107 protein-coding genes and 6 pseudogenes (1 of these 113 cut by a window edge) are annotated in these 112,474 nt (G+C 59.5%); 49 read left to right on the forward strand and 64 right to left on the reverse strand.

The genetic code is table 11. The features are described from left to right. Positions 1-99: 99 nt before the first annotated feature. The 3 genes and pseudogenes from PY650_RS05025 to PY650_RS05035 form a co-directional block, all read right to left on the reverse strand. A pseudogene (locus tag PY650_RS05025) lies at positions 100-645 on the reverse strand (ParB/RepB/Spo0J family partition protein); the annotation flags it as partial. Between the two features lie 197 nt (positions 646-842). After that, on the reverse strand, positions 843-2,039 hold the full coding sequence (locus PY650_RS05030; protein WP_285877955.1) for a DUF932 domain-containing protein: 1,197 nt from the start codon (positions 2,037-2,039) through the stop codon (positions 843-845). A gap of 224 nt (positions 2,040-2,263) precedes the next feature. Further along, a complete protein-coding gene (locus PY650_RS05035; protein ID WP_285877956.1) occupies positions 2,264-2,467 on the reverse strand; it encodes a hypothetical protein in 204 nt (67 codons plus the stop codon). 218 nt (positions 2,468-2,685) lie between these two features. On the opposite strand from PY650_RS05035, the gene PY650_RS05040 reads away from it, so the two are divergent. The 4 genes and pseudogenes from PY650_RS05040 (at position 2,686) to PY650_RS05060 (ending at position 4,664) form a co-directional block, all read left to right on the forward strand. Further along, complete coding sequence (locus PY650_RS05040) at positions 2,686-3,279, forward strand: DUF6088 family protein (protein ID WP_285877957.1); 594 nt, start codon at positions 2,686-2,688, stop codon at positions 3,277-3,279. Beyond that, positions 3,272-3,625 (forward strand): annotated as a pseudogene (locus PY650_RS05045) (nucleotidyl transferase AbiEii/AbiGii toxin family protein); the annotation flags it as partial. The gene PY650_RS05040 and the pseudogene PY650_RS05045, both read left to right, overlap by 8 nt. 505 nt (positions 3,626-4,130) lie before the next feature. After that, a pseudogene (locus PY650_RS05055) lies at positions 4,131-4,235 on the forward strand (IS5/IS1182 family transposase); the annotation flags it as partial. A gap of 36 nt (positions 4,236-4,271) precedes the next feature. Beyond that, on the forward strand, positions 4,272-4,664 hold the full coding sequence (locus PY650_RS05060; RefSeq protein ID WP_285877958.1) for a GFA family protein: 393 nt from the start codon (positions 4,272-4,274) through the stop codon (positions 4,662-4,664). Positions 4,665-4,716: 52 nt separating this feature from the next. Here the strand turns inward: PY650_RS05060 and choV are convergent, their stop codons facing one another. From choV to PY650_RS05075, 3 genes are all read right to left on the reverse strand, one after another. Next, positions 4,717-5,766 carry a choline ABC transporter ATP-binding protein gene (choV, locus tag PY650_RS05065; protein ID WP_285877959.1) on the reverse strand — a complete coding sequence of 350 codons (1,050 nt, stop codon included), beginning with the start codon at positions 5,764-5,766 and terminating at the stop codon, positions 4,717-4,719. Next, entirely contained in the window at positions 5,763-6,620 is an 858-nt protein-coding gene (gene choW, locus PY650_RS05070; protein WP_285878115.1) for a choline ABC transporter permease subunit, read from the reverse strand. Before choW ends, choV begins: the two co-directional genes overlap by 4 nt. 172 nt (positions 6,621-6,792) lie before the next feature. Further along, entirely contained in the window at positions 6,793-7,749 is a 957-nt protein-coding gene (locus PY650_RS05075; protein WP_285877960.1) for a choline ABC transporter substrate-binding protein, read from the reverse strand. 303 nt (positions 7,750-8,052) lie between these two features. On the opposite strand from PY650_RS05075, the pseudogene PY650_RS05080 reads away from it, so the two are divergent. The 5 genes and pseudogenes from PY650_RS05080 to PY650_RS05100 all read left to right on the forward strand — a co-directional run. Then, positions 8,053-8,829 (forward strand): annotated as a pseudogene (locus PY650_RS05080) (transposase); the annotation flags it as partial. Then, positions 8,796-9,149: pseudogene (locus PY650_RS05085) on the forward strand (thymidine kinase); the annotation flags it as partial. The pseudogenes PY650_RS05080 and PY650_RS05085, both read left to right, overlap by 34 nt. 93 nt (positions 9,150-9,242) lie before the next feature. Beyond that, positions 9,243-9,629 (forward strand): c-type cytochrome, encoded by a 387-nt coding sequence (locus PY650_RS05090; RefSeq protein WP_285877961.1) that lies wholly within the window; start codon positions 9,243-9,245, stop codon positions 9,627-9,629. Positions 9,630-9,710: 81 nt separating this feature from the next. After that, complete coding sequence (locus PY650_RS05095; RefSeq protein ID WP_285877962.1) at positions 9,711-10,733, forward strand: hypothetical protein; 1,023 nt, start codon at positions 9,711-9,713, stop codon at positions 10,731-10,733. Positions 10,734-10,927: 194 nt separating this feature from the next. Then, a complete protein-coding gene (locus PY650_RS05100; RefSeq protein WP_285877963.1) occupies positions 10,928-12,067 on the forward strand; it encodes a DUF2333 family protein in 1,140 nt (379 codons plus the stop codon). A gap of 97 nt (positions 12,068-12,164) precedes the next feature. Here the strand turns inward: PY650_RS05100 and PY650_RS05105 are convergent, their stop codons facing one another. Continuing rightward, complete coding sequence (locus PY650_RS05105) at positions 12,165-12,896, reverse strand: helix-turn-helix transcriptional regulator (protein WP_285877964.1); 732 nt, start codon at positions 12,894-12,896, stop codon at positions 12,165-12,167. A gap of 156 nt (positions 12,897-13,052) precedes the next feature. Next, positions 13,053-13,514, reverse strand: a complete 462-nt coding sequence (locus tag PY650_RS05110) for an Lrp/AsnC ligand binding domain-containing protein (protein WP_133705183.1) — start codon at positions 13,512-13,514, stop codon at positions 13,053-13,055. Between the two features lie 112 nt (positions 13,515-13,626). Between PY650_RS05110 and putA the strand changes: the two genes are divergently transcribed. Then, the gene (gene putA / locus PY650_RS05115; RefSeq protein ID WP_285877965.1) at positions 13,627-16,746 is read left to right on the forward strand and encodes a bifunctional proline dehydrogenase/L-glutamate gamma-semialdehyde dehydrogenase PutA; all 3,120 of its coding nucleotides are present in this window, start codon (positions 13,627-13,629) and stop codon (positions 16,744-16,746) included. Positions 16,747-16,832: 86 nt separating this feature from the next. Beyond that, positions 16,833-17,810 (forward strand): COG3904 family protein, encoded by a 978-nt coding sequence (locus tag PY650_RS05120; RefSeq protein WP_285877966.1) that lies wholly within the window; start codon positions 16,833-16,835, stop codon positions 17,808-17,810. 15 nt (positions 17,811-17,825) lie between these two features. Here PY650_RS05120 and PY650_RS05125 read toward each other — a convergent pair whose 3' ends face one another. Further along, positions 17,826-18,338 (reverse strand): TIGR00645 family protein, encoded by a 513-nt coding sequence (locus tag PY650_RS05125; protein ID WP_285877967.1) that lies wholly within the window; start codon positions 18,336-18,338, stop codon positions 17,826-17,828. 175 nt (positions 18,339-18,513) lie between these two features. Here PY650_RS05125 and PY650_RS05130 point away from each other — a divergent pair, with 175 nt between their 5' ends. Then, positions 18,514-20,193, forward strand: coding sequence for a formate--tetrahydrofolate ligase (locus tag PY650_RS05130; RefSeq protein ID WP_285877968.1), 1,680 nt, complete (start codon positions 18,514-18,516; stop codon positions 20,191-20,193). 266 nt (positions 20,194-20,459) lie between these two features. Here PY650_RS05130 and PY650_RS05135 read toward each other — a convergent pair whose 3' ends face one another. Next, positions 20,460-21,263 (reverse strand): extensin-like domain-containing protein, encoded by an 804-nt coding sequence (locus PY650_RS05135; protein ID WP_285877969.1) that lies wholly within the window; start codon positions 21,261-21,263, stop codon positions 20,460-20,462. A 279-nt stretch (positions 21,264-21,542) separates the two neighbouring features. On the opposite strand from PY650_RS05135, the gene PY650_RS05140 reads away from it, so the two are divergent. The 4 genes and pseudogenes from PY650_RS05140 to PY650_RS05155 all read left to right on the forward strand — a co-directional run bounded on the left by PY650_RS05140 (position 21,543) and on the right by PY650_RS05155 (position 27,680). Beyond that, complete coding sequence (locus PY650_RS05140; RefSeq protein ID WP_285877970.1) at positions 21,543-23,765, forward strand: TonB-dependent hemoglobin/transferrin/lactoferrin family receptor; 2,223 nt, start codon at positions 21,543-21,545, stop codon at positions 23,763-23,765. A gap of 812 nt (positions 23,766-24,577) precedes the next feature. Next, positions 24,578-24,811 (forward strand): hypothetical protein, encoded by a 234-nt coding sequence (locus PY650_RS05145; protein WP_285877971.1) that lies wholly within the window; start codon positions 24,578-24,580, stop codon positions 24,809-24,811. A 241-nt stretch (positions 24,812-25,052) separates the two neighbouring features. Continuing rightward, positions 25,053-25,238, forward strand: a pseudogene (locus PY650_RS05150) (ABC transporter ATP-binding protein); the annotation flags it as partial. A gap of 252 nt (positions 25,239-25,490) precedes the next feature. After that, complete coding sequence (locus PY650_RS05155) at positions 25,491-27,680, forward strand: anthranilate synthase (RefSeq protein WP_285877972.1); 2,190 nt, start codon at positions 25,491-25,493, stop codon at positions 27,678-27,680. 59 nt (positions 27,681-27,739) lie between these two features. Here PY650_RS05155 and bluB read toward each other — a convergent pair whose 3' ends face one another. After that, complete coding sequence (gene bluB, locus PY650_RS05160; RefSeq protein WP_285877973.1) at positions 27,740-28,489, reverse strand: 5,6-dimethylbenzimidazole synthase; 750 nt, start codon at positions 28,487-28,489, stop codon at positions 27,740-27,742. 389 nt (positions 28,490-28,878) lie between these two features. Here bluB and PY650_RS05165 point away from each other — a divergent pair, with 389 nt between their 5' ends. Together PY650_RS05165 and queF are read left to right on the forward strand one after the other, a co-directional pair. Beyond that, positions 28,879-29,793 (forward strand): cation diffusion facilitator family transporter, encoded by a 915-nt coding sequence (locus PY650_RS05165; RefSeq protein ID WP_285877974.1) that lies wholly within the window; start codon positions 28,879-28,881, stop codon positions 29,791-29,793. 1 nt (position 29,794) lies between these two features. Next, positions 29,795-30,259 carry a preQ(1) synthase gene (queF, locus tag PY650_RS05170; RefSeq protein WP_285877975.1) on the forward strand — a complete coding sequence of 155 codons (465 nt, stop codon included), beginning with the start codon at positions 29,795-29,797 and terminating at the stop codon, positions 30,257-30,259. A 59-nt stretch (positions 30,260-30,318) separates the two neighbouring features. On the opposite strand, the gene PY650_RS05175 is transcribed toward queF, so the two are convergent. Further along, on the reverse strand, positions 30,319-31,101 hold the full coding sequence (locus PY650_RS05175) for a DUF2076 domain-containing protein (RefSeq protein ID WP_285877976.1): 783 nt from the start codon (positions 31,099-31,101) through the stop codon (positions 30,319-30,321). 231 nt (positions 31,102-31,332) lie between these two features. Between PY650_RS05175 and PY650_RS05180 the strand changes: the two genes are divergently transcribed. After that, complete coding sequence (locus tag PY650_RS05180; protein ID WP_285877977.1) at positions 31,333-31,920, forward strand: ATP-dependent Clp protease proteolytic subunit; 588 nt, start codon at positions 31,333-31,335, stop codon at positions 31,918-31,920. A 117-nt stretch (positions 31,921-32,037) separates the two neighbouring features. On the opposite strand, the gene PY650_RS05185 is transcribed toward PY650_RS05180, so the two are convergent. Then, positions 32,038-32,421 carry a YciI family protein gene (locus tag PY650_RS05185; RefSeq protein WP_285877978.1) on the reverse strand — a complete coding sequence of 128 codons (384 nt, stop codon included), beginning with the start codon at positions 32,419-32,421 and terminating at the stop codon, positions 32,038-32,040. A gap of 264 nt (positions 32,422-32,685) precedes the next feature. On the opposite strand from PY650_RS05185, the gene PY650_RS05190 reads away from it, so the two are divergent. After that, positions 32,686-33,870: a benzoate/H(+) symporter BenE family transporter gene (locus tag PY650_RS05190; protein ID WP_285877979.1), complete on the forward strand. Its 1,185-nt coding sequence runs from the start codon at positions 32,686-32,688 to the stop codon at positions 33,868-33,870. Between the two features lie 329 nt (positions 33,871-34,199). After that, complete coding sequence (gene leuA / locus PY650_RS05195; RefSeq protein ID WP_285877980.1) at positions 34,200-35,912, forward strand: 2-isopropylmalate synthase; 1,713 nt, start codon at positions 34,200-34,202, stop codon at positions 35,910-35,912. Positions 35,913-35,989: 77 nt separating this feature from the next. On the opposite strand, the gene PY650_RS05200 is transcribed toward leuA, so the two are convergent. Beyond that, a complete protein-coding gene (locus PY650_RS05200; protein WP_285877981.1) occupies positions 35,990-37,837 on the reverse strand; it encodes an ABC transporter ATP-binding protein in 1,848 nt (615 codons plus the stop codon). A 359-nt stretch (positions 37,838-38,196) separates the two neighbouring features. On the opposite strand from PY650_RS05200, the gene PY650_RS05205 reads away from it, so the two are divergent. Then, positions 38,197-38,601, forward strand: coding sequence for a hypothetical protein (locus PY650_RS05205; protein ID WP_285877982.1), 405 nt, complete (start codon positions 38,197-38,199; stop codon positions 38,599-38,601). Positions 38,602-38,648: 47 nt separating this feature from the next. Here the strand turns inward: PY650_RS05205 and PY650_RS05210 are convergent, their stop codons facing one another. From PY650_RS05210 to PY650_RS05230, 5 genes are all read right to left on the reverse strand, one after another. Continuing rightward, positions 38,649-38,852, reverse strand: a complete 204-nt coding sequence (locus tag PY650_RS05210) for a hypothetical protein (RefSeq protein WP_285877983.1) — start codon at positions 38,850-38,852, stop codon at positions 38,649-38,651. 204 nt (positions 38,853-39,056) lie between these two features. Beyond that, positions 39,057-39,887 (reverse strand): anti-sigma factor, encoded by an 831-nt coding sequence (locus PY650_RS05215; RefSeq protein ID WP_285877984.1) that lies wholly within the window; start codon positions 39,885-39,887, stop codon positions 39,057-39,059. Between the two features lie 21 nt (positions 39,888-39,908). After that, positions 39,909-40,424, reverse strand: coding sequence for an RNA polymerase sigma factor (locus tag PY650_RS05220; RefSeq protein WP_285877985.1), 516 nt, complete (start codon positions 40,422-40,424; stop codon positions 39,909-39,911). A 211-nt stretch (positions 40,425-40,635) separates the two neighbouring features. Next, on the reverse strand, positions 40,636-41,184 hold the full coding sequence (locus PY650_RS05225; RefSeq protein ID WP_285878116.1) for a tetratricopeptide repeat protein: 549 nt from the start codon (positions 41,182-41,184) through the stop codon (positions 40,636-40,638). A 111-nt stretch (positions 41,185-41,295) separates the two neighbouring features. Next, on the reverse strand, positions 41,296-42,204 hold the full coding sequence (locus PY650_RS05230) for a metallophosphoesterase family protein (protein WP_285878117.1): 909 nt from the start codon (positions 42,202-42,204) through the stop codon (positions 41,296-41,298). 80 nt (positions 42,205-42,284) lie between these two features. Between PY650_RS05230 and PY650_RS05235 the strand changes: the two genes are divergently transcribed. Further along, positions 42,285-42,776 carry an NUDIX domain-containing protein gene (locus PY650_RS05235; RefSeq protein ID WP_285877986.1) on the forward strand — a complete coding sequence of 164 codons (492 nt, stop codon included), beginning with the start codon at positions 42,285-42,287 and terminating at the stop codon, positions 42,774-42,776. A 10-nt stretch (positions 42,777-42,786) separates the two neighbouring features. Here PY650_RS05235 and PY650_RS05240 read toward each other — a convergent pair whose 3' ends face one another. Next, entirely contained in the window at positions 42,787-43,776 is a 990-nt protein-coding gene (locus tag PY650_RS05240) for a glutathione S-transferase family protein (protein ID WP_285877987.1), read from the reverse strand. Between the two features lie 376 nt (positions 43,777-44,152). Here PY650_RS05240 and PY650_RS05245 point away from each other — a divergent pair, with 376 nt between their 5' ends. Beyond that, positions 44,153-44,722 carry a GNAT family N-acetyltransferase gene (locus PY650_RS05245; protein WP_285877988.1) on the forward strand — a complete coding sequence of 190 codons (570 nt, stop codon included), beginning with the start codon at positions 44,153-44,155 and terminating at the stop codon, positions 44,720-44,722. 75 nt (positions 44,723-44,797) lie between these two features. On the opposite strand, the gene PY650_RS05250 is transcribed toward PY650_RS05245, so the two are convergent. The 5 genes from PY650_RS05250 to PY650_RS05270 are packed head-to-tail and all read right to left on the reverse strand — an operon-like array spanning position 44,798 to position 52,103. Continuing rightward, complete coding sequence (locus tag PY650_RS05250; RefSeq protein ID WP_285877989.1) at positions 44,798-45,241, reverse strand: GNAT family N-acetyltransferase; 444 nt, start codon at positions 45,239-45,241, stop codon at positions 44,798-44,800. 4 nt (positions 45,242-45,245) lie between these two features. Next, complete coding sequence (locus tag PY650_RS05255) at positions 45,246-47,318, reverse strand: hypothetical protein (RefSeq protein WP_285877990.1); 2,073 nt, start codon at positions 47,316-47,318, stop codon at positions 45,246-45,248. A 1-nt stretch (position 47,319) separates the two neighbouring features. Then, positions 47,320-50,145, reverse strand: a complete 2,826-nt coding sequence (locus PY650_RS05260) for a DUF4159 domain-containing protein (protein ID WP_285877991.1) — start codon at positions 50,143-50,145, stop codon at positions 47,320-47,322. Next, positions 50,142-51,062, reverse strand: coding sequence for a DUF58 domain-containing protein (locus PY650_RS05265; RefSeq protein WP_285877992.1), 921 nt, complete (start codon positions 51,060-51,062; stop codon positions 50,142-50,144). Before PY650_RS05265 ends, PY650_RS05260 begins: the two co-directional genes overlap by 4 nt. Before the next feature lie 27 nt (positions 51,063-51,089). Beyond that, a complete protein-coding gene (locus PY650_RS05270) occupies positions 51,090-52,103 on the reverse strand; it encodes an AAA family ATPase (protein WP_285877993.1) in 1,014 nt (337 codons plus the stop codon). 168 nt (positions 52,104-52,271) lie between these two features. Here PY650_RS05270 and PY650_RS05275 point away from each other — a divergent pair, with 168 nt between their 5' ends. From PY650_RS05275 to PY650_RS05285, 3 genes are read left to right on the forward strand one after another with little or no spacing between them, the layout of a single operon-like run. Next, on the forward strand, positions 52,272-52,895 hold the full coding sequence (locus tag PY650_RS05275; protein WP_285877994.1) for a DUF1285 domain-containing protein: 624 nt from the start codon (positions 52,272-52,274) through the stop codon (positions 52,893-52,895). Next, positions 52,892-53,527, forward strand: a complete 636-nt coding sequence (locus tag PY650_RS05280) for an NUDIX hydrolase (RefSeq protein WP_285877995.1) — start codon at positions 52,892-52,894, stop codon at positions 53,525-53,527. The genes PY650_RS05275 and PY650_RS05280 overlap by 4 nt, the downstream gene beginning before the upstream one ends. Then, positions 53,524-54,780, forward strand: a complete 1,257-nt coding sequence (locus PY650_RS05285) for a CCA tRNA nucleotidyltransferase (protein WP_285877996.1) — start codon at positions 53,524-53,526, stop codon at positions 54,778-54,780. The genes PY650_RS05280 and PY650_RS05285 overlap by 4 nt, the downstream gene beginning before the upstream one ends. Before the next feature lie 16 nt (positions 54,781-54,796). Here the strand turns inward: PY650_RS05285 and PY650_RS05290 are convergent, their stop codons facing one another. The 3 genes from PY650_RS05290 to hemF all read right to left on the reverse strand — a co-directional run bounded on the left by PY650_RS05290 (position 54,797) and on the right by hemF (position 56,398). Continuing rightward, positions 54,797-54,982: a DUF1059 domain-containing protein gene (locus PY650_RS05290; RefSeq protein WP_285877997.1), complete on the reverse strand. Its 186-nt coding sequence runs from the start codon at positions 54,980-54,982 to the stop codon at positions 54,797-54,799. A 131-nt stretch (positions 54,983-55,113) separates the two neighbouring features. After that, positions 55,114-55,392, reverse strand: coding sequence for a hypothetical protein (locus PY650_RS05295; protein WP_285877998.1), 279 nt, complete (start codon positions 55,390-55,392; stop codon positions 55,114-55,116). A 94-nt stretch (positions 55,393-55,486) separates the two neighbouring features. Beyond that, complete coding sequence (hemF, locus tag PY650_RS05300) at positions 55,487-56,398, reverse strand: oxygen-dependent coproporphyrinogen oxidase (protein ID WP_285877999.1); 912 nt, start codon at positions 56,396-56,398, stop codon at positions 55,487-55,489. 169 nt (positions 56,399-56,567) lie between these two features. On the opposite strand from hemF, the gene PY650_RS05305 reads away from it, so the two are divergent. Continuing rightward, positions 56,568-56,828, forward strand: coding sequence for a hypothetical protein (locus PY650_RS05305; RefSeq protein ID WP_285878000.1), 261 nt, complete (start codon positions 56,568-56,570; stop codon positions 56,826-56,828). 115 nt (positions 56,829-56,943) lie between these two features. Here PY650_RS05305 and PY650_RS05310 read toward each other — a convergent pair whose 3' ends face one another. The 3 genes from PY650_RS05310 to PY650_RS05320 form a co-directional block, all read right to left on the reverse strand. Next, entirely contained in the window at positions 56,944-57,111 is a 168-nt protein-coding gene (locus tag PY650_RS05310; RefSeq protein ID WP_285878125.1) for a hypothetical protein, read from the reverse strand. A gap of 212 nt (positions 57,112-57,323) precedes the next feature. Next, positions 57,324-58,484, reverse strand: a complete 1,161-nt coding sequence (locus PY650_RS05315; protein ID WP_285878001.1) for a hypothetical protein — start codon at positions 58,482-58,484, stop codon at positions 57,324-57,326. 117 nt (positions 58,485-58,601) lie between these two features. After that, complete coding sequence (locus PY650_RS05320) at positions 58,602-59,063, reverse strand: tRNA (cytidine(34)-2'-O)-methyltransferase (RefSeq protein WP_285878002.1); 462 nt, start codon at positions 59,061-59,063, stop codon at positions 58,602-58,604. 394 nt (positions 59,064-59,457) lie between these two features. Here PY650_RS05320 and PY650_RS05325 point away from each other — a divergent pair, with 394 nt between their 5' ends. The 3 genes from PY650_RS05325 to PY650_RS05335 all read left to right on the forward strand — a co-directional run bounded on the left by PY650_RS05325 (position 59,458) and on the right by PY650_RS05335 (position 64,372). After that, positions 59,458-61,311 (forward strand): ABC transporter ATP-binding protein, encoded by a 1,854-nt coding sequence (locus PY650_RS05325; protein WP_285878003.1) that lies wholly within the window; start codon positions 59,458-59,460, stop codon positions 61,309-61,311. Positions 61,312-61,522: 211 nt separating this feature from the next. Next, positions 61,523-62,404 carry a protein-L-isoaspartate O-methyltransferase family protein gene (locus PY650_RS05330; RefSeq protein WP_285878004.1) on the forward strand — a complete coding sequence of 294 codons (882 nt, stop codon included), beginning with the start codon at positions 61,523-61,525 and terminating at the stop codon, positions 62,402-62,404. 111 nt (positions 62,405-62,515) lie between these two features. Beyond that, positions 62,516-64,372: an ABC transporter ATP-binding protein gene (locus PY650_RS05335; RefSeq protein WP_285878118.1), complete on the forward strand. Its 1,857-nt coding sequence runs from the start codon at positions 62,516-62,518 to the stop codon at positions 64,370-64,372. Between the two features lie 55 nt (positions 64,373-64,427). On the opposite strand, the gene PY650_RS05340 is transcribed toward PY650_RS05335, so the two are convergent. After that, entirely contained in the window at positions 64,428-65,378 is a 951-nt protein-coding gene (locus tag PY650_RS05340) for an endonuclease/exonuclease/phosphatase family protein (RefSeq protein ID WP_285878119.1), read from the reverse strand. 471 nt (positions 65,379-65,849) lie between these two features. On the opposite strand from PY650_RS05340, the gene petA reads away from it, so the two are divergent. From petA to PY650_RS05360, 4 genes are all read left to right on the forward strand, one after another. Next, positions 65,850-66,428 carry a ubiquinol-cytochrome c reductase iron-sulfur subunit gene (gene petA / locus PY650_RS05345; RefSeq protein ID WP_285878005.1) on the forward strand — a complete coding sequence of 193 codons (579 nt, stop codon included), beginning with the start codon at positions 65,850-65,852 and terminating at the stop codon, positions 66,426-66,428. Positions 66,429-66,442: 14 nt separating this feature from the next. Further along, the gene (locus PY650_RS05350; RefSeq protein ID WP_285878006.1) at positions 66,443-67,717 is read left to right on the forward strand and encodes a cytochrome b; all 1,275 of its coding nucleotides are present in this window, start codon (positions 66,443-66,445) and stop codon (positions 67,715-67,717) included. Positions 67,718-67,739: 22 nt separating this feature from the next. Beyond that, positions 67,740-68,606 carry a cytochrome c1 gene (locus PY650_RS05355; protein ID WP_285878007.1) on the forward strand — a complete coding sequence of 289 codons (867 nt, stop codon included), beginning with the start codon at positions 67,740-67,742 and terminating at the stop codon, positions 68,604-68,606. 121 nt (positions 68,607-68,727) lie between these two features. After that, entirely contained in the window at positions 68,728-69,270 is a 543-nt protein-coding gene (locus PY650_RS05360; protein ID WP_120704786.1) for an adenine phosphoribosyltransferase, read from the forward strand. Between the two features lie 75 nt (positions 69,271-69,345). On the opposite strand, the gene PY650_RS05365 is transcribed toward PY650_RS05360, so the two are convergent. After that, complete coding sequence (locus PY650_RS05365; RefSeq protein ID WP_285878008.1) at positions 69,346-69,813, reverse strand: MaoC family dehydratase; 468 nt, start codon at positions 69,811-69,813, stop codon at positions 69,346-69,348. Further along, positions 69,810-70,274, reverse strand: a complete 465-nt coding sequence (locus PY650_RS05370; protein ID WP_285878009.1) for a MaoC family dehydratase — start codon at positions 70,272-70,274, stop codon at positions 69,810-69,812. Before PY650_RS05370 ends, PY650_RS05365 begins: the two co-directional genes overlap by 4 nt. A gap of 183 nt (positions 70,275-70,457) precedes the next feature. On the opposite strand from PY650_RS05370, the gene PY650_RS05375 reads away from it, so the two are divergent. After that, the gene (locus PY650_RS05375; RefSeq protein WP_285878010.1) at positions 70,458-71,582 is read left to right on the forward strand and encodes a DUF2339 domain-containing protein; all 1,125 of its coding nucleotides are present in this window, start codon (positions 70,458-70,460) and stop codon (positions 71,580-71,582) included. Between the two features lie 19 nt (positions 71,583-71,601). On the opposite strand, the gene ychF is transcribed toward PY650_RS05375, so the two are convergent. Next, positions 71,602-72,705 (reverse strand): redox-regulated ATPase YchF, encoded by a 1,104-nt coding sequence (gene ychF / locus PY650_RS05380; RefSeq protein ID WP_285878011.1) that lies wholly within the window; start codon positions 72,703-72,705, stop codon positions 71,602-71,604. 464 nt (positions 72,706-73,169) lie between these two features. Between ychF and clpS the strand changes: the two genes are divergently transcribed. Beyond that, the gene (clpS, locus tag PY650_RS05385) at positions 73,170-73,481 is read left to right on the forward strand and encodes an ATP-dependent Clp protease adapter ClpS (protein ID WP_285878012.1); all 312 of its coding nucleotides are present in this window, start codon (positions 73,170-73,172) and stop codon (positions 73,479-73,481) included. A 15-nt stretch (positions 73,482-73,496) separates the two neighbouring features. On the opposite strand, the gene PY650_RS05390 is transcribed toward clpS, so the two are convergent. The 5 genes from PY650_RS05390 to PY650_RS05410 form a co-directional block, all read right to left on the reverse strand. Then, the gene (locus PY650_RS05390; protein WP_285878013.1) at positions 73,497-73,976 is read right to left on the reverse strand and encodes a GNAT family N-acetyltransferase; all 480 of its coding nucleotides are present in this window, start codon (positions 73,974-73,976) and stop codon (positions 73,497-73,499) included. Then, a complete protein-coding gene (gene pth, locus PY650_RS05395) occupies positions 73,977-74,693 on the reverse strand; it encodes an aminoacyl-tRNA hydrolase (protein ID WP_285878014.1) in 717 nt (238 codons plus the stop codon). A 75-nt stretch (positions 74,694-74,768) separates the two neighbouring features. Continuing rightward, positions 74,769-75,500 carry a substrate-binding periplasmic protein gene (locus tag PY650_RS05400; RefSeq protein ID WP_285878015.1) on the reverse strand — a complete coding sequence of 244 codons (732 nt, stop codon included), beginning with the start codon at positions 75,498-75,500 and terminating at the stop codon, positions 74,769-74,771. Positions 75,501-75,516: 16 nt separating this feature from the next. Then, positions 75,517-77,883, reverse strand: coding sequence for a putative bifunctional diguanylate cyclase/phosphodiesterase (locus PY650_RS05405; protein ID WP_285878016.1), 2,367 nt, complete (start codon positions 77,881-77,883; stop codon positions 75,517-75,519). 236 nt (positions 77,884-78,119) lie between these two features. After that, on the reverse strand, positions 78,120-78,737 hold the full coding sequence (locus PY650_RS05410; protein ID WP_285878017.1) for a 50S ribosomal protein L25/general stress protein Ctc: 618 nt from the start codon (positions 78,735-78,737) through the stop codon (positions 78,120-78,122). A gap of 293 nt (positions 78,738-79,030) precedes the next feature. On the opposite strand from PY650_RS05410, the gene PY650_RS05415 reads away from it, so the two are divergent. The 3 genes from PY650_RS05415 to PY650_RS05425 all read left to right on the forward strand — a co-directional run bounded on the left by PY650_RS05415 (position 79,031) and on the right by PY650_RS05425 (position 83,312). Beyond that, the gene (locus tag PY650_RS05415) at positions 79,031-80,479 is read left to right on the forward strand and encodes a hypothetical protein (protein WP_285878018.1); all 1,449 of its coding nucleotides are present in this window, start codon (positions 79,031-79,033) and stop codon (positions 80,477-80,479) included. Positions 80,480-80,596: 117 nt separating this feature from the next. Continuing rightward, on the forward strand, positions 80,597-82,051 hold the full coding sequence (locus PY650_RS05420; RefSeq protein ID WP_285878019.1) for a hypothetical protein: 1,455 nt from the start codon (positions 80,597-80,599) through the stop codon (positions 82,049-82,051). A gap of 25 nt (positions 82,052-82,076) precedes the next feature. After that, positions 82,077-83,312, forward strand: a complete 1,236-nt coding sequence (locus PY650_RS05425; protein ID WP_285878020.1) for an MFS transporter — start codon at positions 82,077-82,079, stop codon at positions 83,310-83,312. 16 nt (positions 83,313-83,328) lie between these two features. On the opposite strand, the gene PY650_RS05430 is transcribed toward PY650_RS05425, so the two are convergent. The 6 genes from PY650_RS05430 to lgt form a co-directional block, all read right to left on the reverse strand. Further along, positions 83,329-84,261, reverse strand: coding sequence for a ribose-phosphate pyrophosphokinase (locus tag PY650_RS05430; protein WP_285878021.1), 933 nt, complete (start codon positions 84,259-84,261; stop codon positions 83,329-83,331). A gap of 105 nt (positions 84,262-84,366) precedes the next feature. Beyond that, entirely contained in the window at positions 84,367-85,242 is an 876-nt protein-coding gene (locus tag PY650_RS05435; RefSeq protein WP_285878022.1) for a hypothetical protein, read from the reverse strand. A 55-nt stretch (positions 85,243-85,297) separates the two neighbouring features. After that, on the reverse strand, positions 85,298-86,449 hold the full coding sequence (locus PY650_RS05440; protein ID WP_285878023.1) for a M24 family metallopeptidase: 1,152 nt from the start codon (positions 86,447-86,449) through the stop codon (positions 85,298-85,300). 1 nt (position 86,450) lies between these two features. Continuing rightward, on the reverse strand, positions 86,451-87,233 hold the full coding sequence (gene pgeF / locus PY650_RS05445) for a peptidoglycan editing factor PgeF (RefSeq protein ID WP_285878024.1): 783 nt from the start codon (positions 87,231-87,233) through the stop codon (positions 86,451-86,453). A gap of 127 nt (positions 87,234-87,360) precedes the next feature. Beyond that, complete coding sequence (locus PY650_RS05450; RefSeq protein ID WP_285878025.1) at positions 87,361-88,458, reverse strand: class I SAM-dependent methyltransferase; 1,098 nt, start codon at positions 88,456-88,458, stop codon at positions 87,361-87,363. A gap of 78 nt (positions 88,459-88,536) precedes the next feature. After that, the gene (lgt, locus tag PY650_RS05455) at positions 88,537-89,424 is read right to left on the reverse strand and encodes a prolipoprotein diacylglyceryl transferase (RefSeq protein ID WP_285878026.1); all 888 of its coding nucleotides are present in this window, start codon (positions 89,422-89,424) and stop codon (positions 88,537-88,539) included. 264 nt (positions 89,425-89,688) lie between these two features. Here lgt and PY650_RS05460 point away from each other — a divergent pair, with 264 nt between their 5' ends. The 4 genes from PY650_RS05460 to PY650_RS05475 all read left to right on the forward strand — a co-directional run bounded on the left by PY650_RS05460 (position 89,689) and on the right by PY650_RS05475 (position 92,047). Further along, positions 89,689-89,949, forward strand: coding sequence for an accessory factor UbiK family protein (locus tag PY650_RS05460; protein ID WP_285878027.1), 261 nt, complete (start codon positions 89,689-89,691; stop codon positions 89,947-89,949). A 391-nt stretch (positions 89,950-90,340) separates the two neighbouring features. Beyond that, positions 90,341-90,841 carry a type III secretion system chaperone family protein gene (locus PY650_RS05465; RefSeq protein WP_104823731.1) on the forward strand — a complete coding sequence of 167 codons (501 nt, stop codon included), beginning with the start codon at positions 90,341-90,343 and terminating at the stop codon, positions 90,839-90,841. A 1-nt stretch (position 90,842) separates the two neighbouring features. Beyond that, complete coding sequence (gene proC, locus PY650_RS05470) at positions 90,843-91,679, forward strand: pyrroline-5-carboxylate reductase (RefSeq protein ID WP_285878028.1); 837 nt, start codon at positions 90,843-90,845, stop codon at positions 91,677-91,679. A 26-nt stretch (positions 91,680-91,705) separates the two neighbouring features. Continuing rightward, positions 91,706-92,047, forward strand: a complete 342-nt coding sequence (locus PY650_RS05475) for a tRNA-binding protein (RefSeq protein ID WP_285878029.1) — start codon at positions 91,706-91,708, stop codon at positions 92,045-92,047. A gap of 34 nt (positions 92,048-92,081) precedes the next feature. On the opposite strand, the gene PY650_RS05480 is transcribed toward PY650_RS05475, so the two are convergent. The 4 genes from PY650_RS05480 to PY650_RS05495 form a co-directional block, all read right to left on the reverse strand. Next, positions 92,082-92,663 (reverse strand): DUF1349 domain-containing protein, encoded by a 582-nt coding sequence (locus PY650_RS05480; protein ID WP_285878030.1) that lies wholly within the window; start codon positions 92,661-92,663, stop codon positions 92,082-92,084. Between the two features lie 20 nt (positions 92,664-92,683). Next, positions 92,684-94,063, reverse strand: coding sequence for an ATP-binding protein (locus PY650_RS05485; RefSeq protein ID WP_285878031.1), 1,380 nt, complete (start codon positions 94,061-94,063; stop codon positions 92,684-92,686). A gap of 23 nt (positions 94,064-94,086) precedes the next feature. Next, a complete protein-coding gene (locus tag PY650_RS05490) occupies positions 94,087-94,788 on the reverse strand; it encodes a response regulator (protein ID WP_285878032.1) in 702 nt (233 codons plus the stop codon). Between the two features lie 90 nt (positions 94,789-94,878). Then, positions 94,879-95,355 (reverse strand): MarR family winged helix-turn-helix transcriptional regulator, encoded by a 477-nt coding sequence (locus PY650_RS05495; protein ID WP_285878033.1) that lies wholly within the window; start codon positions 95,353-95,355, stop codon positions 94,879-94,881. A gap of 258 nt (positions 95,356-95,613) precedes the next feature. Here PY650_RS05495 and PY650_RS05500 point away from each other — a divergent pair, with 258 nt between their 5' ends. Beyond that, on the forward strand, positions 95,614-96,504 hold the full coding sequence (locus PY650_RS05500; RefSeq protein WP_285878034.1) for a branched-chain amino acid aminotransferase: 891 nt from the start codon (positions 95,614-95,616) through the stop codon (positions 96,502-96,504). A 71-nt stretch (positions 96,505-96,575) separates the two neighbouring features. Here PY650_RS05500 and PY650_RS05505 read toward each other — a convergent pair whose 3' ends face one another. Beyond that, a complete protein-coding gene (locus tag PY650_RS05505; RefSeq protein WP_120704759.1) occupies positions 96,576-96,836 on the reverse strand; it encodes a hypothetical protein in 261 nt (86 codons plus the stop codon). 244 nt (positions 96,837-97,080) lie between these two features. Then, positions 97,081-97,698, reverse strand: coding sequence for a DUF1236 domain-containing protein (locus tag PY650_RS05510; protein ID WP_285878035.1), 618 nt, complete (start codon positions 97,696-97,698; stop codon positions 97,081-97,083). Positions 97,699-97,874: 176 nt separating this feature from the next. Here PY650_RS05510 and PY650_RS05515 point away from each other — a divergent pair, with 176 nt between their 5' ends. After that, entirely contained in the window at positions 97,875-98,513 is a 639-nt protein-coding gene (locus PY650_RS05515) for an MBL fold metallo-hydrolase (RefSeq protein WP_285878120.1), read from the forward strand. Positions 98,514-98,576: 63 nt separating this feature from the next. Here the strand turns inward: PY650_RS05515 and PY650_RS05520 are convergent, their stop codons facing one another. The 4 genes from PY650_RS05520 to PY650_RS05535 form a co-directional block, all read right to left on the reverse strand. Further along, positions 98,577-99,005: a BA14K family protein gene (locus tag PY650_RS05520; protein ID WP_285878036.1), complete on the reverse strand. Its 429-nt coding sequence runs from the start codon at positions 99,003-99,005 to the stop codon at positions 98,577-98,579. Between the two features lie 148 nt (positions 99,006-99,153). After that, the gene (locus tag PY650_RS05525; RefSeq protein ID WP_004116423.1) at positions 99,154-99,369 is read right to left on the reverse strand and encodes a cold-shock protein; all 216 of its coding nucleotides are present in this window, start codon (positions 99,367-99,369) and stop codon (positions 99,154-99,156) included. Between the two features lie 498 nt (positions 99,370-99,867). Beyond that, positions 99,868-100,758: a DMT family transporter gene (locus PY650_RS05530; protein WP_285878037.1), complete on the reverse strand. Its 891-nt coding sequence runs from the start codon at positions 100,756-100,758 to the stop codon at positions 99,868-99,870. A 92-nt stretch (positions 100,759-100,850) separates the two neighbouring features. Next, positions 100,851-101,999: a PQQ-dependent sugar dehydrogenase gene (locus PY650_RS05535; RefSeq protein ID WP_285878038.1), complete on the reverse strand. Its 1,149-nt coding sequence runs from the start codon at positions 101,997-101,999 to the stop codon at positions 100,851-100,853. Between the two features lie 297 nt (positions 102,000-102,296). On the opposite strand from PY650_RS05535, the gene PY650_RS05540 reads away from it, so the two are divergent. Further along, complete coding sequence (locus tag PY650_RS05540; RefSeq protein ID WP_285878039.1) at positions 102,297-103,499, forward strand: pyridoxal phosphate-dependent aminotransferase; 1,203 nt, start codon at positions 102,297-102,299, stop codon at positions 103,497-103,499. A gap of 192 nt (positions 103,500-103,691) precedes the next feature. Here PY650_RS05540 and PY650_RS05545 read toward each other — a convergent pair whose 3' ends face one another. Further along, positions 103,692-104,789, reverse strand: coding sequence for a calcium:cation antiporter (locus PY650_RS05545; RefSeq protein ID WP_285878040.1), 1,098 nt, complete (start codon positions 104,787-104,789; stop codon positions 103,692-103,694). A gap of 231 nt (positions 104,790-105,020) precedes the next feature. Between PY650_RS05545 and PY650_RS05550 the strand changes: the two genes are divergently transcribed. After that, positions 105,021-105,302 carry a DUF2188 domain-containing protein gene (locus PY650_RS05550; protein ID WP_285878041.1) on the forward strand — a complete coding sequence of 94 codons (282 nt, stop codon included), beginning with the start codon at positions 105,021-105,023 and terminating at the stop codon, positions 105,300-105,302. Positions 105,303-105,342: 40 nt separating this feature from the next. Here PY650_RS05550 and PY650_RS05555 read toward each other — a convergent pair whose 3' ends face one another. After that, entirely contained in the window at positions 105,343-106,236 is an 894-nt protein-coding gene (locus PY650_RS05555; RefSeq protein ID WP_285878042.1) for a LysR family transcriptional regulator, read from the reverse strand. A 90-nt stretch (positions 106,237-106,326) separates the two neighbouring features. Here PY650_RS05555 and PY650_RS05560 point away from each other — a divergent pair, with 90 nt between their 5' ends. Then, positions 106,327-107,298 carry an SDR family NAD(P)-dependent oxidoreductase gene (locus PY650_RS05560; protein WP_285878043.1) on the forward strand — a complete coding sequence of 324 codons (972 nt, stop codon included), beginning with the start codon at positions 106,327-106,329 and terminating at the stop codon, positions 107,296-107,298. Between the two features lie 7 nt (positions 107,299-107,305). Here the strand turns inward: PY650_RS05560 and PY650_RS05565 are convergent, their stop codons facing one another. From PY650_RS05565 to trxB, 6 genes are all read right to left on the reverse strand, one after another. Further along, the gene (locus PY650_RS05565; protein WP_285878044.1) at positions 107,306-108,106 is read right to left on the reverse strand and encodes an aminoglycoside phosphotransferase family protein; all 801 of its coding nucleotides are present in this window, start codon (positions 108,104-108,106) and stop codon (positions 107,306-107,308) included. 79 nt (positions 108,107-108,185) lie between these two features. After that, positions 108,186-109,295: an alkene reductase gene (locus PY650_RS05570; RefSeq protein ID WP_285878045.1), complete on the reverse strand. Its 1,110-nt coding sequence runs from the start codon at positions 109,293-109,295 to the stop codon at positions 108,186-108,188. 43 nt (positions 109,296-109,338) lie between these two features. Further along, positions 109,339-110,505 carry an MFS transporter gene (locus tag PY650_RS05575; protein ID WP_285878046.1) on the reverse strand — a complete coding sequence of 389 codons (1,167 nt, stop codon included), beginning with the start codon at positions 110,503-110,505 and terminating at the stop codon, positions 109,339-109,341. 1 nt (position 110,506) lies between these two features. Beyond that, a complete protein-coding gene (locus tag PY650_RS05580) occupies positions 110,507-110,800 on the reverse strand; it encodes an ArsR/SmtB family transcription factor (protein WP_285878047.1) in 294 nt (97 codons plus the stop codon). Between the two features lie 565 nt (positions 110,801-111,365). Continuing rightward, complete coding sequence (locus PY650_RS05585; protein ID WP_285866146.1) at positions 111,366-112,262, reverse strand: LysR family transcriptional regulator VtlR; 897 nt, start codon at positions 112,260-112,262, stop codon at positions 111,366-111,368. 23 nt (positions 112,263-112,285) lie between these two features. Further along, a protein-coding gene (gene trxB, locus PY650_RS05590) for a thioredoxin-disulfide reductase (protein ID WP_285878048.1) crosses the window boundary here: on the reverse strand, positions 112,286-112,474 show its final stretch. 786 nt of this gene lie beyond the right edge of the window; only the last 189 of its 975 coding nucleotides appear in the window; its start codon lies beyond the right edge, outside the window — the gene reads right to left on this strand; it ends in the stop codon at positions 112,286-112,288.

The raw sequence follows: 112,474 nt of genomic DNA on the forward strand, positions 1-112,474 counted from the left end.
TGCCTGTATCCCTAGGCTACTGCCGGAGGAACGACAGGTTCTATCGGGCGGTCCAAGGATCACCCGTAAAACAATCACTCACGCAACTTCACGTCGCACGGCCATGAGCTGGTCGAGGGTCATACCGTCTTCGGCATAGACGTCGAGCAAGGCGGGCGAGACGGACGCGAGCTTCAGCCGCTGCTTCACCACGTTGACCGAGACGAAGAAGGCGGCGGCGATCTCCTCTTCGGACTGGCCCTTTTCGCGCAACGCGAGGAAGGCGCGGAACTGGTCGAGCGGATGGAGCGGCGCGCGCTGGAGATTCTCGGCGAGCGAATCCTCCTCTGCGATACCGCTGTCGCGAACGATGCACGGCACCGGCGCGGTCTTGGCGAAGCGCTTCTGCTTCACGAGCAGCTCCAATGCCCGGTAGCGCCGCCCACCGGCCGGGATCTCGAACATGCCGGTCCCGACGCCGGCCTGATCGACGACAGCGCGCACGCTGAGTCCCTGCAGGAGGCCGCGGCGGGGGATATCGTCGGCCAGCTCCTCGACCGAGACGCCAGCCTTCACGCGCCGGACGTTCGACTGGGAGAGCAAGAGCTTGTTGAAGGGGATGTCGCGCGAGGGCGAGAGGGTGATCTTCTGAACGGTGGTAGCCATCGGGATGTACTGCGCGACGAGCGCCGAAAGCCTCTCTCTCGGCATCAACTCGTCAAGAAGCGCAGCGCCGCCCTCTCACTCTGGAGGGCAGCGCCGCGGAACCGACGACTTCCAATTAGCGCACCTTCGACTCCCAATTAGCCGGCATCGGCTGAAAGCCGGAGACACGCCTTTCCGCATCTCCGGCTTTCCGGGACTCAGGCCGCCCGATCGAGCAGCTTCTTGGCCCGCGCCTCCAGGTCGAGCCGCGCGTCCTGCTGAGTCTTATCCCGCGCGACCGCGGTGATGCCCTGCACGAAGTCGAAGACGCTCTCGGGCTTGCGGCCTTCTTCGGCCAAGACGGTCTCAATGATCTTCGCCGTCTCGGCCTTGGAGAAGCCGCGCTTGCGCAGGAAGTCGCTGCGGTCCTCGTCGGAGCGGGCGACGATCTTTTCCCGCGCCGCTCTGATGCCGTTGACGAAGGGGAGCGGCGAGGAATTGGCGAAGCGGGTCAGCGCCGGCGCGGCCTCATGCGCGAAGCGGGAAGCGGCGTATTTCGAGTGACGGATGGTGATCTCCTCGAAATCCTCGACGCCCCACAAATTCCGGTTCTGGCAAGCGGCGCGGAGATAAAAGCTCGCCATGCCGAGCGTCTTCGCGCCCACCTCGGAATTCCAGCAATAGAAGCCGCGGAAGTAGAGGTCGGGCGAGCCGTCGGGTAGCCGCCCTGCCTCGATCGGGTTCAGATCGTCGACCAGGAAGAGGAAGACGTCGCGATCGGACGCGTAGAGCGTGGTCGTGTCCTGGGTGATATCGACGCGCGGATTGTAGATCCCCGTCGACCAGTCGAGCACGTCAGGCACCTTCCAGCGGGTATCGCCCGTGCCATTTCCGGCGATCCGCTGCACGGCCGCGACCAGCTCGTGGTCGAAGATGCGGCCATAGTCGGGCCCAGTGACGGCGCGCAGTTCGACGCGTCCGTCTTCGATCTCAAGTGTCTTCACCTGCTCGGCACGATGGGAGGTCAGCCCGTATTGGAGGTTGATTCCGGCGAGTGGCGCCGGAAGCTGGCGCAGATAAGCCGCCGGCGCGCCGACCAGGCCGGCAAGCTGACCGAAGCTCCAATGGGTGGGGGCGATCGGCGCGTCGGACCCGGGCAGCATCAGCGACAGGCGCTCGGCATCGTCGCGGCTCGCCTCGACCCGGATCGCCGCGCTCTCGACGGTTCGGGTGCGGCTCCGCTCGGTCCGGCCGCGGACGGCGGCATAGAGGTCCGACAGGGACAGGTAGCGCTCGTCCGCCGGCCGCGAGAACCATTCCGACGATACGCGGCCGATCCGCTCGCCGCGGCTCACATCCACCTTGTAGCCGCCAGCGCGGTCGCGAGCGGCGTCCTGAATCTCCACATGGGTCATGGCTAGTCTCCATGACGGGCGCCGGAGGCCTCTCCTCCAACCCTCAACCCGTCACGGCGAAGCCGGTCCGTCCTCTCACTCTCAAGGGGCGTTGCGAGGATTCCCCCGCAGAAGGGGGTGCGTCGGCGACCGCGGCGCCGATCAGGGGGAAGGCTTTCCCCTCCGATGATCCGTCGTCCCGCATCGGTGGGTTTCCGGCTTTCAGGTGAGCGGTCAGCCTCGATTTACCGAGCTGCCAGGGGCTCCGGGCGATCCATCGCCTCCAGGCGTTCGGGCATGTCGAGCAGTTTGAGCGCAGCGGCGGTCAAGGCTTCAGCGATCGTCGGATAGGTTTCGGCCGAGCTGATCGAAACGCCGTCGCCCGGGAAGGTCACCGTCGCTTGGAAGCCATTGCCTTTGGGCGTGGCGGAGAGGGTGATCGTCGGCATGTCCGGCCTCCACCTGTCTCGTTCCTCGCCGCCAGACTCGGCGAAGGAGGCCCGCAATCTTAGCGCAATCCTCGGATCTGAGACAGCTTCGTCCAAGCTGCCCTAGCCACGGGGTGCGGCTGGTCTGCCTGACTCCCAATTTCCGGAGCCTTCGGTGTCCTGGGCATTAGGTTGCAAACTGTCAGAAAACCGCTTATCTTTCTAACAGGAGAATGGCCATGTCGCATCTGAGCGAACAGATTCTGGCATATGCGGAGAGGCAGTCCGAAGGGGCGCCCATATCTGCTAAGAGCTTGCTCCACCTCGGCAATCGCGCTGCGGTGGACCAGGCCTTGTCGCGTCTGGCCGAGCGCGGGCAGCTCATCCGTGCCGGACGGGGAGTCTACCTCCGCCCGATCACGTCGCGGTTCGGCACGCGAGCGCCTTCGGTCGAACAGGCTGTTGAGGCGCTTGCCGCCCAGCGGGGCGAGGTCATTGTCTCGAATGGGGCGGCCGCGGCCAACGCCCTTGGCCTGACGACGCAGGTGCCGGTTCGGTCGGTCTATCTGACTTCGGGCCGCAGCCGGAAGATGAGCCTCGGCAAGCAGGTCGTGGAGCTGCGCCACGCGCCGCGCTGGCAGTTGACCTTGGGAAGCCGGCCGGCGGGCGAAGCGGTGCGCGCGCTCGCATGGCTGGGTCCCGACAAAGCCGAGGAGGCGCTCATGACGCTGAAGCGGAAGATGCCGCCAGGCGTCTTCGGCGAGCTGGTGGCCGCCGCGCCGCAGCTTCCGACGTGGCTCGCACGGAACGTGGGAAAGGCCGCCTATGGCTGACGCCTTTCTCTCCCTGCCGGTCGAGGACCGCCGTGAGGCCCTGCGCATCGCCGCCGATCGATCCGGCCGCCCGGCGTATCTTCTCGAAAAGGATGTGTGGGTCGTCTGGGCGTTGGCGACCTTGTTCGGATCGGACATCGGCGCGCACCTGGTGTTCAAGGGCGGCACCTCCCTGTCCAAGGCTTATGGCGTCATTCGGCGCTTTTCCGAGGACGTGGACCTGACCTATGACATTCGCGCCATCGCGCCCGACCTTGTCGGCGAGGACGGCGAAGCCCTGCCAAAAAACCGCAGCGAGGAAAAGCGCTGGTCGAAGGCGGTGCGCCACCGCCTTCCCGAATGGATAACTACGGCGACATGTTCGTGGCCTGCCTGCTACAACTGGATCGTGAATGCCGACGTGTCGAAGCTCGCCTGCGCCAATGATTTATATTGGCTTGTACGGGACAGTTCATCGGCGTGCTGGCCTACGGCGAACTTTCAGACCTTCACCTCTGCGCTCAAGGCATATTGGGAAAGCTGAGCTACCTGTCCGCCGCCATGCCGGCATTGTGCTCTTTTGGAATGGGCGGTGACAGGTTTAACCCGCATTTCTCACACCTAAGGCAGCGCTCAGGCGGCGTGTCGGCCCTTTCCAGCGAGTGTGAGAAATGCGGGTTAAGGGGTGTAGCTTCGACCTCTTTCAGCCTGCTTTATCCCGACGCTCGTTTATGATGTTGAACTCGCTTATAGCCGGAGGGTCGCTGAACAGAATCCGCGAATCCAGCCCCTTGACCCTGGTGGTATCGCAGTTGGTATGGGTTCGGAGCCTCACCAGAAAGCTCAATAGTAACAATGCGAAACTTAGCCTGTTGACGATCGAGTGGGAAAAATCAATCGCTTGCGCCGAAGCCTGGATGCTCATCGCCGACATCCGAATTCTCACCCGTAGGCTCGCAAGGTACTATGTTTATTGAATTCTTTTCGAGTGAGGCTCTTAGAGGAGAGGCAATATGGATCGCTTTACGGGTGGTTGCCTGTGCGGCAACGTCAAAATCGTGGCGTCGGGACGCCCGTACCGGGTCGGCATTTGTCACTGTCTCGACTGCCGAAAACATCATGGCGCCCTTTTTCACGCTTCGGCGATCTTCCCTCAGGATGCGGTGACGATCGAAGGCGAAACCGGCGTCTATGCCGGGCGGTCTTTTTGTCGATGCTGCGGCTCGTCTGTTTTCGCACGCAGCGCGGATGAAATCGAAGTAAGCCTGGGATCCCTCGATGCCCCCGACCAGCTGAGGCCAACCTACGAACTCTGGACTGTCCGTCGCGAGTCATGGTTGCCGCCGTTTCCACTCGCGAGACGATACGAGCGCGATCGCGATGCCACGAGCCGCTTTGAGGAGTAGGTCGGATGAGAGTATGTAAAAGCCCCTCCTGGAGGCGGAGGGGCGTTGGAACCTAATCTTTCCGCCGGTGGCTGGTGAGGCCGGCCACGACGTCCTGGGCGGAAATCGTGCCGATGATCGCGCCGTTGTCGACGACACCGATATTGCCCGGCTGGCGTGTCAGCGCGTCGAGAATCTCGACGAGCGGCGTCGTGACCGTTGCGGTCGCGGTGACCGAGCCGCCTGTTGCGGAGTGGCCCAGGCCCTGCTGCATGACATCGCGGGCGGTCAACATGCTGATCGGGTTCATGTGCTGCACGAAGTCGGCAACATATTGATCGGCGGGGTTCTTGACGATTTCCTGCGGCGTGCCGCACTGGATGATGCGTCCGCTCTCCATGATGGCGATGCGGTTGCCGATGCGGAAGGCTTCGTCGAGATCATGGCTGACGAAGAGGATCGTCCGCTTGAGGCGGCGCTGGAATTCCAGAAGCTCGTCCTGCAGGCGGGTGCGAATCAGCGGATCGAGCGCCGAAAACGGCTCGTCCATGAGCAGGATCGGTGCGCCCGTGGCAAAGGCGCGCGCGAGGCCGACGCGCTGTTGCATGCCGCCGGAGAGTTCGTTGACCTTGCGGCCGGCCCATTGGGTCAGGTTGACGAGCTGCAATTGTTCGTCGACACGCTTCTTGCGCTCGGCTTCCGTCACGCCGGCAAGCTCCAATCCGAAGCCGACATTATCGGCGACGGTGCGCCAGGGCAGCAGCGCGAACTGCTGGAACACCATCGAGACGGTGTGCATGCGCAGGTTTCGCAGTGCCTTGGGGCTGCAGCTATAGGGGTTGACCGGCCCTGTCTTGCTGTTGACGACGACATCGCCGCGCACCACCGGCGCCAGGCCGTTGACGGCGCGAAGCAGCGTCGACTTGCCGGAGCCGGACAAGCCCATGAGCACCAGGATTTCGCCCTCCTCGATTTCGAGCGTGGCATTGGCGACGCCGAGCACAAGGCCAGTCGTTTTGCTGATCTCGTCACGGGACTTACCCGCATCGACGAGTTTAAGCGCCGTATCGGGACGATCCCCGAAAATGATGCTGACATTCTTGAAGCCGACGGCGGTGGTCATGATTGTTCTCCTTCGCCGGGGGCACGGAACATGCGGTCGAGAATGATCGCCAGGATGACGATGCAGGCGCCGGAATCGAAGCTCTTGGCGACGTTGACGTTATTCAACGCGCGCAGCACCGGCACGCCGAGGCCAGGTGCCCCGACGAGGGCGGCAATGGACACCATGGAGAGCGAGAGCATGATCGTCTGCGTCAGGCCGGCCATGATCTGCGGCGTGGCGAAGGGGAGCTCGACCTTGCGCAGCACCTGCCGCTGCGTCGCGCCGAAAGATTCAGCGGCTTCGACGAGAGAAGGCGGCGTCGAGATGATGCCAAGACGGGTCATGCGGATCGGTGCGGGGATGGCGAAGACCACGGTAGCGACCAGGCCCGGGACCATGCCTAGGCCAAGCAGGATCATCGCCGGCACCAGATAGACGAAGGTCGGGATGGTCTGCATCAGATCGAGAACCGGGCGCATGAAGGCATAGAGCCAGGGGCGGCGGGCCGCAGCGATGCCGAGGGGGACACCGACAAGCATGCTGACGAAGGTCGAGGCCAGCACCAGCGCCAGCGTCTCCGTCGTTTCCTTCCAATAGCCCTGATTGATGGTGATCAGCAGGCCAAACAAGGTCAGAGCCGCGACCGGAATGCTCCGGCGCAGCCAGTAGGCAATGGCCGCAAAAACGACGACGACGATCAATGGATGCGGCGCTTGCAGCACAAACAGCAGCGCGGTGATCACATGCGCGACGACGAAGGAAAGTCCGTCGAAAAACCATGTAACATTGCTCGTCAGCCAATCCACGACGGCCTTGGCCCATGGACCGATAGGGATGCGATAGTCGGTTAACCAGTTCACGTCTTTGCCCACCATTGGGGCGGCTATCCCGGACGTCTCATATGGTTCCGGATAGGGCCGCCGGAGAATAACGGCCTATGGCGCCAGGCGGGCCGCTGCCCCGATCTGTAGCGCAATAGGAGGGAAGCAGTCTCTCGTTCAGGCAAGAGAAAGGGGCGGTTGAGCCGCCCCTTATCCTTGGATGCTACAGGCCGAGCTTGGCCTTGACTGCCGCGAGCCCGTCTTTGCCGTCCTTGGTGTTGACGCCGGCGAGCCAGGGGGTGATCGCCGCCGGATTGGCTTTGAGCCATTCCGTGGCGGCCACTTCAGGGTCCTTGTTCTCGTTCAGGATCTTGCCCATGATGTCGTTTTCCATCGGCAACGAGAAGACGAGGTTTTTGACGAAGGCGCCGACATTCGGGCACTCCTGCAGGTAGCCTGCCCGGACGTTGGTGTAGACGGTTGCGCCGCCGAAATTCGGTCCGAAGATGTCGTCACCGCCGGTGAGATAGGTCATCCTGTAGGTGTTGTTCATGGGATGCGGAGCCCAGCCGAGGAAAATGATCGGCTTGCCTTCCTTGTCTGCGCGCGAAACCTGGGCGAGCATGCCCTGCTCGGAGGATTCGACCACTTCGAAGCCCTTCAGGCCGAAGGTGTTCTTGTCGACCATGTCGATAACCAGGCGGTTGCCGTCATTGCCCGGCTCGATGCCGTAGATCTTGCCGTCAAGATCGTCCTTGTGGGCAGCAATATCCTTGAAATCCTTGATGCCGAGCGCGGTTCCCTTTTCGTTGGTCGCCAGCGTGTACTTGGCGCCCTCTAGGTTGGCGCGAACGGTTTCCACCGACTTGTCTGCGGCGAACGGCTTGATGTTCTCGGCCATGGAGGGCATCCAGTTGCCGAGGAAGACGTCGATGTCCTTGTTCTTCAACGATTGATAGGTCACCGGTACAGCGAGCACCTTGATGTCGGTGTCGTAGCCGAGGGCCTTCAAAAGAATGGAGGCCGTCGCCGTGGTCGAGGTAATATCGGTCCAACCCACATCGGCGAAATGCACAGTGCCACAGTTTGCCGCTTCAGCGGCGGAAGCTGTGGTTGCACCGAGCGTCAGCGCGGAGAGAGCTGAAGCGAAAGCAAATGCTGTAAAAGTCATTTTTATCATTGTGTAACTCCCAGTCTAGCGTTCCCAAGCAACCACCATTAACTGACATTTTCAAGCGACCTCAGTGTATTTGCGCCGGTTTCTAGGGGGTGATTGCGACTTCTGCATTTTCCGGTCGAATGTGCCAGCCGATCTTGTCCCAATAGGTGGCCTCTCGCAATTCCTGTGGTTTTCGCCGGGGGCGTCTTTCCTTCCGGCAACGGAGCACCCATGAAGCCCTTAAGGAGATCCCATGGGTGCGCGACGGCCTCCATTTTTGCAGAATGAATGGCTGTAAATTAACGCCCATATTGTGAGGCCCCGATGTTCAAGACCGAAAAAGCCGCGATCGCCATTCACACAAATCTTGGCGCGATCTTCATTTCACTGGAACTGAGCCGTTCGACCTGGCTGATCACGTCGCTGTCGCCGGGGAATGGCGAGAAGATGTCGAAGCACGCTTTGAAGGCAGGAGACGTCGCCGGATTGTTCAATCTGCTTTCGAAATTGCGGGATAGATGCCGGGCCAGAACCGGGGACGCCTATCCTGTCGTCACCATTCAGGAAGCCGGACTCGACGGCTTCTGGATCCATCGCGTGTTAGAGAAGGAGGGGATCGAAAGTCATGTCGTGGACGCGGCTTCGATCGCAACATCGCGGCGCCAGCGGCGGGTGAAAACGGATCGCATCGATGGTGAGGCGCTGCTTCGGGTCCTGATGGCGTATAAGAGGGGAGAACCCCGCGTGTGCTCTATGGCGCGGGCACCATCGCCTGACGAAGAAGACCGGCGGCGGATTGGCCGGGAGCGTAAAGCGCTAACAGCCGAGCGTGTCTCCCATATCAACCGGATAAAGGGACTGCTGTTCTCACAAGGCATCACCAATTACGAGCCAATGAACAAGGACCGGCGGCAACAGTTGGAAGTACTGCAGACTGGCGACGGGCATGCCTTGCCGACGCATATGAAAGCGCAGATTGCTCGGGAGCTGGATCGGCTGGAACTTCTGCTTGAACAGATCAGGACAGTCGAGGACGAGCGCGACGCGCTCATCGCTGCGCAGACTGCGGAGATGAACCGCTTGCCTGCGTCTTCGTCGACGAGGCGCAGTTTCTGTCGCGCGAACAGGTCTGGCAGCTTGCCCACATCGTCGATCGCCTTGGGGTTCCGGTCATGGCTTATGGCCTGCGCACCGATTTCCAAGGCAAGCTGTTTGCGGGTTCGCAGGAACTTCTGACGATTGCCGACGAGATGCGTGAAGTGCGCACGATCTGCCATTGCGGCCGCAAGGCAACGATGCTGGTGCGCCTCGATGGGCGGGGCAAGGTGGTGCACGAGGGTGCACAGATCGAGATCGGCGGTAGCGACAAATATGTTTCGCTCTGCCGCCGTCATTGGGAGGAGGCGATGGCCAGGGGGTGAAGTGCCCGCGGCATTGCGTCATCCCGCAGGCGGCGGCGAACTTCTCTATGGTCGCGGCAAGGATCGCTTTCAGATGTCCGATCGGGAGAAACTATGAGATTGCGCTGTCTGGTGGCCGCAGCCGCCGTTCTTTTGCCCGCCTCCGCTGCCCTTGCCGACGGTGACGCAGCCGCCGGGGCGGCAGTCTTCAAGAAATGCGCCGTCTGCCACACGGCGACCGAGCATGAAAACCATGTCGGGCCGTCGCTGATGGGCGTTGTCGGTCGCCCCGTGGCCTCCGTGCCGGATTACAATTATTCGCCGGCGATGAAAGCATTCGGTGCCGACGGCAAAGTCTGGGACGAGGCGCTGCTGCGAAAATACCTGCCCAGTCCGCAATTCCTGGTGAAAGGCACGAAGATGACTTTCCCGGGTTTGAAGAGCGACAAGGATCTCGACAATCTGATCGCCTATCTGAAGAGCCCGGCTGTCGCGAAGTAAGGCGGGTTTACGCGGTCAGGCATTTTCTTTGCGCATTTAAGCGGTTAGTCTCGCCAATGACGGCAACTGAGAGACGCTTTCATGGCAAAGGTCCACTCCTTCGACGGCGAGATCGACAAGGCGCGGGTGACGCTCGACAATGCGATCAAAGGCATGAATGCGGCCAATGCCGGGCTCGGCCGCCACACCAAGAGCGGCGGAAGTCTCGACACCATCAATTTCCCGGTAGAAGAGGCGTTGGTGCGCGAGACGATCGATTTGCTCGACCGTTGGAAAGCCCATAGCCTGTCGTTGGTGAAAGAACTCGATCTGGTAACCGCAACAGCTGATTTGCAGCACCGGCGGCTGTTCGATGAAAAGGCCGGGATCGACACTTCGGGGGGGCTCGGGCGCAGGATCGGCCAGGGCCATGCCAAGCCGGCGTCGATTGCGGCAGATCTCGAGGCGACACTGGCCGCTTCAGCCTCCCTCGACGCGCAATTTAAGACCGCGCGGCCGGCGCTGGTTCGATCCTTTCGCGAATGTGAGGCGCATCTCGAGCGGATCATCGAGCGGCGACGACACATTGATTTCGATATCGAGCAGGTGCAGCGTCAGGCCGATGCCTTAATTCCGAAAATAGCCGACCGACGCAGCAGCATCCCTTCGGCTCGCGATGCGGGTTCACGATCCGAATTGGAGGCCGAATATCACAGGCTGCTTGCCGAACGGGAGGATTTGCATGGGCAGGAGCGGGCCCTGCAGCCGGGCAGAGCAGCGCTACAGCGGCTCATCGATATATACGAGGAACTGGCTGATGTCCTGAACGCGAAAATCGCCGCCGTCAACGCGATGACGGGCAAGCTCACAATCGATATCGAGCAGCGGATTGCTTTGCTGAAGGCTGTGATGTCCGAAGCCGAACCAGCTCTGCCCGCCAGCGAAAGATCAGCGCCGGTAGCCGCATTGATTGCGACCTTCGAGGCAAATGTCCTTGCGGGCCACGATCTCGCGGCGCGCAAGGCCCGGGCAGACGATATCTTCACGCGGCGGTTGGACCCGCGTCCGCCAGCCGCGCCAGCGACAACGATCGAGCCGTCGGCGGAGACCGAAACTGAGACTTGATCGTCTTCCGAAGTTGAAAAAAGACAACAACCGGTTGCTGTCTCCTGCGGGAGCACATATCTGCTGGAACGAGAATAGCCGTAGGCTGCATGTAGTCCGAAAGTCCGGATCGGTTTTTCGAACTATACGTGGATCCGAGTTGTACTGCGTCTTTTGCTCGTCAGACGGACGTGCGGCGCAACAAAGGAGAGTTCATGCTTGATATGATCACTGCGTTCTTCAAGCGGATCGGCCGTGCCACAGCGCGCGGCTTCGGGCTTCTCGTCGCTTGGATAGTCTGGCCCTTTCTTGCCGCCCATGGCTGGTACCGGCAACGCAACTGGCTGATCAAGCTGCCGATCGCCGCTTTCCTGGCACTGATCGCAACGCTCTATGTCTATTTCATCTGGCAGACGCAGGCCTGGAGCGGCTTCGACCCCAACTATCCAGATGTTTACAAGTTTGCGACCCGTAAGGTCGGGGCAGGACAGCCGCTGCCGGCAGCCGATGGGCAGCAAGCAGCCGCGAATGCGCCGAAAACCTGCCAAACCTCGGGCATTGTCGATGTCACCGCCGATCTTATCGATTTCAACGTCAATCAGAATGCCTGGATTTCCTCGATGCTGCTCTTCAAGCTCGGGTTTTTCGGCGTGAGCTGGGACGACACGCCTTTCCTCGACAACAAGGCGGCCTTTCAGCGCGGCGTGAACCAGGCGGTGCGGCGCACGGCGGTGGAGTTGGTCGATACGCTCGGGCGCGTGCGTGGCACTTCCGGCATCAACAGCGACCTGCAGAGCGCCCGCGGCAATCTGCAATTCGACGAAACGAGCTGGTACTTCGGCATGCGCCCTTTTGGTCCGAAGACGCCGACGCCGAGCTATTATCGCGCAGCAATCGGCAGCCTGCGCAAGTTCAATACCGACCTCGGCACGTGCAATGCGGTTTTCGACAGCCGTGCCGACAACCTGCTGCAATTCATCGATCGTGTCTCCAATGATCTCGGCAGCACGTCGGATATTCTGGCGGAGCGATCGGAGAACCACAATTACGGTTGGTTCGATATGCGCGCCGATGACCGCTTCTGGTTCGCCTATGGCCAGCTCTACGGCTATTATGGCATCCTGAGCGCTGTCGGCGCCGATTTCCAACAGGTCATTGCGGAGCGCAATCTCGGCACGCTTTGGACCGGCACTATGAGGCAGTTGCAGGCCGCTTTGCGGATCCAGCCTTTCATCATCTCGAATGGGCGCGAAGACGGTTGGATCATGCCCAGCCATCTCGCAACGATGGGCTTTTATATTCTGCGCGTACGCTCGAATCTGGTGGAAATGCGCACTGTCCTCGGTGGCCGTTAGGGCAGGGCGATCGTCGCGCGGCGAGATCAGTCACGCGCCGCCGCTAAGGTCGACGCAATTTTCTACCGAACTGACGATTAGGAGCCTGATAAAACGATTAACTTATCAGTTTCAGACGGATGGCTTTGGCGACCAACTGAGTCCGGTTAACGCAATCGAGCTTCCGGATCGCATTGGTCATATAGGCATTGACCGTATGATCGGAGAGGGAAAGGATCTGGCCGATTTCGACCGAGGTCTTTCCTTGCGCCGTCCAGCGAACCACTTCCAGTTCCCGCGTCGAAAGCATATGCGGTACGGAACCGTCGTTGCGCCTAATGCAATTGTAGGTGTCGAGCCCCTGCAGCATGATCATGGTGAGCTCGTTGAGCTCGCTCTGGCCAAGGCTGCTCCGGTTACCCATGAACCAGAAAACCAGACGCTGTCCGTCCGAGGAATTGACGGGAATGACAACGCCCATTGGGCAATTATGGTTGATCAAGAGCGTGCGCAACTCGCGGGGCGGCTCTATGTCATGAGCTGCACTTTTTTCCAACAGATGCCACGGGCGCGGCATCACCGAATCCCGTACGCGCATCAGCATGGGGCAACGGCGGAGCAATTGATGACGATCAAAATCACGCAGAAACTGAGAAGGTATCGAGCCTTCGATAACCAGCGGCGTCAGCAGACAATCTTCGGAAACCGGAGCGCTGATGAGGGCCGCATGGCTGAAGCCGAAAGCGGAACTCGCACGCTCCAAAGCCTGCGCGAAAGCCGTTTGCGTCCGGGCTGTGGCCAAGTCGGCAGAAAGCAGCAGTTGTCTCTCAGCGGTGATTATATAGGACATTTGGATGTAAGCGCCCATAGCGTGTTAGGGCTATCAAATACCGGATTTGCGGGCGAATGCTAGAGACAAATTTGCGACACCAATCAGAAATAATTCCATTTTCATATGTTTTAATATGGTAAAGTTCTGATTTGTATTACTTTTCCGAAACGTGGTCTATACGGGCAGAAATGTCGTTCCCTTGACTTCCTCCATTACGGCATAAGTGTGCGTCTCGCGCACGCCCGGCAGCGGCAAAATCACCTCCGACAAAAACTGCCGATAGGCTTCCATGCCGGCCACCCGCGCCTTGACGAGATAGTCGAAACCGCCGGCGACCATATGACACTCGATAACGTCGTCGCTGCGCTTCACCGCGTCGGAAAATGAATCGAAGACGTCGGGCGTGGTGCGATCGAGTTTGACCTGCACGAAGACGAGCAGCGAGCGACCGAGCTTCTCCGGCGAGAGGATTGCCATATAGCCGGTAATATAGCCGTCACGCGTCAGCCGCTTCACCCGTTCGGCCGTGGCGGTCGGTGAAAGGTGGACCTGCTCGGCGAGCTCGATATTGGTAAGGCGACCTTCCTTCTGTAGGGCGCGCAGAATCTTGCGGTCAAGCCTGTCGAGTTCCTTCATTTCTCACTATTCCATCGTAAAATTGCAGAGAAACATCCATATAAGATGTCTTACTTCGGTGAAAAACACCAGAAAAGAACAGCTATGTTGCCGAAATCACGGAGAGGACCCCATGAAGAGCCAGATTTCCCCCGCATTTCCGCAGTTTAACGCACCATTTTCCGGTGATGACGATCGATTGCTGCATGCTTTTGTCAATGATCTGTCGTTTACCGAAAGGCAGGATGCGGCGATCGATCAACGCGCCAGCCGGATGATCGAGGCCATCCGCGACAATTCCGGCTCGATGGGCGGGGTAGAGGATTTTCTGCGCGAATACGGGCTCTCCACGCGTGAAGGATTGGCGCTGATGGTGCTTGCCGAAGCGCTGCTGCGCGTGCCGGATGCATTGACCCAGGACAAGCTGATCGAGGACAAGCTGAAGGAGGGCGGCTGGAGCGAGCATGAGGCCAGGGGTGATAGCTGGTTCGTGTCGGCCTCCGCCTGGGCGCTCGGTGTTTCCGCCCGTATTCTGCGCCCCGGCGACACGCCGGAAGGTGTCGTGCGCGGTCTGGTCAAGCGGCTCGGCCTGCCGACGGTACGCAACGCCACCAAGCAGGCAATGCGCTTCCTCGGTCATCATTTTGTCCTCGGTGAAACCATCAAGGATGCGCTGTCGCGTGCCGCCAAGAGCGAGGAGAAAGGGTATCGTCATTCCTTCGACATGCTGGGCGAAGGCGCGAGAACGGCCGCGGATGCCAAGCGCTATTTCCAGTCCTACGCGATGGCGATCGAGGCGATCGGCGGCTGGATGGCAAAGAATGCCAAGGGCAAAGTGCTGCCGGACCGCATGGGGATTTCCGTCAAGCTATCAGCTTTGCATCCGCGCTATCTTGCCACCCACCGCGAACGGGTGATGAAGGAACTCGTGCCGGACCTGTTGAAGCTCGCGCAGATGGCGAAGGCCCATCAACTGAACTTCACCGTCGATGCCGAGGAGGCCGATCGACTGGAACTGTCGCTCGACGTCATCGCCGCCGTCTTCGCCGATCCATCTCTGGAGGGATGGGATGGCTTTGGGCTCGCCATTCAGGCCTATCAAAAGCGCTCGGCCGCGGTGATCGAGTATATCGACCGGCTTTGCGCCGTCCATAACCGCCGGATGATGGTGCGTCTCGTCAAGGGTGCCTATTGGGATACGGAGATCAAGCGCGCGCAGGAGCGCGGACTTGAGGACTATCCGGTCTGGACGCGCAAGCAGGCGACGGACCTTTCCTATCTGGCATGCGCCAAACTGATGCTGGACAAACGGGCGCGCATCTTTCCGCAATTTGCCACGCATAACGCCCTGACAGTTTCGACCATTCTCGAACTAGCCGGCGATGACCGCTCCGGTTTCGAGTTCCAGCGGCTGCATGGCATGGGCGAGACCCTCTACAACCACCTGCTCGCCGGAAACGACCGTGTCGCATGCCGTATCTATGCGCCGGTCGGAGGTTATCGCGACCTGCTCGCCTATCTCGTCCGCCGCCTTTTGGAAAACGGTGCCAACTCCTCCTTCGTCGCCATGGCCGGCGACAAGAACGTGCCGGTGAAGGCTCTTCTGGAGCGGCCGGCCATCAAGTTGCAGCTCGATGTTGGTGCCAGCGCCCGCAACAGCAAAATTCCGATGCCGGCAGAGCTTTACGGCAAGCGCAGGAACAGCGCCGGCTTCGAATTCGGTCATCGCCAAAGCCTCGAAACGCTGATGGCGGGTATCGGCAAGGATGCGAGCGCCATTCAAGCGAAGCCGCTTATCCCCGGCGGCAACGCCTCCGGCTCCGAAACGCCTGTCATCTCGCCCGCCGACCATCGAAAGGTGGTCGGCTCCGTTCGAAACGCGACGGCCGCGGATATCGACCAGGCATTTGCGGCCGCGGCGAAGGGTTTCAAGGCATGGTCGCGTCGGCCGGTCGAGGACCGCGCGGCCTGCCTGGAAAGGATGTCGGATCTGATGGAAGCCAACCGCGACCGGTTGCTGGCACTGCTTGCGGCGGAAGCAGGCAAGACGCTGGATGACGGCATCGCCGAAATCCGCGAGGCGGTGGATTTCTGCCGTTACTATGCCAGCGAGGCGCGGCGTCTCTTCGCCAGCCCGGTGAAAATGCCGGGACCGACCGGCGAGGACAATCGCTATCTCTGGCGTGGACGTGGCGTGTTCGCCTGCATCTCGCCCTGGAATTTCCCGCTTGCGATCTTCCTCGGCCAGATTTCTGCTGCGCTCGTCGCCGGCAACGCCGTGCTTGCCAAACCGGCGCCGCAGACGCCGTTGATCGCCTATGAGGCGGTAAAGCTGTTCCATCAGGCCGGTGTGCCGGAAGATGTATTGCTGTTCGTTCCGGGCGGACCGGATGTAGGCGCAGCGCTGACTGCGCATTCGGCCCTTGCCGGCGTGGCCTTCACCGGCTCGACCCGTACGGCCTGGGCGATCAACCGCGCGCTTGCCGCCAAGGATGGCCCGATCGTGCCGCTCATTGCCGAAACCGGTGGCCTCAACGCCATGGTCGTCGACGCGACTGCGCTCGCTGAGCAGGTGGCCGACGATGTGGTGATGTCGGCTTTCCGTTCGGCTGGGCAGCGGTGCTCGGCGTTGCGCCTGCTTATGCTGCAGGAGGACGTCGCCGAGCATATGACTAAGATGATCGAGGGGGCCGCGCGCGAGTTGAAGCTCGGCGATCCCAGCATGGCCGATACCGATGTCGGTCCGATCATAGACGAAAAGCAGAAGGCGATGCTCGAAGCCCACATCGGCGATATGGAAAAGACCCAGAAAGTCCGTTACGCGGGCAAGGCGCCCAACAGCGGCAGTTTCTTTGCGCCGCACATCGTCGAACTCGACAAGCCGGCGGCGCTGACCAAGGAAGTCTTCGGTCCCGTCCTGCATGTCGTCAAATGGAAGGCGAAGGAGCTGCCTCAGGTCCTGGCCGATATCGCCGCTTCCGGCTACGGCCTGACGCTTGGCGTCCATAGTCGCATCGAAACGACGATCAAGACCGTCACCGAGGCGCTCGATACCGGTAACGTTTATGTCAACCGTAATATGATTGGCGCGGTGGTCGGAACGCAGCCTTTCGGCGGCTCGGGGCTTTCCGGAACAGGCTTCAAGGCCGGCGGGCCTGCCTATTTGCAGCGATTTGCGCTCGAACAGGTGATTTCGGTGAACACGGCGGCCGCCGGCGGCAATGCCAGCCTGATCGCCATGGGCGACGGCTGACGAGCGACCGTGAAAACCTGCCTTGCGAAGGTCAAAAGTGATTGCTATCGGTCTTACCATAGCAATCGCTTGCAGGCCTATATTGCATGACCTTTCGTACCTTTCCGCAGCGTGCCGCGCGGTGTTGCCAACGGACCTTGTGGTTCCTGACGACAGTTCTTCTTCTGTTGCTTTCCTTCGCGTCCGCTGAGGCAGCCGGTTCTGACGTCAGTCAGCCCATGGAATTCCTGCTGGTGCATGGTGACATGGCCTGGTGCCGCGCCGACAACAGCTGTCCGGACTGGATCTCAGCCGAAGGGCAGATCATGGCGGATACGCCGAAGAGGTTGCAAAAGCTGCTGAAGCGTCTCGGCGACAGGAAATTGCCGATCGTCGTCAGTTCGCCGGGCGGCGATGTCCGGGCGGCTATTGAGATGGCATACACCATCCGTAAACGGGGACTTCCGATCGCGGTCGGCAGGACGCGCTCGCGCGATTGTTCCTATGCCGAGCCGATCTGTTCGGCTGCCCGCGCAAAGGATGGCTCCATCAAGGGCGAGACCTACTCATTCGGCGCCATCTGCTTTTCCGCCTGTCCGCTGTTTTTTGCCGGCGGCGTCGAGCGCGTTTCCGGCCCCTTCGCGCTTCTTGGCGTTCATCAAATCACCACGACCTACAGTGAAGTGCGCGTTCAATACCGCACCGAATATGAAACGGTGAATGGCAGGCGAAAGATACTCTCCAAGCGAGAGGTCGGGCGCAAATTCGTTGGTAAGCACGACACGACCAAGCTTGATAAGCAACAGAAGGCGAGGCTTGTCGCCTTCCTGAAGGAGATGGGTATCGACAAATCGCTGGTCGATCTTATGCTCGGTACCCAGCCGACCTCCATCCATCTTATTGCGCAGATGGATGCGCTGAAGCTGAAGTTGACGACGCAGCTTGCCGCCGCCGACCAACTCGTTGCCGCAAGAAACTGCAAGGACGAGCAATCGATTGCCGAGTGTGCCGCGCCACCGCCGGCCTCCGCGGCGCCAGCCTCTGTCGCGCCGACCCCCGATATGCCGCCGATCGTCGGCGAATAGTTGCGCTTTCGGACCTCAGGCGTCCTTGCTTTTAGCTTTGGACATGATGATCCTTTCCAGAAAGCCGAGCAAGAGCGCGGACACGACGAAGGCCAGGTGCATGATGGTCAGCCACATCAACTTGGCGTTCTCGTACTGGGTAGCGTTGAGGAAGACCTGCAGCAGATGGATCGATGAAATGGCGACGATCGAGGAGGCAACCTTGATTTTCAGGCTGCCGGAATCGAGTTTGCCCAGGAAGGAGACTTCACCATCGGCCTCGTCGAAGCGGCTGACGAAATTTTCATAACCCGAAATCATCACCATTACGATGAGGCTGGCCACCAGCGCGGCATCGATGAGGCCGAGGATCGCGAGAATCATGTCCGCTTCTTCGTACTGGAAGATGCCCGCGACGACCTTCAGGAATTTGTAGCCGAACGAGACGGCATAGATTGCGAGTGCGGCCGACAGGCCGAGATAGAAGACGACCAGAATCCAGCGGCTGGAGAGAATGATGCGCTCGACCAGCAATTCCAGGGACTTCATGTCTCATCCTTTTCGTTCATCCTGCAGCCACTCCGCGAAAATAAGTGCGCGTCCGCCTTGGGGCAAGACCGGAGAGTTTCAAGCAGGACTGCAATCTGCAGCTATTCACAGTCGATATTTATTGGGTTATCCCGGCAGGATGAATGCCTTAATGTTCAGGGCGGGATCGGTTCAGATGTCAGCGGTGAAATCCGATATAGAAATCGCGCGCGCCGCGAAGAAATTGCCCATCGTCGAGATCGGCGCCAAGCTCGGTATTCCGTCCGAAGATCTGGCGCCTTATGGGCATGACAAGGCGAAAATCGGCGCCCATTTCATTGCCGCGCAGAAAGATAGGAAGGATGGCAAGCTGATCCTCGTCACGGCCATCAACCCGACGCCGGCCGGCGAGGGGAAGACGACCACGACCGTCGGCCTTGGCGATGGGCTGAACCGGATCGGCAAGAAGGCGATTGTCTGCGTGCGCGAAGCTTCCCTCGGCCCCTGCTTTGGCGTCAAGGGTGGGGCGGCGGGCGGCGGCTATGCGCAGGTCATTCCGATGGAAGACATCAACCTGCATTTCACCGGCGATTTCCATGCCGTCACCTCGGCGCACAATCTTTTGGCTGCGCTGATCGACAATCACATCTATTGGGGCAACGAGCAGAATATCGATGTCCGTCGCATCACCTGGCGGCGCGCCATGGACATGAACGATCGCGCACTGCGCGATATCGTCGCCTCCCTCGGCGGGGTGGCCAACGGTTTTCCGCGTGAGGGCGGCTTCGACATCACCGTCGCCTCCGAAGTCATGGCGATCCTCTGCCTGGCCTCCGATCTGCAGGACCTGGAAAAGCGGCTTGGCAACATTATCATCGGCTATCGCCGCGACCGGACCCCGGTCTATGCCCGTGACCTGAAGGCGGACGGCGCAATGGCGGTGCTGCTCAAGGACGCGATGCAGCCGAACCTGGTACAGACCCTGGAGAACAATCCGGCCTTGGTGCATGGCGGACCTTTCGCCAACATCGCCCACGGCTGTAATTCGGTGATCGCCACGCGCACGGCGCTGAAGCTTGGCGACTATGTCGTCACCGAAGCTGGCTTCGGCGCCGATCTTGGCGCGGAAAAATTCTTTGACATTAAGTGCCGCAAGGCCGGTCTCTCGCCGGATGCGGCGGTGATCGTTGCAACGGTAAGGGCGCTAAAGATGAACGGCGGCGTCAAGAAGGATGATCTCGGCCAGGAGAATGTCGCAGCCCTGGTGAAGGGCTGCGCCAATCTTGGCCGGCACGTCGCCAATGTCCGCAAGTTCGGCGTACCCGTCGTCGTTGCGATCAATCACTTCATCTCGGATACGGATGCGGAGATCGAGGCGCTGAAGAATTATGTGGCCCGCCTCGGTGCCGAAGCGATCCTTTGCCGCCACTGGGCGGAGGGCTCCGCAGGGATCGAAGAACTTGCCTATAAGGTGGTCGAGCTTGCCGAATCCGGTCAGGCGAAGTTCCAGCCGCTTTATCCCGACAATCTCTCCCTACTCGAAAAGATCGAGATCGTCGCTTCGAAGATCTATCACGCGGGCGAGGTGACCGCCGACAAGGCCGTGCGTGACCAATTGCGCTCTTGGGAGGATCAAGGCTACGGCCATTTGCCGGTTTGCATGGCGAAGACACAATATTCCTTCTCGACGGACCCGAACGTCCGCGGCGCACCGGAAGGGCACATCGTGCCGGTTCGCGAAGTGCGTCTATCCGCTGGCGCCGGCTTCGTCGTCGCCATCACCGGCGAGATCATGACCATGCCGGGCCTGCCAAAATCACCAGCGGCAGAACGGATTTTCCTCAATGATCAAGGGTATATCGAGGGATTGTTTTAAGTTCTGATTCTAGTGCAATCATCTTGGCGCCACGGATCAAAACCTTGTCGGCCAGCGTCGAGATGTGCGCATAACGGCCTGGATTTCTCGCGTTTGGTCCGTCGCGCGTAGACGATGATATGAAAGGCGACTAGCACCAGCTCCCGTGCTTGCTATGCGCCGACTGCCCTGCTTTTCGGCCGTCATGGTTACCAGGGAGGGGCAGAGAATTAACGCTCACGCAATTGTGGGTTAGTGGTCCAAACGAGGGCGCTAAAGGCTGAGTTTCAGTGGCAATATCTGAGCTCGCCCTGCCGCTTTAAAACGTCCAAATGGAAATGCGTCTCGTGCGCAGCGTCGCTGTCCGGGTCAAGGACAGTTGTGAAATAGAGGCAGGCGGAGGCGCTTGCCGCGCGCTGGAATGCGCCCGTTAGCGTCGGATCTTCGTGGCGGGGTTCGATGCCCACGGTCTTGCCGTTCTCAAAGGTGAAGCTGGCGATGTCGATGGCATTGCCGCGGGCATGTTCCGAGATTTTGCCGGTGGTGGCGTTGTTGCGCAGGCGGCAGACATAGGTCGAGGCCTGGTTGACCACGGTGATCTGACCGTTGTCTTTCAGCGCTGCAGCAGCGGCGGGGATCACGCTCTCCTTTATCCAACGGGCAAGCGCCAGGGCAGTCTCACATCGCATCGTGCCTTCCGGTTTCAATTTGATGCCCGGCAAAGGATCGGAGAGGGCAATCGGTTTGTCGATGCCGCAGCCGTTACCGTCATCGATGTGGGGAATATCCTTAAACACTGCACCGATGGCGCTCAACTTTCCAACGCAGGCCTGATGCTCCTCGTCCGATTCCGTTGCGATGGTCAGCGGCGGTCTGGGCGGTCCTTGCATTTCCTCGACGGCTGGCTGGGTCTGCGGATTTGTTGGTTGGGTCTCTGGAACCGTTGGTTTCGGTGTGGGTATCGGCAGTTCGCCCAGTGGCTGGGTTTGCTCGCTATCTGGCTTGGGTTCAGGCATCGGGCCGGTTTCAGGGAGGGAGGCTGCCGTCAACATGGCGACGGCGGTCGTGACGGAGATGATCCGGAAAAGCATCAAGCATTTCACCCATTTCTAATGGCAACGCTGGGACAACGCTCGACGCAGCGATTTCGTTGCAATTCAGCAACTTTACCGGTCTGCTTTTAAACATGACAATTTTATTCATGTTTGTATGGACTGCATATATTGACAATAATAGTCATGTTTTTTATGCGGCAGAAAGAAGGCGGAAATTGCTCCGCTTCGTTCAACGAAATGAACCCAGCCAGCCCCTTGCGTGCGACAGAAGGCACCAACCAGCCAGCCCGGTGAAGCAATTCGAAAGGAATGGTTATGGTTGTCCGGCGATCCCGCTCGGTTCTCTTGGCGTGCACCGCGTTTCTGGCTCTTGGGCTCGGCACGGTGTCTCACGCGCAGACGTTAAATCAGAATGATGCGACCGCGGATAAAGCGGCGCCGAAGGGCGACCGCGTTACGGAGCTGAAACCCATTGTCGTCAAGGGAAAGGCATCGAAGGATGTGCTTACCGGATCGCCGACGACGACCGAGACAACGGCCAAGGAGATCGACGACAATCAGATCACTCGCATCGAAGACCTTGGCCGCAGCACCGAAGTCGGCGTTGGCTTCGAGCGGACCAGCGGCAGCGTCAATATTCGTGGCCTCGAAGACGATCGCGTGCTGACGACCATCGACGGCATCCAGATCCCGTTCCTGCTCGACGGGGCTCGCGACGCGGACGGCGGCGTCAACAGCTTTGACTTCAATACAGTTTCGACAGTCGATATCGTGCGCGGCTCCGATTCCAGCCGCGCTGGCTCCGGTGCTCTCGGTGGAGCTTTCGTGCTGCGTACGCTCGAGCCGGAAGACCTCATCGGCGCCAATGCGACCTGGGGCGGGGTCTTCAAGCTCGGCTACAACGGCGACGACCGCAGCATCGGTGGCTCGGCCGCCGTTGCGAAGCGCATCGACAATACCGCTGTGCTTTTCCAAGCGGGATACACGCATGGCCATGAGCTAGAAAACAACGGCGCTGTCGGCGGCTATTCCACCAAGCGCACCGAAGCTGATCCGGCCGACTACAACCAGCGCAATGGCCTCTTCAAGATCCGCCAATACACCGATGTCGGCACCTTCGGGATCACGGCGGAGCATTTCAGCAAGGACACGGACACCGATTGGCGCAGCAAGCAGAGCCCGGCCGGCAATTTCCGCCCCGGCGACTACGATAAGACTGATGGCATCGAACGCAACCGCGTGTCGCTCGACTATAAATACGAGGCCGACAGCACCGGTTCGCTGATCGATGCCGCTAATGCGGTCTTCTATTGGCAGAACCTCCTGCGCGAAAACGGCGCTGAGGGTTATCGCCATACCTCCGTCATCGGCGATTATTGGCGCCGCAACGAGGTCGAGGATCGCAGCATCGGCTTCAATGGCAATGCGTCGAAGTCCTTCGATACCGACAACCTACATCACAACGTCACCATCGGCCTCGACGCCGCCTTTACCAAGACGCATCAATATTCCGCCGGCGGCGATAGCTGCGATCTTCCCCGCTGGGCCGCTTCCTGCGCGTTCCTGCACACCAACCAGTCGGATATGCCTGATGTCGATGGCAAGCGCGTCGGCGCCTTCATTGACGACAAGATCGAGATCGGCTCCAGCGGCGTTTCGCTGACGCCGGGCTTGCGCTTTGACTGGTACGACTATTCGCCTAAAAATACCGATGCCTATCGCGACAGCGCAAACTATAGCGGCCTGCCATCCGGCCAGTCCGACACGCGCTTTTCGCCGAAGCTGCGCGCGGCGTACCAGCCGCAGGATAATGTCGAGCTTTATGCGCAATGGGCGATGGGCTTCCGCGCGCCTGATGTCAGTGAACTGTATCTGAACTACGGCGTACCTGGCGGCTATGTCTCCTACGGCAATCCCGACCTGAAACCGGAAACCAGCAATGGCATCGAAATCGGCGCGAACCTCGGCGACGATGATTTCGGCGGCCATATCGGCGGGTTCTACAACAAGTATAAGAACTTCATCGACGCCGAGAATTCTGTTGATCCGACACATACTTATCCGCTCGGGATCACAGAATACTTCAATCGCGATAACGTCCGTATATTCGGCATCGAGGTCAATGCGCACAAGACGTTCGACAACGGCATCCACATCAAGGGCGCGCTCGCCTATGCCAACGGCAAGGAGCTCGACACCGGCGAATGGCTCGATACCGTCGCTCCGGCAAAGGCTGCCTTCACTGTCGGCTATGCCACCGAGATCTGGGGTACGGATCTGACCTTCATCACCGCGACGAGCGAGCCGAAGAAGGATGGTGACAGCTTCCGCACGCCGGGCTACGGCATCTTCGATCTGACGGCATGGTGGGAGCCGGAACAGGTGAAGGGCTTGTCGCTGCGGGCAGGGGTCTACAATATCTTCAACAAGACCTATTACGACGCACTCAACGTCGCCTCGACCAGCCTGACCCAGCCGCACGAATTCTATTCCGAGCCGGGCCGGACGTTCAAACTGACACTGACTAAGAAGTTCTGATCGATCTCATCCTGTGCAGCAAACCAGGCGGTGCTTCGGCATCGCCTTTTTTTCTTTGTAGTCCTATGCTGCCGATGGCGGGATAGCCCGAGCATCTCTCGAAACATTGTCTCCTTCAGCGTTCAATGCTATCAACGCTGTTGAACCTATTGAGAAAGGAGGGCCGAAGATGATCACGTTTGTCTGGCGCAATCGCCAGTTCGGCCCGAAACAAGCCCTGCAGATGCGTTTGCAAGCGGCATAAAAGTATTGTTTTTCAACTTTTTGCGAATAGGTGCCCAATTTCGGTGCCCAATTTTGCCAACGAACGGTGACGAACTAATCCAGGCGTCAGCGGAACGAAGGCGGGAGCGTCCTTACCAGCCGCCACCGCCTGCCCGGTGTCCCTGCCGCGCTGTCGGTAAGGCAGCCAGCGCCTGCCGGGAAGGTACTGCTGCGCTCAGGGATGCCCATGCGCACGTTGGTTGTCGAAATGAAGCCTTCCGCGTCTCGCTCGCCACACCGATCAGCGAGCGTGCCGATTTGCACGGGGAAGAATGGTAGTGGAGGATCGCTCTAATACATCCCCCACATTTTGCTTCGCCGCGTGAATATTGCATGAAACGGCAACACTGAGGGCCTGTCAGTACAACTCGGGTCATACACTCGGTGCCAAGCCTACGGCGCGAAACCGAGCACAGAAATGTACATGAACTGCCGCTTGCAAACCGACGCCAATCGTTCGATGCACCGCATGGGCGCGGCGGCAGTCCAAGGGGCTTACTGGAACACGTACAACGCCATGACGCGCAACCGGTTCTGAAGGCAGGGACATGGATCAAACGACCATCATCGCCATTGTCGTCGGGCTCGCGCCGCTGGCAATTAGCCTAGCCTGCATGGGATGGCTAGGAATAGTCGTGGCGCTTGTCTATTACGCGGCGATGGCGCTGGCCTTCGGCTCGCTCGTGACCACGGGCAGCCCGTTTACAGCGCTCGCCGTATTTCTGATCGCCACCGCAATCTGGATTTTCATTCTCTATGCTGGCTATGAAGCGCGCAAATGACCAAAGGGGAGGGCACATCATACAACACATCATCGACGTGATCGGCAGCAACATAGACCAGATCATCGTGATTGCGGCGGGCATCGTTCTCGCCCTTATCGTCCTATCTGTGGTCGCGGTGCTGCTGTTTGTTGCCGTCGCCATGGTCACTCTATGGATGAAACTCCGGTCTATCCAACGCGACCATGCGCATGAGAGAGCCGAGAGGATGAGAAAACAAGCCGAACGTAGGAACAAGCAATATATCGATGGGCAGGAGGCGCTGGAAGGCGAGCTGATGGCGCAGGAGGCAAGTTGCTTGCTTGTCTCCCACGACCGCAGCTTCGTCCGTGCCGTCGGCAATCGCTTCTTGCTGATCGAGAAGGGACGACTGGTCGAGGTCGACGGGCCGGAGGAGTTTTTTGAAGCGGCCCGCCGGCAGAGCTAAATGGCGAGGGCGAGGCGAATATCGTTTCTGCCCATTCCCCCGAGATTGCGGCTTGCGCATCACCGCATCTCACGCTAACAATTCGCTCCATGAACATGTCCTTGAACAACATTGCAGTTTGGTGGTGGGCACGCTAAGGCGGCCTCGACCAATCGTGTTCAAAGACGACGAGTGAGCCGCCCGAAATTTCGAGGCGGCTTTTTTGTTATAAAGGCCGCCTGTCATCCGGGCCTGACAACGGAGTGAGGAACAATGGTAACGATCCTTCGGGATGATGGAGCGGAAATCTACGAGACAAGGGGCGGAATTACCGTCACCCGACAACGCAGGCCGACGCCTTATGCGGATGCGGTTTCGTCCTATATCGACAAGCTCGATGAGCGCCGCGGCGCGGTGTTTTCGTCGAACTACGAATATCCCGGCCGCTATACCCGCTGGGATACCGCCATCGTCGATCCGCCACTCGGTCTTTCCTGCTTCGGACGCGATGTCTGGATCGAAGCCTATAGCGAGCGCGGAGAGGTCATTCTCGGTTTCATCACCGAGAAACTGAAAACGGTGGCCGATTTGACCCTTGGCGCATCGACCGCCCGCCGGCTCGACCTGACGGTTAAGTCGCCGGATCGGGTCTTTACCGAAGAAGAGCGATCGAAGACGCCAACCGTCTTCACCGTTTTGCGCGCCGTGACGGATCTCTTCTATTCGCAGGCCGATGCCAGCATCGGCTTTTATGGCGCCTTCGGCTACGATCTCGCCTTTCAGTTCGACGCCATCAACCTCAAGCTCGAGCGCCCCGACGATCAGCGCGACATGGTGCTTTATCTGCCGGACGAAATCCTGGTGGTCGACAACTACTCCGCCAAGGCCTGGATCGATCGCTACGATTTCGCCAAGGGTGGCGTTTCCACCGAAGGCAAGTCCGGTGAGATCGCTGCCGAACCCTTCCGCCACACCGATGCCATTCCGCCGAAAAGTGATCATCGCCCCGGCGAATATGCCGAACTGGTGGTCAAGGCGAAGGAGAGTTTCCGCAAGGGCGACCTCTTCGAAGTCGTGCCGGGGCAAAAATTCATGGAGCGCTGCGAAAGCAAGCCGTCCGATATTTCCAAGCGGCTAAAGGCGATCAATCCGTCGCCCTATTCCTTCTTCATCAATCTCGGCAATCAGGAATATCTAGTCGGCGCTTCGCCGGAGATGTTCGTCCGGGTTTCCGGCCGCCGCATTGAAACCTGCCCGATCTCCGGCACGATCAAGCGCGGTGACGACCCGATCGCCGATAGCGAGCAGATTCTGAAGCTGTTGAATTCCAAGAAGGATGAGTCCGAGCTCACCATGTGCTCCGACGTAGACCGCAACGACAAGAGCCGCGTCTGCGAGCCGGGCTCAGTCAAGGTCATCGGCCGCCGACAGATCGAAATGTATTCGCGCCTCATCCACACGGTCGACCATATCGAGGGCCGCCTGCGCGATGACATGGACGCCTATGACGGCTTCCTCAGCCACGCATGGGCCGTCACCGTCACCGGCGCCCCGAAGCTCTGGGCGATGCGTTTTATCGAGAGCAACGAAAAGAGCCCGCGCGCCTGGTATGGCGGCGCGATCGGTATGGTCGGCTTCAATGGCGACATGAACACCGGCCTGACGCTGCGCACGGTGCGCATCAAGGACGGCATTGCCGAGGTGCGCGCCGGTGCTACATTGCTGAACGACTCTGTCCCAGAGGATGAAGAAGCCGAAACCGAACTCAAGGCCTCCGCCATGTTGTCCGCTATCCGTGATGCCAAGGCTGCGAATTCAGGCAAGCAGCAACGCGACGTTGCCTCCGTCGGCAAGGGCGTAAAAATCCTGCTGGTCGACCACGAAGACAGCTTCGTGCATACGCTGGCGAACTACTTCCGCCAGACGGGGGCGACTGTCTCGACCGTGCGCACGCCCGTGCCGGAAGAAGTCTTCGACCGGCTGGACCCGGATCTGGTGGTGCTTTCGCCCGGCCCTGGCAACCCCAAGGATTTCGACTGCAAGGCGACGATCAAGAAGGCGAGGGCGCGCAACCTCCCGATCTTCGGCGTCTGCCTCGGTCTGCAGGCGCTGGCCGAAGCCTATGGCGGCGAGCTCCGTCACCTGGCGCTGCCGATGCACGGCAAGCCCTCGCGCATCCGCGTGCTGGAGCCTGGCTTGGTGTTCTCCGGCCTTGGTCGCGAAGTCACGGTCGGCCGCTATCATTCGATCTTCGCCGATCCTTCGACCCTGCCGCGCGATTTCATGATCACGGCCGAAAGCGAGGACGGCACGATCATGGGGATCGAGCATGTCAAGGAGCCGATCGCAGCCGTGCAGTTCCACCCGGAATCGATCATGACCCTCGGCGGCGACGCCGGCATGCGGATGATCGAGAATGTCGTGGCACATCTGGCGCGGCGGGCTAAAACGAAGGCGGCATAACAGCGCGCTTCGCCGAAGGATATCCCTGGGACGCTGGGACTTCGCCAGATTGGCGGTCTCTAGCTTTCCTTGTCGTCCGCCTGCCAACCTTCCTCGAAGATCAGTTCGTCGAGCGGCAGGCGGTCCCGCCATCCCTTCACTGCGAGCTCGGGCATGTCATAGAGCTCATCGACATAACCGACGCACAGCCATGCGACGATTTTGACGTGCTCGGGTATGTTCAGGATGGTCTTGATGGCATCCTCGTGAAAAATGCTTACCCAGCCGACGCCGACGCCCTCAGCCCTTGCAGCAAGCCAGAGATTTTGAACGGCGCAAACCGTTGAATAGACGTCCGTCGCGGGATTGTGCGTCCGCCCAAGCACGACGGGTCCTGCGCGCTGCGTATCGCAGGTAATACAAATGCTGAGCGGGGCCTTGCGGATGCCTTCGAGCTTTAGACGCTGATATTTCGCGCGTTTTCCTGCGTCGAACATCAGGGCGGCTTCCTCGTTCGCCTGGTTGAACGCCTGCCACACCCGGTCCCGCGTGGCGGCCTGCCTGACCAGTATAAAGTTCCATGGCTGCATGAAGCCCACGGACGGCGCGTGATGGGCAGCCTCGAGCAACCGCCTGATAAGATCCTCGGGCAGGGGATCGGAGCGGAACTGATCGCGCACGTCACGGCGGGTTTCAATGGCGCGGTAGACCGCTGCGCGCTCGGTTTCCGAAAACGCGCATGCCGCTATCAGATGGTTCGGCTCCTTGGGCGAACCGTCGACGGCCGAAGCGGCGTTGTGCGGATGGGCGGCATCATCAGGTGAGGGCATGTTCCACCATGGATTTAGAGGGAGGGCGGCGTTTCATTGGCGGCATGCCGTTCACTGGGCCGTTGCGGGTCGATGTATAGCTCAATGCGGGCTTGCGCGGGAAGGTGCCGTTATGATTTTCACAGGCAAGCATGAGATCTGTCCGCAGCTTTCGTGGAATGTCTCCCGATCTTGCATAAGGTTCGACCGGCGCTTTGTTTAACTGCTATATTTCGGATAAATTGTGATGCGCGAGGTCCAGGTCGTCCTTTGACAAACGACGCGTTGTGCATCATATGAGCCCCAATGAGCCGCCTGCGCGATTTTCGCGCGGGCGGTTTTGCATTTGATCGGCGCGGATTTTGCAATTCACTCGCATAAGCATGGCCGCGCCAGCGTTGGAGAAGCGCATGAACGGACAGGGCAATCCGACTATAAAGCGACTGGCCCTCTGGGGCATTCCGATATCGCTCGGCGTCATGGGGCTGAAGATGCTCGCCTGGTGGGTGACGGGCTCCGTCGCGCTGCTGTCTGATGGTCTCGAATCCCTCGTCAATGTCGTGGCTGCTTTCATTGCCTTCTTCGCCATCCGCTATGCGCAGAAGCCGGCGGACCACGATCATCCCTTCGGCCACCATAAGGCTGAATATCTCTCGGCGGTCACCGAAGGGGCGATGATCATCGTTGCGGCGCTGATGATCGTGCAGGGAGCGGTCGGGCACCTGAGCAATCCGCAGCCGATGCAGGCGCCTGTTCTCGGTCTCGCCATCAACTTTGCTGCTGGCGTCCTCAATGTCCTATGGGCGCTGACGCTGATCCGGGCTGGACGCGAACACCGCTCGCCGGCGCTGACGGCGGACGGGCAGCACATCATGTCCGACGTCTATACCTCGGTCGGCGTGCTCATCGGCCTGTTGCTGGCGATCGGCACCGGCTTTCCGATTTTCGATCCGGTCCTTGCCATTCTCGTCGCCATCAACATCCTTTATCAAGGTTGGAAAGTGACCTCCAATTCCATCGACGGGCTGATGGACAAGGCCGTCCTGCCGGAAGAGGAAATGGTGATCAAGCAGGCGATCGCGACGCATGCGGAGGGTTCGCTCGGCGTGCACGATCTGAAGACGCGCCGGGCGGGCGCCGTCACCTTTGTCGATTTCCATCTGGTCGTGCCCGCCGCAATGCCGGTTCGCCAGGCACATCGCATCTGCGATCGCCTTGAAGACGCCATAAGGGCGATCCATGCGGGCGCGGAAATAACCATTCACGTGGAGCCCGAGGGCGAGAAGGCCCATGGCATCCGCGTCAAGGTGATCAAGGAGAATTAAGATGCCCAAAACCGATGTCTCTGGTCTGTCGATGCTCGGCAGTCAGACAGAAACGGCTGCGAACCCCGAAGCCGCCATCCTGGAAAAGGTGCCGTCCGGTCATGCCGGCACGGATTATGTCGTGCGCTTCACGGCGCCGGAATTCACGTCCCTCTGCCCGATGACGGGGCAGCCGGACTTTGCCCATATCGTGATCGATTATGTGCCGAACGAATGGCTGGTGGAATCGAAGTCGCTCAAACTCTTCCTGCATTCCTTTCGCAACCACGGCGCCTTCCATGAGGATTGCTCGATCTACATCGCCAAGCGGCTGGTGGAATTGCTGGAGCCGAAATGGCTGCGCATCGGTGCATACTGGTATCCGCGAGGCGGCATCCCGATCGATGTCTTTTGGCAGACGGGCAAGCCGCCCGAGGGCCTGTGGCTGCCGGATCAGGGCGTGCAGCCCTATCGCGGGCGTGGCTGAAATTGAATAAGCCGCCTCTCCAATGGAAGGCGGCTTTTCGCAATCAAAAACGATCGGCTTCAGGCAAACGAGCTGTCGTCGCCGCCATTGTCGGACGAGCCATCGTAGTCGTCGTCGTCCTGATCGTCCGAGGCGTAGTCGACATTGCCCCGGTCGTTGTCGTTCTGATCGTTGTTGTCGTCGTTGCCGAAATAGTTGTTGTTGACGATCGTTTCCTGAACAGGCTGTTCGGCTGCGTTGGCCGTGCCGCCGAAGAGCCCACCAAGGCCGCCGCCGCCGGTGCCGCCGAGATGGGGGCTGAAGAGGCTGGAGAGCGATTCTGCCAGCATGACGCCACCGGCGACGCCAGCCGCCGTGCCGAGAGCGCCGCGCAGGAAGCTGCCGCCCGCCGAGGGAGCAGCGGCCTGCTGGCTCCAGGGTCCAGTCGGCTGTTGCTGGCCGCCCCATGGGCCTGGCTGCGGAGCGTTGCGGGCGTAATCGTCATAGAGACGGCCCTGCTGCTGCGGAGCTTGCGGCGCCGGGCCACGCTGCGGCTGCTGTTGGCTGCCGAAGAGCGAGCCGAGACCACCGAGGAAGCCGCTGCTCTGGGCTTGCGGCTGATTGCCGGCGCCTTGCTGTTCCAATTCGCGTACGCGCGCTTCGAGCTGCTGGATGCGATCGGCCGCAGCCTTCATGCCTTGCTCCTGTATGAGCACGGCTTGGGCGAGGAAATAGGGCGCGTAGGGTTGCTCGCGAACCGACTGATTGATGAAGGCTTCTGCATCGGCATCGCGCTGGGTGCTGCCCGTGGCGCGAACGCGATCGAAGAGGGACGCAAGCATTTGACGTTCTTCAGGCGACATGATGGCCTCCTTGGCTATCTGTTGCTGCAAATTCCGGGCGCGATTCGCACCGCGCCCACTTGAGGTAAGACGAAATTCCGGCTTTTCAAAGCCTCTTCACCTAACATTTCGGTAATCCGCAACCATAACACCATGCTTTCCCGAGCTATTGGCGCCTTGCCTTTTTCCGGCATTGTTTTACGCATTGAGTCGCACTATGTGCGGTAGGACACATCTGCTGGAGACTTGCGAATGAACGACGAAGACGAACAGGAAGAGAAGACGAAAGAGCTGCCGTTGGGCAAGGACGCGGAGGCGAATCTTTTCAAATCGCGCTCGATCTTCATCTATGGCGGCATTACGCAGGAATTGGCGCAGAAGGTATGCTCACAGCTCGTGGCACTCGCGGCTGCCAGCGATGAGGACATCCGCATCTATGTGAATTCGCCCGGTGGCCACGTCGAATCCGGCGATTCCATTCACGACATGATCAAGTTCATCAAGCCGAAGGTCTGGATGATCGGCTCCGGCTGGGTCGCGTCCGCGGGCGCGCTGATCTTTGTCGCTGCTCCGAAGGAGCGCCGAATCTGCCTGCCGAACACCCGCTTCCTGCTGCACCAACCGTCGGGCGGCACGCGCGGCATGGCCTCCGACATCGAAATCCAGGCGCGCGAGATCATCAAGATGAACGAGCGCCTGAATAAGATTTTCTCGGAAGCCACCGGCCAGCCGGTCGAGCGCATCGCCAAGGATACCGACCGCGACTACTGGCTGTCGGCCGAGGAAGCCAAGGCTTACGGCCTGGTCTCGCGGATCGTGACGTCGCAGGCCGATATCTGATCTATCGGCTCTTACCTAGTCGACGCGCCCTCGTTTGCCGAAAAGGCAGGCGAGGGCACATTTGTGTTGTCGGGTAACGAAGGCGGGCGTGGTGGCCTTTCGCCGCGGGGCGACTTCTTAATCCTCGTCGCGCGCTGTTAGAGGCGTACCGGGGACATAGAGTGAAATCGGCCTGATTTCGTAGACCGCCGTCGGATTGACGCGACGCAGGTCGCGCGCCGCTTCGACCGCTGCTTCGAGCGTTGGAAAATCGACGACATAGAAGCCCAGCAACTGCTCCTTGGTTTCAGCAAAGGGGCCGTCCGTGATCATGCCGGCGCCCTTTCCCCGCAGCGTTACGGCGCGTTGGGTGGATCCAAGTCGTGCCGCCGGTCCCAAAGACTTCTCGTGGACGAGGCGATCGTTGATCTCGAGAAGTTCCGTCATCAGGGCCGCATCCTCTTCCTTGGTCCAGGATTCGACCGCTGCCTCTTCGTGATAGGCCAGGATGGCGTAATACATGAACGTTCCTTCCTTATGTATCTATCCGTCTTAGCCGGCCGAATATTATTCGCCATAGCCGGGAGCCGAGGCCAACGGGCTGAAATCCAGAAACCTATTTTGCGCACATGACACATGTTTGTCGGCTTGCGCGCAACCCCGTCCAATCCTTTCCACAATCAATCAGGGTGCCGCTCCGTTCTTTCGCGAAACTGCACTTGCACGACGGGGCCCTGTGATGCTCCATGCGCGTTCCACCGCTCCGACCAGTTTCCAGCAGCCGTCATGCTCAAAGATTTTTCCGTTCAAAGCCTGTTCATGGGCTCACTCACCGCCTTTGTCGGTTTTGCCAGTTCCTTCGCCGTCGTGCTGCACGGGCTGCAGGCGGTTGGCGCGACCGACGCGCAGGCAGCATCCGCGTTGACGGCCCTGTCGGTTTCGATGGGGCTCTGCGCCATCGTGCTGAGTACCGCAACGAAGCTGCCGGTCAGTATTGCCTGGTCGACCCCGGGGGCGGCGTTGCTCGCCAGCGCTGGCGCCATCGAGGGAGGGTTTCCGGTGGCGGTCGGCGCGTTCCTCGTCTGTGCTGCGCTGATCGTTGTTGCCGGCCTGTTCCGGCCGCTCGGACGCGCGGTTGCGGCGATCCCGGCGCCGCTTGCTAACGCGATGCTCGCCGGCGTTTTGCTTGGGCTTTGTTTCGCGCCGGTCAAAGCGATCGGCTTCGATCCGTTGCTTGGCCTGCCGATCATCATTGCCTGGATCGTCGTCGGAGCGTTTAAACGGCTCTGGGCCGTGCCGGGCGCACTTGCCGCTTTTGTGCTGGTGCTGGCGCTCGGTGTGAAGGTGCCCGATGGGGCGCTTTCGTCGCTGGAGCATTCGCTGCTGCCGAGCGTCGAACTGGTAACGCCCGTTTTCACAGTCGCTGGCCTCGTCTCTATCGCGCTGCCGCTCTTCATCGTTACCATGGCGTCCCAGAATATTCCGGGCATCGCCGTCCTGAAGGTGCATGACTATGATCCGAGACCAGGCCCGCTCTTTGCCGTCACCGGGCTGTTTTCATTGATGAGCGCGCCGTTTGGCGGCCACGCGGTCAATCTTGCCGCGATCACCGCCGCCATGTGCGCGGGGCAGGATGCGCATCCCGATCCACAGCGCCGCTATTGGGCGGCAATCATTGCTGGAATAGTCTACATCATCCTGGGGCTGCTCGCCGGGGCTGTCACCGCCTTCGTCGCGCTGGCGCCGCCAATCCTGATCGAAGCCGTCGCCGGTCTGGCGCTGGTTGGCGCACTCTCCAACTCGGCCTTGAACGCTTTTCAAAAGGCAGAGTCGCGTGAGGCAGCCGCGATAACCTTCCTCGTCACGGCATCGGGCGTCTCATTCGCTGGGATTTCCGGAGCCTTCTGGGGCCTGATTGCCGGCGGATTGATGATGGCGTTGTCGCATGGGGTGCAGTTGCTTAAGCGGTAAGCAAGGGGTTGCTTCTTTTTGACCGCGCGGCTATAAGCGCCGCTATGAAGTCGACCGGCGCAAAGATTTCCGATGAGATTGCACGTGGGCGCGTTGCCCTGCGTGACAATACGCGCGCCCTTACGTCGCTTCTCCTTCTCGGCCTTACGCGCGGTTGCCGGGTCCGTTGAGGAGCGCCCGGCGGCCGTAGAGCCCGCCTGGCCATCGCTCCTCGCGACATATCCCCAAAATCGACAGCATACCCCATAACGGGTCCGCATTTGTCATCGCCAAGCCGCGCACGATCGGCTAAGACGCGGGGCAAATGACGGGAAAGGAAGAGACGAAACATGGACGCGAACAGCCATTCCCCCAAAGGCATGCCCGAAGCAGCGGTGAAATACCGGGCTTACCCGCAGATCAACATCCCCGACCGAACCTGGCCCTCGAAGACCATCACCAAGGCACCGATCTGGTGCTCCGTCGATCTGCGTGACGGCAATCAGGCTCTGGTCGATCCAATGGGCCACGACCGCAAGGAACGTATGTTCCAACTGTTGCTGGACATGGGTTTCAAGGAAATCGAGATCGGCTTCCCCTCCGCATCGCAGACCGATTTCGATTTTGCCCGGTGGTGCATCGAGCAAGGCAATGTGCCGGCCGACGTCTCTTTGCAGGTTCTGGTACAGTGCCGGCCGGAGCTGATCACCCGCACCTTCGAGGCGCTCGATGGGGCCAATAAGCCGATCGTGCATTTCTATAATTCCACCAGTGAATTGCAGCGCCGCGTTGTGTTCGCCAAGGATGTGCAGGGCATCAAGGAGATCGCCGTCGATGCCGCCAAGATGATCACCGACATGGCCGCCAAGGCGGGTGGCGGCTATCGCTTCGAATATTCGCCGGAAAGCTTCACCGGCACCGAACTCGAGGTGGCTTTGGAGATCTGCAATGCTGTTATCGATGTCGTCAAGCCGACGCCGGATAACAAGCTGATCATCAACCTGCCGTCGACCGTCGAAATGGCGACGCCGAACATCTATGCCGACCAGATCGAATGGATGTGCCGCAATCTCGACAATCGCGAAAGCCTAATCGTCTCCCTGCATCCACACAATGACCGCGGCACCGGTATTGCCGCCGCCGAACTGGCCTTGATGGCTGGCGCCGACCGCGTCGAAGGCACGCTGTTCGGTAATGGCGAGCGCACCGGCAATGTCGACGTCGTCACCATGGCGCTGAACATGTTCACGCAGGGCGTCGATCCCGAGCTCGACTGCTCGAATATCGAGCGCATGAAGGAAGTCTTCGAATATTCCAACCAGATGGCGATCGGCGAACGCCACCCTTATGTCGGCGAACTGGTCTACACCGCTTTCTCCGGCTCGCATCAAGATGCGATCAACAAGGGCATGAAGGCGGCGAAAGTCGCCAATCATCCGGTCTGGGAAGTGCCGTATCTGCCGATCGATCCGCAGGATGTCGGCCGCACCTACGAGGCGATCATCCGCATCAACTCGCAGTCTGGCAAAGGCGGCATCGCCTATATCATGCAGCAGGATTACGGGCTCAACCTGCCGCGCAATCTGCAGGTGGAATATCGCCAGGAGATCCAGCGCATCACCGATGAAGAAGGCAAAGAACTGCCGTCCAAGCGGATCTACGAGCACTTCATCGAGCGTTACGTGACCCAGCCCAACGCCCGCATCCGCTTCGTCGACCACCACACCTTCGCCGATCCCCAGCATAAGGGGCAAAGGATTGTTGCCGCAGAGATTACCGACAATGGCGAGGTAAAGCGTATCGAAGGCGGTGGCAACGGTCCGATCGACGGCTTCATCAATGCGCTCTCGATCTATCTCGGCATTCCGATGTCGGTCGAGGATTATTCCGAGCATTCACTGCAGCATGGCTCCAACGCATCGGCGATCTCCTATGTCGAGACCTCCTATCCCGGTGGCAAGCTCTTCGGTGCCGGGATCAACACCAACATCGTCGCCGCCTCTCTCGAAGCGATCGTCTCTGCGGCGAACCGCGTGCTCGATATTCAGGCGAAGAAGGGCTGAATTTCAGCCGTTATGGCCCCATGAAGACAAAATCCCCTCGAGGTCATCGAGGGGATTTTTTCTTTTTTGCTCGCGGCCTATTCGGACAACAAGGGATCGTCGTTGCCGATGAAGCCGCCGGATTGGCGCGCCCATAATGCGGCATAGATGCCGTTTTGCGCGAGCAGATCGCCGTGCGTGCCATCCTCGACGATCCGCCCTTCATCTAGAACGACGATGCGATCCATGTGTGCGATGGTCGACAGGCGATGGGCGATCGCGATGACCGTTTTGCCCTCCATGACGCTATAAAGTGTCTCCTGGATGGCCGCTTCCACCTCCGAGTCCAAAGCGGACGTGGCCTCGTCAAGCACAAGGATCGGTGCATCCTTCAAGATGGCGCGCGCAAGGGCGATGCGTTGCCTTTGCCCGCCCGATAGCTGGACTCCGCGTTCGCCGACATGGGCGTCGTAACCGATGAGACCTTCATGATCCCGGAGAGTTGCGATAAATCCGCTTGCGGCCGCCTTGTCCGCTGCTGCGGCAATCGCGCCCTCGCTAAATCGTGGGTCACCATGCGAGATATTGTCGCGAACCGAGCGGTGGAGCAGGGCTGCATCCTGGGTCACCATGCCGATCTGCCGGCGCAGGCTCTCCTGGGTAATCCGGCGGATATCCTGTCCGTCGATTTCGATGCAGCCTGCCTCCGGATCGAAGAATCGCAGCAACAGATTGACGAGCGTCGATTTGCCGGTGCCGGAACGGCCGACAAGGCCGACCTTTTCGCCGGCTGCGATCTGCAGCGAAACACCGCCCAAACCGCCATTGCCCTTGCCGTAGTGATGCGTCACTGACTTGAAGGCGATGGCGCCGCCGCTGACCATGAGTTGGCCGGCGTTGGGTTCATCCGCAATGGCGAGCGGTTGTGCCACCGTCAGCAGCGATTGCCGCAGCGCGCCAAGATGGCCGAACAACGACGACACGGCGTCGAGCATCCATTCGGCCATGCCGGTGATGCGGAAGCTCAAGGCGAGCGAGGCGGCAATCAGACCAAGCGGCGCACCGCCGGCCTGCCACAGGATCACGGCATAGCCGACCAGCCCGACGATCAGAAAGCTGCCCAGGAACAGCATGCTGGAATTGACCACGACTTCGAGCTTCTGCACGTGCACGAATGTCCCGCGCGCAGCGGCGAAGCGCGCCCGCGCTTCGCGGTCTTCTTCCGCCGCGTTGGCAAAGAGCTTGATGATGTCGATGTTGGCATAGGTGTCGACCAGCATGCCCGTCAGCGAGGCATAAGCGCCCTGGAATTCCCCAGACGCCCGGCGCAGCCGCGGGATAACAAACGCCATCAGCCCCAGATAGCAGCAGACCCAGACGAGCAGCGGCCAGATGAGGCGCAGATCGATCGACGCCATGAGCCAGAGCGAACCGGCGACATAGATCGTAACGAACGACAGAGCGTGCAGCAAAGCATAGGCCGCCCCGGTCGCGCAATTGCCAATAGCGCGCACCTGGCTGGCGATGCGCCCGGAGACGTCCTGGCGGAACCAGCCCACGGATTGCCGCAGGACATGGCGATGGGCCCGCCAGCTAAACAGGGTCTCGGCATTCGGCCGAAACGCGATGTCGTCGAGGCTTTCCCTAAGATAACCGGCAAGCGGCCGCCCGATCAGCACAAGCACGGCCGCCGCCAGCAATTCGGTGCCGTGGGACGCCCAAAGTCGATCCAGCCGCGCGCCAGCCAGAATGTCGATGAGCTGGCTGGTATAGCCGATGAGCCAGATTTCGATGGCCGCGCCGATAATGGTCAAGGCAAGGCTCATTGCCATGACCAAGCGAAACGGGCGCAAGTTGCTTTTAAGATACCGCCAGCTATCCGGCGGCGGGTTCAGATCATCATAATGTTGGAATGGATCGACGAGCTTTTCAAAGCGACGAAACATGAGTGCCCTCCAGGGGCGAGAGATATCAATTTGATGGATGGGCCGGAAAAGCCGCCCGTCACGGCACTGCTTTTCAGCGGTGTTTTCCTGTGCCGTGAGTTCTCATCAAACGATCTCCTCTAAAGTCGCTCGGCGGGTTCTATAACGCATGACAGAACCGATGTCATCAAAAACGGCAGGCAAGCTTTAAGAATGAGGGCGGTGTGCCTGATGGCATCGGCCTCGGTCGTGCGATCTATTTTAGGGTAGGGGTGAAAGTATTGAAGCCAATCCCCCGGTATTGACCATTAAGCTGAATTCCAAAATGGCTGATCGGCATGATATTCTGGATAATCATCGCCAGAAATATGAGGGGAATCATGCCACGCCTTGCCAATTTGTACTTCAAGACAGCAATCATCTTTCTGATCATCGGAATTGGGATGGGCCTGAAAATGGCAATTACCGAGGATCACAGCGTCATCGGCGCCCACGCGCATACGAATCTTCTTGGCTGGGTCACCAGCGCGATATTCGGCGGTTACTATGCGTTGAACCCGCGGAAAGCGGAAAGGCGGCTGGCGATGATCCAATATTACATCTACACCGCCGGCGTCGCGATCATGGTGCCGGCATTGTATCTCATGCTTCTCGGCAATATGGCGATGGAGCCGATCGTGGGGTTGGCGTCAATCGTCACTTTCATCGGCGTGCTGTTGTTTGCCTTCATCATCTTTTCAGGTGAACAAGCTGCGACGACGGTTTCGCCGGCGCCCTCTCGCTGACCTTTCGACAAGAGATGGCGGGGGCATCAGCAACCGCCGGCCCGTGGTCAGGATTTCTGCTGGGAAAGCTCCTCGCGCCGTTTCAACAGGCGTTCGAGCTCTTCTTCCTGTTCGGCGATGCGCTCCGACGCCAGCTCCTCGTCTGCCGCGCCGGAGTAAGCGGCGGCTTGCTCGATCAACTCGCGAAGATTTTCTCTTATTGCCGCGATGCGCCGGTCAATCTCCGGGATGGTCAGCAGAATGTCGGACATGGTCGATCTCCAGGGAATGCGTCCCGTCGGAAGATGCCTCAGGGTACGATTTGGAGATAATAGTATCCTCGGCTCAACGGAAGTCGCAAGCAGGGACTTTGACCAGATCCCACTTTCAGATGGAACCACCTGAAACGGATAGGATGCTCTGGATTCAAAAGACCAGAGCGAGCTTTGCACATTCAAATGAACAAACGGCCAAACTCAAATTTCTGTCGATACCCGATTGGCGATCTCATCCAGCATTGCATCGGAGGAGGGGCCGACGACCGCATAGGCGGTGCCGTTGCGATGCCAGGAGACAACGCTCACATCGTCCTTGATGGTCTCGTCAAAATTGCCGTCGGCGGCGGCGCTGTCATCCTTCATGAAACATATGGCGATGACATCGCCGTCGAGGTCCTTGTAGATCAACTGGCCGGTCGCTTTGTCGTCGGCGATGAACATGCGCGCGCCTTGGAAGACCAATCCGTCGGCGGCAAGATCCGGCAGATTGAATTTCACGCCGACAGTGCCCGTCAGCCATTTGTTGATTTCGTCAATCTCGGTCGCCTGTACTTCGACGACATGGTGCGGTTGATGCGAATAGATACGGTGATAGGCGGCGATATCGTCCAGCCATGTGCGGTTCGGAGCGGGTACAGCAGTCGGCGCGGCGGGGGCGGCAGCAGGTGTCCCGGACGGCTGGATGCCGAAGAGATAGCCTATGCCAGCGCCGACCACGAACAGGATAAGAGCGGCGGCGAGCGCCTGGCGGCCGGTCGGGGCAAGCTTCAGGGATGGCGGTGAAAGGCGAGGGGCGGGTTCTCGCGCCTTGGGCGCCTGAGCGCTCTTGATGGAGCGCACCAGCGCCAGCGGCACCGGCTCCTTCAGCACCTCGTCGAAAGCCTTGCGGCCGACATCGGAGCCATGCTTCAGCTCATTGAAAATCCGGCGCGCTTCTGGGTCGGAGGCAATGAGCCGCTCCAGCTCCTCTTTCTCCTCGCGACTTGTCTCGCCGTCCATAAAGGCGGACAAACGAGCTTCAAGCGGCATTTTTCTCATATCCTGCAATGCCTAAAACCTTCGCGGCGAGCGGCTGTGACCTTGAGTGGCAAGGCGAAGGCGAGCGTTGGAAAGCCGCGACGTCACCATCGACAGGGGGATGCCAAGAATATCAGCCGTCTGCTTATAGCTGTGCCCTTCGACATCGACGAGCAGGAAGACACTGGCAAGTCCTTCGGGCAAAGATGTGACCATTTGGTGCGCTTCGTTTGCTTCGACCGGATTCGTATGTGTGCCCGGTGCTGCCAGTTCACCTTGCTCCAGTGCGCTTCCCTTGGTGGCAGGCCGCAGCCGGTGGCGCCGGGTCTCATCCACCCATTGATGGCGAGCCATGGTGTAGAGCCAGCTTTCCAGCCGGCCGTCATTGTTCCAGAGATGGAATTTCGCAATGCCGCGCTGGCAAATGCTCTGCACGAGTTCGTCCGCCTCAGCCAGGTCGCCGGTCAGCGTTACAGCGAAGCGCCGGAGCTTCGGAAGAAGGCCGACCAGATCGCGTCTGATGTCGATGGCTGCTACCGGCGTGGGCATTGTCTTTCCAAGGAGAGGTTGGGGGTTGCCGAGCTGCAGTCTTCTTCCGGCAAAAGATGGCTTTTTTCTAGCAAAGAGCTAACTGAGCCGAAGGATTGTGCTGTGTTGATATGAACCATTTTGGTGTCTTTTCGCAAGTCTTCAAAAATCGGAGGTGCGCTTCCTGTCCACTTCTCACACGATCTTGAGGAATGGAGCGTCCGCGCCTCGTTCAATACCTGATTTGACCATTCAGCGATTGCAGCAATGAGCGATAGGCCCAGGTGTTTTCGCCGCCACGGTCGCGGATTTCGACAAGCTGCACACGCGCCGCCTGGACATCGCCCTGTTCAAGCAATGCCTGGCCCATATAGGAGCGTGCGAGGATGTAGTTCTCGTCGCGCTGCAGGGCCCTGCGATAATAGGTCATGCCGAGCTGCATGCGTCCGGCCTTGCGGTTGGAATAGCCGAGATAGTTGAGAATGCGGGGATCATCCTGGTTCTTGGCGAGCTTCAGGACGGTGATGGCGTTGTCATATTGGCCCGCATAGGCGAACTCGCGTGCCGCCTGGAAAAGCTGGTCGTCGTTGAAACCGCTTTTTTGCGGTTTCACGCATTCTTTTTTGTCCTTGTCCCAGACCTTGCCGTCTGTGCATCTGGTTGTGGTTTTGGTTTTCGGCGGCGGGGCTGTCTCGTCGCTCTCGGAGCCGGCAGCGAAGGCCGGCAGGCTGGCGCTGATCAGAAATCCGACCGCAAGCGCCGTCACGACAGAACGCTTCATCGCTGCGTCAAAACCCATATTGTCCTCCAGAAATCACCTGTGGGGATTGTAGCTCCGGATATTCGAAAACGCTACCGAAACGACGGGAGGGCATTCACAAAATGCCACAGATTATGACGCCAGGATATCGACGCCTTGAGCCTGTATGTCGTCGCCGCTCGCATTGAGGCTGAAGCGTTCTGCCTTGAGCTCCCAGGCGCCGGGACGGCCGGAAATGGTAAAGAGATTGTAGGCGGCAGGCGGCTTCAGCCCGCCGGCACCCTGCGAAGCCGACGCGATGCCCACGACAGGCACCGGACCGGTCTGCCCCCGCAGCCAATGCAGCGTATTGAGATGAGTATGGCCGTGCAGGACCAGTTCGGCGCCGCCGGTCGAAATGACGGCAGCGAAGCGGCGAATGCCGATCATGCGCTTATAGAAGCTGGTCGCGCCCCGGATTGGCGGGTGATGGATCATGACCACGCGAAAGAGGCCTGCCTCGCCAGCGGAGCGCAACAGATCCACCGTCTCGCGTGCCTGTCTGGCCGAGTAGAAGCCGCTGGCCGCAAAGGGCGGCGTCGCCACCGCCGTCGAGCAACCGATCAGCGCGACATTGTCGCGAATGCGCAAATAGGGGAAAATGCGCCGGTCCTCCTGCCACTCCGCCGGCGCATGGTCACCCTGGACATAAGGATACCAGGCGCGCATGGCTTTCTCGTAGGAGCCGGGCACATAGGCGTCGTGGTTGCCAGGTACGACGGAGGTGAAGGCAGGATCGCCGAGCGTCCTCAGCCATTCGGCGGCGGTGCGGATTTCGATACCGCTGGCGAGATTGACGAGATCGCCGGTCACTGCAAGATGATCTGCCTGTTTTGATTTGATGTCTTCGAGCAGAAGGTCGAGCGTGCCACCAAAAAGATGCTTGCGCCGGTTCCGATGCCAGTTCACAAAGCCGGTAATGCGTTTGGAGGCCAATTCTCTGATCGAAAGCCGTGGCAGGGGGCCCAGGTGAATGTCGGAAATATGCGCGAGCTTGAACATGAGATGAGACATAGCTCAATCTATTGTCAAAACAAATAGATCGGTTTTTTGATAGCTGATCGCAACATGGGAGCCGCGGCATGAATGACAGCATTGCTTCCGACGAAACCCGCGGCTGGCGGGCCAAATTGTTCGGCCGAATGCTGCATGGCTATTTTGTCCTGACCCGCAGCATGACCATGGGTGTGCGTGCGGCGTGTTTCGATAGCCAGGGACGGATTTTCCTGGTGCGGCATTCCTATGTTGCCGGCTGGCATATGCCGGGTGGCGGTGTCGAGCGCCATGAAACTGTGGAGCAAGCATTGACGAAGGAATTGCGGGAGGAGGGCAATCTGGTGATATCGGGCCGGCCGCAGCTCTTCCATGTCTATTTCAACAATCGGGTCAGCAAGCGCGATCATGTCGTCTTCTACCGTGTTGAGGTCGAACAGACCGCACCGCGCCGACCAGATCTGGAGATTGTCGACAGTGGTTTCTTTCCGATCGATGCCTTGCCGCAAGGGACGACCAACGCGACCTATCGGCGGCTGAAGGAATTGGAGGGCGACGCGCCGCCCTCGAATTATTGGTAGCTTTGCCGCCTCAAGCGGCCTTTGCCAGCTGCTGCCGTGCATGCGGTCGATCGAAATCGAGGTCGGGACCGACAGGGACGATGCCGGTAGGGTTGATCGTCTTATGGCTGCGATAATAATGGCTCTTGATGTGCGTGACGTTGGTGGTCTCGGCGATGCCAGGGACTTGATAAAGATCCCGCAGATATCCGGCAAGGTTGCGATAATCCTCGATGCGACGGATATTGCATTTGAAATGGCCGACATAGACCGCGTCGAAGCGGACGAGCGTGGTGAATAGCCGCCAGTCAGCCTCGGTCAGCCGGTCGCCAAAGAGGTAGCGGCTTGTCTCCAGGCGCTTGTCGAGCATGTCGAGGGTTTCGAACACTCGGTGGACATTGTGCTCATAGGCTTCCTGCGTGGTGGCGAATCCGGACTTATAGACGCCGTTGTTGACCGTATCGTAGACGACTGCGTTTAGCGCATCGATCTCGCCACGCAGGTCCATCGGATAGAAATCGTCCTTCGAGCCGGTCAGCCCGTCGAACGCATTGTTGAACATGCGGATGATTTCGGCGGATTCGTTGTTGACGATCGTGCCGGTCTGCTTGTCCCAGAGGACGGGAACGGTGACGCGACCGGAATAATGCGCATCGGCCTTGACGTAGACTTCAAAGAGCGCCTTTGCACCAAAGATATGGTCGATGGTGCCCCCATCCTTGCCTTTGAATTCCCAGCCATTTTCCAGCATCAGCGGATCGACGATGGAAACGGAGATCAGGTTCTCAAGTCTCTTCAGCTTACGGAAAATCAACGTACGATGCGCCCATGGGCAGGCGAGCGAGACATAAAGATGATAGCGGCCCGCTTCGGCCTTGAAACCGCCCGTACCGCTCGGACCCGGAGTGCCGTCCGCCGTGATCCAGTTGCGGAACTGCGAATCCGCTCGCTTGAAATGGCCCTTGGTTTCCTTGGTGTCGTACCAGATGTCATGCCAGACGCCGTTGACCAACATGCCCATTGCCTATCCTTTCGCAGATCCCACAAACAAACCTTAACGCGAAAATACGGTATGTCCGCCGAATTTCGATACGACAAACGATGAACAGTGTGTCCCGGATCCCCGAACCGCAGGACCGTGCGAAGACTGCGAAGCGGTTTTCGGATGCGGTGATGGTTGAAGAGACGACATCATCCCGACATGATCATGCGTCAACAAAGAGCTGCTCGCATTTTAAATTGGACGGGCGGAATATTTCCTGCTATCGGGCTTGTCACACTTTGAGGACCACTTATCATGGAAGCAACCAGAAGCCTGCGACGACGCCGATGATCCCGAACGCTCGACAAGCGTTTTCGAGAGCCATCCTGTCCGTCTATCTGGTTTCCTTGCTCTAATGTACAAGCACGTTCTGGTCTACCTCACTGAGGACGCGTCGCATGACGCTGTCATCGAACTCATCAACGAAGAAGCATTTGGTCCCGGCCGGTTCACCCGTGCCGCAGCGCGGATTCGCGAGCAGGGGCCGCACGACCGTTCGCTCTCCTTCATCTGTGCCGACAACGGCGAGACGATCGCCTCGGTGCGCATGACGCCGGTGCTGGCCGGTTCGGTCAAAGGGCATTTGTTAGGGCCGCTCGCCGTGCGGCCGTCGCACAAGAACCTGGGTATTGGCCGCGAGCTCGTGCGGATTGCCGTCGAGGCCGCCAAGCGCAGGGGGTCGGAAGCCGTGATCCTAGTGGGCGATCCACCGTATTACGGTCCGCTCGGCTTTGAGAAGGTCGCCTATAATGCGCTGACGTTTCCGGGGCCGGTCGATCCTAACAGGGTTCTGGTCGTGCCGATCGCCGCCGATACCCATGCACGGCTGAAGGGTACGATCGCCTGGGCTGACGCGTCTGTCCCGGTTGTTTCCGACACGGGCGATGACGATGAAGATTTGCCGCTGACGGCAATTGCGGTCTAGCCTGGCTCTTTATGAGGACTTGTCGACGCGCCTGGCGGCGGCAGATCGCCCGTCTAAGGTCTTGTCATCAGCCGGCTATCGCCCCGTTTGTTTCAGTGGGGGCGCTAGTTTTTTCTGCAGAAAATAGCGACTGCGGCCGATTGGAAATTCCGGTAGTTCGCCGAAGATCACGTAGCCTTGCCGCTGATAGGCGCGCAGCGCCCGCGGATTGAATGTGTCGATCCAGGCGCCGTGGCAGCCGCGGGCGATCGCTTCCGTCTCGGCCGCTTCCAGCAGCCTGCCCGCCGTGCCCTGGCCGCGTAGTGTTTCGGGCACGAACAGCCATTGGGTAAACAACCAGCCCCAGCCGGTGTAGCCGGAGATGCCGCCGATCGTCTTGGCCTTTTCGTCGCGAATGAGGACAGCGAGCGGGCGGCGCCCGGAGGGGCCGATATCGGCGGCGTTGAAAGCAGTCAGGCCTTCACCGATCGCAGCGAGGTCACCTTCGGAGGGAGCATCCGTCACTTCAAATAGGGGCATGAAATCACCGGCCTTCACGCCACCACATGGCGGAGAAGGCGAAGAGGAGGGCGGAAAGACCGGCAAAGCCCGCAAAGAGTGGCAGCGTGTTGATGCCCTTCAAGACGGTTTCGTCGGTCATGCGGATGGTCAAACGCTGGTCGTCGGCAATGCGCACGGCGCCCCGCACCGGCAGAATGGGCGGGACGGTGACCCCGCCGGCGGTACCGGCGACCCGGGTGACGAGCCCCTTGGTCTTTTCTGCCAAGGGCTTCAGCGTGTCAATGGTCGAGATCATTGCCTTGAATTCCGGCGCGTCGACCGCGCCGACATGCACCAGCGTCGAGAGATTGCCGTTGGTAATCTGGTAGAGGCCGATTTCGTCCATATGCTTCTCAGCCTGATAGAGACCCGGTTGCGTCTGTTTCAGCTGCAAAGCCTGCGTCTTGCCGGATGGCGCTTTGATGGTAGCTGGGCCTGGATCGTCGCCGATCGTCTGGCGAGTGACTTCCAGCGCACGACCAGAGGCGCGCGCCGTCAGTGCCTCTTCTTCGAGAGCCGGCTCCTTCAGCAGCCAATGGGCAATGCGGCGATAGAGCGAGACATGCGGTCCGCCGCCTTCAAAACCGCGCGCCCAGAGCCAGCCTTCGTCGGAAAGCAGCATGGCGACGCGGCCCTGGGCGACGCGATTGAGCACTAGCAGCGGATGATTATCTGCCCCGACCATCACGGTCTGGCCTTGCGGCTTCTCGACATCGATGCTGCGGAACCAGCGGCCCCAATGCGGCGGCTCGGAATCCGATCCGTCAAGACCGCGTGTGACCGGATGCTTGCGGCCCTGTTCCGACAGGCGCGGATAAAACGGCTTCTCGATCATCTGGCCGGTCGGCTCGGCCGGGAGCACCGAGGAAAGCGGTGTCAGCGCGATCGAGTTGCCGCCGGCATGTTCAGGACCTGCGGCCACCAGCAATGCGCCGCCGTTTTCGACATATTGGGCCATGTAATCATAATAAATCGCCGGCAAGACGTTAGGACGGTCCTGATAGCGGTCGAATATGATCAGGTCGAAAGAATTGATCTTGTCGACAAAGAGTTCGCGTGTCGGGAAGGCAATCAACGACAACTCGTTGATCGGCGTACCATCCTGCTTATCCGGCGGACGCAGAATGGTGAAATGGACGAGGTCGACGGAAGGGTCAGACTTGAGGAGATTGCGCCAGGCGCGCTCGCCGGCATGCGGTTCGCCGGAAACGAGCAGTACGCGCATGTTCTGACGGATGCCTTCAATCAGCTGAACCGTGCGATTATTGACAGCTGTCACTTCGCCCGGCACTTCGGCGACGGCGAACTCGAGCACGTTGCTGCCAGCACGCGGCACCTTGAAGCTGAAGGGCGTATCCTGGCCGGGAGTCGCGTGCAGCGTGGCGATCTCATCGCCGTTCATCCGCACCGTCACGGCTGCGCTGCCACCCGGGCTCTTGCCATCGTCGACGACGCGCAGCACGAGCTGCTGTTCGTCGTTGACGATGCCGAAGCGAGGCGCACGCACCACCTCAATGCGCCGATCGAACTCGTCCGGCTTGCCGGTGATCAGCCCGTGGATCGGTGCATCGAAGCCAAGTGGCTGATTGACGCTCGGAATATCGTGGATCTGACCGTCGGTCAGGAAGATTGCGCCGCCGACGCGCCCGGACGGCACATCGGCGATCGCTGAAGAAAGTGCACCAAATAGCCTTGTCGAAGGCGACTCGGATTCGGCAGGTTCGCGCACCTCGACGATACGAGGCTCGATGCGCGGGAATTGCGCCAGCCTATCCTTCAGCGCAGCCAGCGCATCGTCGGTCATCTTGAGACGCTCGGGTGTTTCTTGGCTCGGACTGCGGTCGACGATGACGGGGACAATGGTGGAAAGCTGGTCGCGATCCTCCTGCATCAGCACGGGGTTGGCAAGGGCGGCCAGCAGGGCGAACGCGGCCAGCGCGCGGATCCAACTGCCGCGCATGCGCCGATAGATCGCGAGCGCCGTAATGCCAAGCGTCAGCACTGCAAGGGCGGCGAGAATTGGCCAGGGCAGGAAAGGGGCAAAATCGATATTCATCTCATTGCCCCAATCGTTCCAGGATGTCCGGAATATGTACCTGGTCGGACTTATAGTTGCCGGTCAGCATATACATCATGATGTTGACGCCGGTGCGGTAGGCATATTCTCGCTGCGTCTCATCGGGAGGCACCGTCGGTAGCAGCGGCGAGCCGTTGTCGTCGGTTGCCCAGGCGCCGGCGAAATCGTTACCGGTGATCATGATCGGGGTCACGCCGTCGGATGAGGAGACTGCATTGCTGTCGCCGCGCGTATCCTGCCGCGCTTCGATCCAGAGCGGGCTATCGGCGTAGCGGCCGGGAAAGCTCGACAGCAGATAGAAGGACTTCGTCAGCACATGTCCTGACGGCACAGGCTCCAGCGCCGGAATGTCGAGATTGGCAAGGATCGCCTGCAATCGCTGGCCGTTCGGGCTCGGTGTGGTGTTGTCGCCCATCGTGTCGATGGCATCGCGCGTATCGAAGAGAACCGTGCCGCCGTTGCGCATATAAGCGTCGATGCGGTTGATGGCATCGTTGGACGGCATCGGCGCGGTGGCGGAGATCGGCCAATAGATGATGGGATAGAAGGCGAGCTCGTCCTTGGTGAGATCCAGACCGACCGGTGGCCCCGGCTCCAATGTGGTGCGATAGGTCAGAAAATCAGAGAGGCCGGCAAGGCCACGCTCGGAAATATGGTCGACCTCGGATTCGCCGGTGACGACATAGGCAAGATGGGTCTTGTCGAGCCGCGAATATATGGTGTCGTCGCCGGGCTTGGAATCGTCAGCCCAACCGTTCGTCGGGTGCAGGAAGGCGCCAACAGAGATGGCAAGCAGCAGCATTGCGGCACCGCCCGCGATCGTCTTCGTTGATTTTCTGAGGCGCGGGAAGGCCCCATTCATGAAAAGCACGATTAGGCTGTCTGCCAGAAGCACCAGGAAGGCGAATATGAAAAGGATCGGTTTGGCCGACCAAGCCTCGCCGCCGATCAGACCCTCACGCGCAACCGACAGTCCCGCGGCGGTGGCATCCAGTGGCTTGAGCTCTGTGCCGTTAGGCAGGACGTTGAGTGCGCTAAAGCCTTCCTCCGAGCCGTAAAGGCCGGGCGGGTTATCGAAGGTGGCAGTGATCGCGCCTTTCTTGTTCGCATCGAGCGGACGTGCATTACCGGTTTCGCTGGTCAGCACGCCCTTGGCGTCCAGAAGCCGGAATGGGGGCAGGGCTTCACCGGTCCTCGGCCCGTTTTCGGTCGAGTTGACCCCGCCGGAACGAGAAAGCTGCACGATGCGGCGCAGCATCTCGACGAAGTCGCCCGAGATCGGCAGATCGGACCATTCGGGTTCGGCGCTGACATGGAACAGCACGATGCGGCCGGCCTGCATCTGCTTTTCAGTCACCAATGGTGTTCCGTCGGCAAGGCTTGCCCAGGTGCGTTCGGCAAGATCGGGCGTGGGCTCGGCCAGCACTTGCCGCTTGATCAGGACGTTGGTGGGCTTCGGCATACCGGCAAAGGGGCCGAAGGAGGGGAAATCGGAAAGTGGCTGCGGTTCGGCCCAGGAGAGTGCACCGCCAAAAGTGCGTTCGCCCTGGCGCATCGTCACCGGCACCAACGGGTCGTCGGCGGGAGCAGCGGCAAGGCGCGGCCCTGCGAAGCGCACCAGCGTGCCGCCGTTCTGGATCCACCGCTGCAGTGGCGCGTAGGTTTCCTGCGGCAGACGGCCGACATCGGCCATGATGATGACGGAAGGATTGCCAGAGAGCAGTTGGGGGATCGACTTCGCCAGATCCGCGCTGTTCGGCTGGACCAGATCGGCATAGGGCTGCAGGGCGCGCTGGATGTAATAGAGCGGCGACAGGATCGGCTGGAATTCGTCGGCGGCCTGCCCGGACAGCAGCGCCACGCGGCGGCGCTTGAAGCCGTCATCGAGCAGATGCACGGTGCCCGCGCTTGCGTAGCGGTCGATGCTGATGCGGGCAAAATCATTGCGCATCTCGAAGGGGGCCGCGATCGTGCCGGTGGCGACCGTCTGGCCGGCGCCGAAATTCAACGAGCCGGCTGCGATCGGCCGCCCTTGATTGTCCAGTGCGCTGAGCCCAAGCCGGAGCGGGTTGTTGCCGTTCAGCCGAGTGGCAGTGACAGTCATGTTGTCGGCGGCGTTTGCGGCGCCGGTGATTGCTAACACCTCGTCGCCGTCGCCTTCGATCAGGCGCAACTCGCTCGGCTCCATGGCCGAGAGCTGCTTTAGAATATCGTCGTTGTCCTTGCTTTGGACGCCGTCGGAGAGGAAGGCGATCGTGCCTGGCTTGGTGCCGTTCAAGGCAGACTTGATCGCCTGGACGGCGCGCTGGCGATCCGGCGGCAGCGGCCTTGCATTGGCCGCATGCAGCTTGTCGCGGGCGGCAGCCGCGGCACCCGGTGTCGTGTCGTTGCGCTGGTCCGCCGTAAAGGCGATGGAAACAGGGACGCCTTTGGCGTCGGCGTCGTCGATCAGCGCGTCGGCCGACTGCACGCGGCGATCCCAATCGGTCGCGCTCGCCCAGCTATTGTCGATGACGAGCACGAGGGGACCAGCGGTCGACAGCGTATTGGAGCGCGGATTGAACGTCGGGTTGGCGATCGCGAGGATAACGAGCGTGGCAAGCACCATGCGCAGCAGCGTCAACCACCACGGGCTGCGCGCCGGAGTTTCCTCGCGCTTCAGAATTCTTGCCAGAATACGCAGCGGCGGAAAGACTTCCGCTCTCGGATGTGGCGGCGTCAGGCGCAACAGCCACCAGATGGCTGGGAGCAGGATCAACGCGCCAAGGATCGCCGGGGAGGCGAAAGCGAAGGGGAGCGCGCTCATGGCTGCCCTCCAATTGCCGCTTTGGCCGGCATCCCCGAAAGATACATATGCACAGCGACCAGCGCTTCCGACGCCAGCCGGTCGGTACGGTGGCTTACGAAGGTCCAGCCGAGACGGCGCAGCGATTGGCCAAGATTTTCACGGCGGGCGAGGTAGGCGCGCCGATAATCTTCGCGCAGGTTTTCTGCACGGCCGGCTACCAGCTTCGATCCGTTTTCAGGATCGGTGAATTCGGTGCGGCCGCTATAGGGAAAGATTTCCTCAGCCGGGTCGGCTACCTCGACCACATGGCCGCGCAGTCCCCGGCGGGCAAGCGGGCCGATCCGGCCCATGACAGTATCGGCATCGTCCAGAAAATCGCCGATCAGCACGATGTCGCTCCACCCACGGATCATGGCGGTCTGCGGCAGGCCGCCTTCGAGCGGCGTGTGCATCAGCGCGGCCGCCAGGCGTTCGGCGGCATTGCGGGAAGAGACCGGCTCCATGACGCCGGGGCACCCGATACGTTCGCCGGAGCGGGCAAGGATGTCGGCCAGCGCCAGCATCAACACCAGCGCGCGGCCTTCCTTCGAGGCATGGCCGTAGGTCGATCTGTACATCATCGACGGCGACATGTCGGCCCAAAGCCAGATGGTATGAGCCGCTTCCCATTCGTGGTCGCGGATATAGGTATGGTCGTCGCGGGCCGAGCGGCGCCAATCGATACGAGACAGGCTCTCGCCCTCGGTATAGGGGCGGAACTGCCAGAAATTCTCGCCAATGCCGCGCTTGCGCCGGCCATGCCAGCCGGCAATAACCGTATTGGCGATGCGCTTGGCTTCGACAAGGCAATCCGGCACGAGTGCAGCACGGCTGCGGGCTCGGGAGAGGGCATCATTGCCTGGGGTCGGGCTGACGATCTGTCCGATGGATGCCACGCGCTATACTCTCCTTGACATCCTTGATTACGATCTTGACCGCTTAACCAGCCCCGCGATCACGTCGCGCACCGACATGCCTTCGGCGCGCGCCGCAAAAGTCAGCGCCATGCGATGTTCCAGCACCGGCTCGGCCAGCGCACGCACATCATCGAGCGACGGCGCAAGCCGGCCTTCATAAAGCGCACGGGCGCGGGCGCAGAGCATCATCGCCTGGCCGGCGCGCGGGCCAGGACCCCAGGAGACATGCTTGTCGGTCGCCTCATTGCCTTGGCCCGGGCGGGCAGAACGCACCAGCGACAGGATGGCATCGACAACGCCATCGCTGACCGGCATCTGGCGGATCAGCTTCTGGATTGCCATCAATCGCTCGGCGTCGATCACCGGATGCGGCGTCGCTTCACTGAGGCCCGTGGTTTCGAGCATGATCTTGCGTTCGTCGGCAAGCTCCGGATAACCGACGTCGACCTGCAGCAAGAAGCGGTCGAGCTGCGCCTCCGGCAGCGGATAGGTCCCTTCCTGCTCCAGGGGATTCTGGGTTGCCAGGACGTGGAACGGCGCGGGCAAATCATAACGCTGGCCGGCGATGGTGACGTGATATTCCTGCATCGACTGGAGCAGCGCCGACTGGGTGCGCGGTGAGGCACGGTTGATTTCGTCGGCCATCAGCAATTGGGCGAAAACCGGGCCCTTGACGAAACGGAAAGAACGGCGGCCGCTTTCATCCTGGTCCATGACTTCCGAACCCAGAATATCCGAAGGCATCAGGTCCGGCGTAAACTGCACGCGGTTAGCAGCAAGGCCGAGGACGGCCCCGAGCGTGGTCACCAGTTTGGTCTTGGCAAGGCCCGGCACGCCGACAAGCAGAGCATGGCCACCGGCCAGCACGGCAAGAAGCGTGTTCTCCACCACGCTCTCCTGGCCGAAAATGACCTTCGAGATCTCGGTACGAATGGAGGCGATATCGCTCAACGCTTGTTCTGCGGATGCGATGATGGCCTGGTCGTCGAGGCTCGTCTCGGTCGGTTTGATCATGCTCATTTGCATCTCCGGAGGCTAAAAAACGGTACGCGCGATTCGCAGACCTTACACATTTGCCCCATAATCAATACAACTTATCGCCATGAAGATGGCTGACAAGCGCGTTTCGAATGACTATCTCGTGAGAAATGGTCGTATCCGTAACTACGCACAAACCGGGACGGAAGAATGGCAACCGAAGAAATCAGGGGAGCGAGCGATGCGGCAAGTCTGGCCGCGCTGATTTCACGCGCGGCCGGCGATGCTGGTGGACGCAACAAAAACCTGCCGCCTGTCGACAGCTGGAATCCCCCGTTTTGCGGCGATATCGACATGGAGATCCGCGCCGACGGCACCTGGTTCTACATGGGAACGCCGATCGGCCGCGCGCCGTTGGTCAGGCTGTTTTCGACGGTGCTGCGCAAGGAGGCGGATCAAAAGACCTATCTCGTCACGCCAGTCGAAAAGGTCGGCATCCGCGTCGTCGACGCCCCTTTCATTGCGGTCGAGATGAGCGTGACCGCGCGCGACGGCAAGCGGGTGCTGACGTTCCGCACCAATGTCGGCGATGTCGTAGAGGCGGGCAGGGAGCATCCGATCCGCTTCATCATTCGCGGCGACAATGATGAGCTCAAACCCTATCTGCATGTTCGCGGCCGGCTGGAAGCGCTGGTGACGCGGGCGGTGATGTATGATCTCGTTGAACTCGGCGAGACCGTTGTGATAGCCGGGCGCGAGATGTTCTGCGTACGCTCGGGGGGCACGATCTTCCCGGTCATGCCGGTTGCCGAATTGGACGCCCTGACGCGATGAGCCAATATCCCCTTTATTCCGCCGCCGAATTCCGGCGCCGCGCGCAAAATCAAAGCGGCGGCCCGGTCGACCTTGCCTGGCGCGATCATGGCGACCACGCGCTCAATCCCGATAATATCTTGCACGTCGAGGGTCTGAAGCTGCGCGACGCTGCCGTGCTGGTGCCGGTGATAGACGACGGCGACGACGCCAATGTCATTTTCACGCTGCGCACCTCGACATTGCGCAAGCATTCCGGCCAAATCGCCTTTCCCGGCGGCGCTATCGATCCTGAAGATGCTTCGCCGGAAATGGCCGCGGTCCGTGAGGCCGGTGAAGAGATCGGATTGGCGGATGTTTTCATCGAGCCAGTGGCACGGCTGCCGTTTTATCTGGCTGCGACCGGTTTTCGCATCACGCCGATCCTTGCGGTGGTCAAGCCCGGGTTCGAACTGGCGCTTAATCCGACCGAGGTGGACGATGCTTTCCAAGTGCCGCTCTCCTTCCTGATGGATCCCGGTCATCATGCCACCGACACCATGGTCTGGAACGGGGTCGAGCGCCATTTCTATCGCATGCCTTATGGTGCGCGTATGATCTGGGGCATTACCGCCGGTATTGTCCGCACGCTCTATGAAAGGCTCTATTCATGACCTCTGTGGCCGGTCAGACCTGGTTCCAGGACGAAGCGCTGCAGCGGGTGCTTTCATTGTTGAATGCCGATGGCGGCGAGGGGCGTGTCGTCGGCGGAGCGGTGCGCAACAGCCTGTTGGGTCTTCCTGTTGCTGATATCGATATCGCCACGACGCTACCGCCCGAGACGGTCGTCCAAAGGGCAGTTGCCGCCGGCGTCAAGGCGGTGCCGACCGGCATCTCGCATGGGACAGTGACGCTGGTCGTCGATGGAAAACCTTTCGAAATCACTACCTTGCGGCGCGATGTTGAGACCGACGGCCGGCGGGCTCGGGTTGCCTTTAGCGATGATTGGCAGGCGGATGCCGAACGGCGCGATCTCACGATCAATGCGCTCTATGCTTCGTCCAATGGCGAGGTTGTCGACCTGGTGGGCGGGCTTGCCGATCTGGAGCGCCGCAATATCCGCTTCATCGGTGATGCGGCGACGCGGATTGCCGAGGATCATCTGCGGATCCTGCGCTTCTTCCGCTTTTTCGCCTATTACGGCAGCGGCAGACCGGATGCGGACGGTTTGCGCGCCTGCGCGGCGGCGCGCTCGAAAATCTTGATGCTTTCGGCGGAGCGTGTCTGGTCGGAGATGAAGAAGCTGTTGACGGCTAAAGATCCCGGCCGCGCTCTGCTCTGGATGCGACAGGTCGGAATTTTGACCGAGGTGCTGCCGGAGACTGAGAAGTGGGGTATCGATGCCATCCCGGCGCTTGTCGCCACGGAACAAGCCCTTGGCTGGTCGCCCGATCCACTGCTGCGGTTGGCGGCCATCGTGCCGCCGGATGCCAAAAGATTGGCAAAGCTCGCCGAACGGCTGCGGCTGTCGAAGGTCGAAGCGAGCTATTTGCAGGACTGGGCGGATGCGCCAGGTATCAAGGACGATCAGTCGCAAGCAGCCTTCGATCGCTTGCTTTATCGCTATGGTCCGATTGGAATCGGCGCGCGGTTGAGGCTTGCGCTTGCCATCGCGCGAGGCAAGGCGGAAGGCGATTTCAAGGAGATGGCTCGCACTGCGCGGCTCAGCAATTTGCTTGAGCGGACGATGCGCTGGAAGAAACCCGTCTTTCCAATCAATGGCGCAGACGCTCTTGCTGCGGGGCTCAGCGCAGGGCCTCGGGTCGGCGATATCCTCGGCAGGCTCGAACAACAATGGCTCGACAGCAACTTCGCCCTGACCCGCGCTGCGCTTCTCGCCCGGCTCAGGGAATTGATCGACACCTGATGGTTGTCGTCGGCAATCAGGCGGCGTTCGCTTCGTCGCGAATGCGGGCCTTGATATTGTCGATCATGTTTTCGCGGATGATGGTCTCGCCATGGGTGTTACGCATGTGCTCGACGGCACGGCGAACAATTTCGGCATCGTCGTTAGCGCGGGTGTGCCAGTCGCAGCCGGGAACGAGCGTACCACATTCGAACAGTCGCATATCTGCCTCCTTATATTTCGACGCCACGAAATCTTCATGACAAACGGCATGAAGGTCAAAACGCAAAAGATGGGGAAAGGTTTCGGTTGTCCGGCAGGGCCTCCACCCTGCCGGACGATGCTCTCCGGATGTCAATCCGGCATAGCCCAGGATTTGAAGCAATCCGAAGATTGATACTTCGGAATGGGCGCTTGTTTTGACGGACGGTCGGACACCAGGCGAGCGACATCGCCTGGAGACTTGCCGGCCAACTGCATTCTGACCTGCTGTATGAAGCAGGTGAGTGGCAGATCGGACCCGCTTCTGATCCTCATATCCTCAGCCAACCGGACTACGAACTCCGGCGTATCGACTGCCCGCGAAAGCTTCTTTTCATTCGCGGCTTCTGCCACTTGTTTTTGTACTGCCATTACAACCTCCTCCGATTGAAACGAGCATTACCTAACCTCGGTACTCCTCCTAACTATTTTATATAAGCTTTTTCTGATTGTTTACGCCAGTGCTCTATGGCCAACGCACGACGGGTGGCAAGGACGATAAGATCGACTCTACGTTTCCGCCCGTCTTTAGCCCGAATATTGTACCCCGATCGTAAAGCAAATTGAACTCCACATAGCGCCCGCGACGAATTAATTGTTCGTCACGATCCTCCTCTGACCATACGTCATTGAAATTCGAACGCACGATCCGGGGATAGACCATGGAAAATGCGCGCCCGACATCGCGCGTGAAGGCGAAATCGGCATCCCAGCCGCCTGCCTCCTCTCCGGAATGCAGCCAGTCGAAGAAAATTCCGCCGATGCCGCGCGGTTCGTTGCGATGCTTCAAATAGAAGTATTCGTCGCACCATGTCCTGTAGCGCTGGTAGTCTGCAACCGAGTGGCGATCGCATACGATCTGCATCGCGCGATGAAAGAGGACGCTGTCGGCTTCCTCCTGGGTGCGCCGCCGGTTGAGCATCGGCGTCAGGTCGGCGCCGCCGCCGAACCAATGGCTGGTCGTGACCACCATGCGGGTGTTCATATGCACGGTCGGCACATTCGGATTGACGGGATGGGCAATCAGCGACAGGCCCGAGGCCCAGAAACGCGGATCTTCTTCGGCCCCCGGAATCTGGCTGCGGAAATCGGGCGAGAATTCGCCGTAAACGGTGGAGGTGTGGACGCCGACCTTTTCGAAAACGCGGCCCTCCATGATCGACATGCGACCGCCACCGCCTTGGCCGTTCTCTCTCAGCCAATCCTTGGCGAAGAAACGTCCCGGCTCCTGATCGGAAAGGGGCCCGGTGAGCTCGTCCTCCAACTGCTCGAACTGGGCGCAGATCGCGTCGCGCAGGCTTTCAAACCAGCCCTTGGCGGCTTCCTTCTTCTCTTCGATGTCCTCGGGTAGGCCCTTGGGAAGTTCCGGTCGTTCCATGCATGCTCTCCGGCGTTGCGGGCCGCTAGACGCCCGCGATTCGCGTACTATCGATTCTCGTTTTGAATATCAGCAACATCGCACCCTAACCAGCGTCTAGGTCCATCGGGAAAATCGACTCGCAAATTGCCAAATGCGGTATTATCTTCCCTCTCAAAGGCGAGGTTTCATGATGAAAATACCCGGACCGCCGCCCCTTGACGGGTTGAGACGCAGAATATCACGCTACCGGCAGGAAAAGCCCTCCGGCGGCAGAGGTGATTTTGTTCGCGAGACCTTTTGCCTCAGTCGCCCGGAAGCGCGCGCCAAGGCGCGCGAGTGGTTCGACGAATTTCCGAAAGCCGCCTATTGGACGGAAGTCGAAAGCTGGCGGCAGGTCGACGGCGATCGCATCGAATTCACCATGCGGCGCCTGCCGTCGGCGGATTGAAACGACGCACGTCTTCAAGCGGTCGAACGCCTGCAGTCGATCATCCACGGCACGCCAAATTTGTCGACCAGCATGCCGAAACGCTCCGCCCAGAACGTTTCGCCAACCGGCATTGTCACCGTGCCGAGATGAAGGAGCGAAGCCTGCCACGCGTACCGCTGGCAAGGCCGGTTCTGAGCTTGGCACCAAAGGCGTGCGATACCCCATCCTTGACCTGCGCAAGGCCGAACAGCAACATGGCTATGGCCCCGAACAGATTGATCATGACGACGGTGGATTCCATTTCGTCTTTTTATGTCTTTCTCATGCTGCCATGTTTTCAAAGATTATCAGAAATCGAGCGGAAATTACTGAAAAAATACGGATTTCAGTATTTTGACCGTCCGGATGAATCGCGGCAATTTCAGTTGCCGGCTAAAGATTATACGCTTGCGACGGGCCGTGGTCCGACACTGCGAGCGACATATTGGGACAATATTTGCGCAGTGCCTGATTTTAGTGCGGTTTCGGAGGCTGCCGCTCACCGGAGACGCCGGGTCGGATGGGCGGGATGTCAGGCATCTTTCTTTCAGAGAAAGCCTCTTTGACATTCTTGACCGTTGCCGGCCGTCGCGTCGGCCGCTCCGAGGGCGAGGGGGCCGCGGTTTCGGTCGTTGCTGCAACCGATGCCTCGGTCACGACGTGCAACGCCGGTGCCTCCTGGGTGTTTTCGGAAGTCGAGGCAGTGGCCAAAATCTCTTTGAGCACGGCAGTCACCGGCAGATGGCCGTTCAAATCGGTGTTGGTGTGATGCCAGGCATGTGGGACGCGCTGATTGGCCGAAATGAATGGTCGGGAGTTCATCTCGCCGAACCAGTCCCATTCGCCGATGACATCGATCACATCCGAAAAAGAAGGCGGCATAGCGATGCGGGTACCGATGGTGACGATCTTCACAGTCTTCGCCAATTGCGCTGCCCGGGCTTCGTCCTCCTTGCAGAGATCGTGAAGGGCAGCCGAAATCACCAGATTGCCTTTGGAGTGGCCGGCAAGCAGGCGGAAGGAGAGGCGCGGGTCGCCAAGAAGCGCGCGCACCGTCCTAGTGTCGAGGCTGGCGCGGGCGGCCGTCTCACCGCCATTCGTGTCGGCGACGCCGAATTGAGGTCGTCCGGCAAGATCGTCCAGCATTTCGAGAACAGGCCGCAGGCCTTTCAAGTGGCCGAAGAAGAAATGGCCGCCGAAGGCCTCGGTGATGATGTCGGCCAGACCATATCCGGAGACGACGACGGCAACCGGCGCGCCGATCGCGTCTGCGACATTGCGGGCGAAGGCGGCCGCACCGAGAGCCGATCCGCCGATGCCGGCGGCGGTCAGCGCCTGCGCCTTCTGGCCGCCGCGCAGTACGAACTCTTCCAGCGTTTCGCAAAGGGTAAGCTTGGCACCGCCGCTCGGTGGCACGAGCATGATCGAGCCTTCGGCCGCGAGCGATCCGCTGATGTAGAAGGCCTCTTCCGGGCTTATGACCTTGACGTCGTAAAACAGGGCGTCGAGCGCGGTGTTGCGCTGGCGAAGGGCTTCCAGGGTGAGATTGCGCACCGGTGAGCGTTGCAGGCGTTCCGGTAAGCTCAGGGTGCGAGCGAGTTGAGTAAGGGTGAGGGTGAAGGCGGTCTGGAACATGGGGTCACCTCGCCAGGGCTGCCGTTAGGTAAAGCATTTCCAATTCGAAGCTTCTCATACTTTAGCGGGCATGCCAACGGCAATTGGCCGCCGCCGCACCCAGATTTGCCGCGACATTTACGACCAGTTTGTCTGCCGCAGTGCCTCGCCCGATATCATCGCAGCCGACATGGCGACATTGATGGAGCGCTGACCGGCGACCATCGGGATCAGGATGCGGCCATCGGCTTTTTCATGCACATGATCGGGTACGCCGGCGCTCTCGCGACCGAAGAGCAGTATGTCGTCCTTCCGGAAGGAAAAGTCCGTGTAGCGTTCGGCGGCCTTGGTGGAGGCGAGCACCAGCCGCCGCGAGCTTTGCGCCCGCCAAGCCTCGAAACGTTCCCAGTTGACATGCCGCGTGAGCGTGACTGCGGCAAGATAATCCATGCCGGCGCGCTTGAGGTTGCGATCCGATATGTCGAAGCCGGCCGGCTCGATGATATCGACGCCAAGGCCGAGGCAGGCGGCGAGCCGGAGGATCGTGCCGGTGTTGCCCGGTATATCGGGTTGGTAGAGGGCGATGCGCAGCGAGGTCATGTCCTGCAACTAGCGAAATTGTTGTCGGTTGTCTTCGCCTTTTGTTTAATCCCCGCGTTTCCGTGATATCTCCATCAGCAGAATTAAAGATTTTAGGCGCGTATGCGGGCACATTTCACTTTCCAAAGCGACCGATGCACGGTAAAAGGGAACCGCTCTACAACTTGTGACAGAGGAGGCTCTGATGAATATCTTATTTGTGATGATGCGCCTCCCGGCCATGACCCGACGGCTATGACCCAGGCGCTCTAACGCGCATTTTCGCGAGCTTCCCCTTTTCGATTCATTTCGCGGCCGGTATGGCCTCGTTCTTTCATCGCCCGGCCACCATATCAGTCTGCGATCCCTTAAGACGCAGAAGCGGTGCCGAAGGGTCGAGTCTTTGGAGCATTTCATGTTTGGCTGGTTCGAACAGCGACTAAACCCCTTTCCGAGCGAAGTGCCGGACGTTCCGCCGCGGGGTCTCTTTGCCTTCTGCTGGCATTACACCAAGCCAGCCGCGCCTTGGCTGATCGCCATGTCCGTTCTCACCATGCTGATTGCCGTCGGCGAAGTGGCGCTGTTCCAGTTCCTCGGCGCTATCGTCGACTGGCTGTCGCATGCGGACAAGGCGACGTTCTTGCATACGCAGTGGCAAAGGCTCTTCTGGATGGGCGCAATGGTGCTGGTCGGCCTGCCGCTGGCGGCCGTGCTCGATTCCATCATCATGCATCAGGTGTTGCTCGGCAATTATCCGATGATTGCCCGCTGGCAGATGCATCGTTTCCTGCTGCGCCACAGCATGACCTTCTTCGCCAACGAGTTCGCCGGCCGCGTGGCGACCAAGGTGATGCAGACCTCGCTTGCCGTGCGCGAAGCGGTGATGAAGATCCTCGACGTCTTCGTCTATGTCGTCACCTATTTCCTGTCGATGATCCTGGTCATTGCTGCGGCCGACTGGCGGCTGATGCTGCCGATAGTGGCGTGGCTTTCGATCTATATCGGCATCGTCAGCTATTTCGTGCCGCGACTGCGCAAGATCGCAGCCGCTCAGGCGGATGCGCGCTCGACGATGACAGGTCGGGTGGTCGACAGCTACACGAACATCGCGACCGTGAAGCTGTTTTCGCATGCGGGCCGCGAAGAGGGCTATGCCAAGGCCGGCATGAGCGAATTCCTGCAAACCGTCTACGGGCAAATGCGTAAGGTGACGCTGTTCTACATCGCCGTCTACGTCAACAACTGTGTGGCGTTGTTCGTCATCTCGGCGCTGTCGATCTGGTTCTGGCTAAGCGGTTCGATCTCGGTCGGCGCCATCGCAATCGCCATCGGGCTTGCCATGCGCGTCAACGGCATGTCGCAATGGATCATGTGGGAAGTCTCGGCGCTGTTCGAGAACATCGGCACGATCTATGACGGCATCGAGATGCTGACGAAGCCGCATGATATTGTCGACGTTCCGGCGGCACCGGCGATCACCGCCAGGCAGGGCGCGATCCACTTCGATCACGTCCGCTTCCACTACGGGAAGGCTAAGGGTGTCATCGACAACTTGACCTTCGATATCAAAGCCGGCGAGAAGGTCGGTCTGGTCGGCCGCTCCGGCGCCGGCAAGACGACGCTGATGAACCTGATGCTTCGTTTCTACGATCTCGAGAGCGGACGCATCACCATCGACGGTCAGGATATCGCCAAGGTGACGCAAGACAGCCTGCGCTCGCTGATCGGTGTGGTGACGCAGGATACGTCCCTCTTGCACCGCTCGATCCGCGACAACATTGCCTATGGTCATCCGGAAGCGACCGATGCGGAGGTAATCCAGGCGGCCAAGCGCGCCAATGCCTGGGAGTTCATCGAAGGGCTTTCCGACATGCAGGGTCGCAAGGGGCTCGACGCTCAGGTCGGTGAGCGCGGCGTCAAGCTCTCCGGCGGCCAGCGACAGCGCATCGCGATTGCCCGCGTCTTCCTGAAGGACGCGCCGATCCTGGTGCTGGACGAGGCGACCTCGGCGCTCGATTCCGAAGTGGAAGCGGCGATCCAGGAAAACCTCTTCGCACTGATGCAGGGCAAGACAGTGATCGCCATAGCCCACAGGCTGTCGACATTGACGGAAATGGACCGCCTCATCGTCCTCGATAAGGGTCGCATCATCGAGACGGGCACACATCACGATCTGGTCCAGCGTAGCGGCATCTATGCGGACCTCTGGAACCGGCAGTCCGGCGGGTTCCTCGCCGACCACGAAGAGGCCGAGGCGGCGGCGGAATGAAAGGGGGCGGGCTTCAGGCTCGCCCCCTAACGGAAATTGGAAGCCAAGCATAAATCTATGCCGAATTCGCTGTGGCTTGGATTCTGAGATGGTTTTCCTTGCCGGAGATATCGTCGTGAGGCATCCTGCGCTCTCAACTAGTGCGGAATGGAGAATCCAGGCGATACAACCGTTGGCCTGGTGGTTCTGAAATCGTGAGGAGAGGTGCTCAATGGTTAGGACATCTGGTGTCGTGCTGGAAGAGGTCCGTCAATTTCACGCACAGATGATGGCGGCGGCCACGGGCTTGCTGGATGAGCGGTTCGAGCGCATTTTCGAGCTTGTGCCCCGCGAAGCCTTCCTTGGCCCAGGTCCTTGGCAAATTGCTGTTCAGCCTTGGAAGACGTCTTATCGCCGGCGCTATATCGAAACGCCGAGCGACGATCCGGTGCATGTTAATCAGAACGTGCTTGTAGCGCTGGATCGGGCGAAGGGCATCAACAATGGCGAGCCCATGTTGCATGCAGCCTTTCTCGGCAGCGTCAATCCGCAAGGTGGAGAAGTGGTGACCCATATCGGAGCGGGCACCGGTTACTACACTGCGATCCTCTCGATGCTGACGCTTCCAAATGGCCGCGTACATGCCTTCGAGATCGACGAACGTCTTTTTGGGCGGGCGCTCGAAAACCTTATCCCCTTCGAGGGTGTTTCGGTCACCCATGGTGATGCTACTTTGTTGGCGTTGCCACCCTCCGACCTGATTTACGTGAACGCCGGCGTGGTGGCCCCGCCCGCGCACTGGTTGGAAGCCTTGCGACCAGGCGGTCGGATGATTTTTCCCTGGCGTCCGAGCGAGGACGTTGCCTTCGCCATGCTGATCACTCGGGGTCAAACCGCATTCTCCGCCCAGCCGTTGATGCCGGCTTGGTTTATTCCATGTATTGGCGCAAGCGACCCTCAGCAGGGCCTTAAGGTGCCCGATCGCGCCAGCGCACAAACCATACGTTCCGTCTGGCTGACGAAAGACCGCGACCCAGACGACAGCGCAATCGCGATTTTCCGCGACGTCTGGTTCTCGGACCAAGCCGTTACACCGGTCGCAGTTGTTGGATAGCTCCTTTCTTGGGCTCCTTTCTTGGGCTCACCTCAAACATCACAAAAAATATAGCTTTTCACGACCGCCACTTTCCTTTGCACCCCAGGTAAAACTTCCTATATGGCGGGGATGCTGATCCGCTCCGTCTACCGCCTATTCGAAACCTGGATCGATCCCTATTATCGCACCGGCGACCTTCGTCCGCCGCGGTCGCTTTGGGCTTTCATCTGGTATTATGTCGGTCAGGCGAAAGGACCGTTTCTGGCGATGGCGGCACTTGGCGGTGCGGTCGCGGTGCTGGAGGCGGCGCTGTTCTGGTTCGTGGGGCATCTCGTCGACATACTGGATAAAGTACAGCCGGGGGCAGGCTGGGCAGGATTGCTTTCCGGCCACGGCGGCGCGCTGCTCGGGATGGTTTTCGTCGTGCTGGTCGTCCGCTTCGTGGTAGTCAGCCTCGGTGCCCTGGTCGAGGAGCAGGTGGTCGTACCCGGCTTTCTCAACCTCGTGCGCTGGCAGGCCTATATGCACGTCGCGCGCCAGTCGGTGAGCTTCTTCCAAAATGACTTCTCCGGCCGGATCGTTACCAAGGTCTGGGCGGCGGGGCAGTCGACGGGCGATCTCGTCGTGTCGCTGCTGCAGGTGGTCTGGTTCATCATTATCTATGCGGCCTCGACCATAGCGCTGGTCTGCGGGCTAGATCGGCGCCTGGCGCTGGTGATCGCGGTCTGGATCGGCATCTTCTCTCTGCTCGCTCGCTATTTCGTGCCGCGCATCCGACGCCATGCGCGCAACGCCGCCGAGGCGTCGTCAATGTTGAACGGCCGCATGGTCGATGCCTATGCCAATATCCAGACGCTGAAACTCTTCGGCCGGGAGGAGCAGAACGACGACTATATCCGCAAAGGCTTCGATCGCTTCCAGGCCGCTGTCATGCCGTTCACGCGGCTCCTGACCGGTGTGCGTTCGTCGCTGGCGCTGTTGTCGGGCGTGATGATCACGACGATCGCGGCACTTGCCATCCATCTCTGGCTCGCCGGTCAGATTTCCACCGGCGGCGTTGCCTTCACGCTTAGCATGGTATTGCGGCTCAACATGTTGTTCGGTCGCATGATGGCGCAGTTCAATGCCATCATGCGCAATCTCGGCACGATCCAGAATTCCGCCGAGATGATCTCCGAGCCGATTGGCCTTGTCGATCAGACGGGCGCCAGGGATCTGCAGATCGTCCGTCCGGAAATCCGCTTCGAGCATGTGGCCTTCCACTATGGTCGCGGCAGCGGTGTCATAGATGATTTTTCGTTGACCGTCCGTGCCGGCGAGAAGGTCGGCATTGTCGGTCGCTCCGGTGCCGGCAAGACGACGCTCGTCAATCTGCTTCTGCGCTTTTACGATCTTGAAGGCGGCCGCATCCTGATCGATGGACAGGATATCGCCGCTGTCCGCCAGGAGAGCCTGCGTGGCGAGATCGGCATGGTGACGCAGGACACAGCGCTGCTCAATCGTTCCATCCGCGACAACGTCCTTTTCGGTCGCCCGAAGGCGAGCGAGGAGCAGATGACGCAGGCGACGCGGCGGGCGGAGGCGGATGAGTTCATCATGACGCTGGAGGATCAGAAGGGCCGCAAGGGCTATGCCGCCCATGTCGGCGAGCGCGGCGTCAAATTGTCCGGCGGCCAGCGCCAGCGTATCGCGATTGCCCGCGTCATGCTGAAGGATGCGCCGATCCTGGTGCTCGACGAGGCAACCTCGGCACTGGATTCGGAGGTTGAGGCGGCGCTCCAGTCCAATCTCGAAACATTGATGGAAGGCAAGACGGTGCTTGCGATCGCACATCGCCTGTCGACGATCGCCAAGCTCGACCGCCTGATCGTCATCGACAAGGGCAGGATCATCGAAGTCGGCACCCATGACGAGCTTATTGCCCGCGGCGGCCTCTATTCCGAGCTATGGGCGCGCCAGTCCGGCGGCTTCATCGCAGCCGAATAGCGCCGTCACCTTATATACCGGTGGCGTTGCGATAATCTCATGCAAAATCAAATAGCTATTTTGAAACACTGAATTCAGTGACTAAGCCGAAATGGTTCGATCCCATGGCGTCCGGTATCTGCCGGACGGACTGAAGCCGCAATGGGGCGCGCGCGAAAACATGATCGATGGCAATGCCGTAGGCGCCGCCCTTGATCGGCCAGGTGGCGGGTTCCGGGAAGACGTGGCGCAGACCAGTGTCGCCGAGGAAGTCTCTCATGTCGGGTATAATGACCGAGGCATTGAAATCGCCGGCAAGGATCAGTGGCCCTTGGATGTCTTTCAGGATCGGTGCGAGGATGTTCAACTCGATGGTGTGGAACTCGTCGAAATAGGGCTTGCTGAGGTGAGCCGAGACAAAATTGACCGTTTGACCATCCATATCGATGGTGGCGTGAATGAACCGGTTGTCCCAAAGGCTGCCGAGGCTATGCATATCCTGCGTCAGGAGCGGCCGTTTCGACAGCAGCAGGGAATCGCAATCGGTGGTCATGACGCCGCAGCCGATACGATAGGGATAAATATCGGTTATGCGCGGCAACTGCGATAGAATCGAGCGCGCCTCGAAGATCTCCACGACATCGGCCTTCGAGCCGACGATAAGATCGGCGATACGCACTCCATTTTCGGAACTGTTGTCGTCGTCGATGTTGAAGGATAGCAGCGTGAAGCTCTTGCTGGCACCGGCTGCTGCCGGCGGGTTTACCGGGGGAACGGCGGCGTATTCGCGCAGCATCATAACGGAATGAACTGCAAGCCCGATGCCGACGGCCAGCAGGAAAACCGCATACCAATGCCGCTTGAAAAGAAGTGCGAGCAGGGCGAGCGCGATGCCAAAAAGGCTGATGTGAACCTGCAGGCTTTCGAAGAAGCCGAGCAGCCAGAGATCGGTTACATAACGCGCCGCAAGAATGGCCAGCGCCAGCGTGGCAAGGACGCATAAAACGCAATAGATCGTATGTCTCATAACTGTGCCCTCAGCCATATTTGTGCTTTCCACCAAGAGCGACGGAGGCGTCATAAGAGGCCATAAGCTCTTCCTAAAATCCACTCGGATATAAGGAGTAGGAAGTAGAGCTTATTATAGATCATCGGCCGGCGTGTGGCCGGTTATGTTGCAATGCAGCATTGAAATTATTGTTTATTTTGCTCCGCAATGCAGAAATCTATTGCGCGAATCCTACGATTTTTCATGTGCTTACGCCGGTTTGGCTGACGTCGGAGATTTTAAGCTCGGTACCGGCGGCGAAATAGCGCTCTTTTCCCGCGACATTGTGCCCACACCCCTTGCCAAGACTGGACATAATTTGCGATCAAGCTTAGAACGCGGCGGGTTACGGAGGAATCTATGGCGGAATTATGGTCGCGTTGATTCGCCGGCATTGAGGGGGTACCGCGGCGTCAAGCTGTGGGTTTTGCGGAAGAGGATGGTCCAGCGTTGAGCGAGCATATAACAACGAGTGAAACCACGGGCGAGCCGACTCGCCGAGATTTCCTTTATCTGACGACGGGCATGGCTGGCGCTGTAGGCGCAGTCGCCTTTGCCTGGCCGTTCATCGACCAGATGCGGCCGGATGCCTCGACGCTCGCTCTTGCTTCCATCGAAGTCGATGTCTCGAGCCTGGAACCAGGTATGTCGATGACCGTGAAGTGGCGTGGCAGGCCGGTCTTCATTCGCAACCGCACGCAGAAGGAAATCGACGACGCGAAGGGTGCGCAGATCTCCGATCTGAAGGACCCAATCGCCCGCAATGCCAATTTGCCAGCAGATGCGCAAGCAACCGATGCGGCGCGTTCGGCCGGTGACGGGAAGGAGAACTGGCTGGTCATGATCGGCGTCTGCACCCATCTCGGTTGCATACCGCTCGGTCAGGCGGGGGAATATGGCGGTTGGTTCTGTCCCTGCCACGGTTCGGTCTATGACACCGCTGGTCGCATCCGCCATGGGCCGGCGCCTCAGAACCTCGCTATTCCGGTATATGCGTTCACCGCAGAAAAAAAGATCAAGGTCGGTTGAGGGGGAGCTGAATCATGAGTGGTCATTCGTCTTACGAGCCATCTACGGGGCTCGAAAAATGGGTCGACGCGCGGCTGCCGCTGCCGCGTATGGTCTATGACAGTTTCATCGCCTATCCGGTTCCACGCAATCTGAACTATGCCTACACGTTCGGCGCCATGCTGGCCGTCATGCTCGTTCTGCAGATCCTGACCGGCGTCGTTCTTGCCATGCATTATGCGGCGGAAACGACGATCGCCTTCAACTCCGTCGAGAAGATCGTCCGCGACGTCAACCACGGTTGGCTGTTGCGCTATCTGCACGCCAACGGCGCGTCCTTCTTCTTCGTGGCGGTCTATCTCCACATCGCCCGCGGTCTTTATTATGGCTCCTACAAGGCGCCGCGCGAAATCCTCTGGATTCTCGGCGTGATCATCTATCTGCTGATGATGGCGACGGCCTTCATGGGTTACGTTCTGCCCTGGGGTCAGATGTCGTTCTGGGGCGCCACCGTTATCACCGGCTTCTTCTCGGCCTTTCCCTGGGTCGGCGATTGGATCCAGACCTTCCTGCTCGGAGGCTTTGCCGTCGACAATCCGACGCTGAACCGCTTCTTCTCGCTGCATTACCTGCTGCCGTTCATGATCGCGGGCGTCGTTGTCCTGCACATCTGGGCGCTGCATGTAACTGGCCAGACAAACCCGACCGGCGTCGAAGTCAAGTCGAAGACCGATACCGTGGCCTTTACACCCTATGCAACGCTCAAGGATGCGCTCGGCGTTTCCGTCTTCCTTTTGGTGTTCGCCTATTTCGTCTTCTACCTGCCGAACTTCCTCGGCCATGCGGACAACTACATTCCGGCCAATCCGCTGAAGACGCCGGCCCACATCGTTCCTGAATGGTACTTCCTGCCGTTCTACGCAATGCTGCGCTCGATCACCTTCAACATTGGCCCGATCGACTCCAAACTGGGCGGCGTTTTGACCATGTTCGGCGCTATCATTGTGCTGTTCTTCCTGCCCTGGCTCGATACGTCCAAGATTCGCTCGGCGGTCTATCGTCCGTGGTACAAGCTGTTCTTCTGGCTGTTCATCGCCGATGCGATCCTGCTCGGCTGGCTCGGCTCGCAGCCGGCGGAGGGCAACTTCGTGGTGATCTCGCAATTTGCGACGCTGTTCTACTTCCTGTTCTTCCTCGTCGCCATGCCGGTCCTCGGCCTGGTTGAAACACCAAGACGCATTCCGAATTCGATCACGGAGGCGGTTCTTGAAAAGCAGAGCGGCAAAGCAGTCGCTCCGGTTGAAGCGTAACCGGCGATAGAGGAAGAGAACAATGAAAAAGCTTGTTGCCGGCCTTCTGTCGATCGCACTCATCGGCGGCTTTTCCACGGTCGCCGCCGTCGCTCAGGAGACCAAGCCTGCCGCCGAAGCAGCGACACCGCACTTTCCGCTCAAGGAGCCGAGGGAGCAGCACTGGACCTTCTCCGGCCCCTTCGGTTCCTACGATAAAGCGCAGCTTCAGCGCGGTCTGAAGGTCTATACGGAAGTCTGTTCCGCTTGCCATTCCATGAAGCTGGTTCCTTTCCGTACATTGGGAGATCTCGGCTACTCGGACGCGCAGATCAAAACCTTCGCGGCGAATTACGAAGTGCAGGACGGTCCGAACGCCCAGGGCGAGATGTTTACGCGCAAGGCACTGCCGTCTGACCACTTCCCGCCGCCGTTCCCGAATGACGAAGCAGCAGCGGTCGCCAACAATGGCGCCGTGCCGCCAGACATGTCGCTGCTTGCCAAGGCGCGCGAAATCGAACGTGGTTTCCCGCAGTTCATCTTCGATATCTTCACGCAGTATCAGGAAGGCGGCCCGGACTATATCTACTCGCTGCTGACGGGCTATGAAGAGCCTCCGGCTGGCTTCCAGGTGCCGCAGAACTCGCACTACAATCCGTATTTCAGCGCGGCTGCGACCTTCGCCATGCCAAAGCCGCTTTCGGACGGCCAGGTTACCTATGACGACGGTTCGCCGCAGACTGTCGATCAGTATGCGCGAGACGTTGCCTCCTTCCTGATGTGGGCCTCGGAGCAACATCTTGAGGACCGTAAGCACCTTGGCTTCATGGTCATGGTATTCCTGCTGATTTTCACGGTGCTGATCTATCTCACCAAGCGCTCGGTCTACGCCAGGGCCGGCGGTCACTAAGCGGTTCAGCCGTCGGTTCAAACGAAAGGCGGCCCGTCGCGGTCGCCTTTTTTGTTGGTATCGGGCTCGGGTCTTGATAGGGTGCGCCGGCCTTTATCATAGCCTGAGAGCACATATTTACATGCACACTATCGCTTCGGAGCTTGCGGCCAGCATCCGCTCCATTCCGGACTATCCCAAACCTGGCATCGTCTTCCGTGACATCACCACGATGCTCGGCAATGCCAAGGCGTTCCGTCGTGCGGTCGACGCCCTGGTGCAGCCCTATGCCGGCACCAAGATCGACAAGGTCGCCGGCATGGAGGCACGTGGTTTCATTCTGGGCGGCGCCGTAGCGCATCAGTTGTCGTCCGGCTTCGTGCCGATCCGCAAGAAGGGCAAGCTACCGCACGACATCGTGCGCATCGCCTACAGCCTCGAATACGGTGTCGATGAGATGGAGATGCACCGCGACGCGGTAAACCCCGGCGAGAAGGTAATCCTGGTTGACGACCTGATCGCCACCGGCGGCACAGCTGTCGGCGCCACCCAGTTGTTGCGCCAAATCGGCGCCGAGGTCGTTGCCGCCTGCTTCGTGATCGACCTCCCGGATTTGGGCGGCCGCAAGAAGCTGGAAGCGCTTAACGTGCCGGTCCACACCCTGGTGGAATTCTCCGGGCATTGACGATCTCACCCGCAGTGGCGGGATAAAACTCCACATCTGCCACAGGTTTCGGAACGTTCCGGCTTCGCGAAGCTGTCAGTCAAACTCCAGCACGGTGCTCTCGAACCGCAACACCGCCATGCCGTGCTGGTTGGTTCCGTCACACAGGATGGTATTGAGTGTCCAGCCCGGGCGTGAATTCAGCGAGCGGCTGGCAAGCAAGGTGACGCCATAGGTAATGGTGTCGCCGGCGAAGACCGGGCGCAGCCATTGCAGCTTCTGGAAGCCGGGCGAGGGGCCGAGGTTTGGCGGATTTCCGCCTTCGTCGCGGATGCGGGTGGTTTCGCCCTTCCAATAGTCGACGAAGGTGCGCATCCAGACTGCGCAGCTATGCCAACCCGACGCGCAGAGCTCGCCGAACAATGTATGCTTGGCCGCTTCCGCGTCCATGTGGAACACCTGCGGATCGAAGCGTGAGGCGAAGCGGACGATGTTTTCGGCCGTGAAGGTATGGCTGCCGATCTCGGTCCGTTCGCCGATCGGGTAGAGGTCCGTCATCTTCATGCGGAAGCCTCCACGGGCAAGCGCATACGGATCATCGTCGAATTCTCGCCAAGACAAACGAGTTGGCTGCGCTGGTTTTCCACTTCGTGGCGGAACTTGACGATGCCTATACCGGGGCGCGAGCGCATGGGGCGGGATTCGAGCACGATCGAGCGGCCGGAAAGCGTGTCGCCGGCCAGAACCGGGTTTTTCCAGTCCATGAAATCGATACCCGGCGCGCCCTCGGCTTCCGTGTTGAGCAGATAGCTGTCGGTCATCATGCGCATGAACATTGCCGAGGTGTGCCAACCGGAAGCGGCGAGCCCACCCAGAATGCTTGCGCGGCCGGCAGCTTCGTCGAGATGCATCGGTTGCGGATCGAACTCGCGCGCAAACTCGATGATCTCTTGCGCAGTCACATATTTTGGTCCGAGAGGAAACACTTGTCCCGGCTGAAAATCCTCATATGTCAATTTTGCCATATCCGTCACCAGCCTCTTCATTCGGTCCGTGCGCAATCGCATGCCGAGCGGCAGTGGCGCAAGCGTTTTCGTGGCCGTCGCGCGAAACTGGTGCAGCCAAAGCCTGCCGAGGCTTCGCAGCCCTTGATTGTGGGGCGGCGATGTGATGAGGCTTGGTAATATCGTCACCATGCAGGGATAGACATGAGCGATCTCAAGACTGTGCTGGAAGGCGCTGCCGGCGAGGGAATCATATCCTCGGATCAGGCCATCCGGCTTTTGCCTTATCTGGCTGAGCGAAATATCGGCATCAACGCGACGGTCGCAAGAAGCGATCTTTGGCAACCGCGCGAGGACGATCTGGCGAACCCGCTGGAGGATAGCGAAGCGCCGCGTTTCATTCGCGGCTTCCATGACGTGCTAATCACCATCGGCATCGTCGTCCTGCTCGTCGGCTTGTGGGGGCTCACCGGCTATTACGGGCCGCTGCCGGCCATCATCGTCCTAGCCGAGATACTGGTCCGTCGCCAACGTCTGGCGCTTCCCGCCGTCGTCCTGACGATCTCGCTGGTCTATTGGATATTCTGGGCGACAGTGATTAATCTCGGAACCGGAGATACCGTCGGCTGGAGCCTGGCGACCCATTGGATCATCGTGGCCTTGCCGTTCCCACCACTGCTGGCGCTCTATTACTGGCGTTATCGCGTGCCGCTGTCGCTGGCGATGCTGCTCTTCTCGCTGTTCACATTGCTGCTCGCCGGCGTCTTCTATCTGATTGGCCTTGCCACCGGCGCATCGAACGTCGTGCTGGATTATCCGCTGCTGTCGCTCGGCATCATGTTTGCGGCGGCACTCGGGACATTTGCCGTCGCAATGCGCTTCGATCTTAGCGACCCCAACCGCAGGACGCGTCGCTCGGATGTGGCCTTCTGGCTGCATCTCGCCACCGCGCCAGCATTGCTCTACACGACGATCCTGCTGGTATTTCAGCTTGAGGCCGGCAACAATGATACGCTTTTCTTTACTGGCATCGAGCAATCCGGTTACGCGCAGGCGCTGACCATCGTTGGTGTTGTTGTGATCATGATGCTGATCGGTTTGATCATCGACAGACGCGCTTTCGTGACCGCGGGCCTCATGTCGCTCGGTATCGCGATCGGCGCCATTCTACGGCAGAACAATGCCGGCCTCGACAAGGTCAGCTTCATCGTGCTGATGATCGTCGGCTTGATCGTGCTGGTGATCGGCGTCGGCTGGCCGCATCTGCGCCGTAGTGTCGTTCGGCTGCTGCCGCTATCCGTCAAGCGAAGATTGCCGGCGCTCAGGTGAGGTCGGCAACCGTCATATCTTAGGTGTTGAAGCGGAAATGGATGACGTCGCCGTCCTGGACGACGTATTCCTTGCCTTCGTCGCGCGCCTTGCCGGCTTCCTTGGCGCCTGTTTCGCCGTTGTAGGCGATGTAGTCGTCATAGGCGATGGTATTGGCACGGATGAAGCCACGTTCAAAGTCGGAATGGATGACGCCGGCCGCCTGGGGGGCCTTGGTGCCCTTTTCGATCGTCCAGGCGCGCGTTTCCTTCGGGCCGACGGTGAAATAGGTGATGAGGTGCAGGAGCTTGTAGCCGGCGCGGATCAGCCGGTCGAGGCCAGCTTCGTCCAGGCCGAGAGCGGCGAGGAATTCCTTGGATTCCTCATCTGGCAGCTGCGCCACTTCCGCTTCGATGGCGGCGGAAATGATCACCACTTCGGAATTCTGTTCCTTGGCCATGGCAGCGACGGCGGCTGTGTGCTCATTGCCGGTCGCGGCATCTGCTTCGGCGACGTTGCACACGTAGAGGACCGGATGCGAAGTCAGAAGGTTCAGGCCCTTGAGAATGCGGGTTTCCTCGGCATCGAGCTTCGACAGCAGGGTGCGCACCGGCTTGCCATCGTTCAGCAGTTGGAGCGAGGCTTCCATGATCGGCAGCATCGCCATGGACTCCTTGTCCTTGCCCGTGGCGCGCTTGCGTGTCTGCTCGGTGCGGCGCTCCAAGCTTTCGAGGTCGGCGAGCATCAGCTCGGTTTCGATCGTCTCGGCGTCGGCGACCGGATTGATGCGGCCTTCGACATGGGTGATGTCGCTATCTTCGAAGCAGCGCAGCACGTGAACGATGGCGTCGACCTCGCGAATATTGGCAAGGAACTGGTTCCCCAGGCCTTCGCCCTTCGAGGCGCCGCGAACCAGGCCAGCGATGTCGACGAAGGAAATGCGCGTCGGGATCAGTTCCTTTGATTTGGCAATGTCGGCAAGCCTGCGCATGCGCGGATCGGGAACCGCGACTTCACCCGTGTTCGGCTCGATCGTGCAGAAGGGGTAATTCGCCGCCTGCGCCGCTGCAGTCTTGGTCAGCGCGTTGAACAGAGTAGACTTGCCGACATTCGGCAGCCCGACAATACCGCATTTGAAACCCATGGCACCTTGTCCATATCTTGAAAAACTTTGTTGTGCGTATGGGGGAAGGGCCGTTGCGGGTCAAGTCTTGTGCGGAAGCATGGCCGATTTTCCGGAAAAAAGGGCCGTTTGATTGAAATGGCCGCCAGTCTAGCTCGGGAGGGCCATCCTTTCAAAGCTGGAGCACTTTCACTTTATTGCCACAGTTAAGCTTCTTGTTGGCTGGGAAGAGCGGTTTTAGCGCTCTGGTTCTGCCGTTCGGCCAGCAGCTGCAGCATCTCCTCCAGTCGCTCTACCACAAGCGCCCTTTCCCGGTGCCGGGGATGCTCGTCTGGCTTTATCAGATTGCAAGTCCTGGTTCGCTGAAGGGTGCCGCTTGCGGCATTGTCTCCCTGACGCAACCGTCCTTGAAGGATTTGCTGCGTTGCATTATAATTCTACTATCAGCCGCAAATCTTTTTTCCCTGTCATCAACGGTGAGTCCGATGAGTGACAATGATATTGTCCTAAAACCCAAGACCAAGACGAAGCCGAAGCTTGACCGGCCGAAGCTATACAAGATCATTCTCGTCAATGACGATTACACGCCGCGTGAATTCGTCATCATGGTGTTGAAGGCCGTCTTCCGCATGAGCGAGGAGACCGGTTATCGCGTCATGATGACGGCGCATAAGCTCGGCACCTGCGTGGTCATGGTCTGCGCCAGGGATATTGCCGAGACCAAAGCACAGGAGGCCATCGATCTGGCAAAGAGCGCCGGCTTTCCGCTGATGTTTACCACCGAACCGGAAGAATAGGCTCGGGCAGGGATATCAGGCCGCGGCGGGGCGCCGGATCTGGAATCCGGTCTTGTCCTGTGAAAAACCGCAATTGGCGTAGAAGCGCAGCGTCGCCGGGTCTTTGGATCCTGTGAGCAGCATCACCTTATAGCAATCCTTTTTCCAAGCCGTCGCGACGGCTGTCTCGATCAGCGCCCGTGCATGGCCGCGCTGGCGGTAGCCGGCATGGGTGACGACATTTTCAATGAGAGCATAAGACGCGCCACGACGCGTCAGGTTGGGGACGACGACCAGCGTCACCGAGGAAATAGCGAGGTCGCCTTCGAAGGCGGCGAAGATCGTCATGCCGGGATGGGCTGAGATAGCAGCGAAGCGATCCTCCGCAAGCCGAGGATCCATATCAGGATCGTCGTGGTTGAAGTGGCGGTAGAGCGCCAGTAGCGTAGGCAAGTCAAAGGCGGCAGCCGGGCGGATCACAATATCTGCGGCTCTGTCGGTTGCTGCGTGCGCCATTCAATCGTCCTTCTTGCCGAACATTCTCTTCAGCATCTCGGCCATCGGGCCACTTTCGGGCATCCGCGGCTGGCTATGATTGCGAGCCTGGTGGATGTGCGACTTGGCCACGGCCTTTTTTTCTGGCTTTGGCGTTTCTTCTTCCGCCTTGCCGCCGAGGGCAAGCGCGATCTTGTTCATGAGCTGCGAGTCTTCGCCGCGCGCCAGCATGTCGGCATTGTCGGCGAGTACGTCGAACAGCGGCTCCAGCCAGCTTTGGTCGGCTTTGGCAAAGTCGCCGAGCACATGATTGTGCACGAGCTCCTTGACGCCGGGATGACCGATGCCGAGACGCAGCCGGCGATATTCCCGACCGCAATGCGCGTCGATCGACTTGATGCCATTATGGCCATTATGGCCGCCGCCGGTCTTCAGCCGTGCCTTGCCTGCCGGCAGATCGAGTTCGTCGTAGATCACGACGAGATCGGAGGGTTCGAGCTTGTAGAAACGCATCGCCTCGCCGATGGATTCGCCGGAAAGGTTCATGAAGGTCTGCGGCTTGATAAGCAAAACTTTCTGGCCGCCTAGCTCGCCTTCCGCAATCTCCGCCCTGAATTTTTTCGACCAGGGCGAAAAGCTGCGCCGACGATGGATCGCGTCCACCGCCATGAAGCCAATATTGTGGCGGTTGTTCTGATATTTGGCGCCGGGATTGCCGAGACCCGCGATAAGAAGCATTGCGCTTCACCCCTTGGAAAATGCTGATGTCTTTCACGACAGTGAATTGACGGCAAAGTCAAGGCGACAATCTCGTCAGTTGGCGAGGTGCAGGCCGTACTTCAGGAAGATCTGCTTTTGCGTGCCGTCGGCGATCAGGCGATCGAGCGCGGCTTGCATCTTCTTCAAGAGATCGTCCGGGAAGTCCTTTTGGCAGGCAATGCCCATCGGCTGTTCGGAGAGAACGGCGACCGCTTGCACCGCATTGCGATCCTTCTGAAGCTTGTCGAAATAAGTTTCGGAGATCGGCATCAGATCAATGCGGTCACTCATCAGCTTCTTTAGTGTAGCCCTGAAGTCGCTGCCGATATCGATCCGCGTAAAGTTGGCTTGCCGTAACGTGGTTTCGGAATAATCGTCCCGCCATGTGCCGACGATAAAGTTGCGGGCTTCATCGAGTGTTGTGGCTGTGACGCGGGACCCGGCATGCTTGATCAGGAGATTGCGATCGACTAGCAGCGGTTGGACCCATTTGAACAGCTTGTCGCGCGCGGCGTTATGGGCGGTGGCAAAGACACAGGTCATCGGCGTCGTCTCTGCCTGTTTATAGGCCCGCACCCAGGGCATCACGTCTATCGAATAGTCGACGCCGATATAGGACATTATCTTCTCCACCTGTTCGACAGTCGCGCCGACAGGAGTCTTGCCGTCGCGGTAATTGAAAGGTGGATATTCTTCGGTGGTAAAATTGACGGTTTCGGCTTTGGCTATGGAGAAGAGACTGAGCGAGAACAGGCCCAAAAATACCGGGAGCAGCAGTTTTCGCATGGGTTTCCTCATCTCGCTATGATGCTTGCGCCACAGGGCTAAGGTAATCAGCTTTCGGTCCGGCGAGCGTCTTTATGAGTTCATTTGGATGCTGCGGCCGGTGGAACAGGTAGCCCTGCCCGTAATCGAGGCCCATGGCGCGCAGGGTGGCGCATTCTTCTTCGGTCTCGATGCCTTCGGCGATAACGGTGCAGTTCATCTTGTGCGACAGCGTCGTGATGCTTTCGACCAGCATGCGGCTCTTGGCGCTGACATCGGAGGCGGTGTCGTTGATCGCGCGGATGAAGGATTGGTCGATCTTGATGATGTCGACCGGGAAGCGGTTGATATAACTCAGCGACGAATAGCCGGTGCCGAAGTCGTCGAGAGCGATGCGGCAGCCGTAGCGGCAGATCTCGTTGATGACCGTACGCGTTTCCGGATTGTCGTCCATCAGCACGGCCTCGGTGATTTCGACGACGATCCGCTCCGGGCGGATATCGTGACGGGAAAGTAGGGCGGCAATGCGCACCGGCAGTCCCGACTCGAATTGTAGCGGCGAAAAATTGATGGCGAGATAGGTGTCCTGCATGCCTTCGAGGCGTGAGAGGCTGGCGAAGTGGGAAATCGCTTTTTCCATGACGCGGTTGCCGATGCGCACGATCGAGCCGGTCTCCTCGGCGACGTCGATGATCCTGGCCGGCGGCAGGATGCCTTTCTGTGGATGATGCAGCCGCATCAGCGCTTCGAAGCCGGCGATGGAGCGATCATCGATGTTGACGATAGGCTGCAGGTGAGCTTCGAACCAATCGTCGGTCAAACCACCTTCGATATAGCTCTCAAGCTCTGCACGACGACGGGAATCGTCCAGCATGTTGTTGTCGAAGATCTGCGCGCCGTTCTTGCCGTCGCGCTTCTTGGCATACATCGCTATGTCGGATTTCAGCAGCAGTTCTGCGGCGTTGGCGGCATGGCGCGGGTAAATGGCGATGCCGATGCTGGCGCTTAGGCGGGCATCGCCGACAAACGGCGTCTCGAAAAGTTCGGCGATATGTGCCGCCATGTCGAATGCCCGGCTCTCGCCGTCTTCGGCAAGCAGAAGGATGGCGAATTCGTCGCCGCCGAGGCGGGCAGCGATGTCGCCGGGCGCCAATCGCGCCTGCATGCGCGAAACCAGTTCACGCAGCGCCGCGTCACCGGCAGCATGGCCCATATTGTCGTTGATCCATTTGAAGCGGTCGAGATCGACGAACAGGCAGGCGAGCTCGCGCTTGCGCAGGTCGGCCTCGTTGATCTTGGCGTCTAGCGCCGTCTCGAATCCCTGGCGGTTCAAGAGCCCGGTAAGGTGATCGGTGATCGCCTGGCGCAGGTTGCGGTCTTCGGATTGCTTGAGGTCGGTGACATCGGTCATGACCGAGAGCGACAGGCCATCCTGGATCGCCGTCGTTTCGAGAATCAGCACGTCCATGACCCGCTCATCCCGGCAAAGGAATTTTACCGTGACGTCGAGGCGGGCGGCGCTGTCAGGACGGCTGCGCTTGCGTTCGGTATAAATCGCCCGCGAACCGGGCAGGACGAGGCTTGCGAACCTGCGTCCAACCACGTCGGCGCGGGCATAGCCCGTGGCGGCCAGCCAATAATCGCTGACGGCGGCGATACAATCATCCTTGTCGAGCGAGAACAGCATGGCCGGCGTCAGATTATAGGTGTCGGTGGCGCGGCGATGCGCAAGCTTTAGTTCGGTTTCCTCGCGCTCCAGCTTGCTCTGCATGTCGTTGAAGCTGCTGGCGAGGCGTCCCATTTCGTCGTTCGACTGCCAATCGACGTGATGGCGCGAGCCGAGCCGCCGCGTTGCTTCGATGGCATGGGTGAGCCGCATCAACGGCTGAATGACGAAGATGCGGTTACCGATGAGGGCGGCACCGAACACGGTCAATACGGCGAAGATGAAGATCAAGGTGAAGACGATTTCCTCATTCTTCAAGCCGTCGAAGAGGCCAAGCGCCGGGTAGTAGACGGTGATGGTGCCGAGATTTTTGGCGCCGTCGACGCCGTGGTAGATGATCGGTCGGGCAATGGACTCCAGTTGACCCTTGTAGGACCGCGGGATGGTCGATTGCGTCACATCGAGCTGGCCGGAGACGTCGCGGACATTGACCTTGACGACCGCGCCCTCTGCGACCGTCGTCGCGCTGATCTGGGTGACGCTGTCCTCGTCGAGGTCCCATAGCGGCTTGGCAAGCGCCTGGGCATTGGCGACGAGCAGGACGGAGATGTGATCTTTGATTTCCTTTTCGGCGCGCTCGGACGACAGGAAAAGAAACAATATGAAGAGTGGCGCGACGAAAATCAGCAGCGCGCCGCAGACGATCGCGAAAAACCTGTTTTCGACGGAATGGCTCATAGTTCCGCTTTACTCCCCAGTCGCAGACCGGCTGATCTTGGGGTTGGCCGTGCTCTACAACTCTTTGGCGTAAACTTTCATGAATGTGTTAAATGTTGCTGAAACCATGGGGTTAATGGATTGATATAGCGCCGAATAGCTAGATTTCTTACTACTTATATTAGAATTTGTACACGAAAAACCCGCCACCCCTCGAGGGGAGGCGGGTCTGAATGCGTCACGATGAAAATGCCGATTTAAGCGCCGGCTTCTTCTTCGCCTGCAGCTTCTTCCTCTGCAAGACCGGCAGCCGGAGCGGCGATCGTTGCAATCGTGAAGTCGCGGTCGGCGATGACCGGGGACACATCCTTCGGCAGCGTGATATCCGAGATGTGGACGCTGGCGCCAGCCTTGTGACCGGCCAGGTCAACCGTGAAGAATTCCGGGATCGCATCGGCCGGGCAGTGGACTTCGATTTCGTGGCGAACGATGTTCAGCACGCCGCCAGCCTTAAGGCCCGGGGACTGTTCGTGATTGACGAAGTGAACCGGGATTTCGACGGTCACCTGGGTATTGGCGGAGACGCGCAGCAAATCGACATGGACCGTGAAGTCACGGACCGGATCGAGCTGGTAGTCCTTCGGCAGAACCTTGATCTTCTTGCCGTCGATGTCGATCGTCGCGATCGTGGTGAGGAAACCACCGGCATGGATACGCTTCGTCACCTCATTGGTGTTGAGAGCGATCGAAATGGGGGCCTGCTTGTCACCATAGATGACAGCGGGAATGAAACCGTTGCGGCGAAGTTCACGGGCGGACCCCTTACCAACCCGTTCGCGCGCCTCGGCCTTGAGCTCGTAGCTTTCGTGGCTCATGGCTATTCCTTTCGAGGTTATTTGGAGAGTTCATCCGTTCATGGGAAGCGGTTGAACTGGAGGAGGGCAAGCCCTGCCTCATCCGCGTTGCCTCCAAGGGTGTCTACGCGGACGCGTGGCGTATAATACAAAGCGGCCGACGGTGCAAGCATCTCCGGAGAAAGCGCATCTGTGATGACATTGCAACTCATGGTGAAAAGCGGACGATGCTATTTCTATCAATGGCTTGACATATACCCTCGGCCACTCCAACAGTCGACTCCAATCGATCAGCGTCAAAGGAGAGATCGGGTATGCGCCCCAAGGCTATTGCCGCCGCCGCAGTTTTTTTCATCGGTCTCGCTGGCGTTTCGCAGGCAGCTGACGTCAACGAGCAGGGCGCTAGGGAACTGCGCAATATCCTGACGCACTCGCTCTCGCACGATCTCGCCCGCAGCGGTTTCGTCGCCGTCAAGCCCGCCGGCGAACAATATGAGATCACCTACGATCTCGCCAAGTTCTTCGACAAGATCAATTCCTCCGCGTTTTCCATTACCGGCCTGAAGCCTCTCACATTGTTGGCACGGCCAGTCGAAGAAGGCAGGTGGCATCTGGCGGGCGACAACAGCCTCGACGTTTCGGTTCATTCGCCGGCATCTGACGCCACCTATTCGGTTGCATCCAGTTCCCTCGACGGCATTTTCGATCCGACGATCGAGATGATGCGGTCGATGGAGATGAAGAACAATGGCATCAAGTTCTCCAGCATCGGCAATGGCAAAAACAGCGGGCGCAAGATCGATGCCACGATCGATAGCGCGTCTGTCACTCATGCGGTGACGGAGAGCACCGAAGCCGGCAAAGTGGACCTGCAATCGCAGGGCACGCTACAGCGTCTCAACGAAAAAGTCGTGGCGGCAGCGCCCGGCGTCCCGTCGGTCAATCTGAGCGCCGATAGTGTCGATGTCAAAGTGACTGCGACGAGCTTGCCGGTCAAAGAACTGCGTGAGCTCGTCCGTTTCTTCGTTCAGCACGTCAAGGCAAAACAGTTATCGGAAAGCGGCAGCGAGAAGTTCGAGGAACTGGTGCATCGCGCCTTGCCCGTGTTTGGTTCGTTCAATGAGTCCGTGACGCTAAACAATGCGCTGGTGGCGACTGAAAACGGCAAGGTCGGCGTCAAGACGCTCGACTACAATTTCAAGATGGATGGTCTGACCAAGGCTTCCAACATCAATTTCGGCCTCAGGGCGGAGCATTTTACGCCGGACGCGAACCTCATTGCGCCGGCCTACGCAGCCTTCCTGCCGGAGACGCTCGATGTGCAACTCGGGATTCCCAACGTCAATTTCGATGGCCTCATAGACACGGTTCTGGAAGCAGTGACGTCGCGCTCCACACCGGTCTCCGGCGAAGCATTGAAACGCATCATGTTTCCGAGCGGCTATGGGACCCTCGAATTCCCGCGGATCAACGCGGCTTCCGGTGTTTATGACGTTGAGGTTTCCGGCGCGGTGAAGGGCTCTACCAGGCACCATCCAAGTTACTCGCTGCAGGCGACGATCCTTGCCCGCGATTTCGACAGGACGATCGCGGCCATCCAGGAGGCCGCAAAGACCGACCAGCGACTGAACAGCGTTTCCTTCAGCCTGATGGCCGCCAAAGGCTTTGCCAAGACCGATCCGGATGGTCGGCTGCGCTGGGATGTCATAATGGATGAAAACCGGACCGTTACGGTGAACGGGCAGGTTATGAAGGGACTTTGATGCCTCGCTGCGGCTTGCAGCCGGCGCAGGTCGCGGCGTCATCATCCAATCGAGAATCGCGTTTAGGGTTTTCCCGTCTTCAAATTGTTTTTCCTAGCATCATTGGGGGAGTGAATTATGCGTTTTAAGGCAGTTGCCGCCGCGGCGGTTTTCGCCACCAGTCTGGCTGGCGCCTCGCAGGCGGCCGACGTCAACGAGCAGGGGGCCAAGGACCTGCTCGGCAATCTGACGCATTTCCTGCCAGACGATATCGTCAAGAGCGGGTTCATTACGGTCAATCCGGCAAGTGGTCACTATGAGGTGACTTATGACCTGCAGAAGCTCTTCGACAAGCTGAACGTCAGCGGTTTCGACATTACCGGGTTAAAGCCGCTCCTGGCTGTGGCGACGCCGCAGGATGACGGTCTGTGGAATATCGAGGGCAATAATGCGATCGACGTAACGGCGCGCTCGAAGCCCGGCAGCAGTCCGGAAACCGAGTTTCGCTATGCGCTGGCATCCTCCAGTTTCACGGGCGTCTTCGACCCTGCGCTTCACTATCTTCGTTCGATGGACGTGAAGGGTAGCGGCATCACGCTCGCCACCAAGACCACCGACAATGGTGTAGAGAAGAACGACATCACGATCGATAGCGTCGGCTATATGCTCTCCTCGTCGGCGAGCGGCGAGCCGGACAGGCTCGACATGCAGATGAACGGGGGCCTGCAATCTCTCCAGGACAAGATTTCCTCCGATACCGAGCCGTTTGGCGAGTTCAAGATTGGAGCCATCGATTTCAAGGCCAACGCGACCAAGCTGCCGCTCAAGGCGCTGAACGAGATTTTGCGGTTCATTTCCGATCACAAGGATAGGAAGACCCTCTCTGACAGCGAAACCGCGGCGCTCAAGGCATTGCTGCAAAACGCAATGCCGCTGGCCGCCTCTTTTGAAGAGTCGATCTCCGCCAAGGATATTTCCGTGACGACACCGCTCGGCGACGGTGGACTGCAGCAGATGGGCTACTCGTTCAAGGTAGTCGGGCCGGCCAATGCGATGAATGCCGATTTCGGTATGAGTGCTGAAAAGCTGACCGTGGCCTCAGGTGTGGTGCCCGAGGATTATGTCGCCTTCATTCCCGACGCCGCCGAAATGCAGATGCAGATACCGAATCTCAATTTTACCGCCCTGATGGATGTTCTGCAGCAGGCCGATTTCAACAATCCTGACGGAACGTCAGCCATGGATGACAAGTTGCAGAAGGCCATGTTCCCGGACGGAACGATGACGATCAATTTTCCGAAAATCAGCGCGATTTCGGGCCTTTACGACATCGAAGCCTCCGGCAGCATGCGTGGCTGGTTGAACGAGAAGGACCGTGCGACCGTGAAGATGACGGTGCTTGCCCGCGATCTCGACAAGACCATCGCTGCCGTTCAGAACGCTGCAAAGAGGGACGCGGACCTCAATCAATTGTCCTTCGGCCTGATGATGGCCAAGGGATTTGCCAAGACCGATCCGGATGGGCGCTCACGTTGGGACGTCAGCGTCGCCGACGACCAGTCCGTGACGATCAACGGACAAGTCATCAAATAAGTCGACCCAATTTCAGAATGCAAACATGTTTGTCCTAAAGCCGCTGGCCCAACGCTCGATTTCGCTTCTATGGGCCGGCCAGGTTTTGGCGGCGACCGGATCTGAGTTCTATATGGTTGCCGTCGTCTGGATTGCGGCGGATTTCATCGGCAGCAACGCGGGTTATGTTTCTGCGTTGCAATCAGGAACACTTCTCTTCGGCAGCCTGTTCGGTGGCATCCTGACAGATCGCTTTCGACACAGCACGACGATGATTTCTGCCGACATTCTGCGCGCGCTTTTACTAATGCTGCTTTCGGTCGCCGGTCTCATGCATTTCATGAGCCTGCCGTTGTTGATGGTGCTTGCCGGATGCATTGCCTTGCTGACGTCCAGCTTCGATCCGTCGTTGCAGGCAACTCTTCCGACCATCGCGATCGATCCCGATATTCGCCACGCGACCAATGGACTGTTCGACGCAACGAGGCGCATGGCTCGCATCCTCGGACCGAGCATGATCGCGCTGGTCAACGGATTTTTGCCGAAATCGCAGTTTTTCACGGTGACGGCGGCGACATTCCTACTTTCTGCCCTGGCCGTCTGGATGGCTGTCGCCAGGTTCCCGTCCGCGCCTCGGCGTCTTGAAGTCTCCGGAATGGCCGCGGTGGTCGATGGTGTGCTGGGTGGATGGCGAATGGCGCGCGGCCATGCCGCCATACTCTATGGGCTGTTCACGAACCTGATGGGGAATGTTGCCTGGGCGATGGGCATTTTGCTCGGGATGATCCTGCACCTGCGCGAAACCAGTGCCGATCCCTTGACGGATTACAGCCTGATGATGACGGCCTACGGCGTCGGCAACCTGACGACCAACCTCATCCTCAGCAACATGAGGCCGCGCAGACCGGTGGTTTGGATCATTGTTGCAAAGCTGGTTTTCGGCGCCGGTGTCTTCCTGCTGCCGCTGGTGCATGATCGCCTATTGCTGATGACCATTGCGTGCCTTGCCGCAATCAACGGCCCCTTCGAGAACCTTGCGATGCTGCATCTGATGCAGACGCGCAGCGAGCCCCATCGTCTGGCGCAGATCTACCGATTGCTGATGTGTGCGATCTTCCTCGGCCTTTTCCTGGCCTATCTCATGTCGCCCAGCCTGTTTGCCTGGTTCGGCATCGGCCCATCGATCATGGGCGCCGGTGCGGCGGTCTTTGCCTCAGGGCTCCTTGGAATAGGGCTGCTAGCCATTAGGCAAAGCCGTCCGGTCGATGCGAAACCTGCGTGAGAAGAGCCTGATAGCGTCAGTCGAACAGGCTCGATACCGATTCTTCCTGGCTGGTACGGTTGATGGCTTCGCCGATCAGACTGGCGGTGCTGATGACGCGGATATTGGGCGCCGATTGCACAGTCGTGGTCGGTTGGATGGAATCGGTGATCACCAGTTCTTTCAGCTGCGAATTTGCCACGCGGGTCACGGCGCCGCCGGAGAGAACGCCATGGGTGATATAGGCGGTGACGCTTGCCGCGCCTCTTGCAAGTAGGGCATCGGCAGCGTTGCAGAGCGTGCCACCGGAATCGACGATATCGTCGATCAGGATGCAATCTTTGCCAGTCACTTCGCCGATGATGTTCATCACCTCGGACTCACCTGGGCGCTCGCGGCGCTTATCCACGATCGCCAGCAGACAGTCGAGGCGTTTGGCCAGCGCTCGGGCGCGCACGACACCGCCGACATCGGGGGAGACGACCATGACGTTGCCGATATCGTAATTCGCCTTGATATCGCGCGTCAGGATCGGCAGTGCGTAGAGATTGTCTGTGGGGATATCAAAGAAGCCTTGGATCTGGCCGGCATGCAGATCGAGCGTCAGAACCCGGTCGGCGCCAGCCTCGGTGATCAGATTGGCCACCAGCTTGGCCGAGATCGGCGTGCGCCCGGAGGCGCGGCGATCCTGGCGGGCATAGCCGAAATAGGGAAGAACGGCCGTGATACGCCGCGCCGAGGAGCGGCGCATCGCGTCGATCATGATCAACAGTTCCATGAGATGGTCGTTGGTCGGGAATGATGTCGGCTGGACGACGAATACGTCCTCGCCACGCACGTTCTCCTGGATTTCAACGAAGATTTCCTGGTCTGCGAAGCGCCTGACGCTGGCCTTGCCCAAGGGTACGTTGAGATAATTGCAGATCGCTTCGGCAAGATGCCGGTTCGAATTGCCTGCGAAAACCTTCATTGTGGCCCGCCTGTTACCAACCTGATAGCCGCGCTTTTAACCGCCTCGCTCTCGAATGCAAGGGGCTAGAGTGCGATAGCTTTCATATTTCTGCAAAGCTTGTGGCTATCCACGGCGAGAGTCGCGCCAGGCGTTGAATTCCGACATGGTTTCGGTGGCAATTTTCTGCATGACGGAGGGCGGGACGGCAGCCCAGGGATCACCGCGCTTCAACGGCGCGCTTTCCGATCCCTGGATCCGGTGCAGGCGGGCACCGCTGTTGTCGAGGACATCCCAGACATAGGTGACGGAAATCTGCGGCCCGTCCTCGAAGGCGGACAGATAACCCTTCAGGATATAGCCGGCGCTGGAATCGCTGGAGCTCTTGATCGTCAGGCCGAGCGCGCGGGCCTCGGCGCCGAGCTGACGTGACAGCGGTGTAACGGCCTCGACCGGTGCGCCGATGATCGGTAGGAAACGGACGCTGCTTTTCTCCGCCGCGGCGGCAGGGGGAAGGGAAGCTTGCTGTTGTTCAGGTTGCTTCCGATCCTCCGCCGCTTCTTGCTGCTGCGGCTGCGGCTGCGGATCGTCGGCGAGGCGGCGGTCAGCCTCGCGCTGTTCGTCAGCGTTTGAGGTTTGCGCGTCCTGCGATCGAATGGAGGCAGTCCTGGAATCGTCGAGTGGGCGGGAGGCATAGGGGTTGCGGCCGCTGCTTTTGAGAGCAGCCGCCTGATCGTCGAGCGAGCCGCCGCCATAGTTCTGCGTCTGGTAACCACCTTGCTGCTGATAGCCTTGTCGCTGGTAGCTGTAGCTGTCCTGCGCGGCTTCATAGTTCTGCTGGCGCTGCGGCGCGGCCGCCATGCGCTCGACATCGCGCTGGGTGACGGGGCTGGAGCCGGCATCGCCGATGCTTTCGGGTGGTGTTAGGGCGTCCGTCGTATTGCAGGCGGCGAGCGCAAAACAGCAGCCAACGGAAATCAACGTTGTCCTGACCAGTCCCATGTGCGCGATCCTTTTCTTCGACGGTCTGCCCGTTCAGGATCGCTATTTTACGCTGCTAACGGTTAAGAAATTCGAGCCGGTGGCGCGACAAAGCTCTCGGCGCCTGAGAGGTCGTCAGATAGGTCTGACCGAGCGTCATCGCGGAGCCGGTGTCGGAATCCATGATGATCATGTGCACGAAAAGTGACATGTTCTCTTCGATCTCCTGCAGGTTGCCCGCATGGAACATCTGATGCTCCATCCAGGAGGGAGAGAAGCGGGCACCGAGCGAATAGCCGCAGGCGTTCAGCCGGTGGCGGGTAAGGCCGCGCTCATCCATGATCTTGGCGTGCGTGTCGAAGACGTCGCCAAAGGTATGGCCAGGCTCCAGCACGGTTTCAATCGCCTGGATGGTTTCCAGGCAGGCGTTATAGAGTTCGCGGTGGCGGTGCGTGGGGTCGCCGATGACGACCGTGCGCATCATGGCGGCATGGTAATGGACATAGGCGCCGGCCCATTCGAGGGTGAGCTGGTCGTTGTCATCCAGCTTGCGGCGGCCGGCCTTGTAGCGGCAGAGCAGCGCTTCGGGCCCGGAGCCGATGATGAATTCATTGGCAGGATAATCGCCGCCGCCGGAAAAGATCGCGCTTTGCATGGCGGCAAGAATATCGGCTTCGTCGGCGCCAGGTTTGATCAGAGCAAGCGCCGTGTCCAGTGCATCATCGGCGAGAACAGCGGCGCGCTCGACATAGGCGATTTCGGCGAGGCTTTTAACGAGGCGCAGGCGGCTGACAAGGTAGGACGCGTCGACAATCTGGCCGAAGCTAGCGAGCTGGTTGTCGAGCAAGCGGGCGACACGACCGGTCATGCCGTGGGTATCGTATTCGACGCCGATGCGGGCGCCGAGCAGATCGAGCTCCACCAGCAATTCCTTGAGATCGAGCGTTGGATCGGCATTGACGCGGTCGACCCAGACGCGAATGTCTGAGATGACCGATGTCAGCTGCGCCTGGCGAAGATCAGCTGATCGGGTGAGCAGCACCATCGTGCCGTCAGACTTGACCACCAGCGTCTGGAAGAAGCAATAGCCGAACGTATCGTAGCCGGTCAGCCAGAACATGCTCTCCTGCGCGAAGAGCAGTATGGCGTCGAGTTTTTCCTCCTGCATTTTCGCGAGAAGGCGGGCCATACGGTTGTTGAATTCGCTGCGTTCGAAATGCAGAGCCATTTTAGAACGTCTCCTCGATGGCAATGGCGGAAATCTGCCGGCCGTAATCCAGCTCCTTGGCGTGCGTGGCGCGGCGATAGGAGAAGAAGCGGTCGGGATCGGGATAGGTGCACAGATCAAGGTTTTGGGCGGTTACGCCGGCTTTGCGCAAGCGGTCGATGGTCAGGCCAGGCAGGTCGAACATTGCATGGCCCACCCGCTTGGACGCGATGAAGTACTTGGCGTAGTCCGGGTCGTAGGCGACGAAGCGGTCGACGAATTCCGGACCGACCTCATAGCTTGCCTGGCTGATCGAGGGACCGAGGCAGGCGATGATCTCTGCCCGCTCGGCACCGAGCGCGATCATGGCGTCGATGGTGTTTTCCAGGACGCCTGTCAGCGCCCCCTTCCAGCCGGCATGGGCGGCACCGATCACCCGGTTTTCGGGATCGGCGAAAAGGATCGGGCCGCAATCGGCGGCGAGCACGCCAAGCGCAATCCCTGGCGTCGCCGTCACCATGGCGTCAGCTTGCGGGCGGGTGCCGTCATAGTTCCAATCGACGGCTATCACGTCGGGCGAATGAACCTGATTGACGGTCGCAAGCCGTTCCACCGGCAGGCCGAACCAACCGGCGACACGGCGGCGGTTTTCCTGGACGTGTTCGCGATTGTCGTTCGAACCGAGGCCGACGTTCAGTCCGCGATAAAGGCCCTCTGAAACGCCGCCGTCACGGGTGAAGTAGCCGTGGCGGATGCCAGCGCTCTTGGCGGCGCTCAGCAGCGTGCTTTCGATCGGAGTCGGCAATGCTGCGTCCCTTGATGTGTTCTTTCGTGATGGAAATAACGCTTCTTTCGCGAAGCGGTTCGATTTTGGGCATGATGTTGGCCCAGCCATGCGCGCTCTGTCAATCCGCGGAGATCAACACTGTTGTTCAGCGTACCTGCCGAAAGGGCAATAGATCGATCGCTGGTCTGGAGACCGCCAGCACCTTGAAGAGCTCGCCCATCTTGCCTTCGCCGGCGCCTGCGAGCCGTTCGGTGGCGGCGCGAATGCCATCTTGTATGGCGGGGTCGCGGTCGCGGCCAAGCGCCGCAGCCCGCTCCAGCAGTCCGAGCCCGACGAGGAAATCGCCCTGATGGCAGCAACCGTTGATATGCAGGCCGGAAGCCAGAGCGGTTTCGGCCAGGTGTTGGAAATCGACGTGGCTGGTGAGATCGGCTTCGCCGGGATGATTAAGCGGCGGATCGTATTCATGCATGCGTACGGCCTGCATTGTATCGCCGAAGCCCGTCGCCATATGACCGTAATCGATGACGAGCGCCGTGCCGCCATGAGCGGCAAGCCGGTCGCAGATCGTCGTCATCACCGCCTGACGGGCAGGGGCGATCTCGAAGATCGTGCCGATCGGCGGAAGCGGCCCGTCCGGAAGAAGTGCGGGGTCGAGGCTCGCAACGCCGGCCGTGTAGGTCAATTCGTCATTGGCGTCGAGCCCGACCGTGCGCTCGCGAAAACCGTTGACGGTGCGGACGAACTGGCGGATGGGGATGGCGTCGAACAGCTCGTTGGCGGCAAGCAAAGTGAAGCCCACCGGCACGTCACCGAAGTCCGAATGCCACGTGATCTTGTCACCATGGGCCTCGAGCGTCTGGCGCTGGAAGCCCTGCAGCCGCTCGCTGGTTTCGACCAGATGCACGCTCATCGCCCCATAAAGAGGCGGGGCCAGCTTGGCGATGACGCGCAGCATGTCTGACATCATCGTGCCGCGGCCAGGGCCGATTTCGACGAGGCGAACATCGCCCGGCGTGCCGTGGCGCTGCCAGGCATGCACTACGAAGACGCCGATCATCTCGCCGAAGAGCTGGCTGACCTCGGGCGCCGTGACGAAATCACCGGCCCGGCCGAAGGGCTCCCGCGTCTTGTAATAGCCGTACTCTGGGTCTGCGAGGCAAAGCGAGAAATAATCCGTGATGCTGAGGGGTCCGTTGGCGCGGATGATGGTTTTGATTTTTTCTCCGAGCGCGGTCGTCATCGTTTGGTCTCGCTAAAGCATGGTCCCGAAAAATGTGAGGCGGCTCTCGGAAAGATCATGCGACATTAAACCCAGAGTTCAAGCCGTCTGTCTGGCAGCAACGTGGCGGGCACGGATGATGGCCCACAGGCCGACCGCAACCATAGGCAGGGAGAGCACCATGCCCATCGTCAGCCAGTGCGTGCCGAGGAGGTAGCCCAGTTGTTCGTCAGGCTGGCGGAAGAATTCGACGAAAATCCGTGAGAAGGCATAGCCGGCGACGAAGACGCCGCTAACGGTGCCGGGTTTCTTCAGCGCCAAGGCCCAGCGGGTGAGGATGAAGAGGACGAGGAAGAGCACAATGCCCTCGATCCCGGCTTCGTAGAGCTGGCTCGGATGACGCGGATCGAGGCCGGCAGGGCAGACACCCTCGTGAGCGGCGATGACATGCGGGCTGCAGAAAACCATTGCCCAGGGCACGTCGGTGGTCCGACCCCAGAGTTCGCCGTTGATAAAATTGGCGATGCGGCCGAAGAAAAGGCCGATGGGGGCGACAGCGGCAACGATATCAAACAGACTCCACATCGGAATCTTGTTGCGATTAGCAAACAAAATCATGGCGATGGTCGTGCCGATTAATCCACCGTGAAAGGACATGCCGCCATTCCAGACCTGAATGGCGCGGATCGGGTCGGCGAGCACCGGATCGAGATCGTAAAACAGGACATAGCCGATCCGCCCGCCGAGCACGATGCCAAAGGCCACCCATAAAATGAAGTCGTCCAGATGCGCACGCGTCATCGGCGCAGCGTCGTTCAGCCAGAGCTTGCCATTGTCGACCAGCCGTCTTGCATAGAACCAGCCAAGCAGAATGCCCGCGACATAGGCGAGGCCGTACCAATGGATCGACAGCGGACCGAGCGAAAAGGCGATCGGATCGATATCGGGAAACGGCAAAACGGCGGCGAGATTGGCGGATGTCAGCAAGATTGTCGGGTCCGTTAGAGCATGATTTCCAAAACTGTCTGCAGTTTTTGGATAAGAGCATGCTAAATCCAGTGTCGGCGGAACATGGCGTTCGGTATTGAAACGGTCAAGTCGATTATTCGTGTGTCTCTCATCTCGGGCCGGGTTGTCCCGCTCTATCTCAATTTGCTTGCAACCGACCCTCGGAAATCTTACCTCAGATCTATCTGGCCCTATATGATGATGCCGTCCATTTTCGGGGCCGACGGCCGCAAGGAGACTACTATGAGCACTGGACCGAACCGTATCTTGGACGAATTCGCCAAGTTGATGACCGATGCCGCCGGTGCTGCCCAAGGCGTGCGCCGAGAGATCGAGACAGCATTCAATGCCCAGGCCGAGCGTTGGCTGAACAGCCTCGATATCGTCAAGCGTGAGGAGTTCGAGGCCGTACGCGAAATGGCGGTCAAGGCTCGGGATGAAAACGACGCGCTGCGCGCCAGGGTCGAAGCGTTGGAAGCCCGTCTTTCCTCCGAAGGCAAATAATCGCGATTCATTTTGCGAGAAATCGGCGCGGCACGTGTCTGCCGCGCATTTTTCCTCTAAAATTTTCGGTCGTTTTTCCACCTGTGGACATAGGCAAAAAAGCCAATCGCCAGAGTCAGTTATGACTCCCTTCTGAATAGACATTGGAAGAGCTGTCCACAGCGCCCTTCGCCAAAATCACCAATCAGGGGCTGGCATGCCGGGCATGCCGTTATACACTGATTTTAAATGATGATTCGAAACGGAATTGGTAAGCTCCGGGCAGGGTGGATGCGTTAGTCTGGCAGCCGTTCAACATCATCCCGAGGAGTTTCCGGAGTAAAACTGTTTGCGTTCTTTCAGGTGTTTGGACACGGGGAAGCTGCATTCGTTCCGGTCAAGAAGGTGCTGCATGAGCCTTATGGAAATGGAAGTCGAACGACAATCGAACCCGGTCGATATGATCGAGTTCGTGGCCGCCAACAATGACTGGTCGTTCGAGCGGTCCGGCGAGGATGAAATCGCCATGACCGTCGAGGGGCGATGGACCGACTATCACGTCTCTTTCTCCTGGATGGAGGAGTTCGAGGCGCTGCATATAGCCTGCGCATTTGACATCAAAGTTCCCGATCCGCGTGTCAATGAAGTCATCAAGCTCCTATCCTGCATCAACGGGCAGGTGCTGATGGGGCACTTCGATCTGTGGCGGCAGGAGGATATCGTGATCTTCCGTCAGTCGCTGCTGCTCTCCGGCGGCGCCGAGCCGACGAACCGGCAGGTGGAAGTGCTATTATCCAACGCTCTTGACACCTGCGAGGCTTACTATCAGGCTTTCCAATTTGTAGTGTGGTCTGGCCTTGACGCAAACCGCGCCATGGAAGCCGTGCTCTTCGAAACCGTGGGCGAAGCCTGATATGGGAACAGAAGCATCAAGCGCTTTCCAACCGTCCGACCCCATCATCCTGATCGGGGCTGGCAATATGGGCGGCGCTCTTTTGACGGGTTGGCTGAAAAGCGGTGTGCCTGGTTCTTCGGTGATCGTCGTCGATCCCAATCCGTCCGATGCGATGCTGAAGCTGATCACCGATGCCGGCGCGGTTCATGTCGCCGGCGTTCCCGCAGGTGTTGTCGCCGGCGTTCTCTTCATTGCCGTCAAGCCGCAGGTGATGGATGCGGTATTGCCGCCCTTCAAGGCGACGATCGGGCCGAATACGGTGGTGGTGTCGATTGCTGCCGGCAAGACGCTGGCCTTCCTTGAAAAACATCTGGGTGAAATGGCGATGGTGCGCGCCATGCCGAACACGCCAGCCATGGTCGGTCGTGGCGTCACCGGTGCGTTTGCCAATGCCCAAACCGGCGAACGCCAGCGGCAGCTGGTGCAAAATCTCTTGAAGGTGTCCGGTCCGGTCGAATGGGTGCCGGGCGAAGCGGATATCGATTCCGTGACGGCCGTCTCCGGCAGCGGACCGGCCTATGTCTTTTATCTCGTCGAGTGCATGGCGGAGGCGGGCCGGAAGCTCGGCCTGCAGGCGGACCTCGCCATGCGACTCGCGCGGGAAACTGTCGCGGGGGCTGGTGAGATGTTGCATCAGTCCCCCGACGACGCATCGCGCCTTCGTCAGAACGTGACGTCTCCCGGCGGCACCACCGCCGCCGCTCTTGCGGTTCTGATGGCCAAAGACGGCATGCAGCCTCTTTTCGACGAGGCGCTTGCGGCGGCGCGCAAGCGTGCGCAAGAACTGGCGGGCTAGGTTTCCAGCATTAAAAGGGCGTGGGTATGGCGGATGAGATCACCTATGGCGATTTCGAGCGGGTGGATATCCGCGTCGGCACGATCATCGAGGCAGAGCCCTTTCCGGAAGCGCGCAAGCCGGCCTTCAAGCTGAAGATCGATTTCGGACCCGAGATCGGCATCAAGCGGTCTTCGGCGCAGATTACCGTGCATTACACGCCGCAATCCCTGATCGGCCGTCAGGTCCTCGGTGTCGTCAACTTTCCGCCGCGCCAGATCGGTCCCGTCCGTTCCGAAGTGCTGACCCTCGGTTTCGAGGATGAAGCCGGCGCGATCGTGCTCGCAGCCGTGACGCAGCCGGTGCCGAACGGCAAGAAGATGATGTGAGCCTTACCTTCTCATCGTTGGAGAAGGTCGTAGCTCAATGAATATCCCGAAATACCGGCTCCGATATACTAAAATCCAGAAATTCCGCCTCGAAACCGTCGCGCTCAGGTGAGCAGAAGGCGGGACCGACGGAGACCTCTTCGAGAGCCGGATCGAACCAGGCGAGCCGGGCCATGCGCCACTCGGTCATCTTGTCGGTGCGGTACTGGATGAAAAGCGCGTCGCCGTTGCGCGTCACCCGTGCCGATAGGGCCTCGAACTCATGATCGAGCCGGAAGGCGGACCAGTCGGAATTGCGGTTGGTCACCACGACGCTGAAATGCCTAGCGCCGTCGGTATATTCGATTCCACATTTCATCCAGTGCGTGGCGTCATGACGGACCATCAGGCCGGCCTGGTCATAGAGTTCGCGATAGCGCCCGATGAAGGTGATTTCGGCGGTGAAGTCGCCGCGCCACTGCCGGCCAAGGAAATGGCCGTTGTCGCGGTGGAAGTCGTAATAGGTTCCCTGCCAGAAATCGGTCTTGTTGCCGGAGCGGACGATGAGCCGGCCGTTGTTCATTTCCCAAGCCGGTGGCAGATTAAGCCAATGCATGTCGTTGATGTCGATCGGCATACAATGTCCTCTCCTAAGTCTTAGGCGGGAATGCGGATGGTGGCGCGCAGGCCGCCGAGCGGGCTGTCGCCGAGCGTGACGTTGCCGCCGTGGCTGCGTGCAATGTCGCGGGCAATGGCAAGGCCGAGGCCGGTGCCGGAATTATCGAGATTGCGCGCCTCGTCCAGCCGGAAGAAGGGCTTGAACACGTCTTCGCGCGCGTTGACCGGAATGCCGGGGCCGTCATCGTCGAAAATGATCGTCAGCCATTTGGTGCCGTGCTTGGCCTCGATGCGCAGCGTTCGTGCGTAACGGCGCGCGTTGGAGGCAAGGTTCGTCACCAGCCGCGTAAAGGCGTTCGGACGCACGGAGATATCGTTGTCGCCCTCGATGGAGAAAGTCATGGATTTGCCGTGCAGCGAGAAGTCCTGTTCGACCTTGTCGAGGATATCGCTCAGTCGAAGCGTGCCGACATCCTCTTCCGCCTCGCCGCGGGCGAAGGCCATATAGCCTTCCAACATGCTCCGCATGTCCTCGACATCTTCGTTGAGGCCAACGAGATCGGGATTATCGCCGATGAGGGCGAGCTGCAGCTTGAAGCGCGTGAGCACGGTGCGCAGGTCGTGGCTGACGCCGGAGAGCATCGCAGTGCGCTGCTCGATCTGCCGCTCGATGCGCTCTCGCATCAGGATGAAGGCGAGGCCAGCGCGACGGACTTCGTCGGCGCCGCGTGGCGAATAATCATCCCGCCGCTGGCCCTTGCCGAAACTTTCCGCAGCCTGCGCCAGCGCGAGAATCGGCCGGATCTGGCCGCGCAGGAACAGCACGGCAATGCCGATCAATGCCAGTGATGTGCCGACCATCCAGAGAATGAAGATATGCGTATTCGAGGCGTAGGTCTGGCTGCGCTTGGCAAAGACGCGCAGCACCTTGTCCGGCAGCTTGACGCGAATTTCGACAAGGCTGGAATTGCCGACTGTGTCGATCCAGAAGGGCAGGTTGATCTGTCCGCGGATCTCGTCGCTCAAGATGCCGTCGAGAATCGAGAAGAACGGTTTTTCACGCGGCTGCGGCAATTCCCCCCCCGGCTCGATGGAGATGGTGAGATCGAGCTTTTGCCGGGCCATCTCCGTGACTGCGGAAAAGTCGGCGTCCTGCGGATAGGTTTGGATGATGTCGATGATGGCGGCGATATCGCGGGTGGTGGCCATCGATAGCCGCTGTGTCACCATTTGCCAATGGCGCTCCATGAAGACGATGGTGACGACTGCCTGAAGGATGATCATCGGCAGGATGAAAATCAAAAGCGTGCGCGCATAGAGGCCGGTCGGCAGCCGCCGGCGCAACCAGCGCCCAAACCAGCGCAGGCCGTTGGAGGGCGTGTGCTCCTGATCGCGCCTGATCGAGTCGAATGTCACCATCGCCGCTGATCCCAGGGAACTGATTAATCTATACTCAGACGGTAGCCGATGCCGCGCACCGTCTGCAACCAGACGGGGTTGGCCGGATCGTCCTCGATCTTGCGGCGCAAGCGGTTGATCTGCACGTCGATGGTGCGCTCGCCAACCTCGGCATCGCTGCCGATCAGTTCGTGGCGAGGAATGGTATCGCCGGCGCGCTTGGCAAAGAGCAGCATGATTTCCTGTTCCCGATCGGTCAGGCGGATGAGCTCGGAGGCCTTCTTCAGCTCCTTGCGGGTGAGCGAAAAAGTGTAGGGCCCGAACATCACCTGTTCGATCTTCGGCGCATCGGCCGGCGCATTGCGCCGGAGGATATTGTTGATGCGCAGCACGAGTTCGCGCGGGTCGAAAGGCTTCGGCAGATAATCGTCGGCACCGGCTTCCAGTCCGGCGATACGCGCTTCCGATTCGGCAAGAGCGGTCAGCATGATGATCGGAATGTTCTTGATGGCTCGCAGGCTCGCCGTCAGAGAAATTCCGGATTCACCGGGCATCATCACGTCCATGATGATCAGGTCGAAATCGAGCCCTTCGAGCTTGCGGCGGGCCTCGGCGCCGTCGGCGGCCGCCGTTACCCGGTATCCCTTTTCCATGAGATAACGATTGAGTAGGGCGCGGATACGCGTGTCGTCATCCACCACCAGGAGGTGCGCTGCATCGTCCGAAATTGCTGTCTTTGTCGTCATTCAATCCGTCTCGATCGTTGTTATATCTGTTTGATTGAGATGATCTTATCCAAGATCCCGCTTAGCGGCTCTTCGGCTCGAGATCGTACCTCAGTCCTGCATTCCCCTCAGGAACCGTTTGACGCTTTCGCGTGTCGCATCGGACGCACCTGCGAATGCCCGCTCAATGCGGCGCGATTGCGGCTCGGCCAGCGCCAATGCCAGATCGCGGCCCGCCTGGGTCGGGTAGAGTTTGCGCTGCCGGCGATCCTCAGGCCCAGCCACCTGACGAATATAGCCTGAATCGATCAATTGTTTGAGAACCCGCGCCAAACTCTGTTTGGTGATCTTCAACGTTTCCAACAGGTCCGCAACCGTCATGCCGGGTTCGCGGTTAACGAAATGAACAACCCGATGATGCGCGCGCCCAAATCCACTCTTGACCAGGATTTGATCCGGATCGGACACGAAATCGCGATAGGCAAAGAAAAGCAGCTCGATGATCTCGAAATCGATGATCCCCGCATTCTCCATCGGCGTCGCCAGCAGCTCCGGTTTCGCCGCTTTTTGGCTCGTCTGTCGTGGCACCTTGGCATTTCCTTTCCTATTTTGGGGCAATCGGGAAACCTTCGCAAAAATATGTCAGCTTTATTGACGTATTTTTACGCCGCTGCTAGTTTCCGCCGATCTTGCGCCGCCCGGACGGATATGGCCATATTTGGAAACTAAGCCCGGCTTCGCAAAAATTCCAACCCGTCTCATATTTTCCCCATCTGCATCGTGGATAATGCGTAATGGGGACAACAATCAACTGTCATGGCGTCCGGGCGCCGGAGGAGAATTAAGATGGCAACGGTTCCTTTTGATCAACTGGATGGGGAGATCTGGTTCAATGGCGCATTCGTGCCCTGGAAGGATGCTAAGATTCATGTGCTGACCCATGGCCTGCATTATGCGAGCGCGGTCTTCGAGGGCGAGCGCGCCTATGGCGGCCGCGTCTTCAAGCTGACGGAGCACAATCAGCGTCTTCACAAGTCTGCCGACATTCTCGGCTTCAAAATTCCCTATAGCGTTGCCGAACTCGACGCGGCGACGATCGAGCTCCTGAAGCGCCAGGGCTTTTCTGAAGCCTATGTGCGGCCGATCGCTTGGCGTGGCAGCGAGATGATGGGCGTGTCCGCCCAGAATAACCGCATCAACGTGGCAATCGCGATCTGGCAGTGGGGCAGCTACTTCAATCCTGCCGAAAAGCTGAAGGGCATTCGTCTCGATATTGCCGAATATCGCCGCCCCGATCCCAAGACCGCACCTTGCGCCTCGAAGGCGGCCGGCCTCTACATGATCTGCACCATTTCCAAACACGCCGCTGAAGCCAAGGGCTATGCCGACGCGATGATGCTCGACTATCGTGGCCAGGTGGCGGAGGCGACTGGCGCCAATATCTTCTTCGTCAAGGACGGCGTTATCCATACACCAACACCGGATTGCTTCCTGAACGGCATCACGCGCCAGACTGTGATCGATCTTGCCAAGCGCCGCGGGTTGCAGGTGGTCGAACGCGCGATCATGCCGGAAGAACTGTCCGATTTCAGCGAGTGCTTCCTGACCGGCTCGGCTGCGGAAGTGACCCCGGTATCGGAAATCGGTCCTTACCGGTTCACGCCGGCATCGATCAGCGAATCGCTGATGAACGACTACATCAAGGAAGTCTATCCGACTGCCGCGGCCGCCGAATAAGGCTTTGGAACAATTAACGAGAGCCGGGGGCCATTTGGTCGTCCGGCTTTTGTTTTCTGAAATATCCCGGTCTATTTGCGGCCGAGAACTGCGCCGACGATTGCTGAGAGCACGCCGCCGGCGATCAACGAGGAAATACCCTGCGCAATAAGGCCGGTCAGCGCTTCGCTGCCGATCAGGTTGAGAATAAGGCCGCCACCAAGGCCGCCGACGGCGCCAGCAATCGTTCTGGCGACGAGATTGATCCCTTCCTGCTTGAGGGCGGCGCTGGCCGCGTTACCGCCGATTGCGCCGGCGATCAGTTGCGTGATGATTGGCCCCAAACTTTCCATGATTACCCTTCTCCCATTGTTCCGGAAGAAATTTCCGGAAGCACTGACTCCGCAACCCGGACCGAGCCCCGGGAGCGGCAGTAATCCTCATCGATATTAGAATTACATGATGCAGCGGCCGGTGGAAATAGAATGGCAACTAAAACGGGAGATTCCTACGATAATCCCGGGGAAAACCCGCGCAAAAAAGTGGCGGCCGTTTGGCCGCCGATCAATTTGACGAATTGATGCTGGTGAAAATGGCTCAGCGGTAGACGTAGACGATGCGTCGGGTATTCGGATCGACCAGCACCGGCTTTCGGTTCACCTCTACGTAGCTGTATTGATAGTCCGGGATCCGATGGACCACAACGCTTTCGGGCAGGGTGGCGCCGACCGCGACCTCGCCGCGCAGCCGCACGGTCTTGACCGGGTTTTTGGTGATGTAGGTATGGACTTCATCCGGCGGAGTGACGACCTCGACCTTTTCGACCGGACCGATCAGTTCATCGTCCGGAGAGGGGGAGACGCTGCCCGTCGTCGTGGAATCGGTCTCGCTATAGACGACGGTCGGTACGCCGAGCTCGGAGTAGTGCTCCTCGACGACGACTGGATTTCCGTTCTCTTCGACGCTCAATGTCTGGGCATCCACCCAGCCACGCATGCCGTTGACATCGATGCGGCACCAGTTGCTGCCTTGGATACAGCCGTCAAGGCTGGCTTCCGAGCCGCGGGTTGCCGTACCGACCGTCGGATATTGCGGACCCGGACCGGTGCGGACGTCAAGATCGGTCACGGTTGTCGCCGACATCTGGGCTTGCGCAAGCCCGGCGCTGCCCAGGAGCAGGAGGCCCGTCAGCAGCAGCTTTCTTTTCGAGGGCATTGCCTTTCTCCTATGATCTGCGGAAACTACCCTGTGCAAACGTCCGGAAGGGCCGAGGGTTCCGCCATGCGGTCCCGCAGCTTCAGCGTTTTCCGGGGAGAAGGGGCTGTTTTGCCTGGTGTTTGGAGCTATATCGGCTGGATATGCATTCAACAGACGAGGCGCTTCCCATGGGCATGCTCCAGGCCGGCATCATTCCGGTGACACCCTTCGAACAGAATTGCACCATCCTGTTCGATCCGGACACGAAAGAGGGAGTCGTGGTCGATCCCGGCGGCGATGTCGACGTCATCCTGCAGACGGTGCGCGAAAACGGCATAAAGTTGAAGGCCATCTGGCTGACGCATGGCCATATCGACCATGCCGGCGGCGCCGACGAGCTTCGCGAAACTTTGGCCATTGAGGTCATCGGTCCGCATGAAGACGACCGATCGTTGCTGCAGGATATCGAAGCCAAGAGCAAGATGTTCAATATCGAGGGCGTGCGCAACGTGGCGCCGGATCGCTTCCTGAAGGACGGTGACAAGGTTTCCTTCGGCGAGCATGAGTTCGAAGTCTTCCATTGCCCAGGTCATGCGCCCGGCCATGTCATCTATTTCAACAGAACACAGAAATTTGCCCATGTCGGCGACGTGCTGTTTCACGGTTCGATCGGCCGCACCGACCTGCCGGGCGGCAATCACCAACAGCTTTTGGAGTCCATTCGCGACAAGGTATTTCCGCTCGGCGATGATGTGGGCTTCATCTGCGGTCATGGCCCCGGCGGCCAGATCGGCGAGGAGCGTCGTACCAATCCTTTCCTGCGCGGACTTTGATCCCAAAGGAAAAGCGCCGCGGAATGGCGGCGCTTTGCTTAAGGAAATCAACCGGATCGGCGATTAGTTCGCCGTGCAGAAGTGGCGCATGCCGTCATAGCCGAGATAGGTACCGCTGCGGCCGTCGAAGCTGCTGTAACGGTCGTAGCAATAGCGCATCCACTGGGACGACCAGGGGCGCAGGCCGACCGGCTGCGGGTCGTAATAGCCGACATCACGCTCGACATAGACGCGGCGCGGCGGTGCGCGATAGTAATAGGGCGGGGCGGGCGCGTAGTCGGGGTCGACGTAGCCCGGACCGGGTTCGACATAACGCGGCTGGCTGGCGATCGCAGAGCCGACGATAAGGCCGGTGGCAAGGCCTGCCGCGCCAAGCGCCCAACCCTCTCCATTGTGATGATGCCATTCATCGGCCGAAGCGGCGCAAACGGATGTCAGCGCCAGTGCGCCGGCCATGGCGGACATAAGGAGGGATTTGCCGAGCATGTTCATTGGTCTGTCCTCTAAGGGGGAACCGGAAGGCCGTAGTTCCCAAGCTTACATGAAGGACAGACTAGCCACGGCAAGCTGAATAAAGACTGAATGATAAAACCCGGCATCTCTGCCGGGCCTCAACTCGAATGACAGCCGTAGGGCGCTCTCAACCAGCGATCTGAAGATTGACGGCCTTCGGTCCCTTGCCGCGGCGATCCGGTTCCGTGTCGAAGCTCACCTTCTGATTTTCCGACAATCCTGCCAGACCAGAGGCCTGTACTGCGGAAATGTGCACAAAGATGTCCGCGCCACCTTTGTCCGGTTTGATGAAACCGAAGCCCTTATCGGTATTGAAAAACTTTACAGTGCCAGTCTCGGCCATGCCTCAGGTCCTTTTCTCTCTGCCCACCATCCACACGGGCAGCATTGCTTCATTGCCCTTTCGGGCGCTTGCAGGCAAATCTCGCAATTTGAAGGAAAAGGTCCCCTATACCTCGGCGCGGTATTGAAACGACACTCGTGCTCGCTTCGCAACCGGGCTGACCGGAATATTTAGCGTTTCCGGCGCGCAACTTTATTAAGGACTTCCCATGCTCTAAAAATGCCCGAACACGACTGAGAGTGCTGTGTTTATCGTTAATTGGCAAGCAAAAGTTTTTTAACGTGATCAGGAGAGCACACTCCCGTAACGCGAGTGTGTTACGCGAATCGGAAATTTTCCCTCGCAAGGATGTGTTTCTAAGGATTTTGTATCGTTTGCGATATAATTTCGGCGAAATTTTCCCAAATAGTGTCGCCAGAATCCGTCTTTCGGATCATTCGAAAAAAATTCACTAAGGGCACCACAAAACAGCCATAACGGGTATTTGGGGACAGATTTTTAGGCGGCGACACTGCGTCGCCGGACGAATTCCGGCACCAATTCAACTGCAAGCATGGCGATAAACATCAAGGCACAGCCGGCATAGCCGAGCGCTCCCATGGTCTCGCCGAGCAGCAAGCTGCCCAGAGAAGCGCCGAATAGAGCCTCGGACGAGAGGAAGATCGCAGCCTGCGGCGCGCTCGTGTAACGCTGACCGATCACCTGCAGCGCGAAGGCAAGGCCAGACGAAAAGATGCCGACATAGAGGATTTGGCCGAGCGATCCCTTAATGTCGGCGATGCTGATCGGCTCGGCAACCACAGCGACGGCGAGAGCGGCGAGTGCGGTGACGGCAAACTGCATCGCGGAGATTGCGAGCGGCCGACCGGTTTCATTGACGCAAGAGCCGGCAAGAGTGATCTGCGCTGCCCAGAAGAGGGCGCAGACCACGGTCAGGAAATCCCCGACGGTGAGCCGCGAAAAGGAGCCACCGGACAATAAATAAATGCCGCCGAGGGCCATGATTGCCGCCGGCCAGATGATCCAATGCGGCGTCCTGCGCAGGAAGACGACGGCGATCAGCGGCACAAAGACCACGTAGAGGCCAGTGATGAAGCTTGAATTGGTGACCGTCGTCGTCAACAGTCCGATCTGCTGCGTTGCCGCTCCGCCGAAGAGTGCAATGCCGGTGAGAAAGAAGGAAATCCAATTGCGCCTGGTCAGCGGCTTCTTCGTCTTGCGGTTTTCCATCAAGACGAAGGGCAGGACGACGATGGTGGCAACGGCGAAACGCAGGCCGATGAACCAGAACGGCCCGATGGCTTTCATCGCCGTCGACTGCGCGACGAAACCGCCGCCCCAGATAGCGGCCGCCAACAACAACACCAAATTCGCCTGTATGCGGTTCATCTGCATCCTACGGGAGGGGAAGAAAGGGAGAGGCCCGACGGTTAGCAGCTGCTTCTCCTCGGGGCAAGGCGAAAGACGCCGGCGTCGGCGCGCTATTGTGCCGCTCTGGAAACGCGCAACAACGCGCCGTTATCTTCGTCCGTCGTCATCAACAGCGAGCCGTCCGGGGCGACCACGACATCGCGCAGCCGGCCGAAATTTCCGGTGAACATGCGCTCACGTTCGGTCACTTTGCCGCCACCGTCGCGATCGAGGCGCGACAGCAGCTTGAATTTCAGTGCGGCGACGAGGAAATCGCCCTTCCATTCCGGAAACATCTGACCGCGATAGACGGCAATGGCGCCGGGGGCGATCGACGGGTCCCAGTAGAAGATCGGCTGCTCCATGCCCTTTTTGGCCGTGCCGATGCCGACCTTGGAGCCGTCATAGTTGCGTCCATAGGAAATGACCGGCCAGCCGTAGTTCTTGCCCGCTTCCGGCGTGTTGATCTCGTCGCCGCCTTTGGGGCCGTGTTCAACCGTATAGAGCTTGCCGTCGGCGGCATCGAATGTGATGCCTTCGGGATTGCGGTGTCCTTTGGACCATATTTCCGGCAAAGCCTTTAGGCTATCCTTGAACGGATTGTCGGCCGGAATGCTGCCGTCGGCCCTGATATGAATGATCGAACCGGCATCGTCGTGGAAATCCTGGGCGCGATCCTGTTCGAAGCGGTCACCAAGGCTGACGAACAGGCTGCCATCCTTGGCGATTGCAATACGCGAGCCATACTGCAAGTCGCCGCGCGACATCTTGTTCATCACGAAAATACGCTTCACATCGGTCAGCCGCTTCTCGTCCGGCGACAGGACCGCGCGGAAGACTGCCGTGCCGCTGCCGCCGTCCGCGGCAACGGAGGCGGTGAAATAGATGGTACGGTTGTTGGCGAATTTAGGATCGAGGGCTACATCGAGCAAGCCGCCCTGGCCGTTTGCATAGACATCCGGCAGGCCGGCGATCGGAGCGGATTTCTTGCCGTCACGAATGACGCGCATGCGACCCGGTCGCTCGGTCACAAGGTAGGCACCGTCCGGCAGCACTTCGACTGCCCAGGGATGATCGAGCCCGGTTGCGATCGTCTCGACCTTGACCTTGACCTTTTGCGTGTCGATCGTCTTGACCGGATCGGCGAGAGCGCCATTCCCCGTCAGCAGCGCAGAAGCCGCAAAGACAACCCAATATCCCGTTCTGCGAAGGCGCTTCAACCCGTCTCCTCCCTTCGGCAAGCTCTTAATGCAACGTGGGGTGGGCGGATTTTTGGTCAAGGCGCTCAGGCCCTAATAACGGCTTTGTGTAAATGGAAGCCGCCTTTTGGCGTCGCGTCACCTGCTCGTCGCCCTTTTCTGCCAACTCGGCATCAGCGATATGGCCCAAGAGCCCCGAAATAACGTCACTGTGACGCCTTTATGCTTGAAACGGCGGCCTACATTCGACATAGAGCTTAGCGCAGAAATCTGGTCCACAGGCTTTCTGCCCACTTCAACCGATTAGGACCGATCACCATGGCCTTTCTTGCCGACGCTCTTTCCCGTGTAAAGCCTTCTGCCACTATCGCCGTTTCCCAGAAAGCACGCGATCTGAAAGCAAAGGGACGCGACGTGATCGGCCTCGGCGCCGGCGAGCCGGATTTCGATACGCCGGACAATATCAAGAAGGCCGCCATCGACGCGATCAATCGCGGCGAGACGAAGTACACGCCGGTCTCCGGCATTCCGGAACTGCGCAAGGCAATCGCCGCGAAGTTCAAGCGCGAGAACAATCTCGACTACACCTGGGAGCAGACGATCGTCGGCACCGGCGGCAAGCAGATCCTGTTCAACGCCTTCATGGCAACGCTGAATGGCGGCGATGAAGTCATCATCCCGACGCCTTACTGGGTATCCTACCCGGAAATGGTGGCGCTTTGTGGCGGCACCCCGGTTTTCGTCGCGACAACGCAGGCCAACAACTTCAAGCTCCAGCCTGCCGATCTTGAGAAGGCGATCACGCCGAAGACCAAGTGGTTCATGTTCAACTCGCCGTCGAACCCGTCGGGTGCTGCCTATTCGCATGCCGAACTGAAGGCTCTGACGGACGTGCTGGTCAAATATCCGCATGTCTGGATCCTGACCGACGACATGTACGAGCACCTGACCTATGGCGAGTTCAAGTTCGCCACGCCGGTCGAAGTCGAGCCTAGCCTCTATGACCGCACGCTGACGATGAACGGCGTCTCGAAGGCCTATGCAATGACCGGCTGGCGTATCGGCTATGCCGCGGGACCGCTGCAGCTCATCAAGGCGATGGACATGATCCAGGGTCAACAGACCTCGGGCGCGACCTCCATCGCGCAGTGGGCTGCCGTCGAAGCGCTGAACGGTCCGCAGGATTTCATACCGCGCAATAAGAGGATTTTCGAAGGCCGCCGCGACCTCGTGGTGTCGATGCTGAACCAGGCGAAGGGCATATCCTGCCCTGTGCCGGAAGGCGCCTTCTACGTCTATCCGTCCTGCGCCGGCCTGATCGGCAAGACCGCGCCAACCGGCAAGGTCATCGAGACGGACGAAGACTTCGTGTCGGAACTCCTGGAATCGGAAGGCGTCGCCGTCGTCCACGGCTCCGCCTTCGGCCTTGGCCCGAACTTCCGCATTTCCTACGCGACTTCGGAAGAACTTCTCGAGGAAGCATGCCGTCGCATCCAGCGCTTCTGCGCCGCTTGCAAGTAGTTAGCTTTAGATAAGTGTTTCGAAAGCCCGCCATCGCTGAACGGCCCCCCGAAAGTTGATGTCCAACTTTCGGGGGTCAGTTCAGACGGCGGGCTTTTTTGTGCTTGAGGTCGTCCCCGCTGCTATTCAGGAATTGATTCAAGATCCTCTCAATCTGAACCCGCTATTTTGTCTAAACCTTTGAAATCACGCTCAAAGCCCCAATCCGGTGAGCATGATGAAGGTGGCGAAGAGGATGAAATGGGTCATGCCTTCGATGGCATTCGTCTCGCCATCGTTGAGATTGATGGCGGCTGCGATCAAGGTGATCATGATCATCACGGTCTGTACCGGCGACATGGCCATGATGAAGGGCTGACCGGTATAGAGCGCGATCGCCTCCATGACCGGCACGGTGAGAATGACGGTCGAGAGCGAGGCGCCCATGGCGATGTTGATGGTCGCCTGCATGCGGTTGCGCAGTGCCGCCCGCAAGGCGGTCAGGATTTCAGGGGCAGCGGAAATGGCGGCCACGACGATGGCGGCAATCGCCGGCGGCGCGCCGCTGTTCCTCAGACCAGTATCCATGAAGGCCGACATGAATTCCGCAAGCCCGCCGATCAATATGACGCCGATCAGGATCGTGGCGATCGAGGCAGTTGTTGATTCTTCGCCATGGTGATCTTCTTTTGCGCGATGTTTCTTCTCAGCGCGCGGATAGCTGTAGCTGAAGAAATAGCTGTGCTTGCCCACCTGCATGCGCAGAAACAGCGCATAGAGCGCGATCATTGCGACGATGGTGAAGGCCGAATAGTAATGCCACTTCGCATCGGGAATGAACTCGGGCACGATCATCGAAATTCCCATGGCCGTGAAGATCATCACGCCATAGGTCTTGCTGGAATCGTCGTTGTAAGGCTGCTCGCCATGTTTCAGGCCGCCGAGAAGGGCGGCAAGACCGAGGATGCCGTTGATGTCGAGCATGACGGCGGAATAGATCGTGTCGCGCACCAGCGTCGGAGAGCTTTCGCCGCCTATCAGGATCGCCAGCATGATCACTTCAACCGAGACGGCCGACAGCGTCAGGATCATCGTGCCATAGGGATCACCGACTTTCATTGCTAGAATTTCAGCGTGATGGGCGACACGCATGGAGACAAGTATGATGGTTGCGACCAGTGCGGCTGCCGCAGAAAGCGATGCAGCCTGTCCCATATTCAGCACCGCGTGTTCGCCGAGATAGGCGATGACTGCGACACCAAATGCAGCGATCAGGAACGTTTCCCGTTTCAGCCAACTCGATATTGCCAAGACCCCCACCTCTCGCACCGATTCACTTTCTCACTCTAAATCAATGATTTTTCACATCAAGCATGTGCGTAGATGACAAAATTTGCAGTCAGCGCCGTTTAATGGAATACTGCAATAATCGGTCTGCCCAACCCAATATCGCGGCATCCTTGCAATTCGTCTCAGATGGACCGCGGTCCCGCCGGGTGGCGCCCGGATCCTAAGGTCCTGGCAGAGGAAAAGGAGGTATGCATGGTCAAGGTCACTTACGAAATCGTGCCCCATGACGGCGGATGGGCGTATCGTTTTCGCGACGTCTATTCCGAGGCGTTTCCGACCCATGCCGAAGCGGTTGAGGCTGCCAGGATCGTGGCGGCCGAGCAGCAGATTGGCGGCGATTCGGCCGAGATCAGTTGGCAGGACGAGCGAGGCAAATGGCACGAAGAATATACCGATGGTGGCGATCGACCGGAAACGGAGGTTGTCGACGGTAAGGTGCATTTTCCACCGGTCGATACGGCTCCCGGTGCCTAAAATTCGACCGGGTCGATCGTTGGCATGATCTTTACCGCTCTCAGCCGGCTTTGACGTAGTCGAGTAACCCCGTTACCAGCGCATCGAACGTCACGCGGCACCGCGGCGATGTCTTCAGGTTTTCGTGCATTGCGACCCAGGTATCGAGCGATATTTCGATCTCGGGCAGCAGGCGGACAAGGTCCTCATCCCTTTTTGCAAGCGGCACTTGATAGAAGCCGATACCGATGCCGGCGCGTAGCGCGTTATGGTGGACGATGCTGTGGTCCGATTTGAAGGCGAAAGAAATGTCCTCAAACATCGGGTAGCGCTTCAGCATGGCGCGGATGAAAGCGGTCTGCCGGTCGAAGCCGATCAGCTTGTGCCGGCGCAGGTCGCTGATGTTTTTGGGTTCGCCATATCGTTCGAGATAGTTGCGATGCGCGAAAAAGCCGAGGGGGATGATGCCTATACGACGCGCGAGCAGAGCGTCCTGGGCCGGGGCGACCATGCGCACGGCAATATCAGCTTCGCGCTGCAAGAGGTCTTCCACATTATCCGACGCTGATAGTTCGATCGTCAGGTCGGGATGTGTCGCCTGCAAATCGGCCAGGATTGGCGGCAGGACTTCGGTGCCGATCACCTCGCTTGCGCTGATGCGCACCGTGCCGCTGATGCTGTCGCGCGCTCCGGAGGCGGCGCGAAGCAGAGCGGCGGTCGTGCTCGCCAGCGTCTCGGCATAGGGTCTAAGGGCAAGGGCCGCATCCGTCGGAAGCAGACCTTGTTGCGAACGGGTGAAGAGTTCGCTGCCAACCGCTTGTTCCAGCGCATCGATATGGCGACCGATGGTCGGCTGGGTGAGGCCGAGGTCTCGCGCGGCAGCCGATAGCGAACCGTGATGAAGCACGGCGAGGAAGGTGCGGTAGAAATCCCAGCTTGGTTCCGATGTCGTCATAAAATTTTGTATATCATATCCAGATTTTTCGGCAATTTCGTTTATCTCGGTTGCGCGGCATAGTCAGCTCATCAAATGATGGAGATGACGATGACGAAGCAGATGAACAATGGAAAGACCGCTCTTATCCTGGGCGCCACCGGCGGTATCGGCGGTGCCGTGGCCCGCACGCTCGCCGAACGCGGCTGGCACATCAAGGCGCTGAACCGCAACGCAGCGGCGGCGGCGCTACGCGAGCCTAGTTTCGACTGGGTGCAGGGCGACGCGATGCAGGCAAGCGATGTGTTGAAGGCCGCAGACGGCGCCGACGTGATCGTACATGCCGTTAATCCGCCCGGCTACCGGAACTGGGCGCAACTCGTCCTGCCGATGCTCGACAGCACGATCGCTGCGGCAAAAGCGGTCGGCGCACGGATCGTCCTTCCCGGCACGGTTTATAATTTCGGACCGGATGTCTTTCCGAACGTGACGGAGGACAGTCCGCAGAACCCCCGGACGCGCAAGGGCGCGATCCGCGTCGAGATGGAGAAGCGGCTGAAGGCTGCCGCCGAGAGCGGCACGCCGGTCATCATCCTGCGCGCCGGTGATTTCTTCGGCCAAGTTGCCAATAGTTGGTTCTCTCAGGGCATCGTCAAACCCGGAAAGCCGGTTGCATCAGTCAGCAATCCGGGCAGCGCCGGCATCGGCCATCAATGGGCCTATCTGCCGGATGTCGCCGAAACGATGGTCCGCCTGATCGAAAAGGGCGACGCGCTTCCCGCCTTTGGCGTCTATCACATGCGCGGTCATTGGGATGGCGATGGTCGGCAGATGGTTGCTGCGATCGAACGTGTCGTCGGGCACAAGGTCAAGCAGAGGGCTTTTCCCTGGTGGGTTCTGCCGTTGGCGGCACCCTTCGTGACGGTCATGAGAGAGTTGCGGGAGATGCGCTATCTCTGGAAAGTGCCGTTGCAGATGCGCAACGACAAGCTGGTGGCCATACTTGGTGAGGAGCCGCATACCCCGATCGACGAGGCGGTCAAGGCGAGCCTTGTGGCAATTGGCTGCCTGCCGGCGCGATGAGGCGCGGTCAGATCTGAAGTTCGGCGAGTGCAATCCTGGCGACGCTGAAATCCGGTTCGGCATTCCTGGTGTCTTTGTCGCTCAGGAACCAAGAGGCGGAAAGTCCGGCATAGGCGACGATCCACTTTAGCATCCGCTTCGGTTCCAGCCTCGCTTCGGCGCAGACGATCGGCAGTTGCCGCTGCAGGCGGCCGGGGGCGGTGACGATATTGAGTTGCGAATTGCAGAAGGTGTTGGAAAAATCGTAGCCGCGTTCGCCATAGACGCGCTTTGGGTCGATGGCGAGCCACCCACGCGGACCGAAATCCATAATATTCTCGTGGTGGATGTCGCCGTGCAGGACCGCAAGGTCGCATTGATCAGCGAGCAGGTGACGCGCAATCTCGGCGCACGTGGTAAGAAGACCACCATGGGCACGTGCGGCCGGTTCAAGCTCGCGAAACCAGCAGTCTAGCGGGACCAGGTCCGGCAACGGCGTTGCCCGTGGCGCGTGGAGCTTTGCGGCCGTGCGGCAGATGATCCGGCTTGCCTCGTCGTCACCGCCTTCCATCGCCATGGTCATGAGCGAGCCCTTCCCGGTCGCCCGTTCCAGAAGCACGGCGTCGCTATCATATTCGTAGACATGCGCGGCGCCGTCACCGTCGAACCAGCGCAAGATCTGGCTGCCGAGTTTCTCGTCAATATCAAGCGCGACTTTCAGCATCGCGAGCAAGCCGCGCCAGATGACCGGCAGGAGATGGCTGGAACGGGTGATGATCGCCTCGCCATCCGGCGTCAGCGACCAGCGCTTCAGGTAGGGCTCGAACATGCCGGTACTCTAACGGCTGCCGCCAAAAAGAAAATCCCGCCTTTAAGCGGGATTTTCGCGATAATCGGAGCGGCGGGAGTTAAGCCGCTTCGTCCAGCGTCGGATAGTCGGCATAGCCGTTTTCTCCACCGCCATAAAGTGTTGCCTGGTCGAAGGCTGCGAGAGGCGCGTTTTCCTTCAGCCGGCGAACCAGATCCGGGTTGGAAATGAAAGGCTTGCCGAAGGCAACGACATCGGCCTTGCCGCTGTCGACCGCCTCGATCGCCATCTCGCGATCATAGCCGTTGTTGAGCATCCAAGCTGACGTGCCGCCGGCAGCCTTATAGGCGGCGTTAAGGGCGTCATAGTCGAAGGGCAGGAAGTCACGCGCCCCACCGGTCTGCCCTTCGACGACGTGGACATAGGCGAGGCCATACTTGGCCAGGCCTTCGATGACGTAGCTGAAAAGCGCCTGCGGGTGCGGATCGCTGGAATCGCCTGATGGCGTTACAGGTGAGATACGGATTGCGGTGCGGCCAGCGCCGATTTCCTTGGTCACGGCGTCGACCACTTCGAAGAGGAAACGGGCGCGGTTTTCGATCGAGCCGCCATACTGGTCGGTGCGGTCGTTGACGTCGGCGCGAAGGAACTGGTCGATGAGATAGCCGTTGGCGCCGTGGATTTCGACGCCGTCAAAGCTGGCTTCGATCGCGGCGCGCGCAGCCTTCCGGTAGTCTTCGATGATCCCCGGAATTTCCGAGGCCTGAAGAGCGCGAGGTTCCGAGACATCGGTAAAGCCGCCACTGCCGTCGCTATTCACCAGATAGGTCTTGGCGTTGGCGCGTCTGGAGGTGGAGGAAACAGGCTTGCCGCCGTTCGGCTGCAGCGTCGTGTGGGAAATACGGCCGACATGCCACATCTGTACGACGATCTTGCCGCCATTGGCATGCACGGCGTCGGTCACTTTCTTCCAGCCGTCGAGGGCTTCCTTGCTGTAGAGACCGGGCACGTGAGCATAGCCCTGGCCCTGATGGGTGATGGCGGTCGCTTCGGTGATGATAAGGCCGGCGGTGGCGCGCTGGGCGTAATATTTGACGTTCAGGTCGTTCGGGACGGCATTCGGAGAGCGATTGCGCGTCAGCGGCGCCATGACGATGCGATTGGCGAGGGCGATATCGCCAAGTTTCGTCGGTTCGAAGAGTTTGGTCATGGGAGGTCCTTTCTTGGTAGTTGCGACTGATGAGGGAGGGAACTTAGGAGGAGGCAGGGGCGGCGCTCTTTTCTCTGACCGTCGCGAAGGTCAACGCCACGGTGGCAAGGCCGAGGAGGGCCATGGCAGCCCCGGCAAGCGGCACATGCGACAACGAGAAGCCGGCGTCGATGACTGCACCACCGACCCAGGCGCCGAGCGCATTGCCGGTATTGAAGGCGCCGATGTTGATCGTCGATACCAGGTTCGGCGCATCCTTGCCGAAACCGACGACGTTGATCTGCAGCGCCGGCACGGCGGCGAAGCTCGCCGCAGCCCAGAGGAAGAGGGTGATTTCGGCTGGGATGAAGGAATGGCTGGTGATGCTGAAGATGACGGAGGTCAGCGCGATTGCCGCGAAGACGCCGGCGAGTGTGGTGCCGAGCCGCCAGTCCGCCAGCTTGCCGCCGATAAGATTGCCGATGGTCAAACCGACGCCGATCAGCAACAGCGTCAAGGTGACCCACTGAGCAGATACGCCGGTGATGTCGCGCAGCAGCGGTGCAATATAGGTGAACAGTGCGAACATGGCGGCGGAGAAGAACACCGTCGTCAGTAACGACAGCCACAGGCCGACACCGCGCAGCGCGGATATTTCGCGGGCAAGATTGCCCTGACGGACTTCCTCAGCTTTGGGCAGGATAAGCATCAAGCCGGCAAGTGATGCGACGCCGAGCAGCGTTACGACAAAGAAGGGCGCACGCCAGCCGAAGGCCTGGCCAAATGCGGTGCCGAGCGGCACACCGAGCACATTGGCAAGCGTCAGACCGGTGAACATCAACGCAACGGCGCGGGCCTTGCGGTCGTCGGCGACCAGGCTTGCGGCAACGACCGAGCCGATGCCGAAGAAGGCGCCATGGCAAAGCGCGGTGACGATGCGGGCGATCATCAGAACCCAATAGCCGGGCGCGATGGCGCAGAGCAGGTTGCCGAGAATGAAGAAGCCCATCAGCATAATCAAAGCCGAACGGCGGCGCAGGTGCGCCGTTGAAATAGCCATGATCGGCGCGCCGATCGCCACCGCCAGCGCATAACCGGTGACCAGCCAGCCGGCTTGCGGGATGGTGACGGAAAGATCGGCGGAAACTTCGGGCAGCAGGCCCATGATGACGAATTCAGTTGTCCCGATGGCAAAGGAGCTCAGTGCCAGGACGAGGAGCGCAAGCGGCATATCAAAGTTCCTTTTGCAGGGTCGCGAGGAATTCAGCGATGGTTTCCTCGTTGCGCTTATAGAAAATCCACTGGCCGAGGCGCCTTGTGGTCACCAGGCCGGCACGATGCAAAGTACCGAGATGGGCGGAGACTGTGGATTGCGACAAGCCGCAACGCTCGAACTGACTGGCACAGACGCCCAGCTCCAACGGATGTTCCTGGGTCGGAAAATGTACCTGCGGGTCTTTGAGCTGGTTGAGGATTTCGAGCCTCGCCGGATGGGCCAAAGCCTTCAATATCTCAGTCTTGTCCATGGTGCTCACCAGGTAAATATCGAAAAGAGACGATTTATGTATCGTCGATTTTCGATATATCAAGGTGCGCTGCAGCAAATTATTTTATGCAAGGCGCTTTGGTGATGTGCGCAAAAATTGGGCAAAAAAAGAGGGCCACCGGAATAATCCAGGGCCCTATAGGTGTGAAGGTTAAAAACCTCCAGAGGGGAACAGCTGCTGCGGTGGAACTGGGAGGAAAAGCCACCATGTGCATCAGCTGTGTGCTGTATGCTGCTAATTTGTGCAGTGCGCAATGCATTTTTGTGCATGGCAGTTATGCATTTGCTATCTCTGGCGCAAAAAGCCAAAAAAAAGGGCCACCGGTAACAACCAGGGCCCTATAGGTATGAAGGTTAAAAACCTCCAGAGGGGAACAGCCAATGCGGTGGAACTGGGAGGAAAAGCCACCAAATGCATCAGCTGGTTGCGATATGGTAGCTAAATAGGCAGGCTTCAACTCTGTTTTGTGCATATCAGCCATGCGTCATACGCTTAGCAGATATATTACTGCAAAAAAGACTTTTTTCTCAGAGGCTTAGCTAAGCTAGAAGTTCCAGTTTCGAGCTTTCGCAACGATAAAGTCCCGAAAAACTTTGAGTTTGGCGGCGTTCTTCATTTCGTCGGGATAGCAGAAATAGGTGTCGAAGGACGGCACGTCAGCATTGATCGCCAGCTGAATGAGACCCGGGTCGCGGCCGACAATGTAGTCCGGCAGCACGGCGATGCCGATGCCGAGCAGGCAGGCGCGCTTGATCGAGGTCTGGCTGTTGATCTGCAAATGCGGAGCGCGCTTGTTGTCCGACGAGCGGCCGGCGATTTCCAGCCAGTTGACGTCGAGCAGATAGTTTGGCGCCGGTTCGCCGAAGCTGATGATGCGATGATTGTCCAGATCCTCCACCGATTGCGGCTCGCCATGGCGGTTGATGTAGGAGGGGGCAGCGTAGACATGCATATGCACGGTGAAAAGCTTGCGCTGGATCAAATCCGACTGTTGCGGCTGGCGCAGGCGGATGGCGCAATCGGCATGGCGCATGTTCACATCGAGCTCCTCGTTATCGAGAATGAGCTGGATCGACATGTCGGGATAAAGCTGCAGGAACTCCTGGATCTTGTCGGTCAGCCAGCCCTGGCCAAGGCCGACGGTCGTCGTCACGCGCAACTTGCCGCTCGGCTTGTCGGTCGTCTCGGTCAATTGCATTTTGACCGTTTCGAGCTTCAAGAGAACGTCATGTGCGGTACGATAAAGCAGTTCGCCCTGTTCGGTCAGGATCAGGCCGCGAGCGTGGCGATGAAACAACTTGATGCCGACGTCCTGCTCGAGGGCGCTGACCTGGCGGCTGATGGCGGATTGGGACAAATGCAGCTTGTCGGCTGCGTGCGTGAACGATCCGGCTTCGGCAGCCGCGTGAAAGATACGCAGCTTGTCCCAGTCCAATGGCATGCCGTTTCCCCTCATCGGCTGCATCACTCCGCAGCCACGGCGACGGGCATGTGCCCGGCAAGATAACGTTCCGCTTCAAGCGCCGCCATGCAGCCCATCCCCGCTGCCGTCACAGCCTGTCGGAACGTATCGTCGGTCACATCGCCGGCGGCATAGATGCCTTCGACGCTGGTCGCCGTCGAATCCGGTGCGGTCCAGAGATAGCCATTGTC

Origin of the sequence: Martinezella calliandrae, assembly GCF_030272695.1 — a bacterium.
In the GTDB taxonomy this organism is placed as follows: Bacteria; Pseudomonadota; Alphaproteobacteria; order Rhizobiales; family Rhizobiaceae; genus Rhizobium; species Rhizobium calliandrae.

Excerpts from the sequence above, each read along its gene's own strand:
- PY650_RS05405 (WP_285878016.1), bottom strand. The coding sequence starts at position 77,883 with ATGAGCCATTCCGTCGAAAACAGGTTTTTCGCGATCGTCTGCGGCGCG.
- PY650_RS05130 (WP_285877968.1), top strand. The coding sequence starts at position 18,514 with ATGTCAGCGGTGAAATCCGATATAGAAATCGCGCGCGCCGCGAAGAAA.
- PY650_RS05285 (WP_285877996.1), top strand. The coding sequence starts at position 53,524 with ATGACCTCTGTGGCCGGTCAGACCTGGTTCCAGGACGAAGCGCTGCAG.
- PY650_RS05140 (WP_285877970.1), top strand. The coding sequence starts at position 21,543 with ATGGTTGTCCGGCGATCCCGCTCGGTTCTCTTGGCGTGCACCGCGTTT.
- PY650_RS05340 (WP_285878119.1), bottom strand. The coding sequence starts at position 65,378 with ATGAGACATACGATCTATTGCGTTTTATGCGTCCTTGCCACGCTGGCG.
- putA (WP_285877965.1), top strand. The coding sequence starts at position 13,627 with ATGAAGAGCCAGATTTCCCCCGCATTTCCGCAGTTTAACGCACCATTT.
- PY650_RS05435 (WP_285878022.1), bottom strand. The coding sequence starts at position 85,242 with ATGGGACTGGTCAGGACAACGTTGATTTCCGTTGGCTGCTGTTTTGCG.
- PY650_RS05450 (WP_285878025.1), bottom strand. The coding sequence starts at position 88,458 with ATGACGACCGCGCTCGGAGAAAAAATCAAAACCATCATCCGCGCCAAC.
- PY650_RS05335 (WP_285878118.1), top strand. The coding sequence starts at position 62,516 with ATGCTGATCCGCTCCGTCTACCGCCTATTCGAAACCTGGATCGATCCC.
- pth (WP_285878014.1), bottom strand. The coding sequence starts at position 74,693 with ATGCTTCTTATCGCGGGTCTCGGCAATCCCGGCGCCAAATATCAGAAC.
- choV (WP_285877959.1), bottom strand. The coding sequence starts at position 5,766 with ATGACCACCGCCGTCGGCTTCAAGAATGTCAGCATCATTTTCGGGGAT.
- proC (WP_285878028.1), top strand. The coding sequence starts at position 90,843 with ATGGGAACAGAAGCATCAAGCGCTTTCCAACCGTCCGACCCCATCATC.
- PY650_RS05460 (WP_285878027.1), top strand. The coding sequence starts at position 89,689 with ATGAGCACTGGACCGAACCGTATCTTGGACGAATTCGCCAAGTTGATG.
- PY650_RS05060 (WP_285877958.1), top strand. The coding sequence starts at position 4,272 with ATGGATCGCTTTACGGGTGGTTGCCTGTGCGGCAACGTCAAAATCGTG.
- PY650_RS05465 (WP_104823731.1), top strand. The coding sequence starts at position 90,341 with ATGAGCCTTATGGAAATGGAAGTCGAACGACAATCGAACCCGGTCGAT.
- PY650_RS05250 (WP_285877989.1), bottom strand. The coding sequence starts at position 45,241 with ATGCCCCTATTTGAAGTGACGGATGCTCCCTCCGAAGGTGACCTCGCT.
- PY650_RS05580 (WP_285878047.1), bottom strand. The coding sequence starts at position 110,800 with ATGGACAAGACTGAGATATTGAAGGCTTTGGCCCATCCGGCGAGGCTC.
- PY650_RS05500 (WP_285878034.1), top strand. The coding sequence starts at position 95,614 with ATGGCAACGGTTCCTTTTGATCAACTGGATGGGGAGATCTGGTTCAAT.
- PY650_RS05320 (WP_285878002.1), bottom strand. The coding sequence starts at position 59,063 with ATGACCTCGCTGCGCATCGCCCTCTACCAACCCGATATACCGGGCAAC.
- ychF (WP_285878011.1), bottom strand. The coding sequence starts at position 72,705 with ATGGGTTTCAAATGCGGTATTGTCGGGCTGCCGAATGTCGGCAAGTCT.
- PY650_RS05260 (WP_285877991.1), bottom strand. The coding sequence starts at position 50,145 with ATGAGCGCGCTCCCCTTCGCTTTCGCCTCCCCGGCGATCCTTGGCGCG.
- PY650_RS05315 (WP_285878001.1), bottom strand. The coding sequence starts at position 58,484 with ATGTTCCAGACCGCCTTCACCCTCACCCTTACTCAACTCGCTCGCACC.
- PY650_RS05365 (WP_285878008.1), bottom strand. The coding sequence starts at position 69,813 with ATGAAGATGACGGACCTCTACCCGATCGGCGAACGGACCGAGATCGGC.
- PY650_RS05280 (WP_285877995.1), top strand. The coding sequence starts at position 52,892 with ATGAGCCAATATCCCCTTTATTCCGCCGCCGAATTCCGGCGCCGCGCG.
- PY650_RS05510 (WP_285878035.1), bottom strand. The coding sequence starts at position 97,698 with ATGCCCTCGAAAAGAAAGCTGCTGCTGACGGGCCTCCTGCTCCTGGGC.
- PY650_RS05240 (WP_285877987.1), bottom strand. The coding sequence starts at position 43,776 with ATGGGCATGTTGGTCAACGGCGTCTGGCATGACATCTGGTACGACACC.
- PY650_RS05095 (WP_285877962.1), top strand. The coding sequence starts at position 9,711 with ATGGCAAAGGTCCACTCCTTCGACGGCGAGATCGACAAGGCGCGGGTG.
- PY650_RS05125 (WP_285877967.1), bottom strand. The coding sequence starts at position 18,338 with ATGAAGTCCCTGGAATTGCTGGTCGAGCGCATCATTCTCTCCAGCCGC.
- PY650_RS05145 (WP_285877971.1), top strand. The coding sequence starts at position 24,578 with ATGGATCAAACGACCATCATCGCCATTGTCGTCGGGCTCGCGCCGCTG.
- PY650_RS05555 (WP_285878042.1), bottom strand. The coding sequence starts at position 106,236 with ATGACGACATCGGAACCAAGCTGGGATTTCTACCGCACCTTCCTCGCC.
- PY650_RS05425 (WP_285878020.1), top strand. The coding sequence starts at position 82,077 with ATGTTTGTCCTAAAGCCGCTGGCCCAACGCTCGATTTCGCTTCTATGG.
- PY650_RS05410 (WP_285878017.1), bottom strand. The coding sequence starts at position 78,737 with ATGAGCCACGAAAGCTACGAGCTCAAGGCCGAGGCGCGCGAACGGGTT.
- PY650_RS05205 (WP_285877982.1), top strand. The coding sequence starts at position 38,197 with ATGCCACGCCTTGCCAATTTGTACTTCAAGACAGCAATCATCTTTCTG.
- PY650_RS05390 (WP_285878013.1), bottom strand. The coding sequence starts at position 73,976 with ATGGCGCACGCAGCAACCGACAGAGCCGCAGATATTGTGATCCGCCCG.
- PY650_RS05370 (WP_285878009.1), bottom strand. The coding sequence starts at position 70,274 with ATGGCAAAATTGACATATGAGGATTTTCAGCCGGGACAAGTGTTTCCT.
- PY650_RS05225 (WP_285878116.1), bottom strand. The coding sequence starts at position 41,184 with ATGAAGCGTTCTGTCGTGACGGCGCTTGCGGTCGGATTTCTGATCAGC.
- PY650_RS05325 (WP_285878003.1), top strand. The coding sequence starts at position 59,458 with ATGTTTGGCTGGTTCGAACAGCGACTAAACCCCTTTCCGAGCGAAGTG.
- PY650_RS05525 (WP_004116423.1), bottom strand. The coding sequence starts at position 99,369 with ATGGCCGAGACTGGCACTGTAAAGTTTTTCAATACCGATAAGGGCTTC.
- PY650_RS05575 (WP_285878046.1), bottom strand. The coding sequence starts at position 110,505 with ATGCCGCTTGCGCTCCTCGTCCTGGCACTGAGCTCCTTTGCCATCGGG.
- PY650_RS05190 (WP_285877979.1), top strand. The coding sequence starts at position 32,686 with ATGCTCAAAGATTTTTCCGTTCAAAGCCTGTTCATGGGCTCACTCACC.
- PY650_RS05485 (WP_285878031.1), bottom strand. The coding sequence starts at position 94,063 with ATGGTGACATTCGACTCGATCAGGCGCGATCAGGAGCACACGCCCTCC.
- PY650_RS05165 (WP_285877974.1), top strand. The coding sequence starts at position 28,879 with ATGAACGGACAGGGCAATCCGACTATAAAGCGACTGGCCCTCTGGGGC.
- PY650_RS05360 (WP_120704786.1), top strand. The coding sequence starts at position 68,728 with ATGCACACTATCGCTTCGGAGCTTGCGGCCAGCATCCGCTCCATTCCG.
- queF (WP_285877975.1), top strand. The coding sequence starts at position 29,795 with ATGCCCAAAACCGATGTCTCTGGTCTGTCGATGCTCGGCAGTCAGACA.
- PY650_RS05110 (WP_133705183.1), bottom strand. The coding sequence starts at position 13,514 with ATGAAGGAACTCGACAGGCTTGACCGCAAGATTCTGCGCGCCCTACAG.
- PY650_RS05155 (WP_285877972.1), top strand. The coding sequence starts at position 25,491 with ATGGTAACGATCCTTCGGGATGATGGAGCGGAAATCTACGAGACAAGG.
- PY650_RS05295 (WP_285877998.1), bottom strand. The coding sequence starts at position 55,392 with ATGGCAGTACAAAAACAAGTGGCAGAAGCCGCGAATGAAAAGAAGCTT.
- PY650_RS05430 (WP_285878021.1), bottom strand. The coding sequence starts at position 84,261 with ATGAAGGTTTTCGCAGGCAATTCGAACCGGCATCTTGCCGAAGCGATC.
- PY650_RS05105 (WP_285877964.1), bottom strand. The coding sequence starts at position 12,896 with ATGTCCTATATAATCACCGCTGAGAGACAACTGCTGCTTTCTGCCGAC.
- PY650_RS05530 (WP_285878037.1), bottom strand. The coding sequence starts at position 100,758 with ATGAACCGCATACAGGCGAATTTGGTGTTGTTGTTGGCGGCCGCTATC.
- PY650_RS05505 (WP_120704759.1), bottom strand. The coding sequence starts at position 96,836 with ATGGAAAGTTTGGGGCCAATCATCACGCAACTGATCGCCGGCGCAATC.
- PY650_RS05420 (WP_285878019.1), top strand. The coding sequence starts at position 80,597 with ATGCGTTTTAAGGCAGTTGCCGCCGCGGCGGTTTTCGCCACCAGTCTG.
- PY650_RS05565 (WP_285878044.1), bottom strand. The coding sequence starts at position 108,106 with ATGTTCGAGCCCTACCTGAAGCGCTGGTCGCTGACGCCGGATGGCGAG.
- PY650_RS05310 (WP_285878125.1), bottom strand. The coding sequence starts at position 57,111 with ATGGAATCCACCGTCGTCATGATCAATCTGTTCGGGGCCATAGCCATG.
- PY650_RS05415 (WP_285878018.1), top strand. The coding sequence starts at position 79,031 with ATGCGCCCCAAGGCTATTGCCGCCGCCGCAGTTTTTTTCATCGGTCTC.
- PY650_RS05270 (WP_285877993.1), bottom strand. The coding sequence starts at position 52,103 with ATGAGCATGATCAAACCGACCGAGACGAGCCTCGACGACCAGGCCATC.
- PY650_RS05490 (WP_285878032.1), bottom strand. The coding sequence starts at position 94,788 with ATGACGACAAAGACAGCAATTTCGGACGATGCAGCGCACCTCCTGGTG.
- PY650_RS05200 (WP_285877981.1), bottom strand. The coding sequence starts at position 37,837 with ATGTTTCGTCGCTTTGAAAAGCTCGTCGATCCATTCCAACATTATGAT.
- PY650_RS05515 (WP_285878120.1), top strand. The coding sequence starts at position 97,875 with ATGCTCCAGGCCGGCATCATTCCGGTGACACCCTTCGAACAGAATTGC.
- PY650_RS05305 (WP_285878000.1), top strand. The coding sequence starts at position 56,568 with ATGATGAAAATACCCGGACCGCCGCCCCTTGACGGGTTGAGACGCAGA.
- PY650_RS05440 (WP_285878023.1), bottom strand. The coding sequence starts at position 86,449 with ATGGCTCTGCATTTCGAACGCAGCGAATTCAACAACCGTATGGCCCGC.
- PY650_RS05135 (WP_285877969.1), bottom strand. The coding sequence starts at position 21,263 with ATGCTTTTCCGGATCATCTCCGTCACGACCGCCGTCGCCATGTTGACG.
- PY650_RS05570 (WP_285878045.1), bottom strand. The coding sequence starts at position 109,295 with ATGACCAAACTCTTCGAACCGACGAAACTTGGCGATATCGCCCTCGCC.
- PY650_RS05030 (WP_285877955.1), bottom strand. The coding sequence starts at position 2,039 with ATGACCCATGTGGAGATTCAGGACGCCGCTCGCGACCGCGCTGGCGGC.
- PY650_RS05350 (WP_285878006.1), top strand. The coding sequence starts at position 66,443 with ATGAGTGGTCATTCGTCTTACGAGCCATCTACGGGGCTCGAAAAATGG.
- PY650_RS05375 (WP_285878010.1), top strand. The coding sequence starts at position 70,458 with ATGAGCGATCTCAAGACTGTGCTGGAAGGCGCTGCCGGCGAGGGAATC.
- PY650_RS05220 (WP_285877985.1), bottom strand. The coding sequence starts at position 40,424 with ATGCCCACGCCGGTAGCAGCCATCGACATCAGACGCGATCTGGTCGGC.
- PY650_RS05550 (WP_285878041.1), top strand. The coding sequence starts at position 105,021 with ATGGTCAAGGTCACTTACGAAATCGTGCCCCATGACGGCGGATGGGCG.
- PY650_RS05215 (WP_285877984.1), bottom strand. The coding sequence starts at position 39,887 with ATGCCGCTTGAAGCTCGTTTGTCCGCCTTTATGGACGGCGAGACAAGT.
- PY650_RS05175 (WP_285877976.1), bottom strand. The coding sequence starts at position 31,101 with ATGTCGCCTGAAGAACGTCAAATGCTTGCGTCCCTCTTCGATCGCGTT.
- PY650_RS05230 (WP_285878117.1), bottom strand. The coding sequence starts at position 42,204 with ATGTTCAAGCTCGCGCATATTTCCGACATTCACCTGGGCCCCCTGCCA.
- bluB (WP_285877973.1), bottom strand. The coding sequence starts at position 28,489 with ATGCCCTCACCTGATGATGCCGCCCATCCGCACAACGCCGCTTCGGCC.
- PY650_RS05475 (WP_285878029.1), top strand. The coding sequence starts at position 91,706 with ATGGCGGATGAGATCACCTATGGCGATTTCGAGCGGGTGGATATCCGC.
- PY650_RS05245 (WP_285877988.1), top strand. The coding sequence starts at position 44,153 with ATGTACAAGCACGTTCTGGTCTACCTCACTGAGGACGCGTCGCATGAC.
- PY650_RS05100 (WP_285877963.1), top strand. The coding sequence starts at position 10,928 with ATGCTTGATATGATCACTGCGTTCTTCAAGCGGATCGGCCGTGCCACA.
- PY650_RS05400 (WP_285878015.1), bottom strand. The coding sequence starts at position 75,500 with ATGCGAAAACTGCTGCTCCCGGTATTTTTGGGCCTGTTCTCGCTCAGT.
- clpS (WP_285878012.1), top strand. The coding sequence starts at position 73,170 with ATGAGTGACAATGATATTGTCCTAAAACCCAAGACCAAGACGAAGCCG.
- PY650_RS05180 (WP_285877977.1), top strand. The coding sequence starts at position 31,333 with ATGAACGACGAAGACGAACAGGAAGAGAAGACGAAAGAGCTGCCGTTG.
- PY650_RS05185 (WP_285877978.1), bottom strand. The coding sequence starts at position 32,421 with ATGTATTACGCCATCCTGGCCTATCACGAAGAGGCAGCGGTCGAATCC.
- PY650_RS05330 (WP_285878004.1), top strand. The coding sequence starts at position 61,523 with ATGGTTAGGACATCTGGTGTCGTGCTGGAAGAGGTCCGTCAATTTCAC.
- PY650_RS05210 (WP_285877983.1), bottom strand. The coding sequence starts at position 38,852 with ATGTCCGACATTCTGCTGACCATCCCGGAGATTGACCGGCGCATCGCG.
- PY650_RS05560 (WP_285878043.1), top strand. The coding sequence starts at position 106,327 with ATGACGAAGCAGATGAACAATGGAAAGACCGCTCTTATCCTGGGCGCC.
- PY650_RS05585 (WP_285866146.1), bottom strand. The coding sequence starts at position 112,262 with ATGCCATTGGACTGGGACAAGCTGCGTATCTTTCACGCGGCTGCCGAA.
- PY650_RS05255 (WP_285877990.1), bottom strand. The coding sequence starts at position 47,318 with ATGAATATCGATTTTGCCCCTTTCCTGCCCTGGCCAATTCTCGCCGCC.
- PY650_RS05040 (WP_285877957.1), top strand. The coding sequence starts at position 2,686 with ATGTCGCATCTGAGCGAACAGATTCTGGCATATGCGGAGAGGCAGTCC.
- PY650_RS05290 (WP_285877997.1), bottom strand. The coding sequence starts at position 54,982 with ATGCGACTGTTCGAATGTGGTACGCTCGTTCCCGGCTGCGACTGGCAC.
- PY650_RS05075 (WP_285877960.1), bottom strand. The coding sequence starts at position 7,749 with ATGATAAAAATGACTTTTACAGCATTTGCTTTCGCTTCAGCTCTCTCC.
- PY650_RS05520 (WP_285878036.1), bottom strand. The coding sequence starts at position 99,005 with ATGAACATGCTCGGCAAATCCCTCCTTATGTCCGCCATGGCCGGCGCA.
- PY650_RS05235 (WP_285877986.1), top strand. The coding sequence starts at position 42,285 with ATGAATGACAGCATTGCTTCCGACGAAACCCGCGGCTGGCGGGCCAAA.
- leuA (WP_285877980.1), top strand. The coding sequence starts at position 34,200 with ATGGACGCGAACAGCCATTCCCCCAAAGGCATGCCCGAAGCAGCGGTG.
- PY650_RS05120 (WP_285877966.1), top strand. The coding sequence starts at position 16,833 with ATGACCTTTCGTACCTTTCCGCAGCGTGCCGCGCGGTGTTGCCAACGG.
- PY650_RS05540 (WP_285878039.1), top strand. The coding sequence starts at position 102,297 with ATGGCCTTTCTTGCCGACGCTCTTTCCCGTGTAAAGCCTTCTGCCACT.
- PY650_RS05090 (WP_285877961.1), top strand. The coding sequence starts at position 9,243 with ATGAGATTGCGCTGTCTGGTGGCCGCAGCCGCCGTTCTTTTGCCCGCC.
- PY650_RS05355 (WP_285878007.1), top strand. The coding sequence starts at position 67,740 with ATGAAAAAGCTTGTTGCCGGCCTTCTGTCGATCGCACTCATCGGCGGC.
- PY650_RS05035 (WP_285877956.1), bottom strand. The coding sequence starts at position 2,467 with ATGCCGACGATCACCCTCTCCGCCACGCCCAAAGGCAATGGCTTCCAA.
- PY650_RS05275 (WP_285877994.1), top strand. The coding sequence starts at position 52,272 with ATGGCAACCGAAGAAATCAGGGGAGCGAGCGATGCGGCAAGTCTGGCC.
- hemF (WP_285877999.1), bottom strand. The coding sequence starts at position 56,398 with ATGGAACGACCGGAACTTCCCAAGGGCCTACCCGAGGACATCGAAGAG.
- PY650_RS05480 (WP_285878030.1), bottom strand. The coding sequence starts at position 92,663 with ATGCCGATCGACATCAACGACATGCATTGGCTTAATCTGCCACCGGCT.